The organism is Paracoccus sp. TOH, from assembly GCF_030388245.1.
Classification (GTDB): domain Bacteria; phylum Pseudomonadota; class Alphaproteobacteria; order Rhodobacterales; family Rhodobacteraceae; genus Paracoccus; species Paracoccus simplex.
The window spans coordinates 495001-607533 of the sequence record NZ_CP098361.1 but is presented as its reverse complement, the minus strand read 5'-3'; the positions used below and the strand labels follow the sequence as shown (position 1 = coordinate 607533).

Annotated in this window: 99 protein-coding genes, 1 tRNA gene, 2 rRNA genes and 14 pseudogenes (2 of these 116 cut by a window edge); 44 read left to right on the top strand and 72 right to left on the bottom strand. The window is 61.8% G+C overall.

The genetic code is table 11. The features are described 5' to 3' along the window. The 5 genes from parA to NBE95_RS13560 all read right to left on the bottom strand — a co-directional run. A protein-coding gene (gene parA, locus NBE95_RS13580; RefSeq protein WP_058096760.1) for a ParA family partition ATPase crosses the window boundary here: on the bottom strand, positions 1-223 show its start. Its footprint begins 431 nt before the window's first position; the window shows 223 of its 654 coding nt (coding positions 1-223); its start codon is at positions 221-223; the stop codon falls past the left edge of the window. After that, positions 220-1395: a replication initiator protein A gene (locus NBE95_RS13575; protein WP_088233773.1), complete on the bottom strand. Its 1176-nt coding sequence runs from the start codon at positions 1393-1395 to the stop codon at positions 220-222. The genes parA and NBE95_RS13575 overlap by 4 nt, the downstream gene beginning before the upstream one ends. Positions 1396-1413: 18 nt before the next feature. Continuing rightward, complete coding sequence (locus NBE95_RS13570; RefSeq protein WP_012092626.1) at positions 1414-1695, bottom strand: helix-turn-helix domain-containing protein; 282 nt, start codon at positions 1693-1695, stop codon at positions 1414-1416. A gap of 538 nt (positions 1696-2233) precedes the next feature. Continuing rightward, the gene (locus NBE95_RS13565) at positions 2234-3511 is read right to left on the bottom strand and encodes a hypothetical protein (RefSeq protein ID WP_058099082.1); all 1278 of its coding nucleotides are present in this window, start codon (positions 3509-3511) and stop codon (positions 2234-2236) included. A 206-nt stretch (positions 3512-3717) separates the two neighbouring features. Further along, the gene (locus NBE95_RS13560) at positions 3718-4179 is read right to left on the bottom strand and encodes a cytochrome c (protein WP_082658174.1); all 462 of its coding nucleotides are present in this window, start codon (positions 4177-4179) and stop codon (positions 3718-3720) included. A gap of 82 nt (positions 4180-4261) precedes the next feature. Between NBE95_RS13560 and NBE95_RS13555 the strand changes: the two genes are divergently transcribed. The 7 genes from NBE95_RS13555 to NBE95_RS13525 all read left to right on the top strand — a co-directional run bounded on the left by NBE95_RS13555 (position 4262) and on the right by NBE95_RS13525 (position 12632). Further along, positions 4262-4654, top strand: a complete 393-nt coding sequence (locus tag NBE95_RS13555; RefSeq protein WP_058099083.1) for a hypothetical protein — start codon at positions 4262-4264, stop codon at positions 4652-4654. Between the two features lie 73 nt (positions 4655-4727). Next, positions 4728-6236, top strand: a complete 1509-nt coding sequence (locus NBE95_RS13550; protein ID WP_058099084.1) for a multicopper oxidase domain-containing protein — start codon at positions 4728-4730, stop codon at positions 6234-6236. Positions 6237-6293: 57 nt separating this feature from the next. After that, complete coding sequence (locus NBE95_RS13545) at positions 6294-7265, top strand: cation diffusion facilitator family transporter (protein ID WP_088233772.1); 972 nt, start codon at positions 6294-6296, stop codon at positions 7263-7265. A gap of 101 nt (positions 7266-7366) precedes the next feature. After that, positions 7367-9772 (top strand): heavy metal translocating P-type ATPase, encoded by a 2406-nt coding sequence (locus tag NBE95_RS13540; RefSeq protein ID WP_088233771.1) that lies wholly within the window; start codon positions 7367-7369, stop codon positions 9770-9772. 120 nt (positions 9773-9892) lie between these two features. Further along, positions 9893-10378: a DUF411 domain-containing protein gene (locus tag NBE95_RS13535; protein ID WP_058099086.1), complete on the top strand. Its 486-nt coding sequence runs from the start codon at positions 9893-9895 to the stop codon at positions 10376-10378. A gap of 164 nt (positions 10379-10542) precedes the next feature. Next, a complete protein-coding gene (locus NBE95_RS13530) occupies positions 10543-10953 on the top strand; it encodes a hypothetical protein (RefSeq protein WP_289895907.1) in 411 nt (136 codons plus the stop codon). Positions 10954-11084: 131 nt separating this feature from the next. Continuing rightward, positions 11085-12632, top strand: coding sequence for a DUF305 domain-containing protein (locus NBE95_RS13525; protein WP_058099088.1), 1548 nt, complete (start codon positions 11085-11087; stop codon positions 12630-12632). 126 nt (positions 12633-12758) lie between these two features. Here the strand turns inward: NBE95_RS13525 and NBE95_RS13520 are convergent, their stop codons facing one another. Then, complete coding sequence (locus NBE95_RS13520; RefSeq protein WP_058099089.1) at positions 12759-13163, bottom strand: DUF305 domain-containing protein; 405 nt, start codon at positions 13161-13163, stop codon at positions 12759-12761. Further along, positions 13163-13369 (bottom strand): heavy-metal-associated domain-containing protein, encoded by a 207-nt coding sequence (locus NBE95_RS13515; RefSeq protein WP_058099090.1) that lies wholly within the window; start codon positions 13367-13369, stop codon positions 13163-13165. The genes NBE95_RS13520 and NBE95_RS13515 overlap by 1 nt, the downstream gene beginning before the upstream one ends. A 160-nt stretch (positions 13370-13529) precedes the next feature. Between NBE95_RS13515 and NBE95_RS13510 the strand changes: the two genes are divergently transcribed. Next, the gene (locus NBE95_RS13510) at positions 13530-16091 is read left to right on the top strand and encodes a heavy metal translocating P-type ATPase (RefSeq protein WP_082658172.1); all 2562 of its coding nucleotides are present in this window, start codon (positions 13530-13532) and stop codon (positions 16089-16091) included. A 155-nt stretch (positions 16092-16246) separates the two neighbouring features. Further along, complete coding sequence (gene cueR, locus NBE95_RS13505; RefSeq protein ID WP_058099091.1) at positions 16247-16696, top strand: Cu(I)-responsive transcriptional regulator; 450 nt, start codon at positions 16247-16249, stop codon at positions 16694-16696. Between the two features lie 27 nt (positions 16697-16723). On the opposite strand, the gene NBE95_RS13500 is transcribed toward cueR, so the two are convergent. The 11 genes from NBE95_RS13500 to NBE95_RS13450 all read right to left on the bottom strand — a co-directional run bounded on the left by NBE95_RS13500 (position 16724) and on the right by NBE95_RS13450 (position 27873). Then, the gene (locus NBE95_RS13500; RefSeq protein ID WP_223191438.1) at positions 16724-16834 is read right to left on the bottom strand and encodes a DUF6127 family protein; all 111 of its coding nucleotides are present in this window, start codon (positions 16832-16834) and stop codon (positions 16724-16726) included. A gap of 373 nt (positions 16835-17207) precedes the next feature. After that, positions 17208-17717 carry a DUF2285 domain-containing protein gene (locus NBE95_RS13495; protein WP_227493460.1) on the bottom strand — a complete coding sequence of 170 codons (510 nt, stop codon included), beginning with the start codon at positions 17715-17717 and terminating at the stop codon, positions 17208-17210. After that, the gene (locus NBE95_RS13490) at positions 17671-17979 is read right to left on the bottom strand and encodes a DUF6499 domain-containing protein (RefSeq protein ID WP_082658176.1); all 309 of its coding nucleotides are present in this window, start codon (positions 17977-17979) and stop codon (positions 17671-17673) included. Before NBE95_RS13490 ends, NBE95_RS13495 begins: the two co-directional genes overlap by 47 nt. Positions 17980-18091: 112 nt before the next feature. Further along, a complete protein-coding gene (locus NBE95_RS13485) occupies positions 18092-18370 on the bottom strand; it encodes a DUF2285 domain-containing protein (RefSeq protein ID WP_082658173.1) in 279 nt (92 codons plus the stop codon). 93 nt (positions 18371-18463) lie between these two features. Further along, entirely contained in the window at positions 18464-18715 is a 252-nt protein-coding gene (locus NBE95_RS13480) for an XRE family transcriptional regulator (RefSeq protein ID WP_058099093.1), read from the bottom strand. A 232-nt stretch (positions 18716-18947) separates the two neighbouring features. After that, a complete protein-coding gene (locus tag NBE95_RS13475; protein WP_058099094.1) occupies positions 18948-19349 on the bottom strand; it encodes a single-stranded DNA-binding protein in 402 nt (133 codons plus the stop codon). Between the two features lie 704 nt (positions 19350-20053). Then, positions 20054-20470, bottom strand: coding sequence for a hypothetical protein (locus tag NBE95_RS13470; protein WP_058099095.1), 417 nt, complete (start codon positions 20468-20470; stop codon positions 20054-20056). A gap of 160 nt (positions 20471-20630) precedes the next feature. Continuing rightward, entirely contained in the window at positions 20631-21566 is a 936-nt protein-coding gene (locus NBE95_RS13465) for a DUF2493 domain-containing protein (RefSeq protein ID WP_289895906.1), read from the bottom strand. 333 nt (positions 21567-21899) lie between these two features. After that, positions 21900-22943, bottom strand: coding sequence for a toprim domain-containing protein (locus NBE95_RS13460; RefSeq protein ID WP_289895905.1), 1044 nt, complete (start codon positions 22941-22943; stop codon positions 21900-21902). Then, on the bottom strand, positions 22943-27292 hold the full coding sequence (locus NBE95_RS13455; RefSeq protein WP_289895904.1) for a strawberry notch family protein: 4350 nt from the start codon (positions 27290-27292) through the stop codon (positions 22943-22945). Before NBE95_RS13455 ends, NBE95_RS13460 begins: the two co-directional genes overlap by 1 nt. A gap of 158 nt (positions 27293-27450) precedes the next feature. After that, complete coding sequence (locus tag NBE95_RS13450) at positions 27451-27873, bottom strand: antirestriction protein (RefSeq protein WP_289895903.1); 423 nt, start codon at positions 27871-27873, stop codon at positions 27451-27453. Positions 27874-28033: 160 nt separating this feature from the next. Here NBE95_RS13450 and NBE95_RS13445 point away from each other — a divergent pair, with 160 nt between their 5' ends. After that, positions 28034-28291 (top strand): type II toxin-antitoxin system prevent-host-death family antitoxin, encoded by a 258-nt coding sequence (locus NBE95_RS13445; RefSeq protein ID WP_058098140.1) that lies wholly within the window; start codon positions 28034-28036, stop codon positions 28289-28291. Beyond that, the gene (locus NBE95_RS13440; protein ID WP_058098141.1) at positions 28288-28671 is read left to right on the top strand and encodes a type II toxin-antitoxin system VapC family toxin; all 384 of its coding nucleotides are present in this window, start codon (positions 28288-28290) and stop codon (positions 28669-28671) included. The genes NBE95_RS13445 and NBE95_RS13440 overlap by 4 nt, the downstream gene beginning before the upstream one ends. A gap of 17 nt (positions 28672-28688) precedes the next feature. Here NBE95_RS13440 and NBE95_RS13435 read toward each other — a convergent pair whose 3' ends face one another. The 16 genes from NBE95_RS13435 to NBE95_RS13360 form a co-directional block, all read right to left on the bottom strand. Then, the gene (locus NBE95_RS13435) at positions 28689-29333 is read right to left on the bottom strand and encodes an antitoxin of toxin-antitoxin stability system (RefSeq protein WP_289895902.1); all 645 of its coding nucleotides are present in this window, start codon (positions 29331-29333) and stop codon (positions 28689-28691) included. Beyond that, positions 29326-29742 (bottom strand): hypothetical protein, encoded by a 417-nt coding sequence (locus tag NBE95_RS13430; RefSeq protein WP_289895901.1) that lies wholly within the window; start codon positions 29740-29742, stop codon positions 29326-29328. The genes NBE95_RS13435 and NBE95_RS13430 overlap by 8 nt, the downstream gene beginning before the upstream one ends. Before the next feature lie 66 nt (positions 29743-29808). Beyond that, a complete protein-coding gene (locus NBE95_RS13425; RefSeq protein ID WP_039194755.1) occupies positions 29809-30366 on the bottom strand; it encodes a hypothetical protein in 558 nt (185 codons plus the stop codon). Between the two features lie 131 nt (positions 30367-30497). Beyond that, the gene (locus NBE95_RS13420; RefSeq protein WP_012092610.1) at positions 30498-30866 is read right to left on the bottom strand and encodes a thermonuclease family protein; all 369 of its coding nucleotides are present in this window, start codon (positions 30864-30866) and stop codon (positions 30498-30500) included. Positions 30867-30905: 39 nt separating this feature from the next. Then, on the bottom strand, positions 30906-31286 hold the full coding sequence (locus NBE95_RS13415) for a hypothetical protein (RefSeq protein ID WP_012092609.1): 381 nt from the start codon (positions 31284-31286) through the stop codon (positions 30906-30908). A 10-nt stretch (positions 31287-31296) separates the two neighbouring features. After that, positions 31297-31785 (bottom strand): DUF6878 family protein, encoded by a 489-nt coding sequence (locus tag NBE95_RS13410; RefSeq protein WP_012092608.1) that lies wholly within the window; start codon positions 31783-31785, stop codon positions 31297-31299. 210 nt (positions 31786-31995) lie between these two features. Next, the gene (locus NBE95_RS13405) at positions 31996-32160 is read right to left on the bottom strand and encodes a hypothetical protein (RefSeq protein WP_166507195.1); all 165 of its coding nucleotides are present in this window, start codon (positions 32158-32160) and stop codon (positions 31996-31998) included. Between the two features lie 424 nt (positions 32161-32584). Beyond that, positions 32585-32881: a hypothetical protein gene (locus NBE95_RS13400; protein WP_012092597.1), complete on the bottom strand. Its 297-nt coding sequence runs from the start codon at positions 32879-32881 to the stop codon at positions 32585-32587. After that, positions 32878-33144, bottom strand: coding sequence for a DUF6117 family protein (locus NBE95_RS13395; protein WP_012092596.1), 267 nt, complete (start codon positions 33142-33144; stop codon positions 32878-32880). The genes NBE95_RS13400 and NBE95_RS13395 overlap by 4 nt, the downstream gene beginning before the upstream one ends. Before the next feature lie 71 nt (positions 33145-33215). Continuing rightward, positions 33216-33692, bottom strand: a complete 477-nt coding sequence (locus tag NBE95_RS13390; RefSeq protein ID WP_058098278.1) for a hypothetical protein — start codon at positions 33690-33692, stop codon at positions 33216-33218. Between the two features lie 98 nt (positions 33693-33790). After that, positions 33791-35941: a chromosome partitioning protein ParB gene (locus NBE95_RS13385; protein ID WP_289895900.1), complete on the bottom strand. Its 2151-nt coding sequence runs from the start codon at positions 35939-35941 to the stop codon at positions 33791-33793. A 123-nt stretch (positions 35942-36064) separates the two neighbouring features. Beyond that, positions 36065-36460, bottom strand: a complete 396-nt coding sequence (locus NBE95_RS13380) for a DUF2958 domain-containing protein (RefSeq protein WP_289895899.1) — start codon at positions 36458-36460, stop codon at positions 36065-36067. Further along, on the bottom strand, positions 36457-37413 hold the full coding sequence (locus tag NBE95_RS13375) for a zincin-like metallopeptidase domain-containing protein (protein WP_289895898.1): 957 nt from the start codon (positions 37411-37413) through the stop codon (positions 36457-36459). The genes NBE95_RS13380 and NBE95_RS13375 overlap by 4 nt, the downstream gene beginning before the upstream one ends. A 185-nt stretch (positions 37414-37598) precedes the next feature. After that, positions 37599-40778 (bottom strand): error-prone DNA polymerase, encoded by a 3180-nt coding sequence (locus NBE95_RS13370; protein WP_289895897.1) that lies wholly within the window; start codon positions 40776-40778, stop codon positions 37599-37601. Further along, positions 40775-42298, bottom strand: coding sequence for a DNA polymerase Y family protein (locus NBE95_RS13365; RefSeq protein ID WP_289895896.1), 1524 nt, complete (start codon positions 42296-42298; stop codon positions 40775-40777). Before NBE95_RS13365 ends, NBE95_RS13370 begins: the two co-directional genes overlap by 4 nt. Beyond that, a complete protein-coding gene (locus tag NBE95_RS13360; RefSeq protein ID WP_289895895.1) occupies positions 42213-42974 on the bottom strand; it encodes an ImuA family protein in 762 nt (253 codons plus the stop codon). Before NBE95_RS13360 ends, NBE95_RS13365 begins: the two co-directional genes overlap by 86 nt. A 112-nt stretch (positions 42975-43086) precedes the next feature. Between NBE95_RS13360 and NBE95_RS13355 the strand changes: the two genes are divergently transcribed. From NBE95_RS13355 to NBE95_RS13340, 4 genes are all read left to right on the top strand, one after another. Then, the gene (locus NBE95_RS13355) at positions 43087-43803 is read left to right on the top strand and encodes an SOS response-associated peptidase (RefSeq protein WP_289895894.1); all 717 of its coding nucleotides are present in this window, start codon (positions 43087-43089) and stop codon (positions 43801-43803) included. 9 nt (positions 43804-43812) lie between these two features. After that, on the top strand, positions 43813-44940 hold the full coding sequence (gene dinB, locus NBE95_RS13350) for a DNA polymerase IV (RefSeq protein ID WP_289895892.1): 1128 nt from the start codon (positions 43813-43815) through the stop codon (positions 44938-44940). Positions 44941-45080: 140 nt separating this feature from the next. After that, complete coding sequence (locus NBE95_RS13345; protein ID WP_289895891.1) at positions 45081-45488, top strand: hypothetical protein; 408 nt, start codon at positions 45081-45083, stop codon at positions 45486-45488. After that, positions 45485-47182, top strand: coding sequence for a recombinase family protein (locus NBE95_RS13340; RefSeq protein WP_289895890.1), 1698 nt, complete (start codon positions 45485-45487; stop codon positions 47180-47182). The genes NBE95_RS13345 and NBE95_RS13340 overlap by 4 nt, the downstream gene beginning before the upstream one ends. Positions 47183-47267: 85 nt before the next feature. On the opposite strand, the gene NBE95_RS13335 is transcribed toward NBE95_RS13340, so the two are convergent. The 3 genes and pseudogenes from NBE95_RS13335 to NBE95_RS13325 form a co-directional block, all read right to left on the bottom strand. Continuing rightward, entirely contained in the window at positions 47268-47531 is a 264-nt protein-coding gene (locus NBE95_RS13335; RefSeq protein WP_289895889.1) for a hypothetical protein, read from the bottom strand. 249 nt (positions 47532-47780) lie between these two features. After that, positions 47781-49655: a calcium-binding protein gene (locus NBE95_RS13330; protein WP_289895888.1), complete on the bottom strand. Its 1875-nt coding sequence runs from the start codon at positions 49653-49655 to the stop codon at positions 47781-47783. 144 nt (positions 49656-49799) lie between these two features. Beyond that, a pseudogene (locus NBE95_RS13325) lies at positions 49800-50167 on the bottom strand (zinc-binding dehydrogenase); the annotation flags it as partial. Between the two features lie 36 nt (positions 50168-50203). Here NBE95_RS13325 and NBE95_RS13320 point away from each other — a divergent pair. From NBE95_RS13320 to NBE95_RS13305, 4 genes are all read left to right on the top strand, one after another. Continuing rightward, on the top strand, positions 50204-50629 hold the full coding sequence (locus tag NBE95_RS13320) for a copper chaperone PCu(A)C (RefSeq protein WP_289895887.1): 426 nt from the start codon (positions 50204-50206) through the stop codon (positions 50627-50629). Between the two features lie 483 nt (positions 50630-51112). After that, positions 51113-51436: a hypothetical protein gene (locus NBE95_RS13315; RefSeq protein ID WP_289895886.1), complete on the top strand. Its 324-nt coding sequence runs from the start codon at positions 51113-51115 to the stop codon at positions 51434-51436. A 147-nt stretch (positions 51437-51583) separates the two neighbouring features. After that, positions 51584-52330: a hypothetical protein gene (locus NBE95_RS13310; protein ID WP_289895885.1), complete on the top strand. Its 747-nt coding sequence runs from the start codon at positions 51584-51586 to the stop codon at positions 52328-52330. Then, complete coding sequence (locus NBE95_RS13305) at positions 52311-53738, top strand: sulfotransferase family 2 domain-containing protein (protein ID WP_289895884.1); 1428 nt, start codon at positions 52311-52313, stop codon at positions 53736-53738. The genes NBE95_RS13310 and NBE95_RS13305 overlap by 20 nt, the downstream gene beginning before the upstream one ends. 5 nt (positions 53739-53743) lie before the next feature. On the opposite strand, the pseudogene NBE95_RS13300 reads toward NBE95_RS13305, so the two are convergent. After that, positions 53744-53940 (bottom strand): annotated as a pseudogene (locus tag NBE95_RS13300) (IS481 family transposase); the annotation flags it as partial. 140 nt (positions 53941-54080) lie between these two features. Here NBE95_RS13300 and NBE95_RS13295 point away from each other — a divergent pair. Beyond that, positions 54081-55201, top strand: a pseudogene (locus NBE95_RS13295) (IS3 family transposase); the annotation flags it as partial. 42 nt (positions 55202-55243) lie between these two features. On the opposite strand, the gene NBE95_RS13290 reads toward NBE95_RS13295, so the two are convergent. From NBE95_RS13290 to NBE95_RS13280, 3 genes are all read right to left on the bottom strand, one after another. After that, positions 55244-56257 (bottom strand): IS66 family transposase, encoded by a 1014-nt coding sequence (locus NBE95_RS13290; RefSeq protein WP_289895856.1) that lies wholly within the window; start codon positions 56255-56257, stop codon positions 55244-55246. Between the two features lie 68 nt (positions 56258-56325). Continuing rightward, on the bottom strand, positions 56326-56679 hold the full coding sequence (tnpB, locus tag NBE95_RS13285; protein ID WP_289895883.1) for an IS66 family insertion sequence element accessory protein TnpB: 354 nt from the start codon (positions 56677-56679) through the stop codon (positions 56326-56328). Then, positions 56679-57095, bottom strand: a complete 417-nt coding sequence (locus NBE95_RS13280) for a transposase (RefSeq protein WP_289895882.1) — start codon at positions 57093-57095, stop codon at positions 56679-56681. The genes tnpB (NBE95_RS13285) and NBE95_RS13280 overlap by 1 nt, the downstream gene beginning before the upstream one ends. Before the next feature lie 100 nt (positions 57096-57195). Here NBE95_RS13280 and NBE95_RS13275 point away from each other — a divergent pair. Further along, positions 57196-57306 (top strand): annotated as a pseudogene (locus NBE95_RS13275) (IS3 family transposase); the annotation flags it as partial. A 442-nt stretch (positions 57307-57748) separates the two neighbouring features. Here NBE95_RS13275 and NBE95_RS13270 read toward each other — a convergent pair. Beyond that, positions 57749-58363, bottom strand: a complete 615-nt coding sequence (locus tag NBE95_RS13270; RefSeq protein WP_289895881.1) for a hypothetical protein — start codon at positions 58361-58363, stop codon at positions 57749-57751. A gap of 236 nt (positions 58364-58599) precedes the next feature. Continuing rightward, positions 58600-59400: a hypothetical protein gene (locus NBE95_RS13265; RefSeq protein WP_289895880.1), complete on the bottom strand. Its 801-nt coding sequence runs from the start codon at positions 59398-59400 to the stop codon at positions 58600-58602. Between the two features lie 389 nt (positions 59401-59789). Between NBE95_RS13265 and NBE95_RS13260 the strand changes: the two genes are divergently transcribed. After that, a complete protein-coding gene (locus NBE95_RS13260; protein ID WP_289895879.1) occupies positions 59790-60932 on the top strand; it encodes a glycosyl transferase family 90 in 1143 nt (380 codons plus the stop codon). 274 nt (positions 60933-61206) lie between these two features. Beyond that, positions 61207-61419 (top strand): annotated as a pseudogene (locus NBE95_RS22415) (hypothetical protein); the annotation flags it as partial. A gap of 78 nt (positions 61420-61497) precedes the next feature. Here NBE95_RS22415 and NBE95_RS13255 read toward each other — a convergent pair. Together NBE95_RS13255 and NBE95_RS13250 are read right to left on the bottom strand one after the other, a co-directional pair. After that, entirely contained in the window at positions 61498-63567 is a 2070-nt protein-coding gene (locus NBE95_RS13255; RefSeq protein ID WP_289895858.1) for a recombinase family protein, read from the bottom strand. Beyond that, entirely contained in the window at positions 63557-63733 is a 177-nt protein-coding gene (locus tag NBE95_RS13250) for a hypothetical protein (RefSeq protein WP_289895859.1), read from the bottom strand. The genes NBE95_RS13255 and NBE95_RS13250 overlap by 11 nt, the downstream gene beginning before the upstream one ends. A gap of 190 nt (positions 63734-63923) precedes the next feature. On the opposite strand from NBE95_RS13250, the gene NBE95_RS13245 reads away from it, so the two are divergent. Next, positions 63924-64046 carry a hypothetical protein gene (locus NBE95_RS13245; protein WP_289895860.1) on the top strand — a complete coding sequence of 41 codons (123 nt, stop codon included), beginning with the start codon at positions 63924-63926 and terminating at the stop codon, positions 64044-64046. Further along, positions 64040-64255 (top strand): annotated as a pseudogene (locus NBE95_RS13240) (transposase domain-containing protein); the annotation flags it as partial. The gene NBE95_RS13245 and the pseudogene NBE95_RS13240, both read left to right, overlap by 7 nt. A gap of 170 nt (positions 64256-64425) precedes the next feature. Here NBE95_RS13240 and istB read toward each other — a convergent pair. The 11 genes and pseudogenes from istB to NBE95_RS13185 all read right to left on the bottom strand — a co-directional run bounded on the left by istB (position 64426) and on the right by NBE95_RS13185 (position 76286). Next, a complete protein-coding gene (gene istB, locus NBE95_RS13235) occupies positions 64426-65154 on the bottom strand; it encodes an IS21-like element helper ATPase IstB (RefSeq protein WP_289895878.1) in 729 nt (242 codons plus the stop codon). Positions 65155-65239: 85 nt separating this feature from the next. Further along, a pseudogene (locus NBE95_RS13230) lies at positions 65240-65688 on the bottom strand (transposase); the annotation flags it as partial. Positions 65689-65709: 21 nt separating this feature from the next. Beyond that, positions 65710-66060: a transposase gene (locus NBE95_RS13225; RefSeq protein ID WP_289895877.1), complete on the bottom strand. Its 351-nt coding sequence runs from the start codon at positions 66058-66060 to the stop codon at positions 65710-65712. A gap of 261 nt (positions 66061-66321) precedes the next feature. Beyond that, on the bottom strand, positions 66322-67491 hold the full coding sequence (locus NBE95_RS13220) for a nucleotide sugar dehydrogenase (RefSeq protein ID WP_289895876.1): 1170 nt from the start codon (positions 67489-67491) through the stop codon (positions 66322-66324). 575 nt (positions 67492-68066) lie between these two features. After that, positions 68067-69677: a hypothetical protein gene (locus tag NBE95_RS13215; protein WP_289895875.1), complete on the bottom strand. Its 1611-nt coding sequence runs from the start codon at positions 69675-69677 to the stop codon at positions 68067-68069. A gap of 263 nt (positions 69678-69940) precedes the next feature. Beyond that, the gene (locus NBE95_RS13210) at positions 69941-70891 is read right to left on the bottom strand and encodes a hypothetical protein (protein WP_289895874.1); all 951 of its coding nucleotides are present in this window, start codon (positions 70889-70891) and stop codon (positions 69941-69943) included. A 30-nt stretch (positions 70892-70921) separates the two neighbouring features. Next, a complete protein-coding gene (locus NBE95_RS13205; RefSeq protein WP_289895873.1) occupies positions 70922-71758 on the bottom strand; it encodes a hypothetical protein in 837 nt (278 codons plus the stop codon). 315 nt (positions 71759-72073) lie between these two features. Beyond that, on the bottom strand, positions 72074-74104 hold the full coding sequence (locus tag NBE95_RS13200; RefSeq protein WP_289895872.1) for a glycosyltransferase family 2 protein: 2031 nt from the start codon (positions 74102-74104) through the stop codon (positions 72074-72076). Continuing rightward, positions 74104-74772, bottom strand: a complete 669-nt coding sequence (locus tag NBE95_RS13195; RefSeq protein WP_289895871.1) for a hypothetical protein — start codon at positions 74770-74772, stop codon at positions 74104-74106. The genes NBE95_RS13200 and NBE95_RS13195 overlap by 1 nt, the downstream gene beginning before the upstream one ends. After that, a complete protein-coding gene (locus NBE95_RS13190; RefSeq protein WP_289895870.1) occupies positions 74766-75485 on the bottom strand; it encodes a sulfotransferase in 720 nt (239 codons plus the stop codon). The genes NBE95_RS13195 and NBE95_RS13190 overlap by 7 nt, the downstream gene beginning before the upstream one ends. 6 nt (positions 75486-75491) lie before the next feature. After that, positions 75492-76286, bottom strand: a complete 795-nt coding sequence (locus NBE95_RS13185) for a hypothetical protein (RefSeq protein ID WP_289895869.1) — start codon at positions 76284-76286, stop codon at positions 75492-75494. A gap of 237 nt (positions 76287-76523) precedes the next feature. Between NBE95_RS13185 and NBE95_RS13180 the strand changes: the two are divergent. Continuing rightward, positions 76524-76937, top strand: a pseudogene (locus NBE95_RS13180) (ISL3 family transposase); the annotation flags it as partial. A gap of 36 nt (positions 76938-76973) precedes the next feature. On the opposite strand, the gene NBE95_RS13175 reads toward NBE95_RS13180, so the two are convergent. Then, positions 76974-77444 carry a transposase family protein gene (locus NBE95_RS13175; protein ID WP_289895940.1) on the bottom strand — a complete coding sequence of 157 codons (471 nt, stop codon included), beginning with the start codon at positions 77442-77444 and terminating at the stop codon, positions 76974-76976. A 109-nt stretch (positions 77445-77553) separates the two neighbouring features. Between NBE95_RS13175 and NBE95_RS13170 the strand changes: the two genes are divergently transcribed. Further along, positions 77554-77709 (top strand): hypothetical protein, encoded by a 156-nt coding sequence (locus tag NBE95_RS13170; RefSeq protein ID WP_289895868.1) that lies wholly within the window; start codon positions 77554-77556, stop codon positions 77707-77709. 107 nt (positions 77710-77816) lie between these two features. Here NBE95_RS13170 and NBE95_RS13165 read toward each other — a convergent pair whose 3' ends face one another. Further along, a complete protein-coding gene (locus NBE95_RS13165; protein ID WP_289895866.1) occupies positions 77817-79064 on the bottom strand; it encodes a hypothetical protein in 1248 nt (415 codons plus the stop codon). A 61-nt stretch (positions 79065-79125) separates the two neighbouring features. On the opposite strand from NBE95_RS13165, the gene NBE95_RS13160 reads away from it, so the two are divergent. The 3 genes and pseudogenes from NBE95_RS13160 to NBE95_RS13150 form a co-directional block, all read left to right on the top strand. Further along, positions 79126-82641, top strand: a complete 3516-nt coding sequence (locus tag NBE95_RS13160) for a glycosyltransferase family 2 protein (RefSeq protein WP_289895865.1) — start codon at positions 79126-79128, stop codon at positions 82639-82641. Positions 82642-82822: 181 nt separating this feature from the next. Then, positions 82823-83503 carry a hypothetical protein gene (locus tag NBE95_RS13155; RefSeq protein WP_289895864.1) on the top strand — a complete coding sequence of 227 codons (681 nt, stop codon included), beginning with the start codon at positions 82823-82825 and terminating at the stop codon, positions 83501-83503. 359 nt (positions 83504-83862) lie between these two features. Continuing rightward, positions 83863-85251: pseudogene (locus tag NBE95_RS13150) on the top strand (IS66 family transposase); the annotation flags it as partial. Positions 85252-85281: 30 nt separating this feature from the next. On the opposite strand, the gene NBE95_RS13145 reads toward NBE95_RS13150, so the two are convergent. Both NBE95_RS13145 and NBE95_RS13140 read right to left on the bottom strand, forming a co-directional pair. Continuing rightward, the gene (locus NBE95_RS13145) at positions 85282-87351 is read right to left on the bottom strand and encodes a recombinase family protein (RefSeq protein WP_289895858.1); all 2070 of its coding nucleotides are present in this window, start codon (positions 87349-87351) and stop codon (positions 85282-85284) included. Next, positions 87341-87517 (bottom strand): hypothetical protein, encoded by a 177-nt coding sequence (locus tag NBE95_RS13140; protein WP_289895859.1) that lies wholly within the window; start codon positions 87515-87517, stop codon positions 87341-87343. Before NBE95_RS13140 ends, NBE95_RS13145 begins: the two co-directional genes overlap by 11 nt. Positions 87518-87707: 190 nt before the next feature. Here NBE95_RS13140 and NBE95_RS13135 point away from each other — a divergent pair, with 190 nt between their 5' ends. Then, positions 87708-87830, top strand: coding sequence for a hypothetical protein (locus NBE95_RS13135; RefSeq protein ID WP_289895860.1), 123 nt, complete (start codon positions 87708-87710; stop codon positions 87828-87830). Between the two features lie 294 nt (positions 87831-88124). On the opposite strand, the gene NBE95_RS13130 is transcribed toward NBE95_RS13135, so the two are convergent. The 5 genes and pseudogenes from NBE95_RS13130 to NBE95_RS13110 all read right to left on the bottom strand — a co-directional run. Next, positions 88125-88847 (bottom strand): hypothetical protein, encoded by a 723-nt coding sequence (locus tag NBE95_RS13130; protein WP_289895863.1) that lies wholly within the window; start codon positions 88845-88847, stop codon positions 88125-88127. 188 nt (positions 88848-89035) lie between these two features. After that, the gene (locus tag NBE95_RS13125) at positions 89036-92971 is read right to left on the bottom strand and encodes a glycosyltransferase family 2 protein (protein ID WP_289895862.1); all 3936 of its coding nucleotides are present in this window, start codon (positions 92969-92971) and stop codon (positions 89036-89038) included. 470 nt (positions 92972-93441) lie between these two features. After that, positions 93442-93672 carry a transposase domain-containing protein gene (locus tag NBE95_RS13120; protein WP_289895939.1) on the bottom strand — a complete coding sequence of 77 codons (231 nt, stop codon included), beginning with the start codon at positions 93670-93672 and terminating at the stop codon, positions 93442-93444. 21 nt (positions 93673-93693) lie between these two features. Further along, positions 93694-94014 (bottom strand): annotated as a pseudogene (locus tag NBE95_RS13115) (IS5/IS1182 family transposase); the annotation flags it as partial. A gap of 37 nt (positions 94015-94051) precedes the next feature. Next, positions 94052-94723, bottom strand: a pseudogene (locus NBE95_RS13110) (IS3 family transposase); the annotation flags it as partial. Between NBE95_RS13110 and NBE95_RS22410 the strand changes: the two are divergent. From NBE95_RS22410 to NBE95_RS13100, 4 genes and pseudogenes are all read left to right on the top strand, one after another. Beyond that, the gene (locus tag NBE95_RS22410; protein WP_354670370.1) at positions 94640-94894 is read left to right on the top strand and encodes a transposase; all 255 of its coding nucleotides are present in this window, start codon (positions 94640-94642) and stop codon (positions 94892-94894) included. The pseudogene NBE95_RS13110 and the gene NBE95_RS22410 sit on opposite strands and share 84 nt — an antisense overlap. A 214-nt stretch (positions 94895-95108) precedes the next feature. Then, a pseudogene (locus NBE95_RS13105) lies at positions 95109-95315 on the top strand (transposase family protein); the annotation flags it as partial. Positions 95316-95489: 174 nt separating this feature from the next. After that, positions 95490-96065, top strand: a complete 576-nt coding sequence (locus NBE95_RS22405; protein ID WP_354670367.1) for a DUF6212 domain-containing protein — start codon at positions 95490-95492, stop codon at positions 96063-96065. 33 nt (positions 96066-96098) lie between these two features. Then, positions 96099-96878, top strand: coding sequence for a Hint domain-containing protein (locus tag NBE95_RS13100; protein ID WP_289895861.1), 780 nt, complete (start codon positions 96099-96101; stop codon positions 96876-96878). Positions 96879-97203: 325 nt separating this feature from the next. Here the strand turns inward: NBE95_RS13100 and NBE95_RS13095 are convergent. Further along, a pseudogene (locus tag NBE95_RS13095) lies at positions 97204-97401 on the bottom strand (transposase domain-containing protein); the annotation flags it as partial. After that, the gene (locus NBE95_RS13090; protein ID WP_289895860.1) at positions 97395-97517 is read right to left on the bottom strand and encodes a hypothetical protein; all 123 of its coding nucleotides are present in this window, start codon (positions 97515-97517) and stop codon (positions 97395-97397) included. The gene NBE95_RS13090 and the pseudogene NBE95_RS13095, both read right to left, overlap by 7 nt. Positions 97518-97707: 190 nt before the next feature. Here NBE95_RS13090 and NBE95_RS13085 point away from each other — a divergent pair, with 190 nt between their 5' ends. Further along, positions 97708-97884 (top strand): hypothetical protein, encoded by a 177-nt coding sequence (locus NBE95_RS13085; protein WP_289895859.1) that lies wholly within the window; start codon positions 97708-97710, stop codon positions 97882-97884. Next, complete coding sequence (locus tag NBE95_RS13080; RefSeq protein ID WP_289895858.1) at positions 97874-99943, top strand: recombinase family protein; 2070 nt, start codon at positions 97874-97876, stop codon at positions 99941-99943. Before NBE95_RS13085 ends, NBE95_RS13080 begins: the two co-directional genes overlap by 11 nt. 78 nt (positions 99944-100021) lie before the next feature. On the opposite strand, the pseudogene NBE95_RS13075 reads toward NBE95_RS13080, so the two are convergent. Then, positions 100022-100981, bottom strand: a pseudogene (locus NBE95_RS13075) (IS66 family transposase); the annotation flags it as partial. Between the two features lie 52 nt (positions 100982-101033). Between NBE95_RS13075 and tnpB (NBE95_RS13070) the strand changes: the two are divergent. The 3 genes from tnpB (NBE95_RS13070) (at position 101034) to NBE95_RS13060 (ending at position 103525) form a co-directional block, all read left to right on the top strand. Next, the gene (gene tnpB / locus NBE95_RS13070; RefSeq protein WP_289895857.1) at positions 101034-101240 is read left to right on the top strand and encodes an IS66 family insertion sequence element accessory protein TnpB; all 207 of its coding nucleotides are present in this window, start codon (positions 101034-101036) and stop codon (positions 101238-101240) included. Between the two features lie 68 nt (positions 101241-101308). Continuing rightward, positions 101309-102322 (top strand): IS66 family transposase, encoded by a 1014-nt coding sequence (locus tag NBE95_RS13065; RefSeq protein ID WP_289895856.1) that lies wholly within the window; start codon positions 101309-101311, stop codon positions 102320-102322. A gap of 56 nt (positions 102323-102378) precedes the next feature. Continuing rightward, positions 102379-103525, top strand: a protein-coding gene (locus NBE95_RS13060) for an IS3 family transposase (protein WP_289895938.1) whose coding sequence is annotated in 2 segments (ribosomal slippage) — positions 102379-102620 and positions 102619-103525 — 1149 coding nt in all. Because the reading frame shifts where the segments join, the coding sequence is not laid out codon by codon here. Positions 103526-105038: 1513 nt separating this feature from the next. Here NBE95_RS13060 and NBE95_RS13055 read toward each other — a convergent pair. Continuing rightward, positions 105039-105227: a hypothetical protein gene (locus NBE95_RS13055; RefSeq protein WP_289895855.1), complete on the bottom strand. Its 189-nt coding sequence runs from the start codon at positions 105225-105227 to the stop codon at positions 105039-105041. Between the two features lie 123 nt (positions 105228-105350). Between NBE95_RS13055 and NBE95_RS13050 the strand changes: the two genes are divergently transcribed. The 4 genes from NBE95_RS13050 to NBE95_RS13035 all read left to right on the top strand — a co-directional run bounded on the left by NBE95_RS13050 (position 105351) and on the right by NBE95_RS13035 (position 111741). After that, entirely contained in the window at positions 105351-105866 is a 516-nt protein-coding gene (locus NBE95_RS13050; RefSeq protein WP_289895854.1) for a hypothetical protein, read from the top strand. A 193-nt stretch (positions 105867-106059) separates the two neighbouring features. Continuing rightward, complete coding sequence (locus NBE95_RS13045; protein ID WP_289895853.1) at positions 106060-106947, top strand: GIY-YIG nuclease family protein; 888 nt, start codon at positions 106060-106062, stop codon at positions 106945-106947. Between the two features lie 223 nt (positions 106948-107170). Further along, a complete protein-coding gene (locus NBE95_RS13040) occupies positions 107171-109294 on the top strand; it encodes an AAA family ATPase (protein ID WP_289895852.1) in 2124 nt (707 codons plus the stop codon). Between the two features lie 761 nt (positions 109295-110055). After that, on the top strand, positions 110056-111741 hold the full coding sequence (locus tag NBE95_RS13035; RefSeq protein ID WP_289895937.1) for a recombinase family protein: 1686 nt from the start codon (positions 110056-110058) through the stop codon (positions 111739-111741). Here the strand turns inward: NBE95_RS13035 and NBE95_RS13030 are convergent. From NBE95_RS13030 to NBE95_RS13020, 3 genes are all read right to left on the bottom strand, one after another. Continuing rightward, positions 111698-111774: transfer RNA gene (locus NBE95_RS13030), tRNA-Met, on the bottom strand. The two genes, NBE95_RS13035 and NBE95_RS13030, sit on opposite strands and share 44 nt — an antisense overlap. Positions 111775-111827: 53 nt before the next feature. Next, a 5S ribosomal RNA gene (gene rrf, locus NBE95_RS13025) occupies positions 111828-111942 on the bottom strand. Between the two features lie 88 nt (positions 111943-112030). Then, positions 112031-112533 (bottom strand): 23S ribosomal RNA (locus NBE95_RS13020); it runs 2329 nt beyond the window's last position.

Genomic DNA, 112533 nt, shown 5'->3' with positions numbered 1-112533 from the left:
CTGGCGCCTCACGGTGCAGCGTATCGCGCGCCAGGCCGAGTGTGCCGAAGGCACGGGGCAGGCCCTCACGCGCGCGTTGTTGCGACCAGTCGAGGGCGGAACCTTGCGGATCGGCGTCGATCAGGGTGACGCGCTTGCCACCCTGCGCCAATTCTCCGGCAAGATGCAGCGCCAGCGTCGTCTTCCCGACGCCGCCCTTCTGGTTGAGGAGCGCGATGATCATTCGCACCCCCCCGGCAGATCGAGAGGCAGGCGGGGTGTATCGGCAGATTCAGGAGCCTCGGTTGCGCCTCGATCAGATGCCGGTCGAGGCGGTGTCAGGGCACATGAGGCCCTCTCCTTCGCGGCTCTACCGAGGTTTCTGGCGGTGTCGCGGATGAGGTTTTCCACATCGCGCGCGCGCTCTTCAAAGTTAGACTCTTTGTTAGACTCTAAGTTAAGGGCGCGATTTCCTGAATGGGTTCCGGGTGTTAAGCCCGGTTTCGGTTCCTGATAGCACGAGCCTCCGGTTCCCGATAGCACGATAGTCCGGGTTCCTGATAGCACGAGGCCATCCACAGGTTTTCCACAGGGCGCGACCGGCTCGAAGGCCAGCAGCATCCGCCCGCCAACCTCAGCTTCGAGAAACAGCGAATAGCCCGGCAGAGGCTGGCGCCGGATGATGTCGCGCAGCTCGAAGGCGAAGCGCTTGAACGGCGACAGGCTGCCGGATTTCTGGTGAAGGTGACGGAAATCGAACCGCCAGCCATCGCGCTGGCGGCCGCCGTGCTTGCGCACCAGGCGATAGAGCCAGCGGTCAAGGCCGCCGGTTAGGTCGAAATAGGTCCGGTCGATGGTCAGCACGAGCGCATCGTCGAGGACGGCCTGGTAGAACCAGTCCGGCACGATCATCTCGATGCCATCGGGTCTGCCGCTATGGTCGGTGCGTTCCTGCCATTCGTTGATCCAGGAGAAGCGATGCCGGCGCCCTTCGACCGGCTGGCGGATCGAGGTGGAAATCGTGGTCGATTGCAGCCGGTCGAGCGCCGCCTTCAGGCGCTGATAGTCGCGCAAGCCGGTGCCGCGCCCGACATAGGTGAGAATCTCGTAGGGCGTGGCGGCCATCAGCCGGGAGGTGCGAAGGCCGCTGTCGCGGGCTTCGACGATCTGGCTCGCCGCCCAGATCAGAATATCGGCGTCCCAGATCGTGGCCATGCCGTGATCGGGAACAGCCTCGACCCGGATGGAGACATTGCCGGCGGCGAAGTCGATGGGCGCGATGCGCTTCGACTTGGCGAGGGAGAAGAAGGGATAGGCCATGAGATCCTGCGCGTCTCGTGGCGCGAAATCGCCGGGGAGCGCCCTGAACAGGTCGAGTTGCCCGCGCTCGGAAAGGGATCGACGTCGCACCGTCATGAAGAAAACCGCGAGCGGTCAGCGGGCGTAACGACCAGCCTGCGGGCCGGACGGAAACGCATGACGCTTGGCGGGCAGCACGGAGCCGCGCGGATCGGAGGTGGAGGTCACCGCGCCGCGCTCGGTCCAGGCCTCAAGATCGTCGATGGCATAGACCACACGGCCGCCAAGCTTGCGATAGGCTGGCCCGGTTCCGTAGGTGCGGTGTTTTTCGAGCGTCCGGGCCGAGAGGCTGAGAAAGGTCGCGGCCTCTTTGGTCCGTAGAAAACGCGGCGGCAGGACGACGGGTTCATGTGGCATGATCGGGCCTCCGTGGTGTTGCAAACGGCCACTGCGGATCAGCGGCGGGCAATGACCACGGTGGCGAAGGAAGACCGGCGAGGTGCAGGGCGAAGTTGGGGGGTATCGAAATCGCCCACCATCAGGGGCGAAAGATACCCCCTCCGTATCCGCGACGAGAGCAGCACGGAACTATTCTGAGGGCGATAGCTCGATTTATTCTCCCCCTCACGAACGCCACCGGCATCGAAGTATTCGGGCCGGCGATCCCGAAAAGCCGAAAAGCACACAATTTCAGCTTGCTGTAAGAAATTCACCAACCGGCACAGTCATCAGGTCAGGAGAGTATCGGTCCGGAGAAACCGCTTCCGGACCTCATGGCAGCGGGGTCAGTGTTCAGCCGCCCGAATAGCCCTCGAAAACAACGAAAAAATCCGGCCGCAACCGGATCGGGAGAACGCTTTCGCGAGGGCAAGTGCCGGAGGGGATGCGCCTGATGTTGAATGCTCCCCAAATTAATGCATTGATATATTAAAGCCAAACCCCGCCAGCTCACGCTTCAGATCACGAACACGGGCGCGAAGCCGCCCCCTGGCGTCCTGAAGTTCGTGGTCTGACCTTGATAGAGGCGCGCGGCCACCAGAAGCACCTGGCCATCATATGTATACAGACGCACGTCCATTTTGCGCGTCTGGGGTATCTCGTCGATCCTGATCATGCGCTCGCTGGGGCGGACCAGCGTCTGAGCAACGTATCCGCCCTCCGCGATCTCCGCCCAGACCCCTTTCGTCAGCTTGTCGCCACGATATACCGCCTTGCCGCCATGTCCGCCGGTCGGCTTGAAGAACAGGTCCCTGCGGGATTTCCAAAGTGCGTCAGCGTTGTCAGGACTGACCAGCACGGTGCGTGGAACGGCATCAAGCAGGGCGCGAAGTCTCGGTTCCACGCCCCAGGCCTCCAGCGTCGCGGAATTCGAAAGAAGCGAAAGGTTGCGCTTGTCTGCAAGGAGCGCGTGATTGTGCGGATTCGGCGTCACGACCACCGCGCCATCCCGGTAGGCTTCCTGCAATGCCTTGTGCTCGGGCTGATCGAAGGCGAAATCGGTGACCCGGTTGTAAACGAGGTCGATTGTCTTTCCATCGGCGCTGAGCCGACCATCGTCGTAGCGAAGGTGACTGGCGTCGGCGATGATCGCGTCTACCCCTCGTGCCGCGAAAACTTGCCCCGCGAGCACGAACTCGGGGTAGAGATACTGTTCCGGCGGACTGTCATCGACGATGGCGATGCGTTGTGGCGCGCCCGTTCCCCGCTGCCGAATCCATTCGTTCTGGAACATGCGAAACGCCGCGTCCTCGAACGATGGCAGCGTCGGGGGGATATCCATTTCGGTGCAACACGCGCGCTGCGCCCTCGCAAGAAAGGCATTGAGAAACGCCCCGCCGGCGTTGGTATTGATTTCGATCAAGCGGGGGCCGTCTTCGCCAAGATGGAAGTCGTAGCCCATCAATGCCCCGAGCGGGCCATGATCCGCCCGCGCGATTTCCGGCACCCAAGAGAGGACTGCGGCCTTGTATGCCGCGAGTTGGGCGGTGGTCTCCACAGCCACTGCGATCGCGCGCATCTCATTGACGGCGGTGGCCGAAAGGAACACCGGCACGTGCGAGAACAGATGGGCCTTGGGGCGGATGAACGTCTCGAAGAACGCCGGATCACCGGCCTCGCGCTCCATCGCTTCGCGCAGCGATGGAAGGTCCAGTGTAACGCAGAAGCAGCTCTTGTTGAGCCGCTCCGTGCGGTCATGAACCCGCTTCGATGAACTGGAGCCGGGATTGTTCATCGAGGGAAAACCCGAGGCGGCGCCAAGATCGAGCGCGCTTCAAATGCCAAGTAAGCCATGAATAATCCCACGAACATCCCTCCCAAAGGTTTCGCCATCAGGTCGATCCAAATATGCCGCTTCTGTTCGGCGGCCTCAACTGTGACCGGTGGGCCTCGGGAAATTGCACTGCCGGTCGCACGGGCAGCTCCATCCCGAAGGTGCCATCAGTGTGGTTGCGACACATTCTCCTGGTAGGTCCGCTCGCGCTCTGGCCAGGTGCTCTTGATATAGGCGAGGACAGCCCGGATCTCGGCGTCGCTGAGAAGATCGGCAAACCCCGGCATGTCGCTCTCATAGCCGCCCCCGACGATGGCGGCCGTGCCTTCCCTGACGATGCGGAACAGGATGTCATCGGGATGGTGCCACGTGTGGCCGCCGGCATCGTGCGGTGGCGCCGGGAGACGTCCGGATGGAAGGGGCGTCTTCCAGTCCGGCTGCCCCTCGAGCTGCGCACCGTGGCAGGACGCACATTGGTCCGCATAGACCTGCCGGCCCTGTTCGATGACTTCTGCGGATGCCGCGGCGGGGGATACCGTGCGGACCTGATGCCACCCAACGAGGATCGCCAGGATCAGGCCGCCGAGGAGCAACCCGAGCCACAAGATATTACGGAGTTCATTGCGCATGAGTTGCATGACTGCTGGTGAAGAATTTCAATCGGCTACATGCCGAAATTGAATTACTGCCAGAGGCGCGACGCCGGGGGCAATGGACATTCCCGTGACCAGCGCCTATCTTTCCGGCATGTTCGCGCGCCTCGTCACCATGCTTGCCGTCCTCGCGATCGCCGTCATGACGACGGCGACGTCCGCGCACGCGGCGCGCTTGAGCGCAGAACCGGATCACTCGGTGCATGTCGGCGAGATGATGCAGGTTGCGGCCGGCAGCGAAAATCCCTGTGATGGCGACCAGCACTGTGGCTCAGGCGATGCCGAAGCCTGTGAGTTGCTTTGCGTAGGTTTTTCGGTCTTCCTGACCTCGCCGAGCGAAGGCTCTGGCAGCGATTACGCGCCTGCCAGCCATGACCTGCCGACCGGTGCAGTGCTTGCCAGTCGGGCACCTGGGCTGAACGAACGACCTCCCAAGCTCCGTCTCCTCTGATTGCGTCCGGGCTGGAGCCCGCGGCGTTCTGTCGGTTTTGATGAACGGGACAGGCTGTCCCGAGGAGACGACCATGAATACCCTTTCACGACGCGGCTTTCTTGCCGCTGGCGCAGCCGTGCTGGCCTATGCGCATCTGCCCCGGATCGCGGCCGCGCAGGGCGCCGCCCCGCTATCATTGCACGCCGCTAGCCGGACGCTGGACATCGACGGTCGCGCCGCCACCGTCTGGGGTCTTTCCGGACCCACCGGACAGGGCCTGACACTCAACCCCGGCGCGCGCTTCCGGGTGGATCTGCGCAACGATCTCGATGTTGACACGCTGATCCACTGGCACGGCCAGATCCCGCCCAACGCGCAGGATGGCGTGCCCGACATGCCTTTGCCGATGCTCGCCCCCGGCGAGACACGCGCCTATGACTTCGCGCCGCTGCCCGGCACCTACTGGATGCACGCGCATGTGCCGCTGCACGAAATGCGCCTTCTGGCAGCACCGCTGATCGTGCGCAGCGCCGAGGATATCAGCGCCGACCGTCAGGAAGTAGTGCTTTTCCTGCATGACTTCTCGTTCAAGGCGCCCGAGGAAGTGATGGCCGAGATCCTCGACGGCCATGGGACGGCAGACGGCCATGGAGGCGGCCACGGCGCGGGCATGGGCGGCATGGCGGGTATGGATCATGGCGCCATGGGGAACATGCCGATGGAAGGCATGGATCACGGCGCCATGGGCGGCATGATGGGGATGGGTGCCATGGACGCCATGGCGATGGACCTCAATGACTACGACTGGGACGCCTATCTTGCCAATGACCGCACGCTGTCGGACCCCGAGGTGGTGCAGATCGAGCGCGGCGGGCGCGTCCGCCTGCGTGTGATCAACGCCGCCGCGGCGACAGTGTTCTGGATCGAGACCGGCGAGGCGCAGGCGCGGCTTGTTGCGGTGGACGGACATGCGGTTCAGCCGGTTTCTGGCACGCGCTTCGGCCTGGCCATGGGCCAGCGGCTCGATCTGGAGATCGACCTGCCGAACGAGGGCGGCGCTTGGCCGATCCTCGCGCTGCGGGAAGGCGCGCGTGAGCGCACCGGCCTGATCCTTGCCACGCAGGGTGCCGAAATCCGGCGCATCGATGCCGTGGCTGAATCGGAAGCCCCCGCCTTCGACACCGATCTGGCGCAGGAGTCGCGTCTGCTCGCGGCGGAGGCGCTGCCGGATCGGCCGGTGGACCGCAGCCATATGGTGATGCTGGGCGGCTCGATGCAGCCCTATGTCTGGACGATCGACGGAGCCGTCTGGGGACAGCATCGCCCGATAGCCGCGCGCAGTGGTGAGCGGGTAGTGCTGTCCTTTCACAACATGTCGATGATGGGTCACCCGATGCATCTGCACGGGCATGTCTTCCAGGTCGTCAGGCTGAACGGACGTGCGGTCGCGGGCGCGTTGCGCGACACGGTCTATGTGCCGCCGATGTCGATGGTCGATGTGGCGCTCGACGCCGGTGAGGCGGCGCGCTGGATGTTGCATTGCCACCACATGCCGCATCTCGAAACCGGCATGATGACCGAATTCGCGGTCAGCGCATAGGCCAAACCTAGAACGCCGGATCCCGGCGTTCTCCCTCAGCAACAAGGAGGCGGACTCATGTCGATGTCTCACGGCGGCCATGCCGGTCACATGCCCGTGGGCGGCGATCGCAAGGCGCTTGTCATCTCGGGCTGGCTCACCGGCCTTTACTTTGTCATCGAGCTGGGAATCGGCATCTGGACGGGCTCGGTCGCCGTCATCTCCGATGCCTTTCACACCTTCTCGGCCGTGGGCGGCGTGCTCATCGCGCTGGTCGCGCTACGCTTGACCGAGCGGAAATCCAGCCCCGCGCGCACCTTCGGTTATGTCCGGGCCGAGATCCTCGGCGCCCTTTTCAACGGCCTGTTTCTCGTCGCGATGGCGCTTTTGGTGCTGTGGATGGGCGCGATGCGCCTCATGGAGCCGATCGAGCTGGCCACGACGCCGATGCTGTTTGCCGCTGCGGGCGGGATCGCCACCGAGCTTGTCGCGCTCTGGCTGCTGTACGAGCGCCAGAAGGGCAACCTGAACATGCGCGGCGCCTACTGGCACATCCTGCAGACCTTCGTCGGCAGCTTCCTGATCATCATCTCTGCGCTGGTGATCCGGTTCACGGGCTTTATGGCCATCGATCCTCTGCTTGGCATGGCCTTCGGACTGGTGCTGCTCTGGGCCTCCTGGGGCATTCTGCGCGAGGCATTGCACATCCTGCTGCAAGGCACGCCGGAAGACCTCGACCTGGAAGCCGCCATCGAGGCCATCCGGCAATTGGAGGGGGTGACGGACGTGCATCACGTCCATGCCTGGAGCCTGACATCCGGGCGCAATGTCTTCTCGAGCCATATCTGCGTTCGGAACTGGCAGGACGGCGAGCGGGTGCTGCGGCAGGCGAACAATCTTCTGCGCCAGCAGTTCAACATCTACTTCTCGACGTTGCAGATCGAGGAATACTGTCTCGATGGTGAGGAGACCGCGGCCGACATCGACATCACGCGGTCACATGCCGGGTCAGGACGGGCCAGCGTCGGAAAGGTCCACGGTAGTCACTGACGGCAGGAACTCCGGAATCCAATCACCTCTTGACCTTCCAGCGATTGGAAGGCGCAGAACAGACGAAACGCAAGCTCAGGAAACGCCGAGGAGGCGTGAACATGACCAGCAAGACGGAACACGATCACCAGAACCAGACTCACGCCCATTCGGCCCACGGACATGTGCATGATCACGCGCATGACCACGCAGCCGCCGCGCAGGACGACACGCACAAGGTCAAGGACCCGGTCTGCGGAATGATGGTCGATCCCCACACGACCCAGCACAAGGCCGAGCATGCCGGTCGGCCATATTACTTCTGCTCGGCCGGGTGCCGGGCGAAGTTCTTGGCCGAGCCGGAACGCTATCTCGATCCGGCCGCCGCGGCGGCCAAGGCAGAGCCGGTTCCCGAAGGGACGATCTACACCTGCCCGATGCACCCGGAGATCCGGCAGGTCGGGCCCGGATCATGCCCGATCTGCGGCATGGGGCTGGAGCCGGTTCTGGTCAGCCTAGAGGCAGAGCCGAATGTAGAACTGATCGACATGACGCGCCGGTTCTGGATCGGCCTTGCTCTGACGATCCCGGTGTTCGTCCTCGAGATGGGCGGGCATCTTTTCGGGCTGACCCACGCCATCGGTCAGCAGGCCTCGAACTGGCTGCAACTGCTCCTCGCCACGCCAGTCGTTCTCTGGGCGGGCTGGCCATTCTTCCAGCGCGGCTGGCAGTCGCTGGTCAACCGCAGCCTCAACATGTTCACCCTGATCGCCATGGGCACCGGCACGGCCTGGATCTACAGCGTCGTGGCGACGCTGGCGCCGGGCATTTTTCCTGACCAGTTCCGCCAGCCCGACGGCTCGGTCGCGGTCTATTTCGAGGCGGCGGCGGTCATTACCGTGCTCGTGCTGCTCGGGCAGGTGCTGGAGTTGCGCGCGAGAGAGAGCACCAGCGGCGCGATCCGCGCGCTGCTCGACCTTGCCCCCAAGACCGCCCGGATCATCCGCGACGACGGCACCGAGGAGGAGGTTCAGCTCGACACCGTTCATGTCGGCGACCGCCTGCGGGTGCGGCCCGGCGAGAAGGTTCCGGTCGATGGCGAGGTGCTCGAGGGTCGCAGCGCCGTCGATGAATCGATGGTGACCGGCGAGTCGATGCCGGTGACCAAGGAGGTCGGCGCCACCGCCATCGGCGGCACCATGAACCAGTCCGGCGCGCTGGTGATCGAGGCGAAGAAGGTCGGCCGCGACACCATGCTGTCGCAGATCGTCCAGCTTGTCGCCGAGGCGCAGCGGAGCCGCGCGCCGATCCAGCGGCTGGCCGATCAGGTCTCCGGCTGGTTCGTCCCGGCGGTGATCGTGGTCGCGGTGCTCGCCTTCATCGCCTGGTCGATCTGGGGTCCCGAGCCGCGCTTCTCGTTCGGTCTCATCGCGGCGGTCTCGGTTCTGATCATCGCCTGCCCCTGTGCGCTGGGGCTGGCGACGCCGATGTCGATCATGGTCGGCGTCGGGCGCGGCGCGCAGGCGGGCGTGCTGATCAAGAACGCCGAGGCGCTGGAGCATATGGAGAAGGTCGACACCATCATCGTCGACAAGACCGGCACCCTGACCGAGGGCCGGCCCGCCGTCACCGCCATCGTTCCGGCTGCTGGCTTTACCGAGGAAGAAGCCTTGCGCCTTGCCGCCAGTGTCGAACGCGCCAGCGAGCATCCGTTGGCGCTGGCCATCGTGCGGGCGGCCGAGGAGCGCGGCCTTGAACTCGCACCGGTCGCGGATTTCGACTCACCCACCGGCAAGGGCGCGCTCGGAGTGGTCGAGGGCAAGCGCATTCCCCTTGGCAATGCCAAGTTCCTCGCCGAGCAGGGCGTCGATGTCGCGCCGCTGGCCGATGAGGCCGACCGGCTGCGCGAGGACGGCGCAACCGCGATCTTCATGGGGGTGGACGGGCAGGTTGCGGCCATCTTTGCCATCGCCGATCCGGTCAAGCCATCGACGCCCGAGGCGCTCGCCGCGCTCAAGGAGCAGGGCATCCGCGTGGTGATGCTCACCGGCGACAACTGGACCACGGCGAAGGCCGTCGCGCGCCAGCTCGGCATCGACGAGGTCGAGGCGGAGGTGCTGCCCGACCAGAAGAGCGCGGTCGTGCAGCGGCACAAGGCGGCGGGCGAGGTGGTGGCGATGGCCGGCGACGGCGTCAACGACGCCCCGGCGCTGGCCGCTGCGGACGTTGGCATCGCCATGGGCACCGGCACCGATGTGGCGATGGAAAGCGCGGGCGTCACATTGCTCAAGGGCGATCTGACCGGCATCGTCCGCGCCCGCAAGCTGTCGGAAGCGGTCATGGGCAATATCCGCCAGAACCTGTTCTTCGCCTTCATCTACAACGCTCTGGGCGTGCCGGTCGCGGCCGGGGTGCTGTATCCGTTCTTCGGCATCCTGCTGTCGCCGATCATCGCGGCGGCCGCCATGGCGCTGTCCTCGGTCAGCGTGATCACCAATGCCGCTCGGCTGCGGAGGGTGAAGCTGTGATGCCCGCTGGCGCGCCTCTGCCGGCACCATGCCGCAGCATGCAAGCACCTGCTCACCCCTTCGTGCGTCGCGCCCGGACCGTGACGGCGAGATAATGAATCCATGAAACGAGGTTTGACGATGAGAAACGATCACCCCATCAGCCGGCGCACCGTTCTGGCCGCTGCCGGCGCGCTGCCCCTGCTGATGTCCATGCCAAGGCGGGGACATGCCGAAGCGCTGCCGCTGGTGAGCGTCAGCAAGGATCCATCCTGCGGCTGCTGCGATGGCTGGGTCGCGCATATCGAGGCCGCAGGCTTCCCGGTGAAGGTGGTAGAATCCTCCGATATGGACAGCCTCAAGCAGCGGCTCGGCGTCCCGGCCGAACTGGCCTCCTGCCACACCGCCGAGGTGGGCGGCTACGTGGTCGAGGGCCATGTGCCTGCCGCAGCCATCCGCCGCCTTCTGGCCGAGCGGCCTGACGCGACGGGGCTGGCCGTTCCCGGCATGCCGGCCGGCTCGCCCGGCATGGATTTTCCGGGCGTCGATCCCGAGCCCTATGAAGCGTTCCTGTTCGGCCCGACCGTCCGGAGCTTCGGGCGCTTTCTCGGTCCACGGGAAATCTGACACGGGGCTGCCGACATGATCGCCCGACTTGCGAATGATCCGAAACAGCACCTGGCCGAGGCGGCTTGCCTCCGTCAGCGGGGCGGTCTCGCGGCGTCGGGTGGCGGGAGACGTGAACGCGACATCGCACTGGCCCGGCGTGCCGCCGGGAAGGAAAGTGGCGCATGACCGGGCGGGTGCGAGCTGCCTTCCGGGTGAGATGCGGTCGATTGCGCCAGTTTGCGGTTTGCATCCTGCTGCTTGCCATCGGCGCCCTGGTTCTGCAGGTCCCGGTACATGCCGGCCCCGCCGGACACGCCATCCACCAGCAGCAGGTCGCCGCCACGGCAAGCCACTGCGCCCACCCTCACCTGCCGGACGAGCATGGCGCAGATCAATCGGCAGGCTGCCTGAACGAGGACAGTGGCCAGGGTCCGGCGGACTGCTGCCAGATCTGTCTGGCCGCCGCGGTTCTCGTCGCGCCGCCGACGTTCGGCCCGTCCGTGAACGGTGAGGTTTTCACGGTTGTGCGCACTGATCCGCACGACCGATCACCCGAAGGCATCCTGAAGCCGCCACGTCTCATCGCTGCGTGATGCGCAGGGATCGCCGCGAGGACGAGAGACGTCTCCGGCCGCTCCGCGCAAACCCGAAAGACAAACGAACAGGATGGAGAGCCGCGCCCGCAAATCCGGGGCGGTGCTCCGGAACCAGAGGATGAAATCCAATGAACCGAACAGCAATCGTAATCGCCCTTACTGTCAGCCTGCTGGCAGGCCTGCCAGGCGCTGCTCTCGCGCAGGCCGGACATGACACCCATCACCCGGGAACCCCGCCCGCACAGGCGGAGCAGGCGCCCGCGCCAACGCCGCCTTCAGGCCAGATGCCCGGCATGCAAGGGATGATGCCCGAGCAGTGCCAGGCCATGACCCCGGAATGCATGGGCGCGATGCGCCAGATGATGCAGGGTGGGATGATGCAGGGGATGATGGGCGCGCCGAACGCCGGGGCGGCCCCGGTTAACGAAAGCCTTCCGGATTTCACCCGGGCCTACGTCGAATCGATGAATGAAATGCACGGACCGATGATGGACGGCGTCATGGCCGACGATCCGGATGTCGCCTTCGTCCGGGGCATGATCCCGCATCATCAGGGCGCGATCGATATGGCCCGGATCGTCCTGCAGTATGGCGACGACCCGAAGACAAGGGAGTGGGCGGAGCAGATCATCGCGGTGCAGGAAGGCGAGATCGCCGAAATGCAGGCATGGCTGGAGGCGAAGGCCGGCGAGGCACCTGCGCCCTTTGGTCAGACCGGCGGGACTGTCTGGTCCGCCAATGAAGGCGGCAATTCCATCAGCGCCATCAATCTCGCCACCGGAGCGGTCGACACGGTTTTGATCCCGATCGCGCCCCACAACGTCGACCTGACGCCTGACGGCAAGCTGCTGTTGGCCGTTGGCGATCCTGCCGTCGAAGGGGATCACGGGTCGGACGGGCATGGGCACGGCGGGGACGGTGCGGCCGAGGGTCTGTTGGTCATTCTCGATCCGCAGAACCTCTCGGCGCCCAAGGCGACCGTCGCGGTAGGCTCGCACCCGGCCCATGTGGTCGCTGACCGGCAGGGGCGCGCCTATGTCTCCTTGGCCGGCGGAGACGAGATCGCGGTCGTCGATCTCGCACGGGCCGAAGTCATCGGGCGTATCGCGACGGGGGACTATCCGCACGGCCTACGGCTCAGCCCGGATGAGACCCAGCTTTACGTGGCCAATGTCGAGGACGGGTCCGTGTCCGTCATCGACACCCAGGCGCTGTCCGAGGTCGCGCGCATTCCGATCGGGACCGCGCCGGTTCAGGTCGGGTTCACGCCCTCGGGCGATCAGGTCTATGTCTCGCTGCGCGACGAGAACCGCGTCGCCGTGATCGACACTTCAACCCGCGAGGTGACGAACAGGATCGACGTCGGGCCGAACCCGATCCAGCTCATCGCGACGCAGGATGGGAAATTCGTCTATGTCGCCAATCAGGGCACCGAGGCCGAGCCGAACGACACCGTATCCGTGATCGACACCGCAATCGGTCAGGTGGTGAAGACCATCACCACCGGCCGCGGCGCCCATGGAGTATCGGCATCGGCGGACGGGGTCTATGTGTTCGTGACCAACATCGCCGACGATACCGTGTCGATCATCGACGTGGGGAGCCAGGAAGTGGTCAAGACAGTGCCGGTTGGCGATCGCCCGAACGGCATCGTCTACGGCGGCCCGGCGCGCTGAGCGATCGGCGCCGGAGTTCGCTCCGGCGCCAGCTACCGGCCAGGCACCGAGCCGCGGTCGGTCAGAACAATAGGGCCCGCCGTCTCATTGGCGGGCCCTCGCTATCCCTTGGGGGGCGCGAGCCTGTTACTGACCGCGGGCGGCCAGCCACTCGCGCATCATGGCGATCTCGCCCTCCTGCGCCGCGATCACGTCTTCGGCGAGGGCACGGATCTGCGGGTCCTCGCCGTGTCCCAACACGACGCGCGCCATGTCGATGGCGCCCTGATGGTGCGGGATCATGCTGCGCATGAAATCCACGTCGGCGTCGCCACTGAACTCGACGGCCATCCCGGCATGCATGCGGTCGTTTGCGGCCATGTAGGCCTGAACTGCCGGGCTGTCGGAGGCAGCCGCACCATGCGCGCCATGACCCATGTCCGAACGATCCGTGATCGTAACGCCTTCATCCACGATCTGCGATTGCGCAACGGCCAGTCCGCCCGCGGCGGCAAGCGCGGTCGCCATGAACAGAACGGACAGCTTGTTCATCAGGCGACCGTCCCCACCGGCGCGACGGGAAAGCCCGCCTCGGCCAGCGCGGCCTCGAAGGCGGCGCGGGGCTGCCCGGAGGTGACGACGACCTTGCGCTTCGGGGGATCGGCCTCGACGTTCGCTGCGGGATCAACCGTGTGAATCGCCCTGGTCACGCCGCACGCGCAGCCGCCGCAGGTCATATTTTCAATGTGGAACTGCATGAGTGCCTCCTGTGGTTCGTCTCATGCAAGGTGAGATAGGGTTTCCCATCGTTGGAAGGTCAAGAGGAAAGAATCGATCCTGACAGGTCTTGACCTTCCAGCGATGGGAACCCTTATTTCCCTTGGCGGATGATGGAATAGCTTCAAGGAGACCCCCTTCATGACCGCCCCAGCGCGAGATCGCGAGCCCGGAGCCGGCAGCATCAATCTGCCCCCGATCAGCCTGTCCATCGAGGGCATGACCTGTGCCTCATGCGTGGGCCGGGTCGAGAAGGCGCTGCGGGCCGTGCCCGGCGTCGCCTCGGCAAATGTCAACCTGGCCACCGAGCGCGCCGACATCCGTCTCAGCGCGCCGGTCGAGCGTGCCGCGCTGGTGGGTGCGGTGGAAAGCGCGGGCTATGACGTGCCCAAGCCCCAGGGTGCGGTCGAGATCGCCATCGAGGGGATGACCTGCGCCTCTTGCGTGGGCCGGGTCGAAAGGGCGCTGCAGGCGGTGCCCGGCGTTGCTTCGGCGACCGTCAACCTCGCCACCGAGCGCGCGACCGTCACGGGCCCGGCCGATGCCGGCGCGTTGCTGCGGGCCATCACCGAAACCGGCTACGAGGCGCGGCTGATCGACGGCGGCGGGGCCGATGAGGCGCAGGCCAACGCCCGCAAGGAGGCCGAGCGCGAGACGCTGCGGCGCGACCTGATCCTGGCGGCGGCGCTGACCCTGCCGGTCTTCGTCCTCGAGATGGGCAGCCACCTCATTCCCGCCGTCCATGACCTCGTCGCGGGCACCATCGGCATGCAGGCCAGTTGGTATATCCAGTTCGCGCTGACGCTGCTGGTCCTCGCCATCCCCGGCATCCGCTTCTACCAGAAGGGCCTTCCCGCCCTGTTCCGTGGCGCGCCTGACATGAACAGCCTTGTCGCGGTCGGCACGCTGGCGGCTTTCGGTTATTCACTTGTCGCCACCTTCGCCCCCGGCCTGCTGCCGGCGGGCACCGTCAACGTCTATTACGAGGCGGCAGCCGTTATCGTGACGCTGATCCTGCTCGGCCGCTATCTCGAGGCGCGCGCCAAGGGCCGCACCTCCGAGGCGATCACCCGCCTTGTTGGCCTGCAGCCCAAGACCGCGCGCGTGCGCCGGGGCGGCCGCGTCGAGGACATCGCGGTGGCCAACGTGGCTCCCGGCGATCTCGTCGAGGTCCGTCCGGGCGAGCGCGTCCCCGTGGACGGCGAGGTGGTCGAGGGCGAGAGCTGGGTGGATGAATCGATGATCACCGGCGAGCCCATCCCCGTCCAGAAGCAGGCGGGCGCTGCCGTGACCGGCGGCACCGTGAACCAGAAAGGCGCCTTCGCCTTTCGCGCCACTGCGGTCGGCGGGGACACGGTGCTGGCGCAGATCATCCGCCTGGTCGAGGAGGCGCAGGGCTCGAAACTGCCAATCCAGGCGCTGGTGGACCGCGTCACCATGTGGTTCGTCCCGGCCGTCATGGCGGTGGCGGCGCTGACCTTCGGCATCTGGTTCTTCTTCGGTCCCGACCCGGCGCTGACCTTCGCGCTGGTGAACGCCGTCGCGGTCCTGATCATCGCCTGCCCCTGTGCGATGGGCCTCGCCACGCCGACCTCGATCATGGTGGGCACCGGGCGCGGCGCCGAGATGGGCGTGCTGTTCCGCAAGGGCGAAGCGCTCCAGCTGCTGAAGGATGCCAGGGTCGTGGCGGTGGACAAGACCGGCACGCTGACGGAAGGCGCCCCCGCGCTGACCGATCTGGAACTGGCCGCCGGGTTCGAGCGGGCCGAGGTCCTGAGCCTCGTCGCCGCGGTCGAGGAGAAGTCGGAGCACCCGATCGCCCGTGCGATCGTGGACGCGGCCGCCGGGGAAGGCCTTACGCTGCCCGCCGTCTCGAACTTCGAGTCGGTGACAGGGTTCGGCGTCAGGGCCGTGGCCGGCGGCAAGCCCGTCGAGATCGGCGCAGACCGCTACATGGCCGAGCTTGGCCATGACGTGGCCGGTTTCGCCAAGATCGCCGAGCGTCTCGGCAACGAGGGCAAGTCGCCCCTCTACGCCGCGATCGACGGCAAGCTGGCGGCGATCATCGCCGTGGCCGACCCGATCAAGGAGACGACGCCGGCCGCGATCGCGGCGTTGCACGACCTCGGCCTGAAGGTTGCGATGATCACCGGCGACAACCGCCGCACGGCCGAAGCCATCGCCCGGCGGCTAGGCATCGACGAGGTCGTGGCCGAGGTGCTGCCCGAAGGCAAGGTCGAGGCCGTGCGCCGTCTCAAGACCAGTCATGGGACGCTGGCCTATGTCGGTGACGGCATCAACGACGCCCCGGCGCTGGCCGAGGCGGATGTGGGCCTTGCCATCGGCACCGGAACGGATGTGGCGATCGAGGCCGCCGACGTGGTGCTGATGTCGGGCAGCCTCAAGGGCGTGCCCAACGCCATCGCGTTGTCGCGCGCGACGATCGGCAATATCCGGCAGAACCTGTTCTGGGCCTTCGCCTACAACACCGCGCTGATCCCGGTCGCGGCGGGCGTGCTCTACCCGGCCTACGGGGTTCTGCTGTCGCCGGTCTTCGCCGCCGGGGCGATGGCGCTGTCCTCGGTCTTCGTGCTCGGCAACGCGCTCCGCCTGCGCCGCTTCACGCCGCCGATGGGGACCGATCCGACGGCCCCAGCGACCGCCAGCCCCGCCATGTCCGGCCGGCTTGCACCTGCCGAGTGATCGCCACCCGCGCCGACCGGGGCGCCAGAGTGCGTCCCGGTCATTCCCCTAGCCTGGAAGACCGTCATGACCAATATCACGCACGTCACGCACGACGTCATCTTTCCGCCAGCGGCCGTTCCGCTCATCTTCACCACCAACCAAAGGAGCCACCCATGAACATCGGACAAGCAGCCCACGCCTCGGGAGTCTCCGCCAAGATGATCCGCTACTACGAACAGACCGGCCTCATCCCTCCCGCCAACCGGACCCAATCGGGCTATCGCGACTATTCGGACACCGACGTCCACATGCTGCGCTTCATCCGTCGCGCGCGCGATCTGGGCTTCTCGGTGCCCGAGATCCAGAAGCTCCTGAACCTCTGGCGTGACGGCAGCCGGCAGAGCGGCGATGTCAAGCGCGTCGCTCTTCAGCACATCGAGGAGCTGCGGCATCGGATCGCCGAGATGGAGGACATGGTCACCACGCTCACGACGCTGGCGGACGCCTGCGCGGGCGACCACCGGCCCGACTGCCCGATCCTCTGCGACTTCGAGCAAGCGGCCCCGGAGCATCGGCCGGCACCCGCGAGGGCACCCCTGCCAGGCAGCCGCCCCTCCGTCTGACTGCGGGGCATTGTCGGCCATCGCCGCTTAATCCGGCGGCGCGGCCTCTTCGCCGTCGAGGCCGATATCCGCCAGTGCGCGTTTTGCGCCTTCTTCCGCCGTGCGCGTCAGGATCGCCTCGAACTCGGCGTCCGGCATGCGGACAAAGCCCTGATCGGAACGGGTGGTGTCATCACTTCTCCCTTCCGCCGCTCAACCGACCTTGCAGCCCCAGAACGACGTGTGATCGGCCGCGAAATACCCATCCGCCGCGCGAAAGGTGCCCTGCAACTCGACGGTGTCGCCCTGCGCGAGCGGCGCCATGGTCTGCAGCCAGAGCGCCGTCGCCTCGGAGGCGTGCGCCCCTGAAATCTCGCCCTTTGATCTCGGATTTCGGTCGATCCGTTCAGCACCAGCCGCCCGCGCATACGCGCATTGGTGCTGGAGTTGATCTTGTATAGCAGCGTGGCACCGAAGAGCCACGCGCCCGCGACGGGCGCAACGAAGTGGCTGTTGCCGGCGCAAACCCGCGCTATCGTGGGCGGCGATGACGAAGGAGTTTCCGATAACCGCCGGCGACCATTGCACGGGCATCGCGCAGGAGTGCCTTGATGGCATGACGGGCCGAGGATGCTTGCCATTCGTCCCGGTCAAGCCGGCCGGTGTTCAGAAGAACCCGCGCGATCTCCTGCTGCGTGGCACCAGCCCGATGGCCATCGAAGGCCCGCAGCATCCGTCGGAGGCGCGCGCGTTGCTGGCGTGTCATGCGTGTATCCGGCGGGATCGCGCGACCATGCAGGGCGGAAAGGAAGCGTTGAATGGCCTCGATCCGGTCGAAACCGGCGAGGCTGAGAGGGACGACGGCGACCGCGATCGCGTCCCCCTTAATGGCGCCGTCGAAGATCTGGAGCTTCTGCCCATTGCCAAGCGGGACGTGGAACTCTGCGCCAGCGTTCTCGACCGAGAAGTCGAGGCGCCAGTTCAGCGGAGCGCCGTCAGTGCTGTCGCCAAGTTCCAAAGGGACTTCGGTCAGCACCACCACACTTGTGTCCTCCGCTGGGAGCCAGAAGACCGGCGCATCGGGCGGCGGGACCAGCGGATCGACCGGGAAATCGCAACCCCCAGCGCTGCCGGATCCGTTCGGTCAGCGGTTGGGGGTCTCCTTGGTCGGCAATCGAGGCTTCAAAATCTGCGTCATAATCGTCATTGCGGCGCAGCCATTCCCAGGCCAGATCGGATGCCGTCAGTTCATCCAGATGGTCGTATTGCGCCGAAGAACGCCAGGTCGATGCGTCAGGGGTCATCGCGGCCTCCCGAATCCACTCAAACGAATAGGGAAGGCTCAAGATTCCCGCATGAGTTGCGTTTCGGAAGTCAGGCGCTGGTCAACAGGTGATGCGCGGCACGCATCACGGGTCAGGTCTTGCGCTGACTTTCGCGGACCAGTTCGCGGTAGCCGTGTTCGGTCATCCAATGCGCGCGAGCGAGATGAGTATCATGGATGGAGCGGCAGCGGTCGGGATCGCACTCTGGATCGAGGCCAAAGAGAACCTGCACAGCTTCGCGCCAATCGGCGCCATCACGCTCGGCATCGAGAAGGCGCATGTAGAGCTTCATGTGCTCGCGATCATAAGACGTCAGCGTCTGGCTGGACGGTGGTGTGTCGAGATATGTCTGTGTCGCGCGGCCCATCATTCGCTCACGTTCGGGTAACGTATTTGTTAACCATCTTCGGCGGAAGATAGCCATTCCTTTTGACGAGAACCTGACATCACGCTGGCCGCTATTTCACCGTTTGTCGGTGTTGGCTCCATTGTGTTGCAGCAACACGCCCTCGCCCTTATCTGTCGACAGGAAAACGATCCCGGCCGCTTCGAGAGCGCGGCGCACCTGGTCGCGGGTGGACTCGAACACCTCGAGCCCGCTTTGGGATTCGAGGCGTTTGAGTGCGGTCAATGCGACCTGGGCCTTGTCGGCGAGCGTCTCCTGTGTCCATCCCAGTAACGCGCGCGCAGCCCGTGATTGGCGAGCGGTGATCATACATGATCACCTCCCACCGGGATATGCACGCACTCCAGAACTACGACTATAATAGTCGTTCTTGCTATGAGCGCCAGCCGAAATTCAGGTGCAATTATCATGGATAGAGAGGCGACGCCCTCGTCCATGCCCGTCTGATTCGGTCGCTGGACCTTGCCAGAGGCGGCGGGCGCGATCCGTTGAGACAGGGGAGAAACCCGGCGGCTTGCGCCGCCGGGCCTCGGGTTCCCGATCAGAACGGAATGTCATCGTCGTCGATGAACTTGCCGTCGTCGTTCTCGGTCTGCTTCGCCCGGCTCAGGAAATCGACCGTCTCGGCGATGATCTCGCAGCCGTAGCGATCGACCCCGGCGGCATCGGTCCATTTCGTGTAGTGGATGCGGCCGCGAACCAGAACCTTCATGCCCTTGTCGCAATGCTGCTGGACCGTCTTGCCGAGGCCGTTGAAGCAGGTGATGCGGTGCCATTCGGTGTCCTGGACCCGATAGCCGTTCTCGTCGCGCAGGACGCGGCCTTCCGAATAGCGGGGGCGCGAGGTGGCCAGGGTGAAGTGGGTGATGCCGGTGCCGCCCTGGGTGGTGCGGGTTTCGGGGGCCTGGCCGATGTTGCCGGCGAGGATGACGATGTTCTGCATTGTAGGTCTCCGTTGCTCCTCGGAGGGACCGTCCCTCCGACGAGACCCGGCCAAGGCCGTCGGAAGACTCCTGCAACTGCCGCCCTTGCTGCAGCTTGCCCCCAAGGCCCCAGGTGGGGCGGGCAGCCGCGCTTGCGCGGCAACACGGCTGGGAGCCGCGGGGGTTGCTGGTGGAAGCCGAACGGACTTAGGGGATCAGTCAGGCGGAGGGATGGTGCTTTCGAAAGCAGATCGGGGACGCACAGCAGAACCATCGTCCTTGCTGGCGACAGCGGCCAGGCAGGCCCCCTGCGAACCGAGACCACCGGCATGGCACTCGTTCAACCGTCTTTGCCGGTCAACGTCGTGTCCGCCGCCGGAAGGCCCTGTCATCCGCGATGTGATCGAACAGGCTATCGGGTTCTCATGCCCGCTATGACACCGTCCTGCTTCATCGGCCAAAGGCTCGGTCCCACAGCATCGTGAAGGGGCAAGGAAGGTGTTCGCGGAGGCCCCACGAAACGACGTGGACCGATGCAGCGGGGCATCGACCGCACGGGACTGCGGGTACGCACCGATGTCCCATTTCCAGAGCCGGGCGAAGCAGACCGGGTGCGATGGTGACATGCTGCGTCGGACCGACTTTCCGTCTTTGATGGAACGACCGTCGCCCGATGGCGCAAGCTGCCAGTCTTCCTCAGAAGTGGCTGATCGCGTCCGCCGTTTCAGCGCGAGAACACCGACTCGCCGAGGGCGTTCAGATTGACGATGGCCGAGATGCCGATGACAAGGCCGCCCATGCCGCCGAGCAGGTTGAGAACCAGCCCCGAGTCGATGGCGTTCTTGGTGATGCCATAGACAAGGGCATAGCCGGCGATGACGGCGGGCACGGCGAAGAGAGCGAGCGCAATGAGCCGCAGGGCCGGGTTCCTCGCGAAGCCAAGAACCAGGATCACAAGGGCGATCGAGAGCAAAGCGGCACCGATGGCCATGAGGCCAGACATCACGACACCGGCCCCCGCGCCCCAGGCATATTGCGCGGTCGTGATCGCCGCCATGACGGGCAAGGCATAGATCGCCAGATTGTAGGCGATCACACAGGCCGCGATGCTGAGCGAGATGGCGAGCAGGATCAGCGTCATGGAAACCTCCAGAGAACGGTTGGGGATCACGACAGGCTGCCGGGAGATACGCTCCGCCTGCGACTATGCTGCTTCGCCGGTTCTGCAAGGATGTTCCATCAAAGGCGCGGCGGCGTTTTCTGTCAAGGTTCGGCGGCTTAAAGCCGCCAGGCGGCGGGACTTACGCCCCGCCGTCGAACTTCATGACCGGGATGCCGAGCTTGCGGGCCTTGTCGGCGAGATTCTCCTGAATCCCGGTACCGGGGAAGACGAGGACGCCGACCGGCAGCACGTCCAGCATGGCATCGTTTCGCTTGAACGGCGCCGCCTTGGCGTGCTTGGTCCAGTCGGGCCGGAAGGCGACCTGGGGCACCTTGCGGTGATCTGCCCAACGGGAAGCGATCAGTTCGGCTCCCTTGGGCGACCCGCCGTGCAGCAACACCATGTCGGGGTGCTTGGCATGGACCTGATCAAGCTTCGCCCAGATCAGGCGGTGATCGTTGAAGTCGGCGCCGCCGGTCAGGGCCACCTTCGGGCCGGGGGGCAGCATCACCTCGGTCTCGGCCCGGCGCTTCGCGGCGAGGAAATCGCGGCTGTCAATCATCGCGGCGGTCAGGTTACGATGGTTGACCATCGAACCGCTGCGCGGCCGCCAGGCGCTGCCCGTGTGCTGCTCGAAGGCCTCGGCGGCGAGGTCGCGGAAGAGTTCCATGCTGGCGCGCCGTTCGATCAGGGTCTGCCCTTCTGCCGTGAGGCGTTCGAGTTCGACCGATTTCACCTCGCTGCCGTCCTGTTCCCGCTGCATCCGGCGCTGCGCCTGCTCGTTGTCGTCGAGATCGCGTTCGACCCGGCTGGTGGCGCGGTGGAAGAGATTGACGGCGCCCCAGAGCAGTTCTTCGAGATCGGGTTCGAGACGGGTGTCACTGAGCGTCGCCACAAGGGCGTCGAAGATGTCTGTGACGGCTACAGCGACGGTATTGCCCTCGGGGAGCGGTCGCGGATCAGGTTCGTCCTGGAACGGGCGCCAGCCGTAGAGCTGGAGTTCGGTGAGGGCGTGATCGGTCTGGGAGGAGGTGTGGACCGGCTCGGCCCCTGCATATTCGGGATCAAACGTCATCGGTTGCGTCCTTCGTCTGGAGACCGCGCCCATCGCGGCCTTCGCAGGCGTCGAAGCGCACGGGCGGGACGGGCTGGCAGCCCTCGCCCGCTCTGCGAGGGCCTTGATGGCCGGGTGCGGCTAATTTGCCTTTCGCGATGCAAAGGCGGCACAGCCGCCGGCGGAAATTAGTCGCTCCCGGCCATTGCCTGCCCGTCCCGCTTGTGCGCCGATCGCCCTCTCGAGACAGGCCGTGGGTGCGGGACTCTCCGGCGATGGATGCACCTGCCGATGGCAAGCGAACGAAACCGGCAGAGGCCGAGCCGGACCGAGCCTCCGGGGCCGATCACACCCTCACCCTTCCATGAAACGGCGGACGTCTTCGGGATGAAGCTGATCCTTCAAGGCCGCCCCGAGGGCATCGGCGCCATGGCGTCGCAGATCATCGTTGAAATCGCCCTCGCGCGGCATGAGCGAGACCGCCTCGATCCCGAGATCGGCTGCTCTGGCGGCCAGTCGGTCTCTTGCACCGTCCCCGGCCGGGTCGCGATCGCGCAGGACATAGAGCCTGCGCAGCGACGGCGGGAACAGGATGGCGGCGAGGTGAGCGGCCGAAAGCGCCGCCAGCATCGGCATGCGGGGCAGGACCTGGCGCGGCGACAGCACGGTCTCGATGCCCTCGCCGGCGGCGAGCACCTCATCGGCGGTGCCGAAGCGGACCGCGTGACCGAGAAGGTCGCCCATCGCCCGCCGCGGTGTCTCGACAGGCGCCTTGCCGGAACCGTCCGGGGCGAGCCATGTGCGATGCGCGCCGGTCTGGTGGCCGGTGAGATCGGTGACGGCGGCGACCATCGCCGGCCTGATCTCGGTGGGCGCATGCTCGTTGGGCCTGTAATAGCACCGGGGATGGTAGCGCAGCGCGGTGGTGCCTTCGAGCGTGGTGATCGCTCGCCGGTTGAGGTAGATCGCAGCAAGGGTGCCGTGGATCGGCTGCGCCATGGCGAAGAGCCGCCGCGACGCTTCAGGCGAACCGGGTGCCGCGCCGGATGTGCTGTCGGTCGGCGCTCTCGTCTTTGCCGGTTCGGGATGCGGGAGGGCGAGGAAGCGGCGCGCTTCCTCAGCCACGTCCTTGAAATCGGCGAGGCCGAGCGCCTCGCGGATGACGTCGAGAAGGTCGCCATGCTCTCCCGTCGCCATGTCACTCCACTTGCCCGCCGCACCCTTGCCGGATTCCGGGCCGGTCAGTCGCACGAACATGGAGCGTCCTGGGGTGTTCTGCACGTCACCGACCAGCCAGTATCGCCCGGCGCGGTGGCCGGACGACAGGTAGTGGCGGCAGACCGCCTCGGCCTCTCGGCCAAGGCGGATCGCCAGTTCGGATGCGTCGTGCCTGGGCATCAGGCTGCCTCCCGCTCGCCGATGCGCTCGACCGGCCAGCGGTCGAAGAGCTTCCCGAGGATCGCCGGACCGCTGGCATCGACCGGCACGAACATGCGCAGCTTCCAGGAGATGATCTCGTGGAACAGCCCATAGGCCGTGAGGCGCTGGCGCATGGTGTCGGTGAAACCCGACAGCTCGATCCGGTTTGCCCCCATGACCCGGACCCGGCGAAGCTGGAGGCCCTCAGCGAGATCGAGGATGGTCCGACTTTCCAGCAGCGCCGCGAAGGCATCGTCCGGCGAGACCGAGGTGATGCCGGTCTCGGTCGCATTGGCCGCCCAAGCCGGGGAGACCTTGCGGCCGATGATGCGCTCGCCGGCGTCAGACTGAAGCCGATAGACGCGAGTGGAGTCGTTCGGCAGCCGCTTCCAGATCGGTAGCAGCAGGCCCGTCACCATGTGCAAGGTGGACTCGGCGAACTCCGGCACCTCCGCGACTTCGGCTTCCCAGGCCGATGCGAAGGCATCCCTGTCGGCTTCGACCCAATGGGTCTCGCGCATCATCCTGACCTGGACGTTCTGCGCTTCCATCGGCCGGATCAGCCGGACGCTGCGCTCGATCTCGCCATCGTCCAACATCACGCTGGTGGTGGGGATCTGCACCGCTGCCCGGCCTGAGCGCTCGTTGATCAGCAGCCTGGCGCGGGGATCGTCGAGTTCCGCCAGCGCGGCGTCGAGCGTCACCGGGCGGTTGCGCCTGCGTTCGGTGATGGTCAGCAGGCTGGTCTCGGCCCCGGTGCGCGGGTGCGTGTAGATCACCTGCCGATCCGTCACTACGAAGCTCTCGGCGCGCAGGGTCTCCAGCCCGGCGTCATAGGTGCCGGAGGCGATGGCGCCCTCGATGCGGGCGGTCAGAAGTTGTTCGAAGGCGGTGAAGAGGATGCCCTGAAGCTCGATGGTCAGCGCCAGCAGCCGGTTGAGGAAGGTGGTGATGGCCGGCAAATCGTCCTTGATGCCGTTCGCATCCATCAGCTTCAACCCGGTGGCAGCCTCGAACCGCTCCAGTGAGCAGCCGTCGACCTTGCCGCGCACCAGCAGGAGATAAAGCTGGCGCAGCGCGTCACGGGCGTAATGCGATTCCAGGTTATCTTCCGGGCGGAACAGGCCCTGACCACCGGTCTGGCGCTGGCCGCGCGTAATCGCGCCCAGCGTGTCAAGACGGCGGGCGATGGTCGAGAGGAAGCGCTTCTCGGCCTTCACATTGGTCGAGATCGGTCGGAACAGTGGCGGCTGTGCCTGGTTGGTGCGATGCGTGCGGCCGAGGCCCTGGATGGCGGCGTCCGCCTTCCACCCGGCTTCGAGGAGATAGTGGACACGCAGCCGGGTATTCTTCGCCGACAGTTCGGCGTGATACGACCGGCCCGTGCCGCCCGCATCGGAAAAGACCAGCACGCGCTTCTGATCGTCCATGAAGGCTTGCGTCTCGGCCAGGTTGGCCGAACCGGCGCGGCTTTCCACGACGAGCCGGTCGATGGTGACGCTGCGTTTGCGGACGATACGGCGCGAACGACCCGTGACCTCGGCCACCGTGTCGGTCCCGAAATACTGGATGATCTGGTCGAGCGCGCCGGGAACCGGCGGCAGGCTGGCGAGGCTTGCGATCATCTCGTCGCGCCGGGCCGCGGCCTCGCGGCTCTCGACCGGCTGGCCATCACGATAGACCGGGCGCGAGGACAGATTGCCCTCGCTGTCGGTGAACGGCTCGTAGAGTTGGACCGGGAAGGAATGGGCAAGGTAATCTAGGACATATTCGCGCGGCGACAGGTCCATTTTCAGATCGCCCCATTCCTCGGTGGGGATCTCTGCCAGCCGCCGTTCCATCAGCGCCTCGCCGGTCGAGACGATCTGGATGACGGAAGAATGTCCCGCTTCCAGATCGGCCGTGATGGACCGGATCAGCGTCGGGGTTTTCATCGACGTCAACAGGTGCCCGAAGAACCTCTGCTTGGCGCTCTCAAAGGCCGAGCGGGCGGCGGACTTGGCCTGCCGGTTCAGCGTGCCGGACCCGCCCTCGCCGCCGGTGATGTTGGCGGCCTGCATCGCCGCATCGAGATTGTTATGGATGATGGCGAAGGCATCGGCATAGCTGTCGTAGATGCGGACCTGTTCAGGGGTCAGTTCGTGGTCGAGCAACTCGTATTCCACACCTTTGAAGGACAGCGAGCGGGCGGTGTAGAGGCCAAGCGCCCGCAGGTCGCGGGCCAGCACCTCCATCGCCGCGACGCCGCCGGCCTCGATCGCCTCGACGAACTCCGCCCTGGTCGAGAAGGGGAAATCCTCGCCGCCCCAGAGACCGAGCCGCTGCGCATAGGCGAGATTGTGGACGGTGGTGGCGCCGGTGGCCGAGACATAGACGACTCGGGCATCGGGAAGCGCATGCTGGATGCGCAGCCCGGCACGGCCCTGCTGCGAGGCGGCGACATCGCCGCGTTCTCCCCTGCCTCCTGCTGCATTGGCCATGGCATGCGCCTCGTCGAAAATCACCACCCCATCGAAGTCTGTGCCCAACCATTCGACGATCTGTTTGACCCTGGAAACCCTTGTCCCCCGGTCGTCGGAGCGCAGCGTGGCATAGGTTAGAAACAGGATGCCTTCGTTCAGCGTGATGGGCTTGCCTTGCGGGAATCGCGACAGCGGCGTGACCAGCAGCCGCTCCATGCCGAGCGCCGACCAGTCACGTTGCGCGTCCTCCAACAGCTTGTCGGATTTCGAGATCCAGATCGCCTTACGCCGCCCCTGCATCCAGTTGTCGAGGATGATGGCGGCGGATTCCCGACCCTTGCCGACGCCGGTGACGTCGCCGATCATGAAGCCCTGACGGAAACGGATTGCTCCCTCGGCATCCTCCGGCGCGGCGGCGAGATTGTCGAGCGTGTCATCGATCGTCCAGCCCCCGGCGAGGAAGCCCCCATGGGCCTCGCCCGCATAAATCACGGTCTCCAGCTGCGCCTCGGACAGCTTGCCGAGAATGTCGTTGGGAAGCGTCGGCCGATAGCTGGGCTTCGGCGGCGCGATGCTCGCCATCGAGGCCGACTGCACGAGCTGGGTAGGATGCGCCTGCGCCCCGTCGATGCGGATGGTCTGAAGCCCGTATTCCTCGTAGATCGCGTCGGAGAGGCCGCCGCCCTCGGCCGGTTCCCAATCCACGGTCTCGTAGGCGACCGGCACGGCCTCCGGTTCCGCAAGGGGCGCGGCGGGCGCGGATCGCGCGGCGCGGTTGACGTAGCCGCGCACGGTGCGGGGCGCGGTGGGTCGTGCGACCGGCACCGTCAGGCCGGGATCGACCGGCAGCCGCGTGGGAAGCAGGTCGGCTAGCCAGGCGATCAGCGTGGCCACGTCCGGCGCGACACCAGGCGCTGCCGGAAACACCGCCGCATCTTCGGCCGGCAGCTTGTCGATGACCGTGAGCCGGGTCGGGACAGTGGTGCCTTGCTTGGCATAGACCGAGCCGTCGATGGCGGCGGAAAAGGTGACGCGACCGCGTTCCTGCAGCCGGGTCCAGGAGGCGGTCCACGCCGGATTATCGGGGGCGAAGCTCGCGCCGGTGATGGTCACGAGCCGTCCGCCGGGCGCAAGACGCGCCAGCGCCGAAGCGACATGGCGAAAGGCGGCGTCACGCATGCGCCCCTCGACATTGGCCATGACCGAGAACGGTGGATTCATCAGCACGACGGTCGGGACAAGGCAGGGATCGAGATGGTCATCGATCTGGGCCGCGTCGAAGCGGGTAACGGAAAGGGCCGGAAAGAGAGAGGAAAGCAGGCCGGCGCGCATCTCGGCCAGTTCATTTACGAGAAGCGTGCCGCCGGCGATCTCGGCCAGGATGGCGAGGAGCCCGGTGCCGGCCGAGGGCTCCAGCACACGGTCGGCAGGCGTGATCGCCGCCGCCGTGACCGCCGCGAAACCGAGCGGGATCGGGGTGGAGAACTGCTGGAAGGTCTGCGCTTCTTCCGAGCGGCGCGTATGCGTCGGCAGAAGCCCGGAGATCTTGCCGAGCTGCGGCAGGATCGCCGACTTCGAGGCGGCTTTACGGAAAAGCACATTGCCGTATTTGCGCAGGAAGAGGACGGTCGCAGCCTCGCAGGCATCATAGGCCAGCTTCCAGGTCCAGGCGCCGGTGGCATCGGAAGCGCCGAAACCCGCTTCCATCGCGCCGCGCAGCGTGGCGGCATCGACGCGCTGACCGCGCTCCAGATGCGGCAGCAGTAGGCCGGCAGCGGTGAATATGCGGGCTGCGGTCTCGGCGTCGTGTTCGCGCGGAAGCGGCGCGGTGGCGGATGCCGCCGCGGATGCGGAAATCATGTTCATCGGGGATTCCTCGGGAGAGCAAGTCAGGATCAAGCCGGGCAGCGCTCTCTCTCGACCGCACCGGCTCAAACCCCTTCCGGCCCATCTCTCGCTCTGAAGCCGTGGCGAAAGCAGGCATGAAACAAGCGCCCGACCGTCAGGCTGGGCGCTTGTGGGTTTCAGTCGATGGCCTGGAAGATCGCCGCCGCCTCCGGGTGATTGGCGGCATGTTCGTAGAGACGGCCATAGCCCTCGGCGAGTTCGTCGTCATCGTAGCGGAAGGAAAGATGCGAGAAGGCGAAGAGCGTGGCGATGATCCCAGCCGCATCGCATGAGACCTCGCCCTCGAAACCGTTGCCTTCGCAGAACAGGAGGTAACGGGGCTTTGATGTCGGCGCGAGATAGAGCGGCTGGCCGGCGCGTTCGTAGAAATCCCAGAGCCCGCCGCCGTAATTGGCGGGGCTGAGGATCTCCATGAATCGGAAGACGGCATGCTCGCCGATGATGAGCAGGCGCCGGCCGAAAAGGCGCGGCAGGAACTCCATGCGGCGCGCGTCGGGGACACGGGTTGCGGATTGAGAAGCAAGTTCGGGCAAAGCCATGATCGGTCTCCTGGAGGGAAAGGGACGGCAGCCGGACGACCCTCTCTCAACCCGTCCGGAGGCACCCTCTCCCGGCCCTCCTCTCGCTCTGGGGGCTTGAAATGGACCATTCTATGGACCATCTTGGCAGGATAGCGGAGAACATCTGGAGCGATTTGCGATGAGGGTTTCTGTCACCGAGGCGAAAGGGCAGCTCACCGAACTGGTGAAACGCGCCGAGGCCGGCGACGAGGTGATCCTGACCCGGCGGGGCCATGAGGTCGCCCGCCTCGTGCGGGTTGCTGTCGCAGCGACCCCGAAAGGCCGGCGTGCGCTGATGGAGCGGGTCCGGGCCACGGCGCGGGGCAAGGCACTGCCCGGCGCCGATGCCGCGCGCAGTCAGGACTTCCTCTATGGTGATGACGGGATGCCGGCGTGATCGTCGTCGACACCTCGGCGCTGATGGCGATCGTGCTGGACGAGCCGCAGGCCGAGACCTGCATGGCGGCGATCGAGGCGGCGGACGGATTGCTGATCTCGGCCGGAACCGTGGCCGAGACGCTGATCGTCGCAGGGCGCCGCAATGTTGGGGAAGAGATTGCCGCCCTGATCGAGGGCCTTGGGTTCGAGGTCGTCTCCGTCACGGAGGCTTCGGCACGCAGGATCTCCGAAGCCTATGCCCGCTGGGGCAAGGGCGTTCATCCCGCCGGTCTCAACTACGGCGATTGCTTCGCCTATGAGGTCGCGAGCGAGCGCGGCTGTCCGTTGCTCTTTGTCGGCGATGATTTCTCACGGACGGACCTGCGGTCGGTACTGTAACCCCGGAAAGCCGGGCTTTAGCCGAAGCGATTCCCATCAACTGTGAAGCTGTATTCGTTGGCACCGATGGCCTCATCGACCGCCTCATCCGAAGTCAGGTCATCGTAGTCGCGCTCAAGCTGGCGATAGAGCCAACGCGCGAGATCGCGCAATGCCTCGATGACGGTCTCCTCGGCATCGGCGGTCATGCCCTGCCCTGTCGGGCTGTCGCGGGTGACCGAGATCGCCATGCAGTATTCGTGATAGTATCGCCCCCGATGGGTCGTCTCGGCCGTCAACTGGTAGAAGTTGCGGCGTTGCGCCTGATGTAGGGCATCCGCGATGCGGTGCAGCTCCGCATCCTTCGGCACATAGGCACGGATTTCCGCCGCCGTGCCTTTGCGATAGGAATAGTGGCCTTCGAACGCGGCGCCATCGCCCTGCGACCAGAAGCCCGTAAACCAGATGCAAGGCTCTTGTCGCACGCCGCCGCCCATGAGGCGGACGGTGCGGGTCTTGATGCGGATGCCGAGGATGTCCGCGATCCGCCGGAAATCCTCATAGACGGCATCGTACCAATCGTAGTCGAAGCCGCCCTCGCGATACCAGGCGCGGGCCTTGCCTTTCGCGGCTTCGGAAAGCTCGTCGAGCCGATAGACCGTGGTTTCGATGACGTCAGGCATTGGGGTCGCCCCCGTCCAGAACGGTGGAAAGCCAACCGTCGGTGTAGATCCAGTCCACCGTCTCGCCGGTGGCGAGGTCGAGGACATGCGCGCCGCCCCCGAACCCGTCGATTCTCGGACGTGAGCTGGTATTGGCGTATTGCATCCCCCATAGCCCGGTCAGGCCGAACGCGGCGGCACAGCGTTTGACGAACTGGATGACATGCTCGGGATCGCCGGTGCCGTCATCGCGCATCCAGAGCTGGGTGCCGCCATGTTCGGGCTGGATCGAAAGCATGAAGCCGTCCGAGGGCGGATCTTCGGCGGCGTTTTCGTGCGCCAGCGCGTTGTAGAGATCAAGCGCGCGGGCGGCGTTCTCGGGGCTGCCCACGTCGAGCAGGCAGGAGAAATGGGTGAAGTAGTCGGCCATGTCAGGCTCCTGAAACGAGAAGGCCCGGCGCGGGGCCGGGCCTAGTGGATGGAAAGGGGCGACAGGTCAGGCAGCTTGTGGCAGCCGCAGCAGATCGGCAGTCGTCTCGCGCCAGAAGGGATCGACCAGCCGCGCCTCGAGCAGGCTGGCGCGGTGGCGGAGATCACGAGCCGATACCGCATCGCCGCGCCCGGATGCCGTGAAGGCCATGCCCCGCAGACGGCTGGCCTCCGTGACGGTGCGGCGAGCCTCGGCGTCGGAGGCGACCGGATGCTGCCAGAGCACGATCCCGGCCCGGACCTCACCGGCAAGGACAAGGCCCAGTTCGTTGTCCTGAATGACCATGACGCGGGGGCGAAAGCGCAGCGCATCGCCCTGTCCAACGCGGAAATCACCGCGCGCAACGCGCTGGCTGGCGATGATCAGCGCCTCTTCGGGGGATTGGCACTGGCCGATGACGAGCGTGCGGTCGAAGCCGCCGACGTCATCGCTTTCGTCATCGCTGGCGATACCGATGCAGGAGATGCGCAGCGGCAGCTTCTGGGCATGACGCAGCCGGGGCAGGATCTGTCGCGCGACAATTTCGCCGATCGAGGCGAAAGTGGTGTGGTGGGAAAGGCTCATGGGGAATGCTCCGCGACGGACGGCGGAAGCCCCTCTCCCGCCTCACAATCCGTCACGGCCAACCGGCCCGCACTCTTACTCTCCCGTCCCGACGGTGGATCGTCCCGCACCTCGGCGGGACGATCCGGCGATCAGCACCAGGGCTCACGCCGCCCGGCCCAGGTTCTCGCCAGCCCTTCATCGACGAGAATATCGCCGACATCGCGGCCTTCGACGCGTATCGCCGCCAGGGTCCGGCCATAGCGGTCGGTCCCCTGACGCAGGATTTCGACCCGCCGACCTTGCAGGATTTCCGCCAGTCTGATCTTCGCTTGCCGGGCAAGGTCGGTTTCATGGATGCAGCGGCCCTCCATTTCGGGAGCGTCGATGTTGAATATCCGAACAGCTTCGGACTGCTGTCCCATACCCAGCCGGATCGAGTCACCGTCCCAGACGCGGATTTCCGCCGGTTCGCAGGAAGCCGTGCAGAGCAGGACGGAGATGACGATATGGCTGAGCATGGCAAGAGGCTTTCATAAGGGGGAGGCTGACGCGACTGCTCAGACTTCTTCCTGAAGTCGGCCATTGACGCAATGCGGATCGACCTCCGCCTCGATCCGCTGCGTCCGCCCCATCCAAGGCGCCGGGTGGATTGCCCGCGCCCAATCGGCGAAGGACGGGATACGGCCCAGATCCTCGCGGACATGCTGCTCCCCGACCCATCGGGCCGGGATCACCCTGCCGGTGGACAGGGTGATCGTCGCCCCGAAAATGGTCTCGGCCATGAAGATGCCCTCGGCATGGTGGCGAAGCGCGCGATGACGAAAATCGGCCAGGATCTCCTTGCTGGCATCGAACCAGCTATGGATGGGCAAGTAATCCTCGACCGTGCCGCCCCATTTCTTCACCGACGAGAGCGCATGATGATAGGGATGTGCCATTTCCGCCCCCTCAGAACTCGTGACTGTAGAATTCGGTGGCGGTGTAGCGCTCGTTGTAGTCGAGCGTGATGGTGCGCGCCGCCACATCGAAGCTGAACTCGCCATAGGCGCCATCATTGTTCTCCCAGCCGCCATGGGTTTCCGAGAGGAAGTCATAGGCGAGCTGTTCGATGGCCGCCTCAACGCCCATTGAGATTGCGGTCACCTTGTCGGTTCCCCATGCCACCGTGGCAATGGTGATCTCGCCCTGCGGCAGGTCCACGGTCCGGTCGTCCGATTGCGCGGTGATGTCCTCGATCTGGCCGCTGTCGCCAGAACCGTCGAAGGTGACGGTCACGAGAGTGATGCCTGCGGCGGCCAGCGCATCGAACAGCGCCGTCTTGTTGTCGGGACGGACCGCTTCAGCGCGACGGTTGCGCTCATCGCGCTCGGCGAAGAAGCGCGCGACGCTGGCGGCCATGTCGAATTCCGGCGTGGCTGGTTTGTCGGTATCGGTCATTGGATGATCCTCCAGGAGAGCGGGATGATATGGCCCGGCGGCGCTCTCCTCTCCTTCCGCCAGGCTCGCCCCGATCCCGGCCCAACTCTCCCTTTCCACAGCCGAGGCGAGGCCTCGGCACCGCCGCTGGCGATGCGCAGCCTGCGCATGGCACAAGGCCCGGCTGCGCCTGACGCGGGCCGGGCCGTCGGGCGGAGGCGCTTTCGCGCCTCAGCCGAAGGGATCGAGTTCGAGCTTCACCATCTCTTCGTCGCCGTCGAACTCGTCGGCGGGCATGGCGCCGTGGGTGCCGTCCCCGGCCTGGAACACGACGATCACGACCATCAGCGTGGTGGCGAGGCTGGCGGCGAAAGCGGTGGCATCTGCGTAGGACATGGGTTCCGGCTCCTGTCTTTGGAGGCGGGGGACCATCCCCCGCGCGACAGGCGCCCGAAGTGTCTGACCGGATCTGCAATCACCCTCGGGCGTTCGGATTCTTTCCGAATCCCCGAGGGCGGCACGCGCGCGTAAGCCGACCCCACCGGGGTTGAATGCAAAGAGACGGTCGGACCAAGGTTAGCGAATGGAAGCGGGGGATGGTGCTTTGCGTCGAGCCGGTGCCGGAAACCCGTCGCAGATGCTTTGCTGCGCCAGCCTCGTTGCCGGCGGATATTCAGGGTGTGTTTCAGGCCGGGGACGGAACCCGTTGCCCCCACAACACCAAGGAGTTGGCGCAATGGTGAAGCTCGAACTGGATCCATCGCTGCTTGTGCAGCGATACCCGATGGCCCTGTGTGCAAGGTTCGGCTTTCAGGGCCGGTCAGTCCCAGAACCCATCGGCGATTTCGCGGGCGATCATGGCGCGGGCCTTCATCATCACATCGTCGCCGGAGGTGTCGATATGACCGAAAAAGCGCGTCCGGGCGCCATGGGCCGTCCAGTCGGCATAGCGGCAGTATTCGCGGGCATCGAGCCGGAAGGCGCGCATGTCCTCGGCCCAATGCGGTTTCGGTTCCACGATGACGGTGACGCCGTTGCGGGTTTCCTCCCAGGGAAGCGAGCGCTCCGATGGCGGATTGCGGCGGTCATCGGCGAAGATTTCATCGACCGTCATCATGATGCGCCCCCATCTTCGGCCTTCTCGACAAAGCCGGCAGGATCGTCGGGATCCGGCGGCAGATAGGCGTCATAGGGGTTGCCGCTTGCGAGATGGCCGAACGGCGTGAAGACGTAATCACCCCCGTCGCGGCCGACCGCGCACAGGACATAGCGTGTCTCACGGGTCGCGGCGTCGAGGCATTCCATAAGGGCGAGATTGCCGTCATCGGCAGCACGAAGCAGAGTGTCGAAGTTCGTTCGAACGGGATCGGGAATGGCCATTGTGTTCTCCTGAAACGAAGAAGGCCCGCCGTCACGGGACAAGCGGGCCGGATGAACGGGATCGGCGAACGTCACGCGGCAGCTCGACCCTCGACGGCGTCGGCGCCTGCCTCGTCGGCGGTGATCTCCTCGAGGCGCGCGCGGGTGTAGCCGTTCCTGGCTAGCCAGAGTTCGGCCGCCTCGTGGTTCTCCGCGAGGTGCAGCAATTCGACGTTCTCTCCGACATCCTGCACAACGCGGACTTGACCGATCTTCGGGCGTTCGATCACCCGGAAGCTCAGATCGCTGTCGATGCCGTAGCTGCGCATGACGGTGATAAGAATGATGCCGCCTTCGCCGAAATCGCCTTCATGCAGGGTGAAGGACGGCGTGGTCGTGTAGGTCGGGCGCTCGCGGCCCGGTTCCTTGCGCACGAGACGACCGGCCCCGTTGCGGGATTTCCACGCGGCGAGCTTCTTGGTGAAACGTGCGGGCGGCTTCGGCTGGCCGTCGCTGTAGGCCACGAGCGAGCCGAGCGGCACGATGTCGAAGATGAGGGAAGCGGACATGATCTTGCTCCTGAAACGAAAGCGGCCCGGCGAGATGCCGGGCCTTGAGATGGAAGGGATGGAATGCGGGGCGACGGAGGCCGCCCCGCTGATTCGCGTCACTCGGCGGCGACGAGGGCCTCCGGATCGTCGGCGGCCTCGGCCGTGTCCTCATGGCCACCGGCGAGGAAGTCGGGCAGCGCCACGCTGTCCTCGTCCTGATCGGTCGCGCCATCCACGGCCTGCGCCTCGATGGCGGGGCGCAGCGGCTCCGGCAGCCAGCCGGTATCGGCCAGGAGCCGTTCGGCCTCCTTCGCCATGTCGCCCTTCTTGAGATGCGCGATGAGATCGGCCGCGCGATCGCCGGCACCCTCGCGCACCGCCTCGATGATGCGGGTCTTGGTCACGCGGCCCAGATAGTTCTCGACCGTTGGCCTCCAGCCCGCTTCGACGAGGTCGAGGCCGGTGGCCTGCGCCAGCCGTTCGGCCTCGGCCATGCGGCGGTCGAGACCGTGCTGCGAGATGCCATTCCCCGAATAGGGGTTGGGCCGCTCGTAGAGCGCGTTGACGCCGAAACTGACGCAATGCGCAAGCAGCGCCAGGCGGCTGGCATCGTCGAGACCGTCGATCCAGTCCCAGAGGCGGTCGTCATCGCCAGTTGGAATGTCGCCCCGCCAGGCGTCCGCACGCTCGTCGATCATCTTCGCGGCGGCGCTGTCAGCGAGCCCGGTCGCATCCGTGGGAAGATAGATGTGACGCACGGCGGCATAGAGGCTGGTTCCCGAGGTGGCGGTGCGCTCGAAAGTATCGAGAACCAGCTTGTGCAGCAGCGCCGTCATGGCGACGCGCGGATTCTCGGCAAGCGCATTGCGCAGCGCCAGCGTCCGCCAGGCGGTCAGGTCCGTCACCAGCCGCTCGGGCAGTGGCTTGACGGCATCGTCCTCCTCTTCATCGGCGTCCGGAACCGGCTCGCCGCCGACGGTGATGACCGCACGCTGCACGGCATCGGGACCGGACGGGTCCGCACCCTCGGTGGCATCCTCACCATCGACGGTCTCAGGTTGTTCGTCCTCGGGGCGGACATAACCGGGGCTGACGATCAACTCGCCCTCGCGGCCGATGCTGACGAAGACACCGGCACGGGCGATGTCTTCCGGCGCGAAGCTGATCGGCCGGTTCTCGAAGGCGTCCAGCTCGGCCTCAATCTCCCCGAGCCGTTGATCGACCTCATCGGGCAGGTCTTGGGCTTCTGCATACTGCGCTTCGAGTTCGTCATACTCGTCGCGCAGCGCCTCGCGGGTGGCGCGTTCCTCGTCGGTCAGCTCCTGGGTCACACCGACCAGCCTGCGCAGGCCGTTGGTGTGGCCGTAGGGAAGTTCGACCGCCGCGTCGATCCACTTCCAGCCCTGACCGGCGATCTCGTCGGCGACGGTGCGCAGCTTCTCGTCGACCAGCCGGTCGAGAAGCGTGACGTCCTGCAACCAGCCGCCGTTCTCCTCGGAGAAGAGGTCGCGCAGCACCGGGCCACCCGCCGCATCGTAAGCGTCAACGCCAATGAAGCGGGCGCGCTTGTCGGCGGCCGGAACCGTGGTCTCGGTCAGCATGTTGCGGATCTGCCAGGGTTCCTTCTGCCACGACGTGCTGATGCGCTCCCAGACCTGCTGCTGGCGCTCGTGGTCGGGGTTGACGGTGAAGGCTTCCAGCATCGCCAGCGTCATCTCGTTGCGCGCATAGGCGTCGTGCAGCGTCGGCGCGACGGTGGCGAGGCGAAGACGCTGCATGATGTAGCGCGGGGTGGTCCGCCATGCGTCGGCGATCTCCTCCTTCGACATGCCCATGTCGAACATCCGCTTGAACGCCTTGAACTGGTCGAGCGGATGCAGGGCGAGGCGCAGCAGGTTCTCGGCCAGCGAGTCGTCCACGGCCGAGGTCTTGGCGTCGGCCTTCTTGACGATGCAGGGCACGAGCCCTTCGGCCGGGAAGCGACCGGCCTCGACAAGGCGCGCGATGGACCTGTAGCGGCGGCCGCCGGCCGGGGTTTCGAACTCGCCGGTCTCATTGCCGTCCTCGTCGAGGATGGCGCGGACATTGAGACCCTGCACGAGATCCTCGCGCCGGTCGATGTCATGGGTAAGTTCGTCCAGACCCGCCTCGACATCGGTCTCGCGGACATTGCTGTCCGACAGCCTGATGCGGTTGAACGGAATGTCGCGCGCCCGCGAAAAGACGATCATCGGGGCGACGGGCTTCTTCCTGGCAGCTTTGGCCATGGTGGTTTCTCCGCGACGGGCGGCCGGGAGCCTCTCTCTCGACCTCCAACCCGTCACGAAGCGAAGCGCCGCCCTCTTCCTCTGAAGAGCGCGACGCCAGGCCACAAAGCCGACAGCCGGAAATCAGGAATCCTGGCTTTCCGTATCTGTGGATGTGCAGGTGAATGCCGCACCGGCGCGGTAGAGGGCTCGCTCCGCCGCACGGATGCTGCCGGCTTCCCGCGCAGCCTCCGCCCAGACCGAGATCGGGAAATCCCCGGTGAAGAGCAGATCCCGCTCGATCCCCATGCCGAAGGGCAATCGGACCCTGCGCAGCTCTTCCAGGCTCCACGAGCCAAGTTCGGGGTAGCCGATATCGGCCAGGCCGAACATGATGTCGCCGCCCTGATCCAGCTCAGTGGCGAGCCAGACGCCCGCGCCGAAGGGGTTGAAGAATTTCACGACGGGGATGTGATCCACATCACGTTGGCGACCATTGGCCAGAAGCCGGTCGCGCTGTGTTCCGGTCAAAAGGATCATGCCGCGACCCTCCCTTCGATTGCAGCCGGAACCGGCTCCCCGGCATCTTCGTCGGGCAGATGCGACAGCAGCCAGTCGGCCGCCTTGCTGGCCTGAGAAGCTGCGCGGACGATGGCGCGGTTGTCCTCGCGCAGCACCTCCAGCCAGGAGCCGATATAGTCGGCATGGCGCACGGTCGGCACGATACCAAGCGAGGCGCAGCAGAATGCCGCGTTCATCTCGGCGACCAGCTCCTCGAAGGCGTATTTCTTCGTGCCGAAACTGCCCGAGAAATCCCGCCCCAGGCGCGAGGCATGGCCGGTGGCGTGCCCCATCTCGTGCAGCGCCGTCCGGTGCCAGTTAATCGGCTCGAAATAGGCGGCCGGCGGCGGCACCTGCACATAATCGAGTGCCGGCACATAGAAGGCGCGATCTCCGCCGATGCGGAAATCGATCCCGGTCGCGCGGATCAGTGCCTCGACCTTCGGCTCGATCATACCGGGCGGCGGTGGTGGCGCCTCCACGGCAATATCTTCTGGCAGGCCCTCGCATTGCGCGGTGTTGAAAACGGTGAAGCGCTTCAGGAACGGGACGCGTCCCGGTTCTTCACCGGTCTCGCGGGCTCGGCGCTTCTCGTCGTCCGGGGTGAAGCGGTCGGCATAGACGACCGTCGTGCCGTGCTCGCCCTTACGGACGTTGCCGCCGAGGGCTGCCGCCTGGCGATAGGTGAGCCAATGCTGGGTCGGATAGCCGTGCTGGACCACGGCGCCCCAGAGGATCAGCACATTGATCCCGGAATACTGCCGCGAGGTCGCGGCGTTTCGCGGCATGGCAAGCGGCGCTTTCGCCGCAGTCCCCCAAGGCTGGACCCAGGGAAGCCGTCCTTCCTCCAGCTCGGCGATGATCTTGCCGGTGATGTCGTCGTAAAGATTGCTGCGGGCGCCGCCTTCACGGGCGCGGTCCTGTCTGGCCATCGGGATGATCTCCGCGACGGGCGCCGGAGGCCACTCCTCCAGTCCTTAACCCGTCACGGAAAACCCGCCCGCACTCGAACTCTCAGGGGGCGTTGCGGGGTCTCCCCGCTGATGGGGGTGCGTCGGCAACGCAGTGCCGACCAGGGGGAAGGCTTTTCCCCGCCCGGTCTCCGGAACCTGCCCCTTCACCGGAAATCCCGCGCCTTCACCCTGATGCTGTCGGCCTCCGGCCCCTGCTGCCCGACCGTCGCCACGTCGCGTTGCCCAACGCTCGCCAGATCTCGCGACAGATCGACGATCCGATGGACAACGAGATGCACGACCTCTCCCTCGCGCTGAACGCGACCCCTGACGGCAATCATGCTCGATGAGAGGATCACACGCCAATACTGCGCGAAGACCTTCTGCCAGACCACGACATTGGTGATGCCGGTCTCGTCCTCGATCGTGATGAACATGACGCCCTTGGCCGAGCCGGGGCGTTGGCGCACCAGCACGATCCCCGCCGTCTCCAGCCAGCGGCGGTCGCGCGCGCCCATCGCCTCGGCGCAGGAAACCATGCGGCGCTTGCGCAGATCCTCGCGCAGGAAGGAGATCGGATGGCGACGCAGAGAAAGGCCGGTATGGCTGTAATCCGCGACCACCTCGCGGCCAGCCGCCATCGGCCGCAGGGCGATGGACGGCTCCGATATCTCTGAAACCGTCTGGCCCTCGCGTGCCGAGGCTGCCGCAAACAGCGGCAGTTCCTCGTCGCGCAGCCCCTTGATCGCCCAAAGCGCTTCGCGGCGCGCAAGGCCGAAGGGCGGGCGGAAACCGTCGGCCTCGGCAATGTGGACCAATGCGGCGACGGGAACCCCGGCCCGCCGCCAGAGATCCTCGACCGAGGCAAATGGCTGATCAGCACGGGCGGCGACAATCGCCGCCGCATGGGCATTGGCAAGCCCCTTGACCATGCGCAGGCCAAGCCGAACCGCAAAGCGCGCCTCGTTGCCGGTCGGCTCCAGCGTGCAATCCCAGCGCGAGGCATTGGCGCAGATCGGGCGCAACTCGACGCCATGGTCGCGCGCATCGCGCACGATCTGGGCCGGGGCATAGAAGCCCATCGGCTGGCTGTTCAGTAGCGCGGCGCAGAAGGCATCGGGATGCCAGCATTTCAGCCAGGCCGAGGCATAGGCGATCAGCGCGAAACTTGCCGCATGGCTTTCGGGAAAGCCGTAGGAGCCGAAGCCCTCCAACTGCCGGAAGGTGCGTTCGGCAAAGTCCTGTTCATAGCCCTTGGCAACCATGCCTGTAATCAGCTTGTCGCGGAATTTCGAGACGCCGCCGGTGTGCTTGAAGGTCGCCATGCTTTTGCGCAAAAGGTCCGCCTCACCGGGGGTGAAGCCCGCGCATTCAATGGCGACGCGCATCGCCTGTTCCTGAAACAGCGGCACGCCGAGGGTCTTGCCCAGCACCTTCTCCAGTTCGGGTGTCGGATAATCGACCTCTTCCAACCCCTCGCGGCGGCGCAGATAGGGATGGACCATATCGCCCTGGATCGGGCCAGGCCGGACGATGGCGACCTGCACCACCAGATCGTAATAGGTGCGCGGCTTCAGGCGCGGCAGCATGGACATCTGCGCCCGGCTTTCGATCTGGAAGGTTCCCAGCGTGTCCGCCTTGCGGATCATCGCATAGGTGCGCGGATCTTCGGCCGGGATCGTCGCCAGATCAAGGGCGATGCCCTTGTGTTCCACGATCAGATCCAGCCCCTTGCGCATGCAGGTCAGCATCCCCAGCGCCAGCACATCCACCTTCATGAAGCGTAAGGCGTCGATGTCGTCCTTGTCCCATTCGATGATCTGGCGATCCGCCATGGCGGCGGGTTCGATCGGCACCAACTCGTCCAGCCGGTCATGGGTCAGGACAAAGCCGCCGGGATGTTGCGACAAATGCCGCGGCGCCCCGCGAAGCTGGGCGGCCAGATCAAGGGTCAGGCGCAAACGCCGATCCTCCGGGTTGAGGTTCAACTCACGAAGCTGCTGATCGTTGACACCGGTCTCGGACCAGCCCCAGAGCTGGCCGGAGAGTGTCTGGATCAGATCCTCGGGCAGCCCCATGGCCTTGCCGACATCGCGCAGCGCGCCCTTGGAGCGATAGCGGGTCACGGTGGCGGTCAGCGCGGCCCGGTCACGGCCATAGTTCTCATAGACCCATTGGATGACTTCCTCACGGCGTTCGTGCTCGAAATCGACGTCGATATCCGGCGGTTCGCGGCGTTCCTCGGAGACGAAGCGCTCGAACAGCAGATCGTTGCGGCCGGGGTCGATGGCGGTGATGCCGAGAACATAGCAGACGGCGCTGTTCGCCGCCGATCCCCGCCCCTGACAGAGAATGCCGCGCGACCGGGCAAAGCGGACGATACTGTTCACGGTCAGGAAATAGGGCGCGTAATCGAGCTTGCCGATCAGGGTCAGCTCATGGCGCAACGCCGCCGTCACCTCATCCGGCACGCCCTCGGGGTAGCGGTTGGCCGCGCCCTGCCAGGTCATCCGCACCAGTGTTTCCTGCGGGGTCAGTGCGGGATCGTCGCGTTCCTCCGGATATTGATAACGCAGCTCATCCAGGCTGAAGCGGCAACGGTCGGCGATCTCGATGGTGCGGGCCAGCGCCTCGGGCCAGCGGGCGAAGAGCCGGCGCATCTCGGCGGGCGGCTTGAGATAGCGGTCGGCATGACGCTCACGGCGAAAGCCCAGCTGGTCGATGGTGGTGTTGTGGCGGATCGCAGTGACCACATCCTGCAGCATCCTCCGGCCAGGCTCGTGGAACAGCACGTCATTGGTCACGACGGTCGGCACGCCGATCCGCTGCGCCAGTTGCGAAAGCTCCCAGAGCCGCATCTGGTCGTTGGGCCTGCGGCGCAGGGTCAGCGCCAGATAGGCCCGGTCGCCGAAGGCATCGCGCAAACGGCGCAATCGGAACCCGCAGTATTCATCGGCATCATCCGGCACCAGCACCGCGATCAGCCCTTCGCCATAGGCGGTGAGATCGGCCCATTCCAGGTGGCACTTGCCCTTGCCGGCCCGGCCCTTGCCAAGCGTCAGCAGCCGGCAGAGCCGGGCATAGGCCGCTCGGTCGGTCGGATAGACCAGCACCGACATGCCGCAGGCGAGATCGAGGCGGCAGCCAACGATCAGCCGGATGCCGGTTGCCTTCGCCGCCTCATGGGCGCGAACGATGCCCGCCAGAGAATTGCGATCCACCACCGCCAGCGCCTCGATCCCCATCGTCGCGGCGGTCGCGAACAGTTCTTCGGCCGAAGAGGCCCCGCGCAGAAAGGAAAACTGCGTGGTGACCTGCAACTCAGCATATCGGGGCGCATTCATCCGAAAACCCCGTGCAGGAACCAGCGATGCGATCCGGTGGCGACATCCTCACCGTCGCCGGAGCGAAAGATCCAGAAACGCTCGCCGGCATCATCCTCGATGCGGAAATAATCCCGCACCGCGACCAGTTCGGCATCGCGTTTCCACCATTCCCCGAAGACCCGCTCGGGGCCATCGGCCCGGCGCACCCGCCGCCGCACGCCGCGCCACGAGATCCAGTTCGGCGGATGGTCGGGCAGCAGCGCCATGGTCTCGATCGGCTCGGGACGGGGCAACAGCCGCGAGGGGCGCGGCCAGTGATCGGGCCAGCCCGCGCCGGTCTCTTCCGCCAGGGCCGGAATGCGGCAGACAGATCGCTCGGGCACATCGCTGGCCACCGGCGCGAAGCGATAAATCGCGCGGGCGCCGACCCGGTTGGCGAGCGTGTCGATCAGGCCTGACAGGTCAGGCTCGGGCACCTCGATCAGGTGGCTCACGGCCTGGCGCTCGGTCATGGGTTCCGCCAGCGTGGCCGTCAGCGTCATGATCTCGATGCCGAGGCCGGGGTCGATGGTCTCGATCTTGTCGCAGAGCAGCCGGGTCAGGCGCTGAGGGTCGCGCACCGGCCGCGCGAGGCCGATGCGGACGGTCTCGACACGGCTGTCTATCCGGTGGCAGAGCAGGTCGAGGCGGCGCGCGCCGAGGCCGCGGACCTCCAGCGCCTCGCAGAGCGTTGCGACCAGCTTTCCAATATAGCGGGCGATGGTCTCAGCGGCGGCGATGGGTTCGGCAAAGCTGCGCCGCGCCTCGATCATGTCCTCGGGGCGCAGCGGCTCGATGGGTTCGGCGCTGTTGCCCAGGGCCTGATCCAGCCGACGGGACAGTTCCGGCCCGAAGCGCAGCGTCAGGGGCGCGCGGGGCTGGCCGATCAGATCGCCGATCCGGGAAAACCCCAGATCGCGCAGGCCAGCCGGGATCGCGGGCGACAGCCGTAGTGCCTCCAGCGGCAGCGGCGCGAGCATGTCGATGCTGGCCCCCGGCATGGCGATCAGCACCGGATTGGACCCATAGCGCGCCAGCGCATGGGCCGCGCCCCAGGTGTCGGCAATGGCGGCCCGTGCAGACACTCCCGACAAGGTGAGCCGCCCGATCAGCGCATCGAGCATCGCCGCCTCGCCGCCATGCAGATGATCCGCGCCGGTAGAGTCGATCACGATCCCGTCCGGCGGATCGACCGCCACAATCGGCGCGATCCGTTGCAACACCCATAGCGCGAGGCGCTCCAAGCTTTCGGCATCGGCTTTTGGGTCGGCGGGTTCAATCACCAGTCCCGGCACCAGCGCCTGCGCCTTGGTGACGGGCATGCCGACCCGCAGGCCGAGCGCCTGTGCAGTCGCGTCGGCCGCCGTCACGATACGGCGGTTACGATCACGTCCTGCGATGACGAGCGGCGCCTCAACCGGCGGCGCTGTGTCGCCGGCCTTCCGCCGCAGCCGGTCTGTCGGCCATGTCGGCAGGAAGACCGAGATGACCCGAGCCATCGCACGCCTCCAGTTCGATATCGAGGGATTCTCCCGCCCGCGCCCGGATCAGTTCGATCAGCCAGCGCGCGCGACCGACGCCGGGCACGGGCAAGAGCCGGGACGGCAGCACCGAGATCCGCCAGCGGGTCATCGCCGCCGTCGGCTGGCCGAAATCTCTGGCCTCGGCCTGGCGCCGCCAGCGGCGCAGGGCAATGCCGATGGTGCCGCTTTCCTTGGCGGCCAGATGCAACCGCCGCGAGGCAGTCATCGGCAACCGGGCAATATCGGCAACCACCGCGCCCAGCCCACCGTGCCGCAGGCCTTCCTCCATACAGGCCAGGACCGACTTGTCATCGCCGGCCTCGACATGGATGACGCGATCGGGCGGCAGGCCGGCCTGTTCCAGGCCCGGCGCGAACAGATCCTGCTGCGCGACGCACCACAGCACCTTGCCGTGGGTCCGCGCGGCGATCCCGGCCACGAAACAGGCCGCCGCCGCACCATCCACCGCGCCGTTGCCGCCGCCCGCAACCTCATGCAGACAGCCAAGAGCCAATCCACCGCCGGGCAGTTTGCGGTCCAGAGACGGAACGCCGAAGGGCAGCACTTCCCGCGCGCGAGCGCCATCACCTTCAAGCTGCGCGATTCGCGCACGAAGGGCCGCAATGGCTGGACTGATGGCGCGCTCGTGCATCTGGAAGGCAGGCTCCGGGTCTTCTCAAGGGCAAATCCTGTCGTTATGTTCTTTGTTTGTTCTAGTGCGCGGCGGGAGTCAATCTGAGTCTCGTAAGATGTGATCGGAAGCCTTGCCGGAACTTCTGGCGTATGATGGCCGCAAAATCGGAGAAGCGGGTTTGTGCAATCTCTACAATCTGACCACCAACCAGCAGGCGATCCGGGATTTCGTGGCGCTCACCCACGACAGTATCGGCAATCTGGAACCGATCCTCGACGTCTATCCCGACCGGCCCGCGCCGGTCGTGCGCAAAACCGATGGCGGGTTGGAGCTTGCTCGCCTTACATGGGGAATGCCAACGCCGGTCGAGCATCTGAAGACCCCGGACGCGCCCGACACCGGCGTGACCAATGTTCGCAAGACCTGGATACGGCACTGGCAGCAGTGGCTCGGGGTTGAGCACCGTTGCGTGGTCCCGGCGACGGCCTTCTCGGAATACGGGCAGGCGCCTGATCCGGTAACAAAGCGCAAGCCGCTCTACTGGTTTGCGCTCCGCCAAACGCAACCGCTGTTCTTCTTCGCCGGGATCTGGACCCGATGGGAGGGGACGCGCGGCTCGAACCGTACGCCCAGACCGGGCAAACATGAGCTCTTCGCCTTCCTCACCACCGGTGCCAACGAGGTGGTGAAGCCGATCCATCCAAAAGCCATGCCTGTGATCCTGACCAGATCCGACGAGGTGGAGGTCTGGCTGACGGCCGACTGGCGCGAGGCGAAGGCCCTGCAACGACCTTTGCCCGCCGACCTGCTTGAAGTCATCGAAAAACCGGCAGCTCCGACAGGTTGACGACGAAGCATGTCGGGATCGGGAGAGCAGATCAGGGAGGCAGGCGAGCCGCGCGGAAAGATCCGCAAGATCATCCATGTCGATATGGATGCGTTCTATGCCTCAGTCGAGCAGCGCGACAATCCCGAATTGCGGGGCAAGCCGGTCGCGGTCGGCGGATCCGCCGCGCGCGGCGTGGTGGCCGCCGCCAGCTATGAGGCCCGAGTCTACGGCGTCCGGTCGGCCATGCCCTCGGTCACGGCGAAGCGCCGCTGTCCCGAAATGATCTTCGTGAAACCGCGCTTCGAGGTCTATCGGGCGGTGTCGGCACAGATCCGGGAGGTCTTTGCCGAGCATACCGATCTGATCGAGCCCCTTTCGCTTGACGAGGCCTATCTCGACGTGACCGAGAACAAGCACGGCATCGCCATCGCGACGGAGGCGGCGGAGATCATTCGTCGCCGGATCAAGGAGGTCACCGGGCTCAATGCTTCGGCCGGGATCAGCTATTGCAAGTTCCTCGCCAAGATGGCGAGCGATCTGAACAAGCCCAACGGGCAGGCAGTCATTACCCCGTCGCGGGGGCCCGAGTTCGTGGCCGCGCTGCCGGTGAAGAAGTTTCACGGCGTCGGACCCGCTACGGCGGCGAAGATGGAGCGGCTGGGCATCCTGACCGGAGCTGACCTGCGCGACAAATCACCTGAGTTCCTGCACGCGCATTTCGGGAAGTCGGGCGACTGGTACTACCGCATTTCGCGCGGGATCGACCATCGCCCGGTGGAACCGCATCGGGAACGGAAGTCGATCGGCACGGAGGACACCTTCTCCGAGGATATTTTCGACGTGGAACCCGCAAGACGAGAGATCGACGCACTGGCGTCCAAGGTCTGGCGGAGCTGCGAAGCCAAGGCGCTGACCGGACGTACGGTTACGATCAAGGTCAAATACGCCGACTTCCAGCAAATCACGCGCAGCCGAACGGTCGAGCGCGGCATGCGCGGAGCCGGGGAACTCTCGGCGATTGCGAACGCGCTACTGGAACCGCTGTTCCCGGTCGAAAAAGGTGTGCGGCTTCTCGGCGTGACGCTCTCCTCGCTGGAAGCGGACAAGGACGATGATGCTGCCCGGCAACTCAGCCTCGGCCTGCCGGACCTGTGAGGAACGGAGTGGGCTGAGGGGGGCACCGTCGAGACCAGCGGCCACCATCGGCGCGGCCCATTTTCCCGCATTGCCATGCGCGGCGCCTCTGCGTTAGACTGACCTAAGGACATGGCTGGAACGTCACGCTGTGCGAGCAGATGTTCAAATCTCTTGACGAGCCGCAAATTCGCACGTCGTCGCGCCAGTATTTTTGCGACGCCATGCTGCTCAGGAATTCGCCAATGCCCGACCCAGCCCTCCATTCCTCGCCAAACACCGCCGGGCGCTTCCCTGTAACGCATTGGAAATGCCGCGTAGTCTTTGTGCAGGACCGTCAGGGATTGGCGCAGGAATGGCACGGCAACGACAAACCACAGCATCGAAGCTTCGACTGGTCACGGATACCACGGATGAAGCTGTTGCGCGCGTTGCTGGCACCCGTAAACCCGACCCCCGTCTCGCCGATCTCGTCCGGCAACTCGCCCGACAGGCAGCGCGCGACCTCATTCAACAGGAAACGGCCCGATTGGCGGGCGACCGCCTCCCCGACTGAGGTGTCCGCATGAAGGTCGCGCTCTACGCCCGCTACTCCTCCGACAACCAGCGCGACGCCTCGATCGCCGATCAGCTGCGTATATGCCGCCTGCGCGCCGAAAAGGAAGGCTGGACCGTCGTCGAGGAATACACCGATCACGCCATCTCCGGCGCCAGCATGATCCTGCGACCGGGCGTCCAGGCCCTGATCTCCGATTCCCTGCGCGGCCGTTTCGACATGATCATGGCCGAGGCCATGGACCGGCTATCGCGCGACCAGGAGGATATCGCCGGCATCTTCAAGCGCATGACCTATGCCGATGTGAAGATGTTCACCCTGTCCGAGGGCGAGATCACCCATCTGCATGTCGGGTTGAAGGGCACGATGAACGCGCTGTTCCTGAAGGATCTGGCCGACAAGACCCGTCGTGGGCTGCGCGGCCGCGTCGAGGATGGCAAATCCGGCGGCGGTCTCTGCTACGGTTATGACGTGGTGAAGAAGTTCGATGATCGTGGGGAAGCCATCCGGGGCGATAGGACCATCAACGAGACCGAGGCCGGGATCGTGCGACGCATCTTCGCCGATTATCTTGACGGAAAGTCGTCGCGCACGATCGCCATGTCGCTGAACCACGAAGGCGTGGCAGGGCCGCAGGGCAGTGAATGGGGGCCATCGACGATCCACGGCAACCCGAAGCGCGGCAGCGGCATCCTGAACAACGAGCTTTACATCGGCAAGCTTGTCTGGAACCGCCTGCGTTATATCAAGGATCCCGATACTGGTCGGCGCGTATCCCGCCTGAACCCGGAAAGCGATTGGGTCGTCCATGAGGTGCCCGATCTGCGGCTCATAGACCAAAACATCTGGGATGCGGTCAAGGCGAGGCAGAGCCGCCTTGCCTACGATGTGGTCGAAACCAGCCCAAACCCCCTGAATGACCGGCGTCGCCCGAAGCACCTCTTCGCCGGCCTCGTCAAATGCGGCTGCTGCGGTGGCGGCTATACGATGATCTCGAAGGATCTGCTCGGCTGCGCGACGGCGCGCAACAAGGGCACCTGCAACAACCGGCTCAACATCCGGCGCGACGCGCTGGAAGCCTCGATCCTCAACGGGCTACGCAAGCACCTGATGGATCCCGCGCTGTTCAAGGAGTTCTGTACCGAGTTCACCAGGGAGGTGAATCGGCTGCGCATCGAGCGCGGCGCCGATCTGGAGGGTTGGAAACGGGAACTGGAACGCACAGACCGGGAACTCGACAAAATCGTGGACGCTATCCTCGAAGGCTTCCCTCCAGCAAAGCTGAAGGACAAGGCCGAGAAGCTGGAAGCCCGGAAGGCTGAACTGGCTGAGAAGCTGGCCAATGCCGATGAGCCCCCTCCGCTGCTGCATCCGAACATGGCGGCACTCTATGCGCAGCGGATCGGGCAGCTCTATGAGAATCTGCAAGACGTAGACGGCCGCGCCCGCGCGGCTGAAACCTTCCGCTCGCTGGTCGATCAGATCACGCTCATGCCGGATAATGGCGAGTTGGCGATTGTGCTGCGCGGCGACCTCGGCGCGATCCTGCGCTTTGCGGCGGGCAAGAAAAATCCCGACTTCCTTGCGGAGGCCGAGGCTTTGGACAACCTGCTATCGCCGGGATCGTTGGTTGCGGGGGCGCGATTCCAGAAATACTTGCCTTTGCATCAAGGTGGCTGGCAGCCGGCAGGATCCCTGGCCGCATGAGCATTACGGGTGGGAAATACTACCCCCCGAGATCGCACCCGAAACACCCCCGGCGACCGGATCCGCCGTATGGCGGGCATCAGCACTATCCCCGGGATCGACTCCGCTTGATCCAGTCGGCCCCTCCGTAAGTGACGGCATAGACGAGAACCTGCCTCGTGCCATCGGCATCCAGGCGCTCGACATGGCGCATACCGGGCTTGGTGCGGCGATCCATCTCCTGGCCTGCTTCTTCTGGCCCGGGGTCGCCGTCCTGCTGATCCATATGGCCGCGCGCTGATCCACCCTCGTTGAACGGGTCCACCTCGTGCCCCTCAAACATGATGTGGAAATAATCGACGGACGGCATGTACAGGCCCTCTCGACACCATCCAGCGCCAGCAGCTGCTTGGCCGCGACTGCACCTTGGGTTCGCCGAGCATGCGCTAAGCGATGGCCGAGCGCATCAACCGCGCTGCTGAGGATACTACAACACCAATCGACCACACAGTACATTGGGATATCGCCCCACTTGCCCCGGAAAGTATCGTCCACTCAGCTGGGGCTGATCAGCGCCTTCATGAAAGTGCTGTCGATCATCAGCGTGTCGCCATGGACTCTAGACGAAAACGAAATCCGACATGGCCAACTGGCCCACGCCGTTCAGCGTCGCAAGCAGGATCGGGCTCGAGCCGCCTCCGCTGCCGTCGGCATCATACCAGAGCCGCCGAGCGTCCGTCTCGAAGACCAGCGCCGGGGCCAGGCCAGCGACCACCGGATCCGTGGCATTCACCAAGCGCAGCCCGGCGCCGAAATCCGAACGATCCAGGCGGATCACGTCCTGGCCGCGCCGAAAATCGGTGATCAGGTCTCCCTCCCATTCATGGCCGGAGAAGTCCGTGAAGTCGAACACATCGCGGCCCACGCCGCCCGTCAGGATGTCCGCACCCGCGCCGCCTGTCAGCGTGTCGTTGCCGGCCCGACCGTTCAGGATGTCGCCACCCTGCCCCCCGATGAAGGTGTTGTTGCCCGCGCCTCCCATGAAATGATCGTCCATATAGGTGCCCTCCAGCACCTCGACATTGCGCAGGGTCTTGCCATAGGCCAGCCCGGTATTGCGCGCCTGGTTCTCAAGATCGACCACCGCGCCCAGTTCGGAACTGGTGAAGACGACCTTGTCCCAACCCAGTCCGCCGTCGATCACCGCCCGATAGGGCAGGTTCACGTCCTCGTCGAAGCCGATGAAGAACTGGTCGTTCCCCGCCTCGCCCAACAGGGTGTCATTGCCGGATTCGTGATAAAGCACGTCATTGCCGACGCCGCCGCGCAGCATGTCGTTGCCGCGCCCGCCATCCAGCGTGTCGTTGCCGCCGGCGCCGGCCAGCACGTCATGGCCGCCATTGCCCTCGATGCGGTCGGCAAGGTTCCAGCCGGTGATGACATCGCGGGCGCTGCCGCCCTCGTAATCCAGGATCTCGGTATTCGCGACGCGGGTGCCGTTGGCGAATTGCTTCGCAGCCGCAGAGAAGGACCAGACGATCTGCGCCGTGACCTGCGTGAAATCGACATGAATGCGGTCGAAGCCCAAGCCGCCATCGGCATGGTCATTGATCCCGATCGACAGGCTGTCATTGCCGAGATTGCCGATCAGGATATCGCGCTCGCGGCCGGTATCCGAATGATAGCTATCGCTTCGCAACTCGTCATTGCCGTCGCCGCCGATCAGGCGGTCGCTGCCTGATCCGCCTTCCAGATCGTCGTTGCCACCGCTGCCATCCATCCAGTCGTTGCCGCTGCCGCCCCGCAGCGCATCATCGCCGGCATCGCCCCAAAGGGAGTCGTTTCCGGCGTCGCCATAGAGGCGATCGGCATCGCCGCCGCCGCGGATCTGGTCGTTGCCTTCCTCGCCGGACAGCGCATCCGATCCCAGGCCGCCCAGCAGCGTATCGTTGCCCAGGCCGCCGCCCAGCGTGTCGTCATGAATCCACCCGGCCAGCCGGTCGGCATAGTCGCTGCCCGCGATATCGAAGGCCTCGATCTCGCGGAAGGTAAAGGCGGGGGCCGAGCCGAACCGCAGCGTCACGGTGACCGTGGGATCCTGGAGGGTGAAGCGAACCGGGCCGGCGACGGCGCCGAAATCCAGCCGCAACAGGTCGATGCCATCACCGCCGAAGATACGGTCGCCGGGGGCGTCGATCAGGTTGGTCTGGTCGAAGATGTCGTTGCCCGCGCCGCCGCGCATCAGATCGCCGCCCGCGCCGCCGACGAAATGGTCGTCCCCGGTATCTCCCCAAAGCGTGTCGGCGCCGGCCCCGCCATAAAGCCGGTCGTCCTGATAGCCGCCGAACAGCACGTCATTGCCGGCATCGCCGTAAAGCCAGTCGTCGCCGAAGCCCCCGTGCAGCGTATCGTTGCCGCCAAGGCCGGAAATGTCGTCGGACAGGAATGTCCCTACCAGGGCTTCCGAATTGTTGGTTCCTTCTATCCGAGCCATGTCGCACCCCCAGAAGAATGAGACTCCACTACGCCCGCCGCGCCGGAACCTGTCAATCGCTTCGGCCAAGGACAGCGCCGATCCGCCGAGCGGAAACGCGGCGGGCATGGAAAGGCCCAAGCCGCGCCCCAGACCGGCCGGCAGCTATTCGCGCATGACGATCTGCAGCTTCACGTCGGTCTTGCGGGCCAGGGCGGCGCGAAGCCGGCGATGCTGTCCTCGATGGGGATCGAGGCCGAGATCAGCGGCTTCAGGTCCACCGTGCCCGAGGCGATCAGTGCGATGGCGCGGTCGTAGACATTGGCATAGCGGAACACGCTCTCGACCCGCAGTTCCTTGGCTTGCAGCCCGACGATATCGACCGGCACCGGATCGACCGGCATGCCGACCAGCACGATGGCGCCGCCGGGCCGGGCAAGCTGGTGCATCGACAGGATCGCCGGCGCGACGCCCGAGCATTCAAAGACCACGTCGGCGCACCAGCCGTCAGTGGCCTCGGCCACCGCCTCAGCCAGCGGGCGGCGTTCGTTGCCAGTTCATGCAGCGCCATGGCAAGCGTCTGCACCATGCTCGACCACAGGCCGATGCCGCGCAGACCTTCGAGGAGCACCGCGTCCAGTGCCCCGGTGGCAGGCGGCTATGTCACCATCGCCAACAAGGGCAGCCAGGACGACCGCTTGGTCGCGGCCCGTTCGCGGCGGGCGGGCGCGATGCAGATCCACGAGATGACCATGAACGGCGACGTGATGAAGATGCGCGAACTGCCCGATGGCCTGCCGGTCCCGGCGGGCGGCTCGGTCGAGCTGAAGCCCGGCAGCTATCTCCTGATGTTCCTGCAGGTCGCGGAACCGTTTGCCGAGGGCGAGACCGTCGAGACGACGCTGGTCTTCGAGAAGGCGGGAGCAGGCTCATATCCCCGAAAGCGTCGGGCACGGCACTCCGATCACGCTGGACGATGCGGTCGCGGCCTTTGACCGGCTGGGCCTGCATCGCGGCTATGCCGTCGGCTTGCCGCAAAAGCCCGAGGGCGTGTTCAGCGGTTCGGTCTATCCCGACGACCTGAGCCGGCAGCGCGTGGTGCATCTGGACCAGTAACCTGCTCCTGGCGCGCAAGTATTCTGAGCGGCCGCAGTATATCCATGACGGCAAGGTCATTGTCATGCGCTCGAACCTCCGCTGGTGCAGCGACGGCTTTGGTTCATCCAGCCAGATCAGAAGAGACCCGCGTCGCGCTGGCTTCCGCCCCAAGTCGAACCCTGACACCGGCTGGCCGATGGCTGAACCCGCTTGGGGCCAATTGATCGCTAACAGGAACGCGGAACGTGACTCGTGCACCTGGATGATGTAACGCATCATTAACACTAGTTTATCTATGACAGCTCAGCTACAGTGTTGACAATCCAAGATTGTATGCCATTGATAGACATGAGGTTAAGCTTGTTTATGGGTGCCGCAACATGAAGGTAGTAGATAGTAATTTCAATTACTTAAGCGATCTTGGCAGTGGCCGTGCGCGTGGAGCTGCAGAGGTTAAAAAGATTGTCTGTGCCATTGCGCCAATATCAAAAAACGTCAATTCTACTACCTTACTTTACGGTTTGTCGGCTACCTGCCACAATCTGAGCCATCGAGAGATCCGGCCTAGTGACTACGCCCTGGGTCGTAGGGAGCTGTTGCAGGATGCCAGCGACATTGCTTGGGCAATTGCCGCTGTCGCCGACAAGGCCGACATGCCGGGGTTACTGAGTGCATTTGTCGCGATTCTAGGGAAGCTTGAGTGATCAAGATGCAGTGAAGCCCCACGGAAGAGGTGGGGTAAGCAAACATACTGCGCCCTTACAGGTTGTGCCACGGCACTGCGAAGGGTAAGTGTGTCCCTCGGCAAGGTCATGCTTGCTAACATACAGAACACACGAAAACGAGCAAAGATGGCGAAGCGATCTTATCATTTCCACATCGGAGCGCACGAGATTTATCAAACGCTAATTTCGGACGCCTTTAGCGCATTGGCGAATGAAATGTCTAATGCGAAAGTTGGCGTCCTCGATCCGATATTATTCAGGTCAGAAATTCGGCCGCTTTTACAAGGAAAGCCACAATCAGCGATCCGCCATATTTCTGAACTGAATATTGACCAGTCATTAGAAAGAGTCGTTTTATCGGCTCATGGAATAGTCTGTGGAAAGAAAGAAATTTTTTCCGATAAGGGGCTATACGCCAGCAATGAGCCCTTCTTAAGCAGTGTTGCGAGGCTCTTCGAGGCCGAGGATGTCACTCTCCACTTGGCGATAGTGCCCCAGCATGACTTTCAGCCGGTAGCAGACTCGATATCGAGCGCCGCGCAAGATATCTCTTGGATTCCCTTTATCGACGAAATTCAGGAGAAAAACCCAAGTATGAAACTTGTTGTCTGGCCTATTGAAAAAAGCATAGAAGATTCGGTGGAGTTTTTGGAGGGGATTTGTGGGACTTCCCTTCCAGGAAGCAAAAAGCAGAGTGTCAAGAAAATAGCCATTAGTCAGCGAATTCAAAGCCCAGAGGTCGTCCGAGAGTCTACGGACATTGTCTCTGCCTACATGGATTATATGTTCCATCGGGATATGGAGAGCTTGGCATGGGCCTCAGAGGCGACTATTGGGATAAAAAGGATCAGAGATGAATTTTCTATTTCCTGATCTGAATGTAGTATTTATCCACTTACCCAAGAACGCTGGCTCTTCAATACGGAGCGTAATGGGAAAGAACTGCACTGGGCCAGCGGGCGGATCAATCCCTAAGGATTGGCGTCAGTTCCCGTCATTTGCCGTAATTCGCGAGCCGTTAGGTCGATTCTTGTCGGGTGTCAACATGTTTAGGGTGGGTGCCGAGAACACTCCGGGAAGCGATTATTACAGCTTACCCCGAATGCCAAAGCTAAACATATCGCAAGCCCTCGACATCCTCGAAGATGGCAGCATACCATACGACAGATCAATTCGCAGTGATCAGGCAAATCTCAAGCACCATCTTTGGCCTCAAACACATCCGTTCAATTGCTTGAGTGACGCAGATCACATACTTCGTTATGAAAATCTAGAAAATGATTTTAAAAAGCTGTGCGCCGATATAGGCATATCGACTGCATTGCCGAAAGTAAGGCATAGCAGGCAAAGCCAGCATCGCTTAACCTTCAACGATATTACTGCAAATGACTATTATCGCCTTCGAAAAATCTATGCAGACGATTTCGATATACTAGGCTATGATCCGCAACAGTCTAGCAAGAAGCTTTTGCACCTGTCCAGGCGGGAAAGGCTACGTCTCGAAACGGAGATGGAAAGACTAGCAGCTGCATGGCCTCGGTATTTTAATGTAGAAAACTCCTCTCCTGATAAACCAGCGGGCGCAAATGAGTTGCCTTCGCCAGACATTGACCTTGAGGTATTTTATACAACTACGGTTCCTGGCGTCAGTCAAAAAAACTGGTTGGGCCGCGAGCGCAGCCTGTTAGACCACTTTCATATGCTAGAACCCGAATTCGGCGGACGGTCACGAATAGCACATCTCATGGCATCTGCCATTGTTGTGCTGCGTAGAGACGCAGGCAATGAAGATGCGAAGAAGCTTTTTTTTCGTATATTGAATGAATGCCCGGACATTGTATCCAGAAATATGAACTCTCGGTGGTTAACTTCGGTTTGCGATACGGTTGCCGATATAGCAGATAATGAACTGGATAGACTTTTAGGCCTAACTGGAACGCTGTTTGCAAATACGATAAAATTTTCCGAAACTGAACGAAAATTTTATTATCCTCCACGGCCTTGGCCCCCCCAAAGGAGGATTGGTAAGGCAGAAAATATCTACGATGGTGTCTTCACTTTTTGGGTGAAGGGCGGCGACTCCATGAAGAACCTTATGGGTCGTGTCGAAAAGGTTCTTGAAATAGATCGCCCTGCCGCGTTGTTCGTGAAAGAATTGGTATTACGTGCTATGGAGGGAGACACAGTTTATGCACGGCTATCATCCATAGCCGGCAGAAATACGCCATTTGCGAAGCAGGATTACGTCAAGCGAATAAAATCCATGATGAAGGATTTGTAAATTGCTTAGGTGTTCAGTCCCGGCATCTGGTGGATCGGATTGACGATGAAGCTGTCGGACTCTGAAGTCCAGATCTTGCAGATGTATTCGTAGGGTGTAAGGCCATTGAGCGTCTTGAGCCGGAGAGCGAAGTTATAGGCGGCGATGAAGTCGTCGAGGTGTGTTCGCAGCTGATCGTGATTGTGTAATGGAAGCGCTTGACGTTCGGCGGGAAATCGATCCCCCGGATCGTTTTCTGGTCCGCTTCACCCTCCTTGATCGTGCGGTTCATCCGCTCGACCTGTGAATAGCCCCATGTTTCGTGGACGCCTTCTTCGCTAACTTTGAGGCAAGGAGGCCATGATGGGCACAGGTAATTTCACTGACGATTTCAAGCGCGATGCGGTGGCGCAGATCACGGAGCGGGGCTACCCGGCCAAGGAGGTCTCTGAGCGGCTCGGGGTGAGCACGCACTCGCTCTATGCCTGGAAGCGCAAGTTCGCGAAGGCGGTGTCGGGTGAGACGGCAAAGGATGCCGAGATCCGACGACTGAAGCGAGAGCTGGTCCGGGTGTCGGAGGAACGTGACATCCTAAAAAAAGCCACCGCGTATTTCGCCAGGGATGCAAAGTGAGATACGCGTTCGTGGCCGAGCATCGGGGTCAGTTTTCCATCCGTGCGATGTGCCGGTGCCTGCGCATCCAGCCGAGCGGGTTCTATGCCTGGCTGCAGGCGCCGGTGAGCGCGCGAGCCCAGGAAGACAGGCGCCAGACCGAGTTGCTGCAGGAGGCCTGGGTTGAGAGCGGCAAGGTCTACGGTTACCGCAAGCTGCATGATGATCTGGTGGAACAGGGTGAAAGCATCTGTCCGAACCGGGTCGCCCGATTGACATTGACGCAGCTTGCGGGGATCAAGGCACAGATCGGCTACAAGCGCCGCCCCGGAAGTTATGGTGGCAAGCCGTCGGTCGTGGTCGACAACACCCTCGACCGGCAGTTCGATGTCGAGGCCCCGGATAAGGTCTGGGTGACCGATATCACCTACATCCGGACGCAGGAGGGCTTCGCTTACCTCGCGGTGATCATTGACCTCTATTCCCGGCGCGTGGTCGGTTGGTCGATGCAAAGCAGGCAGACGACAGATGTCGTCCTTCAGGCCCTGCTCATGGCGGTCTGGCGGCGAAAACCGAAGACCAAGGTGCTGATCCACTCGGATCAGGGAAGTCAGTTCACCAGCATGGATTGGGCTGCGTTTCTGCGCGCCCACAATCTGGAGCATTCCATGAGCCGCCGCGGCAACTGCCACGACAACGCAGTCGCCGAGAGCTTCTTCAACCTGCTCAAGCGCGAGCGGATCAGGCGCAGAACCTACAGGACCCGCGAAGACGCAAGGCAGGACGTGTTCGATTATATCGAGATGTTCTACAACCCGAAGCGCAAGCATGCGAGGAACGGGATGCTGTCGCCCGCCGAGTTCGAACGGCGGGAGGTGATGAGACGTGAAGGCGTCCACGAAACATGGGGCTATTCAGGTCCAGCAATAGACCAGTTGCCACGGGCCATTGTCGCGCGCGATCTCGGTCATCGCGTTGTAGGACTGGTAGGCGTCGCATTGCAGGAAGCGGCCGTGGTATCCGGCGAGGAAGTTCAGCGGATGCGCCTTGCCCCGGCCGGGGGCATAGTGGAACAGCACGATGGGTGGGCCAGCCCCGCCATGACCACGCTCGTCAGTGACGACGGCCCAGAAGAAGCCGCTCTTGGTGCGTTTCAGGCCCGGTTCCAGCACCGGCGCGCGGGTTTCATCCACGAAGATGCGGTCTGCGCCACGCAGATGGGCACGCATATGGTTGATGACGGGCATCAGGTGGAAACAGGCGCGCCCGACCCAGTTGCCGAGTGTGCCGCGGTCCAGATCGATCCCTTGCCGCTTGAAGATCTCGGCCTGCCGATAAAACGGCAGGTGGTTACCGAACTTCGAGACGATAATCCAAGCGATGAAGAGTTCCGTGGGCAGCCCGCCGGGCACGACATGCTCGGGGGCATGGGCCTGCGCGACAGCTTGCGAGTAACGGCGGCAGGCGTATTTCGGGCGCCGCGTGACCAGCACCCGGAACTGGGCGGGGATCACGTCGAGCCGTTCGGACACGTCTTCCCCGATCCTGGACATCTCGCCGCAACCGCAGGGACAGAGCGTGCTGGCAGGCTCGATCACGCGCTCAACCCGAGGCAGATGGGACGGCAGATGCCCGCGGTTGCGCTTGGGCTTGCGGGGTGTTTCCCCGCGCGCCCGCTGCATCGCCGCTTCGGCCTTTTCTTGTGCTGCCTCAAGCACACCTTGAGCAAACTCGGCATCTTCCAGGGGCAGGTTGAACTGGTCGGGCGAAAGCTTTTCGGAGCGCTTGCCGAATTTCTCGCGCTGCGCCGCGTGCAGGATATCCTGCAGCCGCCGATTGGCCTCTTGCGTCTCGGCCAGCGTCGCCTCCACCTCGGCGAGGCGGGCCTTCAGCAAGGCGTTTTCGCGCGCAAGATCAGCTGTTTCCATGGCGGGAAGTGAAACACAGGATGCCCTTTCCGGCCAGCAAAAACAGGCGTTTCGACGCAGCCTGCCAGTCACCCCGCCGCCAGCGGGCGCCGCGTCCGTTCGGGGCGGACCATCCGCCAATCCACGCCCTCAAACAGCGCTGCAAACTGCGCGCCGGACATGCGCATGACCCCGTCGCGCAACTGTGGCCAGACGAATTTGCCGCCTTCCAGCCGCTTGTGAACTAGCACCATGCCGGTCTGATCCCAGAGCAGCAGTTTGATCCTGTCCGCGCGTTTCGCCCGGAAGACGAATGCGGCTCCACAGAACGGATCCATCCCGAACATCTCCTGCACCGCCAGTGCCAATCCGTCGATCCCCTTGCGAAAGTCGACAGGCCGGGTCGCCACGAAAACCTTCACCGGGCCGCCCTGGCCGAACATCACGACGCCGCTGCCCGTGCCGCGCGGATTGCCCGGGTCAGTTGGCCCTCGTCGACACCAGGACCCGCGCGGATGACGATGTCGCCCACCACGATTTCGAGATCGGACCCGGGGACAGCCGCCGAAACCTCGGTCGCGCTGTCATCAACCACCAGTTCCGCGAAGAACGGCAAGGCCGCCACGCTCTCGGGCACCATCAAATTGCCTTTGCATATCTGCTTGCGCCAATCGTAAATCTGCCAGCGGGTCGTACCGTGCTTGCGCGCAGTATCTGCGACCGTCACCCCGGGCATCATGCTCTCCGCCGCGATCCGCGCCCGCTCTGCCTTCGTCCGCCGCCGACGACCGCTTGGCCCCTCGATCACCTCAAGCCGCGAGACCCCGACGCCCATAGAGCCGTCCAATTGGACGCCCATTTTGCCGTCCCTCTCCAAATCCAAAACCTCCGCCGCACATGTGCGTGGAAAATGAAGGCATCAGCTCAAAAATGGCAGGAGGGGATCGGCGTCGCGATTACACTCGATGGTGGAAACGTTCTTCAAGACCATCAAGTCAGAGCTGATCTGGCCGGTCGCATGGCAATCCCGCCAGCAGGCCGAGAACGCGGTCGCCAGATACATCGACGGCCCTTCGCCTACCTCAAGGCAACCCTCGCAGCCATCGCCACCGGCCACCCGCAAAGCCGCATCGACGTCCTGCTGCCCAGGAACTTCAGGCCGTCAAGCTAAGCAGACCGTGCTGCCCAGAGAACGCTCACCAACATGTAGAGTCTGAACGCCAGAGTCGCTAATTTTTCGTTTCACTTCGCAACGTCGAACGAAGCTTCTCGGGATCGGTCTTCAGATCCACCGTAGCGACCCGCTTGTGCCATTTCGAGGCGGCTATGGGGTTGATATGCCCGGTCCTGGCTCAGCGACGCAGTCGAAGGTTCCAATCGCTGTATAGCTACTCGGACGGAGTGCGCGGTGGTGCCCCCTGATGAAGCTTCCCATATGGATTCCGCTCATTTCACAGAAAGGATCACAGCATCAAACCGCACGATAAAACATCCTAAACGGCTACAACCTCTTCAATGCGGGGACTGAAGATGCGTAAGCTTTTTCTTCAGCACGTCCGAAACTGTTTGGTATTCAAATTTTTCCCCTATAAAGTTGTAGAGCGGCTTTAACGCAGCTGGATCATCCTTATAATCGTCGTACTCCATTAGCATAGACGACCCTCTATGCGCCGAAACATATCTCTCAAATCGCAGGTCTGCAGCGCCGAGCTTCCGAATAACCTCTTTTGTATCTTGTTCCTTCCACCAACCAGATCTGGCGACACTCTCCAAGTTTCTACGATTAAAGATAAATCGGGAGTTAGGAAAAAAATGCGATATGAACTCCAAGTGCCTATCCAAATACTCTCCCAAAGTGTGATAACGGATCTCTTTAAAGCCTCCAACTCGCGTGCCGCTTGGAAGAGAGAGAATATTATCCACAAAAGCTTTGCACATTGATTTCCCAAAGGCGGTAGCATCTATACGCTCACCCCCAAACCATGGGTGATCGCCAGGAGAAGCCTTAGAGGACGCCTTTAGTCCCCAAATTGGAGAAGAATCTTGCAGGTCATGATATGCACGTGAGATATGCGAAAGAACTCCGCCATTCTCTCCTCTTATGCAATACCCATCGATGCTATTCAAAACACTTTGCAGTAATGTCGACCCGGATCGGCCGTAAGTCACTATAAAAATAAAGGAATTAGGCCGAAACATGACGCCGTTCCCCCCGTCAGTCCTCTCCAAGCCCATTACCGCCTCCGAATTTCCGAATAATCGCTCATAAAGAAGACGCAATCACCGATGAGCACCATTATCGAGTGCTTTTCTAAAGCTACGTTGCCGATGATCGGTAGTCAAGACGTGCTGATCGCCCCTACTCATCGCAAAATCCGATATCGAGACTTTATGATTTCAAGATCAGTCGCAAACTGCTGCGACAAAACCCTGCGGTCCTCCTCAGAATAGCCATTAAACTTCCCCTCATTACCTCTAATATTCTGATTGGAAATTAACTTCTTCATCAGTTCGGCTTGCTTCGGACCCTCAACCAAATTGCGCAACTGCAAATAGGTTGTTACAACCCCACAAGAAGGCGACGGCCGTTGATCTCCAACACCATCAACTGCCAACTTCGCAAGACCATGGGATGATATTCTATCCAATATCTCATCACGCCTATCTCTAAAACTTGCGTAATTCCAGACAAAAAAATCGGCATTAGGAAGCAACCTCTCGAGCCGCTCAAGAAGTCCAACATAGCCTCCATTGCGAACCTTCCTAGCTTGCGGCCTAAAGGCACCATGTCGCAAACTTTCCACCCATGCCGATGACAAGAAATCCGCATAATCTCGCACGCATAAACAAATGCTCACTTTCAACTGCCTCGCCCAGGCAAGATGCCGCTCAGGGCGGGGGTAGAATGCCAAACCCGCAGCTGCATTTCCGAGTAAATTTTCATCAGAAAGCACAACTATATCATCACGGCGAATAACATCTGGAACGATGTCTGCCAACCCAGGATCGCGAGAAATAATGCTCTCACGGGAGACCCAAGGTCCAATATAGAAGTAGCCCTCCCTCCAATCAGATCGCTCCAAAACTGACTGGATATAGGTAGTCGCGGTTTTGTGAACGCCCAGATGTAGACATAACAAGGCCGGCGCCATGCTTCTTGACACGTCCCCCCCCCCTACCTAGACTTCGTCACGATCTCCTACCTTTCGAGGACCGCAAGGTCAAGTGGGGACGCTCATCGCAACAAACTTTGTCAACGGCATTCGAGTTGTTGCAAGCCATTTATACAAAGCATTACAGCGTGGTGGGCATTGCCTTCCTTATCCGATATAATAGCGCGAGCCACGATGGCCAAGAGTCTTAAACAGAAATCTTGCTCTTCTTGGCGCATTACACGAGAAAGAGAAAGTATGCGCGCGCCCAACAATCACCCCCCCCCAAACAGCACTGAGAATAAAAATACGATCCTCGATCATTGAAGTGTTGATAATAGACATCCGTGACGGTACTATGCCCCCGCCGCACGACGCCAGCATAAGAAATAGGTCCATAGATGGGAAACATTATAAGCGTTTCAGAATATATAGAAGGAAGCATAAACTTTCGCGCTACTATACCTCGAAACAAAGCAAAGTTATATCTGTCAGAAAAAAGCTTTCCCGAGCAGTTCTCAATACCAACGATGGGGGCTTTCTCTACGCGAAGAAACCGCTTCCTGAAACTGAACAGCTATGACAAAATAACGAATCACGACGGACTTCGATTTAAAGCCAGCCACAAGCGGGCCATTAGGGCCGTACGATGGGCGAATTATCTTTCCTCAAATGGCATCCACGGCATTTTTGCATTTAACACAAACGATGGTCAGGGATGGGAGTACGAGACACTCGACCCAATATGGGATCAAGTGCCTGTGTGGCAGTTTGCGAGGAAGGTGGGGGAGCAGCGTAATGTATTTTTAATGCCACTTGAACGAAGCTTTATGGGTCCTAGGTCGGAGAATCAGCCCCGCGTTGGTTTCGATCCGGTCCCCTTCAAGGAAAAGCAGCCGCTAATATTTTGGAGAGGCGCGCCAAACGGAACGGAGATCGAGGGAAATAATATTCGCTGGTTATCTGGAGAAATGGAGAGCTTTACGAAAACTTCGCCTGGATCAATGGCTGAGCAAACCGCGTTAGCAGTTCTGCGTTCCTTTTTGCGTATCCGCATAGTCGAAAACCTTGCCACTAGCCCTATAGCGGATGTGGGTTTTGTTATACGCCCAGGAATGGACCCCTCTCCCTCTATAAAAAAATGGTATAGGCCCCCGACACCTCGCCAGAAGCAATGTGAAAGTAGATATCTTCTCGCTTTGGAAGGAAACGATTATCCGACCAGTCTTTATTGGTCTCTTGCGTCTAATTGCCTTGTAATGATCCCTGCCAGAAGGTGGGAAACAGCGCTAGACTTCGGGCTTCAAGCAGGTGTTCACTATATTCCGGTCGGAGAAAGCCAGAAAGAGGTTGAAGCAGCCATAGAACACTGTGAAAGTAATCATGCAATGTGCGAGGAAATTATAGCCAACGCTCACAGTTTCATCGAGTACTTATCAGATATAGAGATACGAGACACAATTGACGCTGAGGTGGCGCAGCGTTATGCGTCAGCTTTTCAGGCCATTGGGTCGCTTGACGAGCTATCATTGTCAAAATATTAGACTCATCTATGGCCGTCCCAGAAAGTATAGAGAGCTATCAAGCGGCGGGCACTTAGTCGAGCGCTGATATCTGTCCGGCGGTTACGGCACCTTAGCCTGCGCCGCCTCTAGCATTACATCTTATGCAAATCTTTTTGCAAGAAGCCGTTGAGGCAGGCATACATCGCCCTCTGGTGACTAACTGAACGCCTCCATGCCTGCGAAGGGGGTAAGCGGCGGCTGAACTCCACATTCCTTGGCTGACGCTGTGCTGCGAGGTCCTGTCCACCGGCTGATGGGGCCGACCTCATCAGCAGCGAAGATCTCGATTGGTGAAACAACTGAAGCGCATACCATAAGGCAATGCCTTACGACCATTTGCTCAATCAGAGCAGGCGGCCTTCACCGCAGGCTTACGAACCAGGCCGTGCATGGCAGACGCTCCGGCGAAAAGCTGGCCTACATCCACCGCCACTGGGACGGACTGCAGACTTTCCTGCACGACGGCCGTGTCGAGATCGACTCCAACAGTGTGGAAAACCTGATCCGCCCGATCGCGAGTGGTGAGTCATTATGCCCCTCTTTTTCAAGTGTCTGGAAATATTGGAAGTTGGTTCTGGTCGGCCGCGTGACGCGGGCGTCCTTTCTGTCTAAGTGCCTCGACGACGCATTCGCTCTCGAGTTCTTCGGCCCGGATTTGCCAAGGCGCGCCCGGAACGACCTGCTCGGCAGGCAAAATCCCGTCCTGGATCATCCGCCGCACGACATGGCTGGTCACCCCGAGTTTTGCCGCGGCCTCGCGCATGGTGAGCCAAGCGCCGTCCTTCTCGGCCGAGCGAAAGGCGTGGATACCGCGCACCCTGCGGATGGAGGCCACCCGGTGCGCCGTCCAAGTCTTGTCCTGGCCGGTGCGCACGCCCATCCGGTTCAAGGTGGCCGCGATATCGGTGTCGGAAAAGCGCGTTGCCATCCGCTCCATCACGGCCAGAGCCTGCTCGGGCGTCTGGCAACCATGCTCCCCCGTCCTTGGCTTACGCACCCGCAATTGCGAATGCTGACCGCCTTGCCAGTGGATCGTCAGCACGACCTCCCGTGTCACGTCGTCAATATCGGCGATGATGTCCGAGATCAGCGCCCGGATCAGTTGCTGGCGGCTTCGGGTCGTGACACCCGGCGCCAACCAGGCTGCGGAAAGGTCCGCCGCCAAGCTCTCGAAGTTGGGCATCGGCGCGGTCGGGTCCAAGGTATCCGTTGCGGCAAGGCGCGCCCGGCAAGCCTCGACACGCCGCAACGCAGCTTCCCAATGCTTCTCGAGCTGGGCTGCGATAAGCCGGTTCTCCGGGTCGCAGGCGGCATAGCGCCGTTCTGCCAGCGAAGCATCGTATTCTGACTGCTGCAGATCGAGTTCGGCCACGCGCCGACGCTCGGCCTCTCCTTCCCTGTGCATCCGCTCCGCCTCCAGTGCGGCCTCGATCGCCATCGGCTCGACCACACGCAGTATCTCCGATGCGATCGCGGCGTCCACACGGGAACCGCCGAAGCTGAGACAACGTGGCAGGCCGAGCATGAGATTGGGCCGGTCGCAGCGATAGGTCGGGCGCCCCGGCGGGGCGCCGGCATAGGCGACCGCCAGGCCGCGGCCACAGCGCCCGCAGGTCAGCATGCCGGCAAGAAGGGCACGACCGCCCCGCCCGGACTTCTGTCCTCCCGTACGTCCATAGGCGTTGGCTGCGAGCAGCATCTGGTTCCGCTCGTATTCCGCCCAATCAATATAGGCGGCATGATGATCATGGATAAGCACGTCCCACGCTTCCGGTGGTTTGCCATGGCCGTAGGACTTGCGCGCGCGCCCGTCGACCAATTCGATCCGCTTCTCGCTCTTTCCATAAACATAGGTTCCTGCGTAGAAGGGGTTCTTCAGCAGGCCGATGACATTGCGGTAGCGGATTGCTGTCCAGTCGAAGGATGTCAGGCGCTTCCCGTCCGAAGGCCGCGGAAAGAACACCCCCTCCGCCGCCAGCGACAGATGCGTCTGCCGCGCGCTGCCGAGTTGGCGGAACCGTTCGAAGACCAACCGGATCACTTGCTGGAGCCGGAAGTCGGGATCGAGGCCGAGCCCGATATCGCGATGCCAGATATAGCCGATCGGCACGCTGATCCGAAGTTCGCCGCGGCGGGCCTTCGCCCGGGCGGCGTCAATCATGCGTGCTCGGATCACCCCGAGTTCAAACTCGCTGATGCTGCCCTTCATGCCGAGCAGCAGGCGGTCGTTCGGCAGGCAGGGATCGTAGATGCCATCGAGGTCGATGACACGCGCCTCGACAAGCCCGCACAGTTCGAGCAGGTGGTGCCAGTCCCTGCCATTGCGTGCCAGCCGCGAAGCGTCAAAGCAGAGCACGGCGCCGACTTCCCCGGCGCACAAGGCGGCGACGAGCTTCTCGAAGCCGGGCCGGGCCACCATGCCGCTGGCGGAGCGGCCAAGATCGTCGTCGATCACATCCACGGTCCGGAAACCACGACGACGCGCGACCTCGACCAGCTCATATTGCCGTCGCCGGCTCTCGGTGTTGAGTTCGACTTGGGCTTGGGTTGATTGACGCACATAGACCACCGCCTTGCGCTGCAGGATGGCCGGCGGAAGGAGATCACCGTCCATCATCGCTTCCCTCCGGTTCGCTTTCTCCCGCCGCTTCGGCCAGGAGGATGGCCAGGCACGTCACCACCTGCTGGCGCTCCTGGAGACTCATCCCGCGCAACCGCTTCGAGTCGAACTGCATCTGTAGTTGCCTGGGGCATGAAGGCTTGATGGGCAGGTCTTGCATCGGTCTGTTCCTTTCCGGCGATGAGATCACCGGAAGAGCTTCGCCGAAGACCGCGCCGACTCAGAAGGTCATCGAGATCTGACAGGGCCGCGAGCGACACGCGCGGTGTGCCAAGGTCCATGCCGGTGCAAGCCGCCGGATCGAGCATCCACGCGGTCACGACCATGAACACTCCAGGCAGCACCTCGATATGGACGAACTGGCCGGACTTGCGTCGGTCGACACGCTCCACCCGAAACTGTCGGCCGAAAAGCGCGTGCCAGCGATAATGCACCTCAACAAATTGCCCGACATGGGCAGAATGAACGGGTGATGGCCCTGACCCGCAAGAATGCGCTCTTCGCCGGCCATGACGTGGGAGGGCGATCGTGGGCGCGCATCGCATCTCTGATCGCCACCGCAAAGATCAACAGTGTCGAACCCTTCGCCTACCTCAAGGCAACCTTGGAAGCGGTGGCCGCCAGCCACCCACAGGCAAAGATCAACGACCTGCTGCCCTGGAACTTCAGCCCGTCAAGCTAAGCCCTCAGTGGGACGCAGAGACCGCTCTGATGTCTTTTTGTCAATCGGCATCCAAACGGGCCCCCCGATCGGCGCCCAAAAGTGACCCCTTTGGCGCGCGGTTGAGCAGGCCCGTGGCGGCGTAGCTTTCCAGCTGGCGCAGCCGACGCGGGCCTGCGTTTCGGAGGGGTTCAGGCTCGGGTTTTGATGCGCCAGCTGTCGTTGCCGGTCTCGACAATATCGCAGTGGTGGGTGAGGCGATCGAGCAGCGCGGTGGTCATCTTCGCGTCCCCGAAGACGGTCGGCCACTCGCCGAATGCGAGGTTGGTGGTGACGATGACGGAAGTCTGCTCGTAGAGCTTGCTGATCAGATGGAACAGAAACTGGCCGCCGGACTGCGCGAATGGGAGGTATCCGAGTTCATCGAGGATGACGAAGTCGAGCCGCATCAGATGTTCCGCAAGCCGGCCCGCCCGTCCAGCACGGGCCTCGGCCTCCAGCCTGTTCACCAGGTCGACGACATTGAAGAACCTGCCCCGGGCACCATTGCGGATAACCGCACGCGCGATCGCCACGGAGATATGGGTCTTGCCGGTCCCCGTGCCGCCAACCAGCACGACGTTGCGCTGTTGGCTGAGGAACTCTCCACTGGCCAGATCGCGCACCAGGGTCTCGTTGATCGGGGTGTCATCGAAGGTGAACTCCTCGATCTCCCGGGCATAGGGCAGCTTGGCGGTTGTGATCTGGTATTTGACCGACCGCGCTTTCTTCTCGTTGATCTCGGCGGCCAGAAGATCTCCAACGATCTGGCGGGGTTCGTGCTGGCGGCGCACAGCGACCGCCATGAGTTCGTCATAAGCGGCGCGCATCCCGTAGAGCTTCAACTCGCCCATTGCGGCCATGATGTCAGCACGATCCATCAGCTGGCCCTCCGCAGCAGGTCATAACGGGCGCAGTCCGCCACCGGTTCATGGGTCAGGCGCAAGGCCGGAGAGGTCAGCAGGAGACCTTGCCGCTCTCAACCCAGGCCTCCTGCAGCAACTCGGTCTGGCGCCTGTCTTCCTGGGCTCGCGCGCTCACCGGCGCCTGCAGCCAGGCATAGAACCCGCTCGGCTGGATGCGCAGGCACCGGCACATCGCACGGATGGAAAACTGACCCCGATGCTCGGCCACGAACGCGTATCTCACTTTGCATCCCTGGCGAAATACGCGGTGGCTTTTTTTAGGATGTCACGTTCCTCCGACACCCGGACCAGCTCTCGCTTCAGTCGTCGGATCTCGGCATCCTCTGCCGTCTCACCCGACACCGCCTTCGCGAACTTGCGCTTCCAGGCATAGAGCGAGTGCGTGCTCACCCCGAGCCGCTCAGAGACCTCCTTGGCCGGGTAGCCCCGCTCCGTGATCTGCGCCACCGCATCGCGCTTGAAATCGTCAGTGAAATTACCTGTGCCCATCATGGCCTCCTTGCCTCAAAGTTAGCGAAGAAGGCGTTCACGAAACATGGGGCTATTCACATCAAGTCGATCGGTTTTGACCCGCTCCCCGGTTCTGACCGGGATCAAGGACGGCGCAACCACGCAGCAATCGCAACCGGCTGCGCGCATCTGCCGGTAAAGGCCGTAGCCCGTCGGACCAGCCTCGTAGCAGGCCGAGATGTCACCCCGCCCGGCAAGATTTCTCAGCAGCTTGTCGACGCTGGCGGGGGTGTTCTCGAACGTGCCCAAGCTCAGCACATCGTCCCCGCGCTCTCCACCCGCGATCGCGACCGCAAGCTTGTCCTTGGAAACATCAATTCCGACGTAGATCGTTCCATGGGCGTTCCGCATGTCTTTCTCCATCGCAAACGGACGGCACCCGCCGCCCCGCGATCAGAATACAGGCTGATCCGTCAGGTCCGGGCCGGTGAAAAAGACATGCGGGCTTACCGAAGGGGCAGGCCGGGCGTTAAATAGCGTGTTTTTGGTCTATCCCATTCCTCACGCAGACCATGATCAGGGATGTTTGGATTAGTATAAACCGCCAACTAGAGCGACTGAAGTCGTTACACACGATTAGGACCTCGCACGCTAAAGCGTATCATCAGAGCCTCAATCTTTCCCGAATAGGTCCCTTGTGAAGACCTTCCCTACGACATCGTCGAGCTCGGTCGACAGTCGGTTCGACAGGATTAGATCGGCTTCCTCCTTGAACGCAGCCAGATCCCGGATCACTCGCGAATTGAAATAATAATCTTCGGTCAAAGCTGGTTCGTAGACGATCACCTCTATCCCCTTTGCCTTGATCCGCTTCATGATCCCCTGCACCGCGCTCTCGCGGAAGTTATCGGATCCCTCCTTCATCACTAGCCGGTAGACGCCGACCACGTCAGGCTTACGGGCAAGAACCTGCTCAGCGATGAAATCCTTACGCGTGCTATTTGCGGCGACGATAGCTTGGATCAGGCTTTGCGGCACCGCTTGATAATTGGCCAAAAGCTGGCGCGTATCCTTGGGCAAGCAGTAACCGCCATAGCCAAAAGAAGGGTTATTGTAATGTGCGCCGATGCGCGGATCGTGGCCGATACCTTCGACAATTTGTCGAGTATCGAGGCCGTGCACCAGCGCGTAGCTGTCAAGCTCGTTGAAATAGGCCACGCGTAAGGCGAGGTAGGTATTGGCGAACAGCTTGATCGCCTCGGCCTCGGTCGGGTTGGTGAAAAGCAACGGCATATCCTGTCGGATCGCGCCCTGTTTGAGCAGCGCAGCGAACCGCTCGGCCCGCTCGCTACGCTCGCCCACGATTATACGCGAAGGGTGAAGGTTGTCGTAGAGTGCTTTGCCCTCGCGCAGAAACTCGGGGCTGAAGATGATGTTAGGGCAACCGCTTTTCTGCTTGATCGCTGCTGTAAAACCCACGGGGATAGTCGACTTGATAACTATCACTGCCTTGGGGGCGACGGTGGAGACCTGTGTGATGACGGCTTCAACACTCGAGGTGTCAAAACGGTTGGTAACCGTATCGTAGTTAGTCGGTGTGGCGACGATGACAAACTCGGCGTCTTTGTAGGCCTCCCCCGGATCGAGCGTGGCGCGCAGGTTCAAGGCGCGGTTTGCTAGGTAGTCCTCGCAATCGGCATCGACAATCGGCGAGCAGCCATTGTTGACCATCTCAACCCGCGGCGTCGAAAGATCGATCGCCACCACTTCGTTGTGCTGGGCCAGTAGGATGGCGTTGGAAAGGCCGACATAACCCAATCCGGCGACGGCAATTTTAGGCATGGATATCTTTCTAACATATCGACGGCCCAGCATGGGCCCGTCTGTGTAATTTACTGTCTTGTTCCCCGGATTACTAACGCTTCGAGCTATTGCGATCCGAGTTCACTCATTAAGAAACGACAACGGCTCTGTTGCACAATCGTGTAATGGCACTGGCCGTTAGAGACCAGAGGGGCAGTCAGGCCAAATCAGCGGTCCGCCACCGCGAACCTTCCCTCCAGGGAAATGACCTGATTACAATCAAACTCTAGGGTAGCACGGAGCACTAACAATCTCGTCTGATACCGCGATGTCCTGGGTGACGAAGCCGACTGGCAAGCCCAGCCGGCAACCCGACCATACAGATACGGTGGTGCAGGTTGACCTAGCGATAAGGGCGTCTGGTATGAGCCGCACCTCGTGGGTCGGTTCATAGAACCCCCGGTTAGGGAAATACGCACTGCCACATTTTTCGCCAGATCATATCGCCTTCGGCAATCTCCGACATGGCCGCTCTCAAGAAACCAGCCTGACAGATTGATTCCTTCTGGGTCGAGCGATTACATCACTAGATTTTTCGAAAACAGTAGAACATCTTATACAAGGACATCCCACATAAACCCCACACTGTTTGACCTTCTTGAAGCGTAAAGTGTCTCTATTTTTGCCGCAAGCATCATCCGGTGCAGAGACGCACCTTCGGGAGGCCGGGGGAACCGCCCTGAAGTCAAAGAAGAACGAACTATTTCATCAGCCGTAAGCTTCTCCACGATTGGCCAGCTACTCAAATCAGTGCAAAATTTCTTATAATACTGCTTCAAAAACTGCGCAACGCTCTCTTGACTCGGTACATTTCCAGCATCAATACTAACGTATACCTTTCCTGGTATGACATCAAAATCGACGGGAGCAACCAAGTTCCGGATGTTGTTTTCTGTAGGCTTCTTGCTCGGATTGTCGTAATCGTCATTCAGCAGTTCAGGGAACACCGAACCAATGAGATCGTAACCTATTTGACCATCTTGGATTTTATTATTAGAAGCTGACCATGCAATCTGATACGCAGCGCGGCTTTGAAATGGCATCGCAGCGGTAATCATATTCGTAGCACCTCCTGTATGGAATCTACTGCGGAACTCTCGATAATGAAGAACCAGTGGATCTGTCTGCTGCATATCGCGTGCACGTAGAATCTCAAGGGTTTCTAGCACATCCGCCTTCCAATTTTGGAAAGCGGTGTCAGACGAGAAAGCAAGCTTAAGCGAATCGAGAAAATCCGAAGAATATCTGTCAGCAAAGAATGGGCGGAAGATTTCTCCTGCCCCTCCTCCAATCTTCACGTTAAAAGGATTTGGCTTTGTTCTAAACGGTCTGAGCGAAGCGTAGGAACCAAGAAGGAAGTCTTCCGTATACCGCAAGGCAGTGTCGGTTGATAGATACAGATCCGTCTGCAGTCTCGGCTGATTAAGAGAAAAATGATACTTTTCGGCAAGTTTGGATGCGACTTCGAAATCTCCTTTCACACCCCCCGTCTTCGACGAGTTGAAGTGAACATTGTTTCCAAAGCCCTTGCTGCGCATTGCAAGCAAAAGCGCCAAATTTGCGCGAGAATCTACGCCGCCCGAAACATCGACGGTCACAGAAATATCACTTCTATCTACAAGTGACGCAATCCTGTTAGCCCAAACCCGTACAAAATTTGAAATTGCTTCTTGGTATATAGCGCCGTTATTTCGGTCTTTGCGAGGATTGAGCTTTGCGCCATCACCGCCAACAATGACTTCACACCATGAAGGTACTAGTACGATTTCATTTATTGCTGTTTTAAACGAATTTGGTTGCTGCCCAAATGGCGCGCGAATCCTCCAACTGTCGAGCTGATGAGAGCAGACACTAAAGGGGAGGTCGTTCGCCCTTATGTGATCCAGCAATCGCGCAAAAGAATTGGAAAGTGCCCATCTTTTCTCACTCCGGTACAAAAAGATTCGAGCATTTCCTTGGAAATCAGCGCCAAATTTGAATCCACCATCCGTAGGACGCCCCAAAAAATAGCATCCATCTTCATCGAATTCTATTAGCCTGCAATTTTCTCGCTCATACTCAATGACCCCTTCTCTTCCTGAGATATAGTCCGAACCTAGGAAGCAATATCCATCAAAGTAGAATTCTTGAGGAAGGCTATCTTGGCTAAACAGAAAGAAATCCATGAAGAGGGGCCTCCATCAGCAAGATTTGCCACGCACAAAGTTCATTCTTTGCATAGTGCAGCGCGTGATTAGTCTGAATTTGAGGAGAAATTAACATTGCCGCCCTGAGCTTGCAACATCATATCCCAGATTGTCCACCACTTAAGCCGTTAAAATAGTCCTGTCGCAGAGCGACTACCACCGAAAACAGAGAAACTATACGCTAAGCTCGATATTCATGGTACGGAAGATCGCCACGCATGCCCCTTTGGACCAGTAGCAGCTCAGCTAGCCTCAGCCTCGCTCAAGACACGGCGGTACCATTCGCGCATCGGATCAAGATCGACAGCTTGGCGCGCTGCCGTAATTGCAGCTTCTCGCTCCTTGCGAACCATGTGTATCTTGCTTTTCGTCAAGAGAAATTCTGCGAACATCGGCATGCTTTCAACAGCGACCTCACACGCAGCCAAGGCCGCATCTAAATGACCCTGCTTCATACGTCGCAGAGCTAGAGCATGCATAAGTGCGCCGCGATAATAAGACGATTCCTTACGCGCCTTCCTATAGACGCCCCGGACCTTTTCTATATCGCTATCTAGAACAGCCGAAAACATGGCTGCGAGAATTGTCCGAGAGGCAATAGGATTAACGACGTAATGATCGCAAAAATAAGCAGGCACCAGAAAGGCTTGACCGGATTGGAGCGTCTCGACCTCACAAAAATGGCGCAGATCGACGGCGAGCATCGGATCTGCGACGACGTATATCGTTCCTGCCACATCGTCTGAAGATATATTCATGTCCTGGTGGAGATTAGGAGAGAAATACTTCGCGAACCGCCCATCCCATGGGACGTCGCTCGGATCGATTGAGACCTGCGGTGCGAGAGACAGAACGCAATCGCAACCCATGAGAGCGCTGTACTTGATTGCAGCATATCCGCCCATGCTGCTACCGTAACCCACTTTACGAGAGTAGCCTTGCAGAAAATTCCCTAGAGCCTCGGCTGCTTGCGTAAGAGAGGTTTTAGGATACCAATTGTTCTGCCGCGCGATAATGCCGAAGACATCGAAACCATGGCTCCTCAGGGCGGCTAGCGCAGGAATTCCCCTTGCCGCGAAGTCGTGATTCATCGGGCTATAAGAAAGCACAGCCACGTCACTGCGCTTTCCTTCCGCCGCTGGGGAAAAATAGACAGAAACATGATTGTCTTCAAAAATGGTTGTTGCGGTCATTTTTCCCTTCCCGAGGAACGATACAACATCCTATGTCTTCTTTGCCCTGAAAGCATTATCACCGGCGCAAAGAACGCTGATGATACGCAATGCCTGATCTCTGTTTACGGGGACCAGACTTTCAACATCGGACAACCGTTCACTTTCCGGTAGAGGCTCTCCGGGGCTGAACTTCGAGCATTTATAGAACTCGATACCATGCCGCTCGAATAGTGCGCGCGAATCGTCTTGGTTGACGGCCGCCACCGTCGCCGCTACGCTCTCAAACAGGCGAGGTTTGCGAGTGTAGCCGGCTTTCTCGGCAATGTCACGAAATTTTCGCCACAGCCTCTCGGATTGCATGAAAGTATAGGCTGAGCTCTGGGCCATGTTGTCGGGGAACCGTCGCATTAGATCGAGAGCGAACATTGTTTCCCCGCTGAGCGTTTCGTTGCTGTGCAGTACATCCGTGTACAATATCTTAGGATCCACATCGGCGATGTCCTTAATCTGATCGAGAAAGTCCGCCAGCAAATCACCATTACGCCATTGGCCAGATTCAAAGGGACGAACGGTGGCGTTCGTTCCAAAGACATCTTCATAGATCTGAATAATTTCAGAAAAGTTTGTGCGAAATTCGTGAGGCGGAATAACACCCCCACTCCGCTTGAGCTTTTCCTGCGTCATCGACAGATAGTAATCTTCCGGCTTTCTTACATACACCAAAAGTCGGACATCCTTTCCCCACCGGTGGATGAAATCCCGCAGTGCGGCAATCGTGTCGAGAGTAATAGTTGACATGACACTGGCAGCTATTTCCTCTATGGAGAGCAGAATGTTCACATCAGGATTTTTCGATTTTGCGTCATCAATGATATTGCGCAGCATTTCCAACTCTCCAGCTGCTACCGGTTTCAGACTCTTTGCTGTTAGGTGCTTAAGAGCTCGCGGCTTGAAGTCGGAGCCTGGCGCTGGATAGGTCAAGCCGGCAGCTGCTAGGGGCCCGGCGCTCTTGTTAAAGATCTGCTGCAGGTACGTAGTTCCTGTTTTTGGGAACCCAAAGTGTAGAATTGTTGTCATCCTAACTCTATCCGTTTTGTGCACATTCAGGGGGGCATAAAGAAAACGAGGAGGGGCTCATATATCGAAATTACTCTGCACATTGATAACGATTGGAAGCACAAATATCCAATCATCGAGCGATTACTTCTTGTACATCCTCGGATCCATCCCTTGCAGAACACCTATCGAGGCAGGCAGGCAAGGTAGTTCCATAATTTTCTGTGTCGCCAGCTCGCTATCGTCACCAAAGATCTTAGCAATGTTCTCTGTGGTCCTCGTGTGATATTCAGAGGCGTTGGATTGGGCGACCATAGCCGCCATTCTCTTGCGCGATTCCGCCGAGAAGAGTTTGATGAGTTTGAAATGACGGATTGCAAGGACGGCATCAACATCCCATATCTCGCTTCCAGGCTGCGAGGTTCCGTCATTGTAATGTAGGGTATGAAAGCCTTGATTAACATGCCTCCCCTTCCTGAATTGTGCCAGCGGGATCTTCCTCAAACTATCGAATGTCCCAAAAGCATGGAAACGGGCGTCAAGTCGCCAGGAGAGCTCGGAATAAGGCCCGAAAGCCCATTGGACGGGCCGATGCTGCGTGTAACCCGGAGAGGCTGGCTCTTCAATCCAGACGTGGTGATTGAATACCTCGAGAAAGCGCGTCTCGGCTTCAATCAAGAGGTCAACAGACGTTCCTGGTTTGGGCACCATATCAACGAGAAGCCCGGCCATAGTCTCCTGTCCGCGCATCCGCAAGCTGTGCACCAGTTCCTGAAAGCTCGAGAACCCTTGGGGGAGATCGACGAATTCGTCGGCATCGAGCGTCAACGCCCATTGCCCTTCGTCGAGATAACCCTTCATCATGCCCTCTATCCACATGCCCTTAGCCGTCAGGAAGCGGCCGACTTTGGGCTGATAAACATGCACGTCATCGTAGGGCAATAATTCGGAAATCGGCCTTTTTGAGCCATCGTCGACGATGAAGAAATACTTCACTCCCAACGCCTTATGGTGCTCGTAAAAAGGCCGGAGGAAATTCTCGTCATTCTTCATGCAGGCGAAGATGCAGACATCGTCGGCGCCAATATCCAAGCTACCGGGCGCCGGGTAACCAGTTGCACGAAATAGAGTGCCGAGGATCTTCTCACGCGGCACCGTATCCACAACTTGATGACGACCATGCACCGCTAGCTGTAGGTACTTATCGCGTGCCGCGGTGGTGCGGGCATTCTTCATGAAGCACACACCTTGATTGAAGGTGGTCATAGCCTGCATCGACGCGTCTTCCTCAACATAGCCGTCGGTCTTCGGATTCAAGGGCAGTCGGTTGGCTACCGCCGCAACTTCGATTACCGGGTTGTCGATCCCCGCTTCCTTAAAGAACTCGCGCGAACGTTTAGAGGCGAAGCCATGGTTCTCGGCCTTGATTCGCACGAGGGGGACCATCGGATAGGCGTTCATCACCGTCAGCAGCACATCCATCTCGTCGTATTGCCGGGGCAGGAAGGACTCATCGTAGCCGATCTCGCGATAGAAATGGATCGGCATCGAGATGCGACCACTTGATCCGTCTCCCCAAGTGCCGGTAAAGTGATGGAAAACAAAACCCTTGGGATGTACCTCGTGAATATCGAGCAGCAGTCGGGTCTCCTCAAGAGTGACGAAATTGTCGCCATCGAGCGAAGAATAGATCTCGCCTCGTGCCGGAAAGCGGTGGCTGTTCTTAGCCCGGCCGAAATGCCAGCTATCCAGCGGTGTCTCAACGACCATGCGCAGATAGCCGCTGGCTAAATCCTCGGGGAAGTTCTCGCGGACCCAACCCTGCGTTTCGCGGTCTTCGTCGAGGAAGACCACAATGAATTCGACCTGATCGGCTAGTGGCCTATTTGCCTCGAGATTGGCCGCAAGGGTGCCGCGGATATCATCGGGGCGGTTCATGATCGGCGTACAATACGAAATCCGCGGCTTACGCAACAGCGCCGCCGCCAGCGCCGCATCCTCCATCGGATCGCCGAAATCCGCCTGGATGCCGCGGCCGAGCAGACGCCCAAAATACGCGTAGTGACGATGCGGTGGCATACCGAGCAGTCCGGCATCCGGATAGGTTGCAGCATACCATTCAGCATCGAAACCGACGGTGTTCTCGATAATATCGATGGCGCGGAGGGGTTCCATCACAGCACCTCGAACTGGGCAGGAAATACCGCACCGAGCCCTTCGGGATCAATGCCGCGATCCCAGACAAGGGTCTGTTCGGGGAACGCATCGAGCAAGTAGAGCATCTTATCCTCGAGGATCTCAATAGATTGGCGGCATGCGTCTGGGCTCCAGCCCGTCCCCTTGGCGAAGCACATGACCGCATCAGCACGCGGCTCAAGGACCGGCACCAACAAGGTTCTGGGGGAATCAAAGGTCATGAAACGGGCGAATTCGTGCAAATTCTGACGTTCCCAGAACGGTTCAGTCACGAAGAGCGCCCGGCGGCGGCGTGCGGTCGCAGGACTGATGAAATGCGCCCGCACAATCCCGGCAAGATCGCGGGAAAAGCGGTTGGGATCCGTGAGTGCTGCCCCGAACCAAGGCAGGCCCGGATTCGTGCCGGTACCCTGATTCCGTCGTTCGTTGTTCAACGGCTCGAAATCGCGCAGTGTTGCATTGGCCGCACAAAGCGCCAGAAGTGCGCGCTCAACGCCTTGGATCACTTCGACATCCCGCGCCGTCAGCTCGGCTGCGATCGCATCGGTGTTGCTGCCCGCATGCATAAAGAGTAGGGCTGTTGTGACATCCTCACGGCCTTGATAGCGCCACGAGGCAGAAGGAGGTACCAAAGTATTTATCACCATTGTTCCTCCGGATTGTCCAGATCGATCTGGTTCACCAACGCTTCGACGCACTCCCGGTCGAACGGTAGGTCCAAAAGCCGGAAGAGGGATTCTAGACTCTCGGGGGCTCTCACCACCTCTTCAAGCTGCACGACGCAACTCCGGGACGGCCATTCTGTGGCCCCGTTGCGAAGAGCCGCCTGAGCCTCTGCTAGGCGCTCCACGAGATCGTCATCGGGGCGATCCCGCCACCAGCCGGTCTGCGCAATGGCCGACGCATCGCGAAGACAGAACACGAAGCGCGCGCCCGGAAAAAAAGCATAGAGGAACCGCAACTGATCGGCAATCGGTACCTCGGGCAGAACATAGCGAACCTCCCGGAACCCCGAAAACCGAACCCCCGCTGGCGGCGCCAGCACAGCCTCGGCAAAGGCCGCCGCTAACTGCCGGCCGAAGACATCGAGCCCGCGCAAAAGCTCCGCAACATCCGCCCCCGATACATGCATCTGCTGGTGAGCTCGCGCCTCTGCATCGAGCCAAGCCTGCATGATCTTGCCCAACACGTCGCCATTCTCGCCACGGATACAGACTCCGGGCTGCGCGTTCAGCAGTCGCTGGACGAACAGATCCCCGGCAAAACCTACAGCGAAAATGAAGACAAAGCTTTCCGGAGTTCCCAAGGCGGGGAACAGAGGTACCGCGCTCTCGGGCGTAATCTTGTCAGGTTTACTCATGCTGCTCTACTCTGTAGCGCGCTGCATTCCAGCGCTAGAATCGGCGGTCATGGTCAAGATGGCATGATCCCGCTCCGCTAAGGCGGCGGTTATCGTCGCATGATACTCCAACATGAGAGCACGCACGAGCGGATCGAGGCTCTGCAACGGAGCGGTCGCGGGGCGGTCCCGCATCGCGGTGGTCAGTTCAGCAATGTTGTCCTCATACTCGCGCAACTGGATGCCCTGGATCCGAAGGAGTTCTCCCAGCCGGGTGATATCCTCAGAAGGCGTGGGTAGCAGAGCAGTCCCAGCTTGTATCCGCTCTTCCTGAGCTTGGACGAGGGCATCCTGCAATTCAACAATGGCCTCTTCGCGTTCCTGCAGCAATTTCTCCTGCAGGCGCAGGGTTTCTCGCAGCCGGGTATCTTCCGAGGGGACCTCGCCGGGGAGATCGGCCGGATCGACGCTGATCAGGGCGTTTTCGACCTCTTCCACCCGGATCAGAGCGCTTTGCAGCTCGAGCGCCAGGGCGAAACGCTGACGCTCCTTTTCGTTGACCGCGCTCACCAAATCTGACTGTACCCGCTCCAATTCGGCTATCCGGTCACGGGCCACAGCTAGTTCGCCTTCAGCCGAGCCATCCGACGCGCTCGGGGGCGGGGGCGAGGCTAGCGCCGCCCGACGGTTCTGCGCCCGCAATGCCTCGATTTCCGACTGCTGTTCCAGGATGAGCGCTTGAAGGACAACCAGTTCCCGGAAGCGCACCACCAGCCTGTGGTCGTCGTGGTGCTTGCCACGTTTGATTTTCACTCGGCTCATGGGGATTAGAAGGGCCTTTTTTAGTACAAAGATCGGGCGAGCTCGCCCACGTCTCTGACACTTCTGGCTGTGCCGCGCAACAAGGAGTTTGCTAGAAATTGTATCTGCCAGACCATTCGTGCCGTTTCATTTCTGACGGTTCTCACACAGAGCATTCTTAGCAACTGTATCTGTTAGGCTGTCGCGGCGGTCCATTTTTGACGGTTCTTGCACAGCGCGTTGGCGATGGTGACCACCCGTGCCTTGCCACAGGCGGTTCAGGTCGCCGATCGTTGGCATCTGCTTGAGAACGCGAGTGCCGCATTCCTGGCGGCCGTGCAGCGCAGCATGCCTGTCATCCGCAAGGCGATCGGCGCGAAGACGCTCGATCCCGCGCTGCTGACGGCAGCGGAAAGGCTGCAATACGAAGGCTTTCGGCGTCGCCAGCAAACCAATCGGATGGTGAGGACGATGGCCGATGAGGGCCTGCCCATCAAGCGTATCGTCCGCTCGACCGGTCTCAGCCGCAAGCTCGTTCGCCAGATCCTGCGTGGCGAGCGCGAAGATGTCTTCCGCATCCGCGAAAGCAGTCTGACACCCTGGCTGCCACGGCTGGAGCGGGAATGGAACGGCGGCTGCCGGAATGGCACCGAGCTTTGGCGCCGCCTCAGGGAGGATGGTTGCGCCATGCCCAGTCATCAATGCCGATCACACGCGTGGGTTCGGAGCGGGGCCCATCAGGTTCCGCGCCCCACGCAAGAACGTGTCTTTGCTTGCCGGCACCAGAAGGCGCCGGGCGAGCGCCTGAGCAGGTCGTCCGCCGAGGGCAAGACCGAGGTGACGCACAAGATCCTGCAAGCGCGAGGTGCGTCGCATATGCGGTCGGGTGACGCCGGACGGGAACCGTTCGGCGAAGATCCGGGCCGGACAGCCGGGCGCGCGGCAGCGAAAGCGACGAACCTGCAAGACGATTTCCACGGCTCGCCCATGCGCGGGAACATCAGCCGGGCGACGTCGATACCGACTGTGGACATGGCCCGAAATGCTCCCGTAGCGTGGACAGCCGGCCGCGGCCTCCGAAGAGCGGGCATGGATACGGATCGTATTGCCATCGAGCTCGATCTGATCGGCCGTAAGCCCTGCCGGCAGAAAATCTCGGCGCGAAAACCATGACGCCATCGGTAAACTCCCTGAAAGAAAGCCAAAATGTAGCGAGGTTGAAGCTCAACTGCACCAAATCTGCGTCAGACCCAAGATTGCATGCCGAAACACACCCAATCTGCTGGCCATGGTGCTGTTCGAGAAGTTCGGTCAGCATCAAGGCCGCAATCAACTGTTCGAGACGATGAAGAGAGGCGGCGCCGACAGGCTAAGAAGCGTGGTCATGCCACAAGGGTCAGACGTCGCGCACCACCCCGTCACTGACCCTGGCCTGGGCTGGTGACGGGGCAAGTCTAGCAAAACCCAGATACAGAAGGGTCAGTTCCATCTCCATCCGAGGAATGTGGTCCGGGATCGGATGGCGCCTGCGTTTATCCTTCTTCGCCGCGTCTACCTTGGCAGATCCGATCCTCGACTGCTTGCGCCTGCCGCATGGTGGTGGGCGCAGATTACGGTGTCCAGTAAGTCCAGGAGCTTGGGGGCGAATATCAGATTCAAAGCACTGTCCGGACCCGTCTCTTTTACGAGACGGTCGACATCTTGCTCCAAGCGCTGCAGCCAGCGTTCGCGCTCTCCGTAGTCGACTAGGTGCTTAAGGAAGCATAGTCCCTCGTTGATCGATTGCATGGCCGCGATCTTCGGATCATCGGTTACATAGGTGGCAGGCCGGGGGTTCGCCGCCGGGCGCCGGTCAGGCGTCGGCAGCCGGCGCATGTGAGGCTTCAAACCCACGCCGCGCAGGAAGGCACGGATGTTGTCGGTGTCAAGCACCGTATCTTCGGTGTTGTAATGGCACAGCGTAAGACCGGGAAAACGCACGAGCGTGGACAGAATGGCATCCACCTCGTCGAATTGCCGAGGCAGGAGATCCTCATCGTAGCCGACCTGACGATAGGCCCAGCGAGGCATCGTCAGCCGGCCCGAGCTGCCATCCCCCCAAGTGCCGGAAAAGTGATGGACCATGAATGTCGCGCCTTCGTGATCGAACAGGTCGAGGAGCAATTCGGTCTCGTCGCCAGTCACGAAATTGTCGGCGTCGAGCGAGGAGTAGAGCCGCCCCGCCAGGTAGGGTCGAAACCTGTTCTTCGCCCGTCCGAAATGCCATACCGGCAGGGAGGGAAGCGCGATTGTCCGCAGGTATCCGTCCGCCATTTGAGAGGCGAAGCTCTGCCGCAGCCAAGGCAAGATCTCGGGCTGATCCTCGAATGCAATCACCAAGAACTCAATGCGGCCGCGGTAAGGGAGATTGGCGGACAAGTTCTCGGCCAAGGTCAGTTGCAGATCGGCGAGACGGTTCATGACGGGGATGCAATAGGATAGGACGATGCGATCCGGATCCCGGGCCTCTACCTGCCGTCGGGCCAATGCCTGAGCCAAACCCGAGTCGGGATCGAGCTCGGGCTGGATCGCACAGCCCCCCCGGCCCAGCCTTTGGCCCACAGTTAAGAAATGGGTTTCGGGATCGATTACGCCCTGCGACGCCTCTTGGTAACGGCCGGCATACCAGGCCGCGTCGAAAGGCGGCTGTGCGTGTCGGAGCAGATCGAGAAGCGAAGGTTCATAGGTCATGTACGTCTCGTCGAGCAGGGGTTCATCATGAAGTTTGTCTGATAGACTTTCCGGGAAGAGTCGATTCATATGGCAACAAACAGGTTATTGGCCTGAACAGACAACGCAACCGGCGATCCCCATGACGTCAATGAGCATGCTCACTCCCGCTGGCTTTCTTAGCCTGGAAATCTCCGCAGACGAAGCGACAGAGGTCCGGTGCGGCGAAATTTCACTTAAGACTCTGTGCGATCCTGCCCGCTGTGGGCATATCGAGGTTCCAGTGCCGGGCTGGATCTGGCGCAACACTCCGCCCGGCAAGTCGGCTGAACTCCACTGGCCGGGCGGCGGCGTTACGATTCCCCGCGAGGCAATCCGCGAGAGGCTGGCGCAATTGGCCGAGCAGCCCGCCGAGAACTGGGAAGCGGCCATCTTGGTTGGCGCCCTTGAGCATGTTCACTATGGCGCCCTCGCCCCCTCGGCGGCCGGAGAGGAATTGACCGAGTGGTTGCGACAGGCGGCAGCGCTAACCGGTCTGCGGCAGTTGGTCCCCGATCCCGTCAGGCCGGTCGCCCCGCCCCCGGGGCAGGCCGCCATCGCCGCCTTCGGAGCGGCACTCCGCCAACCCCAAGGAGCAGTAGAACTGTCCGCACAGCTCGGATCTGCCTTCACTCAGGCCCTGACACTGGCGACCACTTCGGACGACAGGCGGGCGCTGGTCCTCTCCGCCAGTGTCGAGTTTTGCCGAGCCGACAGCCTGTCGCAGCTCGAACCCCTACTGCGGGCACAGGGGTTCGAGTTGCCGGCGGCAGCCGAGCCCTGGAATCGAGCGCAGGCCCTCGCTTTCCACCTCCTTTCTGGCGATGAGCCGAGCGCACATCTGATTGCAAGGGAGATCGCTGAGACCCCCTGCAACTGGGTGTCGACCCCGGTCCTGGCCTGGGTTCTGCGCTATGCCGCCCCCTCCGCGGGCCATCGGCTCGCCACCAGCTTGCGTACCACGCTGATTCACGCCCTCCTGCGCGCCGCGGAAGCCCGAGCGCCGCTTTCCTGCGCCGAGATGATCCGCAGCACCCTGTCCCTGCTGGCGCGCGATCTCGGCCTGCTCGACAGCGAGCTAAGCAACTTCGTAGTCTGGCGGTCGCTGCGGGCCTTCGGAACCTCGCCGACGTTCTGGGATGGTATTGCCGCGCAGGCCAAGACCGGGCGCGACCTCCCCGCAGAACTGGTCGCGGGGCTGCAAGCCTTTCGTCTTCTGCAGGCAGGGGCCAGTTCCGGGCGAAAAAACTACGCTTCGGCAGTCCTGGCGGAAACTGGCCTGCGGCGGCTGCGCAACCTGGGGGTTGCCGATATCGAACGCCTGCAAGTCGAGTTCTTAGGCCCCCAAATAGCTGGCGGCGCCGCAGTCAGCCGCACCCTGACAGAGGCACCGAACGGCACCGCCACACTTCTACGCGCTGATCTCGCCCCCAAGCCCGGGCAGCCGCTGCCCGACGCCTTCCTCAGGCGGGCCCTGCGTGAGGCGAGTTGGGATGTCCCGGCCGACCCCCGAGCTGATCTCCAACGCCACGCCATGGCGCTTGCCCGCTCCATTTCAGCCCCTTGGGCGCCGGATGCTCTGTCCGCACTCCCTCCAAAGCCTGGGGACGCCGTGACACAGCTTCTGGCCTTGCTTGAGCAACTGGCCAGTCCTGAGGCACGTTATGCTGGCATCGGTATCGGTGCGGCCCTGCTAGCCGATTTGGCACCTAACCCCGCCCCTGAGGCCCGGGCCGCCCTCTTAGCGCTAGTCCCAGGCATCACCGCGCTGCTCCGCGAACTAAGCGGGTCCGAGCGCTTACTGATGGCCCGCGCGCCCTTCCCTCGCAGCGCCTTGGCGCGGCTACGCGCCTGTGCCGCGACGAGACCCGAACTGGCACCCGTAACCGATATCCTGCCCCCTTCCCCTCCCGGGGATTCCCCCTTGCGCCGTCCCGCTACGGTGCCGCTTGGACCAGCCCTGATCGATACGTTGGTCTTGGTGGTCTCATGTCATGCCAATCTCGACACTCGGGCCGACGCCCTGAGGCGGGGTTGGCTGGCCGATCTCAACCAGATGCAAATCCCGTATCTCATCGTAGTCGGCGGCACGGAGACCCAACTGGAAGGGGATATACTGCAGGTCGCCGCCCCAGATACCTACGAAGGCCTGCCGCAGAAGATCGTCGCCATGCTCGACTGGGTTATGACGTATACTGGCTTCGCACATGTTCTGAAGATCGACGACGATTGCCATGTCGATCCCGTTGCGTGGTTTGGTGATGCGCTCTGGCGTCTGGCCGACTGGTACGGCCGGCGCTTGGACAAATCCGGTGGCCTAGCGGAGCGCGGCTGGCACCAAGGGCGCGCCACGGACGAGGCCGCACGGCTGAGCTTCGAGACCCTGCCGCTGGAAGGCGTTTATACCGACGGCTCGACGGGCTATGCGCTGAGCCGGGCAGCCATGTCCTCCATCATGGCGGCGACCCAACAGATCGAGGGACGCCGGCTGATCGCCGGCGCCTTCTCGGAGGACCGGATGATAGGCACGCTCCTAACCAAGGCGGGTTTCGTTCCTGAAAGCGCCAATTATTACAGCCTGATCCTCCGCAAGTCCCACCGCAACGGGATAGCGGTGCCGCAATGGGCCGAGGGAGTGATGGCCAACGACCGGCTGCGCCATTGCAAGGTCGTGCATTTCGACGGCGTTGTTCCCGGCGCGGCGGTCGAAGCGGCGCGGAGCGCACACCATCCATCACCGGCCCGCCTCTGGCCCTCAAACCGGCAGCCCGGTACAGGCTACGACAATGGTGCCCTGTGTCTAATCTCCCCCCCCGAGCGGCTGGCCCAAGCAACTGGTGCAGAGGTCGTGGTGATCGCGGTGGTTCGCAACGAAAGGATCATCCTGCCGCATTTCCTCGATCATTACCGACGCCTCGGTGTCGGTGGCTTTTTGATCGCAGACAACTTATCGGATGACGGCTCGCTGGATTATCTGGCGGCGCAGACCGACGTAGGCCTATTCAGCGCCTCCGGCCAGTTCAGGACTACCAACCAAGGGACCGACTGGAAACTAGCGCTGATGAGCCAGTTGCGCGGGGGATGCTGGTCGCTGGTCGCGGATGCCGACGAATTCCTGATACTACCCCCGGGGTCAACTTTGGGAGAACATGTAGCGGGCCTGCCGAAAGACGTCGACGCCCAGCGAGTTCTGATGCGTGACATGTATCCCAAGGGCAATTTCGCGCTGGCCGATTTCAGCCGCCATTCCCCTTTCGAGGCCGCTCCGCTGTTCGACAACGAGCCGTTCTTGCGCAACTCGATCTGGCGCGGGCCGTTCTCGAACAGCGAGACCCTGACCAGTGCTTTGCGTCACCGCCTGATGCCTAGCGCGCGCACAGATTCCTTCGTAGCCCAGAAGACGGCCTTGATCCGCTACCTGCCGTGGATGCGTTTCTCGACCAGCCTGCATTATGCCACCGAGGTCAATCACGCGGCGGAGGATTTGATCTTCGCACATTTCAAATACCACGCCGGCTTCGCTGCCAAGGCCAAGACCGAAGTGGCGCGAGGCCAATACTGGAACGAGGCTGAGGAATACCGGGCCTACCGGGACACCGGCTTCGCCAGCATTGCCGAAACCGGCTGAGCCAACTGACCAGTCTCGCGGAAAATCCTTGCCGCCGGCTGATCCACTCTTGTTCCTGGCAGGCCCTGCATGAATAGTCGGGTTACGGGCAAGTACTTGCGTCCCACTTTCTTGCCATTCTTGGCGGCGAGCCCACTCTGGTTGCGCTGCCATCCCTGCCGAAACTGAATAAGAAAGAAAGATGTCAACAGAAGACTTGCAGTTGTCAGCTACGCGGACCGCTCCCGTTCTGACCTTCCCCGCTGAAGAGGCTGCCATCATCAGAAGGTACTACCGAGAGGCACAAGTGATCTTGGAATACGGTTCCGGCGGATCCACCTATCTTGCGGCTTCGCTGCCCGGAAAATTCGTCATGTCGGTCGAAAGTTCACTGGATTGGGCCACCGTCCTACAAGCCCAGATCAACGCCGCGAACCTACCTTCTCCAACCGTCGTTTACCATGTAGACATCGGTCCTACTGGCTCGTGGGGTCGCCCCCAGAGCTCCGAACATTGGTCCAGTTTTTATCGTTACCCTACGCGGGTTTGGACGGAATCCTTCTTTCGTGTCCCGGATCTGATCCTGATCGACGGCCGGTTCCGCGCCAGCTGCTTCGTCGCATCCTTCTTAAGGATCACCAAGCCCACAACCCTCCTGTTCGACGATTACACCAACCGGGCCGCCTATCACGTGGTCGAAAAGCTCGTAAAACCGGCTAGATTTCATGGCCGAATGGCCGAATTCGTCCTGATCCCCGGCGAACGACCGATGTGGGTACACGACCTGTTCAACGAGCTAATGGGGGACGTCGCCGACGACACGCACAAACCGGCGCGCTATCGCGCCAAGCCACGCCTCGGCTACCCATTCAATCAGATCTGAGAGGGCCCCGCGCCCCGGAAAAGAGTTGGCCGCAAGAATCATCGATGCGACCTGACCTGCCCCCCCGTCGCCTGTAACCGGCCGATTGTTACCGCGGCGGTTGAGCCTTGAAGCGTTGCACGAGTTCAGGATCGATGACGAAGTCGTCGAGGAACTGGTGCCAGGTTTCCGCTGTGAGGCGTGCGTCTCTGAGCATGTCCGTTAGCTCGTCGATGCCGTCGTCGGTCAGGGCCGTGATGGCCTCGTCCGGCCCGGTGTAGACGCTGATGATGGAGCCATAGGTCAGATTGTTTGTGTTTCGGCATGCAATTTTGGGTCTGACTCAAAGTTGGTGCATTTTCTGGTTTATCCTCAGCGGCATGCGCACCGACGATCTTTCCCTGCCCGATGACATGGACCTGCTCAAGGCCATGGTCCGCGCCATGGCGGAGAAGACGGCCGTGCTGGAGGACGAGAATGCGGCCCTGAAGGCCCGCAGCCTCGATGCCGACGCGCGGATCAAGCGGCTGATGCAGATCCTGAAGGCCTATGACCGGGCCCGGTTCGGGCGGCGCTCCGAGAAGCTTGGCACTGCTGGGGCTGGTGCTGACGAAGAGGCGCAGCAGACCTTCGTCTTCGAGGAGATCGAAACCGGCATCTCGGCGCTGAGGTCGCAGACAGGTCAAGGCCGGACCTCGGGCGAGAAGCAGGCTCCGCGGCCGCGCAAGGGCTTTGCGCCCCATCTCGAGCGGGTCGAGGTGGTGATCGAACCCGAGAACCTGCCGGAACACGCGGGCCGAAAGAAAGTGCTGATCGGCGAAGACATCTCGGAGCGGCTGGATGTCATTCCGGCCAGGTTCCGTGTCATCGTCACCCGCCGCCCGAAATATGCGTTCAAGGACGCGGATGGCGTCGTCCAGGCGCTCGCCCCGGCCCACATCATCGAAAGCGGCCTGCCGACCGAGGCATTGCTGGCCCAGATCGCGGTCTCCAAATATGCCGATGGCCTGCCGCTGTTCCGGCAGGAAGGGATCTATGCCCGCGACCGGGTGGAGATCGACCGGCGTCTGATGGCGCAATGGATGGGCCGGGTCGGCTTCGAGCTGGAGATCCTCGCTGCGCATGTGCTGGGCGAAATCCTGAAGGGCCCGCGCGTCTTCGCCGATGAAACCAGCCTGCCGACCCTCGCGCCCGGCACCGGCGCGGTGAAAAAGGCCTGGCTCTGGGCCTATGCCCGCGACGACAGCACCTTCGGCGGCAGCGGGCCACCCATGGTGGCCTATCGCTTCGAGGACAGCCGATCCGGAGAATGTGTGCGCCGACATCTCGGCGGCTACGGCGGCATCCTCCAGGTGGACGGCTATGCCGCCTACAACCAGCTTGTCCGCAAGGATGGGGGCAATGATGGCCCGCGCCTCGCTGGATGTTGGGCCCATAGCCGGCGGCGGTTCTTTGAGCTCCACACCGCGGGGGACAGCCAGGTCGCCACCACCACGGTCGAGCGCATGGCCGATCTGTGGAAGCTCGAGGCCCAGGTGCGCGGCCAGAGCCCCGAGGCCCGCGCCGCCGCGCGGCAGGCCATCTCCGCGCCCATCGTCGCCGAGTTGTTCGCCCTCTGGCAGCAGACACTGCCCCGCATCTCGGGCAAATCGAAGCTGGCCGAGGCCATCCGCTATGCCATCGCCCGGCGCGACATCTTCGAGCGCTTCCTGACCGACGGCCTGATTGAACTCGACTCCGCCATCGTCGAGCGGGCTATCAGGCCCCAGACGAGTGGTGAGTCATTATGCCCCTCTTTTTCAAGTGTCTGGAAATATTGGAAGTTGGTTCTGGTCGGCCGCGTGACGCGGGCGTCCTTTCTGTCTAAGTGCCTCGACGACGCATTCGCTCTCGAGTTCTTCGGCCCGGATTTGCCAAGGCGCGCCCGGAACGACCTGCTCGGCAGGCAAAATCCCGTCCTGGATCATCCGCCGCACGACATGGCTGGTCACCCCGAGTTTTGCCGCGGCCTCGCGCATGGTGAGCCAAGCGCCGTCCTTCTCGGCCGAGCGAAAGGCGTGGATACCGCGCACCCTGCGGATGGAGGCCACCCGGTGCGCCGTCCAAGTCTTGTCCTGGCCGGTGCGCACGCCCATCCGGTTCAAGGTGGCCGCGATATCGGTGTCGGAAAAGCGCGTTGCCATCCGCTCCATCACGGCCAGAGCCTGCTCGGGCGTCTGGCAACCATGCTCCCCCGTCCTTGGCTTACGCACCCGCAATTGCGAATGCTGACCGCCTTGCCAGTGGATCGTCAGCACGACCTCCCGTGTCACGTCGTCAATATCGGCGATGATGTCCGAGATCAGCGCCCGGATCAGTTGCTGGCGGCTTCGGGTCGTGACACCCGGCGCCAACCAGGCTGCGGAAAGGTCCGCCGCCAAGCTCTCGAAGTTGGGCATCGGCGCGGTCGGGTCCAAGGTATCCGTTGCGGCAAGGCGCGCCCGGCAAGCCTCGACACGCCGCAACGCAGCTTCCCAATGCTTCTCGAGCTGGGCTGCGATAAGCCGGTTCTCCGGGTCGCAGGCGGCATAGCGCCGTTCTGCCAGCGAAGCATCGTATTCTGACTGCTGCAGATCGAGTTCGGCCACGCGCCGACGCTCGGCCTCTCCTTCCCTGTGCATCCGCTCCGCCTCCAGTGCGGCCTCGATCGCCATCGGCTCGACCACACGCAGTATCTCCGATGCGATCGCGGCGTCCACACGGGAACCGCCGAAGCTGAGACAACGTGGCAGGCCGAGCATGAGATTGGGCCGGTCGCAGCGATAGGTCGGGCGCCCCGGCGGGGCGCCGGCATAGGCGACCGCCAGGCCGCGGCCACAGCGCCCGCAGGTCAGCATGCCGGCAAGAAGGGCACGACCGCCCCGCCCGGACTTCTGTCCTCCCGTACGTCCATAGGCGTTGGCTGCGAGCAGCATCTGGTTCCGCTCGTATTCCGCCCAATCAATATAGGCGGCATGATGATCATGGATAAGCACGTCCCACGCTTCCGGTGGTTTGCCATGGCCGTAGGACTTGCGCGCGCGCCCGTCGACCAATTCGATCCGCTTCTCGCTCTTTCCATAAACATAGGTTCCTGCGTAGAAGGGGTTCTTCAGCAGGCCGATGACATTGCGGTAGCGGATTGCTGTCCAGTCGAAGGATGTCAGGCGCTTCCCGTCCGAAGGCCGCGGAAAGAACACCCCCTCCGCCGCCAGCGACAGATGCGTCTGCCGCGCGCTGCCGAGTTGGCGGAACCGTTCGAAGACCAACCGGATCACTTGCTGGAGCCGGAAGTCGGGATCGAGGCCGAGCCCGATATCGCGATGCCAGATATAGCCGATCGGCACGCTGATCCGAAGTTCGCCGCGGCGGGCCTTCGCCCGGGCGGCGTCAATCATGCGTGCTCGGATCACCCCGAGTTCAAACTCGCTGATGCTGCCCTTCATGCCGAGCAGCAGGCGGTCGTTCGGCAGGCAGGGATCGTAGATGCCATCGAGGTCGATGACACGCGCCTCGACAAGCCCGCACAGTTCGAGCAGGTGGTGCCAGTCCCTGCCATTGCGTGCCAGCCGCGAAGCGTCAAAGCAGAGCACGGCGCCGACTTCCCCGGCGCACAAGGCGGCGACGAGCTTCTCGAAGCCGGGCCGGGCCACCATGCCGCTGGCGGAGCGGCCAAGATCGTCGTCGATCACATCCACGGTCCGGAAACCACGACGACGCGCGACCTCGACCAGCTCATATTGCCGTCGCCGGCTCTCGGTGTTGAGTTCGACTTGGGCTTGGGTTGATTGACGCACATAGACCACCGCCTTGCGCTGCAGGATGGCCGGCGGAAGGAGATCACCGTCCATCATCGCTTCCCTCCGGTTCGCTTTCTCCCGCCGCTTCGGCCAGGAGGATGGCCAGGCACGTCACCACCTGCTGGCGCTCCTGGAGACTCATCCCGCGCAACCGCTTCGAGTCGAACTGCATCTGTAGTTGCCTGGGGCATGAAGGCTTGATGGGCAGGTCTTGCATCGGTCTGTTCCTTTCCGGCGATGAGATCACCGGAAGAGCTTCGCCGAAGACCGCGCCGACTCAGAAGGTCATCGAGATCTGACAGGGCCGCGAGCGACACGCGCGGTGTGCCAAGGTCCATGCCGGTGCAAGCCGCCGGATCGAGCATCCACGCGGTCACGACCATGAACACTCCAGGCAGCACCTCGATATGGACGAACTGGCCGGACTTGCGTCGGTCGACACGCTCCACCCGAAACTGTCGGCCGAAAAGCGCGTGCCAGCGATAATGCACCTCAACAAATTGCCCGACATGGGCAGAATGAACGGGTGATGGCCCTCAACCGCAAGAACAGCCTCTTCGCTGGCTCGGACGGCGGTGGCAGCAGCGTTGCCGCCACAACCCGTGCCTTCATCTCATTTGGCCACTTCCGGTTCCGGCGGCTTCGGCCACCAGCCGGAAGAACCTCCAATGCAGCCTCCATGGAGAAACTCCGTCCTGATCATCACAAACATCCAATGCGCCGATCAGGACAAAGGCGGGAAGGTGGGGGCCAGGAAACGCTTACTCTTATGCGGGGTCAGGCGAACTTCATCAGTTCGTACAGATTCCTGCCAGGCCGTCCCTTCATGACGAGTACTCGCGATCAAATTTCGCAACAAAGGCATAGTTGGCAACGCGATCGGCGTTAGAACGAGTCCTCCGAGATGGTGGCGTCAAACAAACAGGAGGTATGATCTCCCCATTTGCGGGAAATAACCGATTGACTGCATCAAGGCAGACACCCGCAGTACGGGTAATGTCTTCAAAGAATATCTCGTGATAATCTCCCGCAGTGAATCTTCGGCGCGCCCATGCGATATCCCTCGTCCGCTCGCTGATATAGGAATGTAGATCCTTCTCATTTAATACAATGGGTCTTTCGGTGCGGCTATCATGATCTTCATTCGGTCGCCAAATATTGCTCTGAAGAGCGGCTTGGCGGGATAGGAAAGCTTCGAAGAGATTTCGGCGCACCAAATGAACGATGCGGGCTCCTTGATGAATTCGGTCCCAGAGCGCAGATATGCGAGGCTGATGATAATAGTAGACAAGCATTGCGATATTCCTCCCGCTCGCCTTCGCCGAGTCTGCGATCATCGTCCATAGCATCTCGGGTTCGGACGAGGCCATTGCTTTCAGTCTATCGACCGACAGCCCAGTCATATCGCTGAGCGTGCGATGAGAATCCGTCTCCTTGCGCATTACCTCCTGTAGAATAATGAAATCTGGGCGGCACTGGCTAAGCGTTTTGAGGAGATAGCGTCCTCCGAAGCGTGAGGAAGTAAGAATTACGTTCATGTGGGTCATGGCATGCTCTAATGTCATTTGGTCCAAGGTGTCTCTGACGAAAGTCTTAAGGACTCATTGCTAGCATCTCGATTCCCTTACCACCAACCGTTCAGGAAGCCAATACTTCGCGGAAGTCTTACTGTGTGCTGGAGGATTGTTGCTACAAAAAAGGGGGCAGATCTCGGCGCTGCCATTTCAAGATCCTCTTATTCCGGAGGTAGCTCTTTCCTCTTTGTCCTCGTGCGGGTGTTGGGCCATGAAATGTGAAGTTGTCCAGTTAGAGCTTCTCGAACCATCGGTGCTTCACGCCAGGGTACGGAGATGCTTGGATCATATATAGTGCTATTGGCATTAATCGCATCAAGGTATTTTATATATTCGGAGGCGCCTGCAAAGTGCTGTTTGCGCTGAACCTCTTCGATTACTTTAGCATGAAACTCAGCATGATATTTGAAATGACACAGAACGGCTGGAGTTTCGGAAATTTGGCAATCGCCTACATAATGCAAGCCGGCAGACAATTGCATCCAAGGAGCATACTTCAGGATGCATACCTTTTGTGCGGTAAAATCACTTGGGCTAGAGTTTGGGGCTAGGCGATGACGAACTGAACTTATCCAAGCCGGTGAGTTGGAATACGGACCATGAAACCAAACAGGTTGAAGCGGAACTTGGTCAGTATAGGACGCGAGCTTGAACGGGCTTCCTGTAGATAGATCACAAGCGGATAGGTCACCCGCTGGATACATGTCAAGCAGCAGTCCTAAAACAGCGTTTGCACCTTCGGCGTCGACCTCTGCAAGAAAGTCTGCGATAGGCCGTCCATCAGCTCCTGGTGGAACTAAAAACTCGTCCGCATCTGCGACGATGGACCACCGACCACAACGGAACGAAGACAAGAGAGCTTGCTGCCACGCGACACCAAAGTTTGATTCTCGATATGCAGTGTCGCAGGAAAATAGGACAACATCCGGTTGCTCAGCCAGATAGGATGCAGAACCATCAGTAGAGCAGTTGTCGGAAATTAAAAAGGATGCGACCCCAAGTCGGCGATAATGGTTCAAGAATTGCGGCAATATGGTCATTTCATTGCGCATGCAGGCCACAACGGATAGAGGCTGCTCGAGTATTGCCCAAGCTTTCTCAGGGGCCGTAATTAGATCTAGGGCATTCGAGTTTCCGCCGACATGAGCATGGGAATAGCTGGGCCAAATTTTGGACGGCCAAAGTGTTTCAGTGCTAGCTTGCTCTTGGGCCGTCTTGAATAGCTTTGGGTGATCTAAATGAGCCAATTTTGCTGGCCAAACTCGGCTAGGTAGAAAGGAATTAGCGTACATGCTGACAGGAGTCGAGGTTAGCGGTAGCTTACGAAACACAGAAACATGATAGTCCGCGGAGGAAAGGGTAATTCCGGCTGCTGCCAGAAGATCTCCAACAAGCTTATCCTCCATGTAACAGCTATTTTTCAGAAGGGCGCCCCGGCTAGTCTGCAATTCATCGAGGATCACCTCCATAGCACGGCGACTCAAGGAGTACCCCGATCCACCATCAGCATAAACCGAAGGTTCCGGAGACTTATCCAACTCAAGCTTAGCGCGGATTGTGGATGATTTGGGCATATGCCACATCCGATCCATACTTCCGACTGGCCTATTTATGCAGCGACCGTAGTAATCCGCAGATCTCCAGGAATGACCGAAAAAGAACTCGTCTACATTTAAAAAGCAGTCATCGTCGATCTTGAACATGAACGCGTGATCAGTGTTCTGCTGAACCCATTCCACGGCAGAAAGAATTTTTTCTGGTAAACCCTCATAATCGTCGGAGCAATCAAGTTGTAGAATATCGCCCTCTAATCTGGTGCTATCACCGCCAACTACAAATAGATATGGAATGCCTAGTTCCTCCAGGCGGCTGGCATATGTTTCCTCGATTAGAAGTTTTCTTTCGTTTAGATATTTTCGGCATGAGATGATCGTGACGATTGTGCCGAATACAAGATCGGCTGGCGCACTCGTTTTTTTAGTTTGATTTCTTGATATACTATCCGGTAGCTGCTGAGATATAAATGCAGCATAACTAAGACCGGTTTCGCCTGCGCATTCAAGGTTCTGCAGTGCTGCTTTTATTCCCGGAGTTACACCACTCTCCGATTGCGTGTTGACGGCCTCAACAAGCTTTTGGGCATGAGATACGATCCGAGCCGCATCTTCTGATCTTCCCCATGAAGCGAGTAATGCGGTAAGCAAAACCGTGAACTCGGCAGCTTTAGCGCCCTCGCCACATGCAGATAAAGAGGTAATTTCACGCAGCAGCGTGTCGTGAGAGGAATAGTTCTTGTTATGGGTTTCGGCTAAGAAAAAAAGCTCACGTGCTGCGCGTCTAGTTAAATCTGGCGCGAGTGATTGGCACTCAATTGCGCTAAAAAGTGCTTGACGCAATTCATTGCGAAACGGTATGGCCTTTCCGGCGAATGCTGGGTGAGCGGCCACGCGAATGAATTCATCCAAATCTGCGCCGACCTTCGGGCGTAAGCCGGAGATTGCTCCGCTCAGACAATCAGCCAAGAGCTCTTGTGGCAAGAGCTCGCGCGCGAATCTCAATGTATCGGCGGGAGCATATTCCATAAAATGTCGTAGTGCGTCGATCACCTGGGTTTTGTCGGCTAGGGCCAGGTTGTTCTGTGCTTCCCGAAGATGTTCGAAGTACCGTGCAGCCGTGGCTACCCGCAGACTATGTTCACTGTGGCGGGCCACTCTGTCCCAAAACTCTTCGCTGAGACCGTGTACCTCCAAGGCGAAGCTCTCGATGTCGTTTCGAAATGACAGAGATTTTCTTACTGCCTGCTGTACGAGGTTGCTCGAGCATTCAAGCAATGCAGAGCACTGCGCACGTCCCCAATAATTTACTTTCATCTTTCTAAGCAGGTTCATATAGCCGTAGGTGAGCCTACTCAATGCTTCTACGCTCGACGGCTTGCTGATTTGCAGCATCATTGCTTCAGAAACAGCGTGGGCAATTGCGGGGGTTACGATCCAGCCCCTGTCTGGGTCGATTGACCAAATCGCCTCGCTAGCCTGTTCTAAGTTACCTTGTCGGATTAGGTAAGGTAATGAAACAGAAATTGCCCAGTTGTCGGCATTTTCAGGTATCTTAATACCGCCGTGAAGTTGCGCTAATCTTGCAAGGTTATCAAAACTGCCGGAAAGAATGTAACGTTCCGTTAGTTGCAACACAAAATCACGTATCCGTTCAGGATTGCCTAGAAAACCAAAATCTCGCATGGTTCCTTGAAGTGCGGCAATTCTGTCAGATGAAGGTGAGAGTACTAAGGCAGCTCCCTCAGCTATCGCCCGGGTCATCATCTCACCCTCGACCGGGAAGAGAGAGGATTTTGACACTGCGCTGGTTTCGGTTGAGGAAATAGCTAGAAAGCTTTCGACACCGTAGGTCTGTGCAATCTGCTTTACAAAACTTTTGGCTTCAGGTGTGATGCGATTGATTAGCTCGCCGTAGACGACGTGCTCTAGCGCGCATAGTTCACTGATAGAAGCTGTGCCAGGAACAACCTGACAGGCCATCTCGTCGATAATTGTCACAACGTCGTTCCGGCCTATCGAAATATTCCCTAGTGGCCTGTCATTATCCATGACTGTCATTTCAACTATCTCAGCGCCAGGGTGTGCTGTGCGCCAGATCCAGCCCGGAAGAGGGGCATCGATCTGCCATTGGGCATTATCTTTCTGCTCCCTTTTTGTACTATTGTCTATAGACGCTGCGGCTACCGGGATACGATCAGGACAACCGGAAATATTCAGAGAAAGCGCAGGGCGATGCCGAGCGGTCAAAACACCAGACATTGCAAGATGTCGATCAAGTAGCAGAGAGAAGTTTCCGATTGCTTCCTGCTCGATCCAGAGACCAAAAGAGGTGGGGACAACAGGTTCTCCGAAGGTTACCTCGGTTAAAACCGTCGGTTCAAAGGCTCCAGTGAGCAAGAGGGAGGCCAAGGGCTCGCTGTCGATCTCCAGGGTGATCGCACGAGTGTGTTGGACACCGCAGGGACCGTCAAAGCGGATAGCGAAGTGAGTTTGCTTCCCCAAGCGAGGCAGCGGGATGATCACGGATTGCTGATCTTCCATGAAGACTGTGATGGTGCTAGCCTCGTAGCTTATCACAATTGGAAGCACTGTGACGCCCGCATTGTGAAGGACGATATCACATTCGTCGGCATGTTGCCAATCTAGTGTGCACCACAGCTCCGTGCAGTCTTTCAGATTCCGTCGTTCCATCGTTGTGCTTTAGCCCACCAATATCCTGTCAAAAGAGCGATAGAAACTCACGCCACATAGGTCAAGGCCAACACGACGGCGTGGCCTTTACTACACTGCTAGGCTTCAACGCGTAGATCTGATCCCGTAGCTAGTGCGCGCTTCCGCTTCCGCCTCATGTGCTATCTCGCACACTCTTGTCCCATAGCACAACTATCGGGCGATCATGGTGGCATATTTCTACGCCTTTTTCAGAAAGCGTTCGCGCAGGTGGCGAGCGTGCTGGCGACGGCGATGATGATGACTTGTGCGGCTTTCCGTAAGCGGGCAGCTGAGGCCGTTCAGGCTTTGTAATTCCAGGGCATGAGAGCGTCGATCTCTGCGCTCGGCCACTTGTTGGCGATGCGCTCCAAGGTCTGGGTTAGCCACGCGACGGGGTCAACGTTGTTCATCTTGCAGGTCTGCAAGAGCGTCGCGATAGTCGCCCATGTGCGACCGCCACCACCCCAACGCGAGACATGGCCGGTGAGGCGATCGAGTAGCGCCGTCGTCATCTTCGGATCGTTGAACACGGCCGGCCATTCGCCGAAGGGCAGCCGGGCCTCCGGATCAGTTCTCGAAGCATGGGTCGCGTTTGACCGTTGTTCGCCACGGAAGTCGACTTCGGCGTTGCGGTTGCGGCGTGTGGGGCGGATCATCGGGTCGGGCTCGGCGGTGGACTGGTTAGAGGAGGATGCGGGCAGCACACTGGTATCTGGCGGATCGCCAGGATTGTCGTCCCCGTCGGACGTCGCTCTTTCCTTCGGCTGGAAGCTCTTCATGGACGCCCAAGCCTTTACCAGGGTGCCATCGACCGAGAAATGCTCGTCCGAGAGCAGCGGCGCCACCTCGCGATGCGCCAGGATGGCGGCCATGGACCTGTCCCGGTTTCGTTCCGGTCAGGTGCTCATGTTAAGCGGCCCTCTGCTCGAAGGCCACGGGTGATTTCCAGCCGAGGGCTGAGTGTTTGCGGCGCGGGTTGTAGAAGCCGTTGATGTATTCGAAGAGGGCGATCTCGACATCGCGTCGGGTGTGCCATTCGCGTCTCCAGACCAGTTCGGCCTTCAGGGACTTGAAGAAGCTCTCGACGGCCGAGTTATCATAGCAATTTCCCTTGCCGCTCATTGATACCTTGAACCCGTTTTTGCGCAGAAGTTTCTGGTAGTCATGGGCGCAGTATTGCGCGCCGCGATCCGTGTGGTGAATACAGCCTGGTGGCGGGCGGCGCAGGGCAACAGCCATGTTCAGCGCTCTGATCGCCAGATCCTGTTTCATCCGGTTGCTGATCGCCCAGCCAATCACGCGCCTTGAGAACAGGTCGATGATGACGGCCAGATAAACCCAGCCCTCACGCGTCCAGATGTAGGTGATGTCGCCCGCCCACTTCTGGTTCGGGGCACTCGCCGAAAAGTCCTGTTGCAAGAGGTTCGGCGCGATGTTGAAGGCGTGATCGCTGTCGGTGGTGCGCCTGAACTTCCGGCTGCGGATGATGCGAATGCCATTCTGGCGCATCAGACGGCCTACCCGGCGCTGTCCGACCCGCAGGCCCAGCTCGTTCAACTCCTCGGTCATACGCGGCCTTCCTTTGCCCGTGGCCTCCGCAGCGACTGCGCCGCCGTTGCCGCCGCCCTGCGCGAACCTTGGTCGAACGGGCAGACAGAGGGGCAGATCAATCGGCTGAAGACCCTCAAACGCCAGATGTATGGCCGCGCCAACATCGATCTGCTCAGGGCACGGCTCCTCGCCCCGGCGTAAACCGGAAAATGCACCAACTTTGAGTCAGACCCAATATTGGGGTCTGACGCAGATTTGGTGCAGTTGAGCTTCAACCTCGCTACATTTTGGCCTTCTTCCAGGGAGGTTACCGCGATGGCGTCATGGTTTTCACGCCGAGATTTTCTGCCGGCAGGGCTTACGGCCGATCAGATCGAGCTCGATGGCTATCCATGCCCGCTCTTCGGCGGCCGCGGCCGCCTGTCCACACTGCGGGAGCATTTCGGAGCATGTCCACAGTCGGTATCGACGTCGCCCGGCCGATGTTCCTGCGCATGGGCGAGCCGTGGAAATCGTCTTGCAGGTTCGTCGCTTTCGCTGCCGCGCGCCCGGCTGTCCGGCCCGGATTTTCGCCGAACGGTTTCCGTCCGGCGTCACCCGACCGCATATGCGACGCACGCGGCATCCGCACACTCAGAGGCTGGAAGTGGCGCACGAGCCGAATACGCGATTTAATCTAGCGATTTTAGCGAGTTCCCTGAGTGGCGCACCTTTATGCTCCCGGACGTTGTATTCTTGAGGATACTATTCTATCATTTAGCGACTATAAGCGACTACACCAAGAACAGGTGAGAGAGTGTTCGTGAATACGAAATTCAATGATCGTAGAGAGGCCGCCGAATCTGTGCAGCCGGACTTGGGCGAGATCGGTTTCGAATCTCGCCCTCGGCTGCGTCCCCGAGACTTGCCAAGGCCAGAAATTCTTGGAGATATCAGTGATTTATCAGGGTATGTCGCCGCTGATTATTGGGAGCGTGAGGACGCCTATCTCATCCACCCTCCAAGGCTGAAAGCTGTCTGCGCTGTCTGCCGTGGCGTACCTTTATCAGGAGTCGTACATGTGGCGGCGGCCGTGCAAGCAGCGCGTACGGATGGTCCTGGGATAGGGTTTTCTATCGGAGTTGCCCCGAACGGTGCAGTTACATTCACGAATTGGGGAAAGTTCGTAGGATCTGTGATCAATCTTGCGCCGGGTGCTTGGGGTGTTGCTCAAGCGAGTGTACCAGTACCCATACCCGGCGATTCATGCGATCTAATTTTGGTAACCCGGATTCTCGGTCGAGCTGCGAACGACAATACTTGGGCATTGTTCCGCCGCTTTTCTTTTACTACAGACCTACCGGGACGATCATGGAATCCGAATGTAGGTTGACGTTGCGCCATCGATGCAAAAGGAGTGTCAAAATTGAATGACGGCATCGCCATCAAAACAGGTGGGCAGGTTGCGGGGTTGAGCTGCATCAGTGAGATTCCACCGGCTAATACTCCACTGGTTGTTCAATCAAGTGAAGACTGCAGCGAAACAGCTGATAATTATCTGGCATCCCAAGAGCCATATGGGGCTCTGGTACCCAGTTTCGTAGCTGGAACGAAGTTGGAAACCGAGAGAGGCCTGGTCTCTATTGAGAATTTGAACATTGGCGATCGCATTCGCACTCTTGACAATGGCTTGCAGCAAGTGCGCTGGGTTGGCTCGTGCAAGTTTTCCTCCACTGAACTGGCGCGTAGCCCCAACCTACGCCCCGTTCGTATTCGGGCCGGGGCGTTGAGCCAGAAGACGCCTACCACCGACCTGCTGGTTTCCCCTCAGCATCGGATCCTCTTGCGCTCGCGATACGCTTTGCGTTTGTTTGGTACGCAAGAGTTGCTGGCGCCCGCGAAGCAGCTTCTTCAGGTAGACGGCATCGATATTGCAGATGACATAAACGAGGTCGAATATTTCCACATTTTGTTGGATGCGCATGAGATCGTGATCTCGAACGGTGCTGGAACCGAGTCGCTCCGTCACGGACAAGAGGCACTAAAAGTTATGGGGCCTGCCGCACAGGAAGAGATCTTCTCTCTGTTCCCTCAACTCCGAGACCAGAAACAGCCCGTCGTGGCAGCCCGTATGCTGGCTTCTGGCCGCCAAGCCCGCAAGCTCGTGATTCGGCACATTCAAAAAAACGCAATGCTTGTAAGCTAAAGTAGCTGTTTCAATAATGGGCTTTTTGTTCGGCTGCCGTAGTCGGTGCAAAGATAAGTGAGACCAGGCGGTCAACCCGGTCGCGACGCCCTGCCGCCGCGAAATGCCGCTCACAGGATCGTGAACGGCCAGGAGCCGGTCGCGTCCCACTCTCCACAAGGGCCTCGCAAGGCGCACGTTGATCGCAAGGACCCGCCAGGACAACGACCGCGGGCGCGACGACTTGACGATGATCAGGTACAAGATTGGGCGCGGCGACTTCCTTGCTGGCTATGGCTGCTGTGACCCCCGATAACTGTAAGCGTCCGGCCTGACTGCTATCCGTCCAGCGCCACGGCAGCAGGTCGTCGACCTTGGTAATCCTGTAGTCGGGGATACGGGCGATGGTGTCGGCGAGCCAAGCGTGGGGATCGACGGCATTGAACTTGGCGGTTTCGATCAGGGTGTAGGCGATGGCGGCGACCTTTCCACCTGCCTCGGATCCGACGAAGAGGTAATTCTTCCGCCCGAGAGCCATCACCCGTTCATTCTGCCCATGTCGGGCAATTTGTTGAGGTGCATTATCGCTGGCACGCGCTTTTCGGCCGACAGTTTCGGGTGGAGCGTGTCGACCGACGCAAGTCCGGCCAGTTCGTCCATATCGAGGTGCTGCCTGGAGTGTTCATGGTCGTGACCGCGTGGATGCTCGATCCGGCGGCTTGCACCGGCATGGACCTTGGCACACCGCGCGTGTCGCTCGCGGCCCTGTCAGATCTCGATGACCTTCTGAGTCGGCGCGGTCTTCGGCGAAGCTCTTCCGGTGATCTCATCGCCGGAAAGGAACAGACCGATGCAAGACCTGCCCATCAAGCCTTCATGCCCCAGGCAACTACAGATGCAGTTCGACTCGAAGCGGTTGCGCGGGATGAGTCTCCAGGAGCGCCAGCAGGTGGTGACGTGCCTGGCCATCCTCCTGGCCGAAGCGGCGGGAGAAAGCGAACCGGAGGGAAGCGATGATGGACGGTGATCTCCTTCCGCCGGCCATCCTGCAGCGCAAGGCGGTGGTCTATGTGCGTCAATCAACCCAAGCCCAAGTCGAACTCAACACCGAGAGCCGGCGACGGCAATATGAGCTGGTCGAGGTCGCGCGTCGTCGTGGTTTCCGGACCGTGGATGTGATCGACGACGATCTTGGCCGCTCCGCCAGCGGCATGGTGGCCCGGCCCGGCTTCGAGAAGCTCGTCGCCGCCTTGTGCGCCGGGGAAGTCGGCGCCGTGCTCTGCTTTGACGCTTCGCGGCTGGCACGCAATGGCAGGGACTGGCACCACCTGCTCGAACTGTGCGGGCTTGTCGAGGCGCGTGTCATCGACCTCGATGGCATCTACGATCCCTGCCTGCCGAACGACCGCCTGCTGCTCGGCATGAAGGGCAGCATCAGCGAGTTTGAACTCGGGGTGATCCGAGCACGCATGATTGACGCCGCCCGGGCGAAGGCCCGCCGCGGCGAACTTCGGATCAGCGTGCCGATCGGCTATATCTGGCATCGCGATATCGGGCTCGGCCTCGATCCCGACTTCCGGCTCCAGCAAGTGATCCGGTTGGTCTTCGAACGGTTCCGCCAACTCGGCAGCGCGCGGCAGACGCATCTGTCGCTGGCGGCGGAGGGGGTGTTCTTTCCGCGGCCTTCGGACGGGAAGCGCCTGACATCCTTCGACTGGACAGCAATCCGCTACCGCAATGTCATCGGCCTGCTGAAGAACCCCTTCTACGCAGGAACCTATGTTTATGGAAAGAGCGAGAAGCGGATCGAATTGGTCGACGGGCGCGCGCGCAAGTCCTACGGCCATGGCAAACCACCGGAAGCGTGGGACGTGCTTATCCATGATCATCATGCCGCCTATATTGATTGGGCGGAATACGAGCGGAACCAGATGCTGCTCGCAGCCAACGCCTATGGACGTACGGGAGGACAGAAGTCCGGGCGGGGCGGTCGTGCCCTTCTTGCCGGCATGCTGACCTGCGGGCGCTGTGGCCGCGGCCTGGCGGTCGCCTATGCCGGCGCCCCGCCGGGGCGCCCGACCTATCGCTGCGACCGGCCCAATCTCATGCTCGGCCTGCCACGTTGTCTCAGCTTCGGCGGTTCCCGTGTGGACGCCGCGATCGCATCGGAGATACTGCGTGTGGTCGAGCCGATGGCGATCGAGGCCGCACTGGAGGCGGAGCGGATGCACAGGGAAGGAGAGGCCGAGCGTCGGCGCGTGGCCGAACTCGATCTGCAGCAGTCAGAATACGATGCTTCGCTGGCAGAACGGCGCTATGCCGCCTGCGACCCGGAGAACCGGCTTATCGCAGCCCAGCTCGAGAAGCATTGGGAAGCTGCGTTGCGGCGTGTCGAGGCTTGCCGGGCGCGCCTTGCCGCAACGGATACCTTGGACCCGACCGCGCCGATGCCCAACTTCGAGAGCTTGGCGGCGGACCTTTCCGCAGCCTGGTTGGCGCCGGGTGTCACGACCCGAAGCCGCCAGCAACTGATCCGGGCGCTGATCTCGGACATCATCGCCGATATTGACGACGTGACACGGGAGGTCGTGCTGACGATCCACTGGCAAGGCGGTCAGCATTCGCAATTGCGGGTGCGTAAGCCAAGGACGGGGGAGCATGGTTGCCAGACGCCCGAGCAGGCTCTGGCCGTGATGGAGCGGATGGCAACGCGCTTTTCCGACACCGATATCGCGGCCACCTTGAACCGGATGGGCGTGCGCACCGGCCAGGACAAGACTTGGACGGCGCACCGGGTGGCCTCCATCCGCAGGGTGCGCGGTATCCACGCCTTTCGCTCGGCCGAGAAGGACGGCGCTTGGCTCACCATGCGCGAGGCCGCGGCAAAACTCGGGGTGACCAGCCATGTCGTGCGGCGGATGATCCAGGACGGGATTTTGCCTGCCGAGCAGGTCGTTCCGGGCGCGCCTTGGCAAATCCGGGCCGAAGAACTCGAGAGCGAATGCGTCGTCGAGGCACTTAGACAGAAAGGACGCCCGCGTCACGCGGCCGACCAGAACCAACTTCCAATATTTCCAGACACTTGAAAAAGAGGGGCATAATGACTCACCACTCGCGATAGCGCGCATGCCGCGTTCGGCAACGTTGTTGTCCAACTCCAGGATGCCATGGTCGAGGTAGGGGCGCAGGCGTTCCATGCGGGTCAGGGCATAGCGGATGGCCGCCGCGAGCGGGGATTTGCCCGAGATCGTAGTGAGTTGCATGGCCAGCCAGACCTCGAGGTCGTCGAAGACCGGGGCAGCGTGGGACCTTCGCAGTTCGGCGCGGCGGTCGGGAGGGGAGCCTCGTGCCACCTGCTCGACGGCATAGAGCCGGGCGATCCGTCCGATGGCCTCTTCGGCGATGGGCGAGCCCTGCGACCGGTGGATGTCGACAAACTTGCGCCTGACATGGGCCATGCAGGCGACCTCGCGAATGGCGCCGGAACGGTAGAGATCGTTGAGCCCGGCATAGCCGTCGGCATGCATCCAGCCGCGGAAGCGGGCGAGATGGTCCTACGGGTGCTGCCCCTTTCGGTCGCCCGAGAAGCGATACCAGGCTGCGGGCGGTGCTTCGCCGCCCCAGGGCCGTTCGTCGCGAGCATAGGTCCAGAGCCGGGCAGTCTGGGTCTTGCCGGAGCCGGGCGCCAACATGCTGACCGGCGTGTCATCGGCAAATATCGCGTCGGCCGACAGGACATGGCGGCCAATGGCGTCGGCCAGAGGTTCCAGCAGGGCGGTGGTCTTGCCAACCCAGTCGGCAAGGGTCGATCTGTCGAGGTCGAGTCCCTCGCGGTCGAAGATCTGGCTCTGGCGGTAAAGTGGCAGGTGATCAGCATACTTGCTGACCAGCACATGGGCCAGTAAGCCCGGCCCAGGGCGCCCGCGTTCGATGGGGCGAGAGGGCAGCGGGGCCTGGACGAAGCGTTCACAGCAGGCGCATGTCAGCCGGGGGCGGACAATCCGGTTCACGATGAAGCGCCCAGGAACATACTCCAGCTCTTCCGTGACGTCCTCGCCGATCCGACGCAGGCGGCCACCGCAATCGGCACAGGCATCGGTGCCGGGGCTGAGCTCAACCTCCATCCGGGGGACATGGTCGGGGATGGGGCGGCGCTTCGGTTTGTCTTTCTCCTCGATGTCGGACAGGATCAAACTGCTGCTCTGGGATCAGACCGGCATGGTGCTAGTTCACAAGCGGCTGGAAGGCGGCAAATTCGTCTGGCCACAGTTGCGCGACGGGGTCATGCGCATGTCCGGCGCGCAGTTTGCAGCGCTGTTTGAGGGCGTGGATTGGCGGATGGTCCGCCCCGAACGGACGCGGCGCCCGCTGGCGGCGGGGTGACTGGCAGGCTGCGTCGAAACGCCTGTTTTTGCTGGCCGGAAAGGGCATCCTGTGTTTCACTTCCCGCCATGGAAACAGCTGATCTTGCGCGCGAAAACGCCTTGCTGAAGGCCCGCCTCGCCGAGGTGGAGGCGACGCTGGCCGAGACGCAAGAGGCCAATCGGCGGCTGCAGGATATCCTGCACGCGGCGCAGCGCGAGAAATTCGGCAAGCGCTCCGAAAAGCTTTCGCCCGACCAGTTCAACCTGCCCCTGGAAGATGCCGAGTTTGCTCAAGGTGTGCTTGAGGCAGCACAAGAAAAGGCCGAAGCGGCGATGCAGCGGGCGCGCGGGGAAACACCCCGCAAGCCCAAGCGCAACCGCGGGCATCTGCCGTCCCATCTGCCTCGGGTTGAGCGCGTGATCGAGCCTGCCAGCACGCTCTGTCCCTGCGGTTGCGGCGAGATGTCCAGGATCGGGGAAGACGTGTCCGAACGGCTCGACGTGATCCCCGCCCAGTTCCGGGTGCTGGTCACGCGGCGCCCGAAATACGCCTGCCGCCGTTACTCGCAAGCTGTCGCGCAGGCCCATGCCCCCGAGCATGTCGTGCCCGGCGGGCTGCCCACGGAACTCTTCATCGCTTGGATTATCGTCTCGAAGTTCGGTAACCACCTGCCGTTTTATCGGCAGGCCGAGATCTTCAAGCGGCAAGGGATCGATCTGGACCGCGGCACACTCGGCAACTGGGTCGGGCGCGCCTGTTTCCACCTGATGCCCGTCATCAACCATATGCGTGCCCATCTGCGTGGCGCAGACCGCATCTTCGTGGATGAAACCCGCGCGCCGGTGCTGGAACCGGGCCTGAAACGCACCAAGAGCGGCTTCTTCTGGGCCGTCGTCACTGACGAGCGTGGTCATGGCGGGGCTGGCCCACCCATCGTGCTGTTCCACTATGCCCCCGGCCGGGGCAAGGCGCATCCGCTGAACTTCCTCGCCGGATACCACGGCCGCTTCCTGCAATGCGACGCCTACCAGTCCTACAACGCGATGACCGAGATCGCGCGCGACAATGGCCCGTGGCAACTGGTCTATTGCTGGACCTGAATAGCCCCATGTTTCGTGGACGCCTTCTTCGCTAACTTTGAGGCAAGGAGGCCATGATGGGCACAGGTAATTTCACTGACGATTTCAAGCGCGATGCGGTGGCGCAGATCACGGAGCGGGGCTACCCGGCCAAGGAGGTCTCTGAGCGGCTCGGGGTGAGCACGCACTCGCTCTATGCCTGGAAGCGCAAGTTCGCGAAGGCGGTGTCGGGTGAGACGGCAAAGGATGCCGAGATCCGACGACTGAAGCGAGAGCTGGTCCGGGTGTCGGAGGAACGTGACATCCTAAAAAAGCCACCGCGTATTTCGCCAGGGATGCAAAGTGAGATACGCGTTCGTGGCCGAGCATCGGGGTCAGTTTTCCATCCGTGCGATGTGCCGGTGCCTGCGCATCCAGCCGAGCGGGTTCTATGCCTGGCTGCAGGCGCCGGTGAGCGCGCGAGCCCAGGAAGACAGGCGCCAGACCGAGTTGCTGCAGGAGGCCTGGGTTGAGAGCGGCAAGGTCTACGGTTACCGCAAGCTGCATGATGATCTGGTGGAACAGGGTGAAAGCATCTGTCCGAACCGGGTCGCCCGATTGACATTGACGCAGCTTGCGGGGATCAAGGCACAGATCGGCTACAAGCGCCGCCCCGGAAGTTATGGTGGCAAGCCGTCGGTCGTGGTCGACAACACCCTCGACCGGCAGTTCGATGTCGAGGCCCCGGATAAGGTCTGGGTGACCGATATCACCTACATCCGGACGCAGGAGGGCTTCGCTTACCTCGCGGTGATCATTGACCTCTATTCCCGGCGCGTGGTCGGTTGGTCGATGCAAAGCAGGCAGACGACAGATGTCGTCCTTCAGGCCCTGCTCATGGCGGTCTGGCGGCGAAAACCGAAGACCAAGGTGCTGATCCACTCGGATCAGGGAAGTCAGTTCACCAGCATGGATTGGGCTGCGTTTCTGCGCGCCCACAATCTGGAGCATTCCATGAGCCGCCGCGGCAACTGCCACGACAACGCAGTCGCCGAGAGCTTCTTCAACCTGCTCAAGCGCGAGCGGATCAGGCGCAGAACCTACAGGACCCGCGAAGACGCAAGGCAGGACGTGTTCGATTATATCGAGATGTTCTACAACCCGAAGCGCAAGCATGCGAGGAACGGGATGCTGTCGCCCGCCGAGTTCGAACGGCGGGAGGTGATGAGACGTGAAGGCGTCTAAGAAACTCGGGGCTATTCAGGTGGAAATCAGCAACCAGGCCACGAACCCCTGCGATCCATAGCCAAAAACACAATGAGATCACTACACGAAGCCAAAGCGCCCGACGCAGTGCATGGCCGACACATTATAGACGAATAGATTCAGAAAAAGAATGGGGCGAGGCCAAAGCCCCACCCCATTCGGACCACCTACCCGGCGGAAAAATCAAGGCGTCTATCTTTTTTCAGCCGCCTACCCGGCGGGGAAGACTGCCTTGGCCTGCCAATTTCTTGGTGCGACGCTTACTTTATAATCCGTCCTTTGATGCAGTTCAAGTCTTTCTCGAGATTTTTGAAAAATAAGTCAGGCTCCCTGGTCCTTGAATAGGGATGACCGCACCGGCAACGTCCGTTTCTCGGAGCTTATCCAAGGTTCTGCCCCAGCTCCTCACCTTGCCATGGTGCGGACACGGTAATCAGTCCAGAAGATGAACCCGATCCGCCGGTTCTCCATCAACATCACGGCAATGCCACAGGCGAGCGGTTTTCCTGTGAACACCAATCCCGACTATTTGCCATCGCGATGATGTCCGGAAGAGGCTCCAGGCATAGACCAATAGTTACAAAGCAGCTTTCCCACTGACACTTGCTTGAAGACGGTGCCGTTAATTTTTATCTGTGTGCTTTGTGCTGTATGAAGTTCGGGATCTGCTGCCTCCATGACACAGAGTCCAGCTATTAGCGATTTTTCGACCAGATGCCAATTGGTCTGATAATATGGATTTCCTTCCAAGAGGTCCTGCTACTTGCTGATGGGATTTCGGCTGCCCTGCCCCGCAGACTGCATCTTCCGCTGGCCACCAGAACGTCATGAACAGATGGAACGTCGGACATCATTGGCGGAAATTCCGGAACATATGGAGAAGCCAATGTCACAGATCCGAGCACATGGGAATTCCAGGATTTCTCTCTCAACAGGCAATACCCCTGACAAAGGACGGACAGGTCCCAAAAGCTGATCAGAACAGAGGAGGTCGAACATCTCCAAGACCTCGCTTACTGCGTCGTCAGAAAGGCCCCGACCTCCTGGACATTGCCACATGCTTCAGTCGGCATGACACCACACCGAGCGTCAGCACGCTCGGATCGGATTCGCCCGATTATGCACGAGACAAGCGGATAGCAAAGGCTATTGCGGGCTGATCAGCTTACTATCGTCATGGGCGATCAATTGGCTGACCCCCGGCACGACCGCCACGACCACCAGGCATGAAGTCTGAACGGCCAAGTACAGCGCGCGGTCATCGTTGCCTCGCAAGCCTGCCGGACATCATTTCTATGAGTGCCTAACGGCGTATCGGGTAACACCGGATAAGTTCTACCAGAGCGGATACACCATAAAAGGAACAGCAAAACCGAACAGGGTCAGCCTGATTACACGGCAGACTTGATCGTAACCAAGGCCGTTTTCAGCACTCAGCAACACCCCATAACAGCCGTGATCCTCGATCCGTTAGGAAATGCCCCAAAAGTCCTCAGTCAGTCTTTTTCTGCAGTTCACGCGCCAAAAACTCGGCCATGACCCTTCTGATCACCTCGGGCCGTGTCGGGAGGTCGTCGAGGGTCCTGCGATAATCGTCGATCTGGCGGACCATGTCGCGCTCCATGCGGATGGTGACGGGCATGGTATCGACTTCGGGCCGGCCCATTTTCTTCTCTGTCATGCAGAATCCGTTCCGTACTTACTTGACTTTATGCCAACAAGGTAACAGAATGGGCGAGCCAGGGCAAGAGCGGCAACTCTTCCCTGGCCCTGACCACAACGATCTCGGATAAGGAGACCGACCATGGCTGACGCCAGTCCTACCACGCCCTTCGGGGCGCAGAAAGCCACCTGCGCTTTCACCCACACCAGTGTTTCACGCCGCTTTTCCGAGCTTCTGGGCACGCTGGCGCATGCCATCGAAGCGGAGCGCGACATCCAGCACGGCTGGTCGCGCGACCCGGCCTTTTCGCACTGGCTGCGCGAGTCGGAACTGCTCTGGCAGCGGGCTGCGGCCGAGGCCAGCGATCTCTCCGACAGCCCGGCCCTGCGCGCCGCCGACCGGGTGCTGATCCGGGCCGCGCGGATCCTGCACTTCGCCTTGGGCTGCGAGCATCCGGCGGAATATGACGCCGCAGTGGCGGATCTGGCCGGCTGCGGCGAGGCTCTGACCTTGCGGGGCGATAATGCCGTCGCCTGGCGCCTGCGCGAGATGCTGCGCAGCGCGGAGGCGCGGCTGGCCGAGATCGGCAGCCTGGAGATGATCCCCAGCGCAGGGGATCCGGACGGCTTCAACGACTGGCCCGGCCTCGGCTGCTGAGCCGGCGCGGATCTCCACCCCATCCTGAGCCTGTCGCCTGATCATGGCGCGCCCTGGCGCGCGCCATGCGGCTGCGGCTGCGCCGCGTCAGGACGCCCTCTCCCTTTCCATTCCCAGAACCCCACACTCGGGAGGATACCCCATGCATAAAGCCCATCGCAAAAACACCAGGCTGGACCCGTCGCAACCGGACATGCCCGCCATCGACCTGCCGATCCCCGAGGCCTGGCATGACCTCGCGCACCAGAAAGGCATGACCATCATCGCCCGGGTGCAGGATCGCTACCACCTCGCGCTGGCCTGCGGCACCTGCGGCCGGCCCAGCAAGCACAAGATCTCCGCGCTGCGCGCCTGTCAGCCGCAATGTCCGCATTGCCTCGAGGCACAATGGCGCGCTGCTGCCGAACAGGCCGGGCTGGAATACCTGCGCCGCGATCCCGAGGACATGATGTATGCCTGGTATCGCGCGCCTTGCGGCCACGAGGTCCGGCGCCAGCCCGACCGCATGCGCCAGATCGGCGCCGGGCGGAACGGGCTGCGCTGCGAGACCTGCCATGCCGCGCGCGAAGCCGCCGAGGCGGAAAGTTGCGGCTGGGTGCTGATCGGGTCCGATCCGGAAGGCGACGCCAACTACCGGCTGTATCAGCACGGCTGCGGCCACCAGCAGCGCATCGCGCGCGGGAATCTGCAGACCGGCAGATTTTCCTGCGGCTGCTGCGGCGAATGCTGGTCGGCGGCGCCGAGCTGGCTCTACCTGCTGCGCTTGCACCTGCCGGGCCACGGGCCGGTGGTCAAGCTGGGCTACAGCCGCAATCCGCAGTCGCGCATGCGGCACCAACTCGGCATGACTGCCGAACTGGGCTGCGCTCTGGTCGTCAGCATCCCGATGGCGACCGGCCATGACGCGCTCAAGATGGAGAAACGCCTGCACCGGAAGCTTCGGCGCCGCTACCCCGAGGCGGTGCTGCCGCGGGAGGCGATCGCCCGCCATCTCAATCTCGTCAGCGAGATCTACGACGCCGCCCTGGAGCCGGTGATCCGGACCGAACTGGAACGGATCGCCAGAACGCCGGCCTCATAGTCCGGGCCGGGGCTTCGCCCCAACCCGTCCTGCGCGCGATTACCAGCGCCCCGCATCCAACGCCCGCCGCCCCTGACCGCAGACGTGGACCAGTCACGCGCCCGAGCCGCCATCGAGCGCGCGCAAGGCGGAGCCCAGCCCGGGCAACGACCAGCCATGCCCAGACCGAAGCAGGCCTGCCTCGTCCGGAACAGATCCCCCTTTTCCTGCAAGGAACCTCCCCATGCTTCAAAGCCTCCCCCTGCCCTCACAGGACTGTCCTTCCTGGATCCGCTATGCCCGGGATCTGCTGTCCCGCCAGAATGCGGTCCTGGTCGATGAGACCGCCTTCGCCTCGACCCTCCCGGCACAGCAGGCGGCCCGGGTCGTGCATCCCGACTGGCCGCCGGATAGCAAGACGCGCGGCAAGGAGGATGACGATGCCCCCGGCACCGCGTCCGTCGCCGTCGCCCGCCGGCCGCTGCCGGCCGCGCAGCTTCTGCTGCTCATGCGCCTGGCGCGCACCTTCGGATCCGCCCCGGCCTTCGAGGCGCAACTGACCGATCACCGGCTGATGCTGTTGCGCGGCTTCGCCATCCCGGACCTGCTGCATGTCGCCCGGACCATCGGCAAGCTCATGCTGCCGGAGGGCTGGGAGTATCTCTACCGCAGCGATATCGTGAGCTTTACGCCGCCGGCGGCCGTCGTGCTCCGGCCCGATGTCCACATGGACAAGATCGATGCCATCAGCATCGCCACATATGCCGAGCGCATCGCCGAGGCGATGGAAACCGGCCTGCCGCTGGTCTTGCCGGTGCCGGATGAAGTGATCCTGCCCGAAGAGCTACGCCCCGCCCTGCCCGAGCCGATCCTGCTGGCGCCGCTGTCGCGCGAGATCCTGCGCGCGGCGCTGGACGCATGGCATCCGGATGCCGGCGTCATGGCCGACGCATCGCTGGCGAATCGGCTGCCCGATGACGCGGCCATCGCCGGGCTGACCCCGCTGGCGCTGCGCCTCGCATTCGCGGCCCCGGGTGTCGAGGAGGCCGTCGCACGGCTGGCGCAACCGGCGCCCAAGCCGCTCACATCCGGTCCGCATCTCGACCGGATCGCTGACGACAACCCGGCCCTGCCCGCCGCGCGCCGCATCGTCGCCGATCTCAAGGATTGGCAGGCGGGCAAGATCGCATGGTCGGACCTGCCCCGCTCGCTCTTGCTCTACGGCCCGCCCGGCACTGGCAAGACCTGGCTGGCACAGGCCATGGCTGCCAGCGCCGGCATCACGCATGTCAGCGGCAGTTTTGCGCAATGGCAAGCCGCTGGCCATCTCGGCAATATGCTCGACGCAATGCGCCGATGCTTCGCCCAGGCGTTTGCACAAGCCCCCGCGATCCTGACCATCGACGAGATCGATGCCGCCGGCGCGCGCGACGGCAGCGACAGCCACGCCCGCAGCTATCGCACCCAGGTCATCAACGCGTTCCTCGAACAGATGGACATGATCAGCCGCAAGGAAGGCGTCATTGTCGTCGGCACCTGCAACCATCCCGGACGCATCGATCCGGCGATCCTGCGCGCCGGTCGTTTCGATCTTCATATCGAGATCGGGGCGCCAGGCCCCGCAGCGCTGGCGCAAATCCTGCGCGACAAACTCGGCGCCGGCTTCGATCCCGAGGCCGTCGCCGCACTGGCCCGGACGGCCTCGGGCTGCACCCCGGCACAGATCGACGCCGCCGTCCGCATGGCGCGGTCGATCTGCCGATCGGAACGTCGGACATTGCAGCTCGACGACGTCCGTGACGCCCTTGCCCTGCCGCCGCCGCAGGATGCGCTCGACTGGCGCATCGCCCTGCACGAGGCCGGCCATACGGTCGTCTGCGCCGCGCTCGACCTGGGCCAGATCACCCGCATCACGCTGACCCCGCGCGGCGGCGAGATCGCCCGCAACCTGCCGCATCACCAGATGCTGCTCGCGGATTACGAGGCCGAGATCGCCCACACGCTGGCGGGGCGCTGCGCCGAGCGCCTGATGCTGGGCCATGTCTCGGCCGGCGCCGGCGGCGGCGAAGAGTCTGATCTCGCGCTCGCCACCCGCATCGCCGTCGCTATCGAGACCAGCTATGGTCTCGGATCCGACGGCCCGCTCTGGACCGGCAAGACCGCCATCGGCCGCCTCGCCCCCGCGCTGCAACAGCGGGTCCGGGCACGGCTGCAGCATGCCGAAGCGCGGGCCACCCGGATACTTGGCGCACAGCGGGACCGGCTGGACGCCATCGCCCGCGATCTGCAACAGCACCGGCATCTGAGCGGAGAGGACCTGCACCGGCACCTGTCCGGCCTCTATCCCGCCGCCCCTGAACCTGGATAACCCGCGTGGTAGGTTGGTCCGGGCCAGGGTGTTTTGTCTTTTCCCAGGCGCGGCGCCGATGCCGCGCGTCTGCTTTCCTCTCTTGCAGGTTTCTACTTTTTTCTTTTTCCACCTGCTTCATATGCGACAAGGGTTTTCTCTCTTTTCTTCCTTGCAGGGTCGATTTTCTGCTCTCCGGATATTTTTAATTTAACTAGACCTGCGACGGTTATATTTTATCCTTCAGTCTTTTCCCTTTAGGCGCTTTTGACATTCTGTTTTTCAATTATTTTCAATGCGCTGACCTGGTTATCCACATATTCCGGCATTCATGCGGCCATAAACGTCTTCGGAGTTTCTCTCCATGTCCTATAATAATCTCATGACCCGGATGGATACCGGATTGATGGGTGAGATGACCCGCGGGAGCCTGGCTCTGCGCGGCACGGGAGAGATTTGCTTTTGGCACAGGCAGGGCAACAGGGCGCAAGGCGCAAGGGCAGGACGGGAGCGACCGCTCCCGCGCTCGCCGCGTCGCCTGTACTGCCGCCCCTGCAGAAAGAGCAGCTGTTGGCCCTGGTCCGCGCCATGGCCCGCGACGCCGCCCGCGCCGATCATGCCGCCGAGCAACAGGGCTGAGCGAGCGCCGCCCGTGCGATCCGGCTGCAGGGTGCCGACACCGCATCCGCCCTGCCCCTTGCACCATAGCGGCGTTTGCATCCACGCTTCCCCCATCGTTCCATCACCGCCAAGCTGCGGCCTGCCCCATCGGAGCCCCACCCATGACCCTGCGCGCCGTCATCTACGCCCGCTATTCCTCCGACCTGCAATCGGCCTCGTCGATCGAGGACCAGTTCCGGCTCTGCCGCGAGCGCGCCACCCGCGCCGGCTGGCAGATCGTGGGCAGCTACGAGGACGCCGCCACCTCCGGCGCCTCGCTGATGCGCCCCGGCATCCAGCGCCTGCAGCAGGATGCCCGCGAGCGGCGCTTCGACATCGTGATCTCGGAGGCGCTCGACCGGCTCAGCCGCAACCAGGCCGATATCGCGGCGCTCTACCAGAACCTCACTTTCGCCGGCGTGGCCATCGAGACCCTGGCCGAGGGCCGCATCGACGAGATGCATATCGGCCTCAAGGGCACGATGAACGCGCTGTTCCTGAAGGACCTGGCGGCCAAGACCCGCCGGGGCCTGCGCGGCCGCGTCGAGGCCGGAAAGTCCGGCGGCGGCAATGCCTTCGGCTATACGGTGCTGCGCCATATGGGCGAGGACGGCGAGATCAGGCGCGGCGACCGACAGATCCATGAAGACGAAGCCGCCACCGTGCGCCGCATCTTCCATGCCTATGCCGATGGGATGTCGCCGAACCGCATCGCCGACCAGTTGAATCGCGAAGGTATCCCCGGTCCCCGCGCAGGCAAGTGGGACAAATCCACCATTCACGGCAATCCCAAACGCGGCACCGGCGTGCTCAACAACGAGATCTATATCGGGCGTTTGGTCTGGAACCGGCAGTCTTTCGTGAAGGACCCCGCCACCGGCAAGCGCCAGGCCCGCCCGAACCCGCAATCCGAATGGATCGTCACCGAGGTGCCGGAACTGAGGATCATCGACCAGGCCCTCTGGGACCGGGTCAAGACCCGCCAGGAGGGCCGCAAGATCGAACAGACCGACAAGGAAGCCTGGGAACGGCGCAAGCCGCGCTTCCTGCTCACCGGGCTGGTCAAATGCGGCTGCTGTGGCGGTGGTTTCTCGACCATCGGCAAGGACCGCTTCGGCTGCTCGAACTCGCGCAACAAGGGCACCTCGGTCTGCACCAACCGCACCGGCATCACCCGCCAGGAGCTGGAGGGCCGGATCCTGGCGATCCTCTCCCAGCAGCTGATGGACCCGGAACTGGTGAAGGTCTTCGCCGAGGAATATATCGCCGAGCGCAACCGCCTGGCCGCCAGCCATGTCGACGACCGGGCGGTCAAGGAGAAGGAACTGACAAAACTCATCAAGGAACAGGATGCGCTGGTGAACGCGCTCCTCTCCGGCCTGCCGCCCGAGCGGATCAAGGCGAAGATGGAGCAGCTGGAGACCCGCCAGAAGCAGATCGAGAAAGACCTCGCCACCGCCCCTGCCGCGAACGCGACCCTGCGGATCCACCCGAAGATGGCCGACACCTGGCAGGAACGCATCCGGGCGCTGATCGCCGCCCTTTCCGAACCTGAAAGGGAGGGCGAGGCGCGCGAGGCGATCCGGGACCTGATCGAGAAGATCGTGGCGACGCCGGTGCCGACCAAGGGCAAGCGGATGAGCCTCGAGCTGACGCTTCACGGCGATCTGGCAGGGATTCTGGCGCTGAGTCTGAATGCGGACCAGTTGTCCGGACAGCAAAAAACCTCCTGCGAACAGGAGGTTGTGCAAAGTGCAGGATTTCTGGTTGCGGGGGCAGGATTTGAACCTGCGGCCTTCAGGTTATGAGCCTGACGAGCTACCGGGCTGCTCTACCCCGCGGCAGGGCATGTTCTGTCGTTGATCGTTTTGAGGGATGTATCGCTTCTTTTCAGGTCTGGCGGTGACCTACTCTCCCACGTCTTTTGACGCAGTACCATTGGCGCGACGGCACTTAACGGCCGAGTTCGGGATGGGATCGGGTGTTTTGCTCGTGCTTTGGCCACCAGACCGGAAAAGAAGCGATCGGCGTTTCCCGTTTGGGAAGTGTTGTCCAAGGATGCTTTTGGAAGCGAGACAGGTCTGTCTTCTTCCGGATCAAATCAAGCCAATCGAGCCATTAGTACCGGTCAACTGAACGCATTGCTGCGCTTACATCTCCGGCCTATCGACGTGGTGGTCTTCCACGGCTCTCAAGGGATACCTTGTTTTGAGGGGGGCTTCACGCTTAGATGCCTTCAGCGTTTATCCTGTCCGTTCATAGCTACCCAGCACTGCCGTTGGCACGACAACTGGTCCACCAGTGGAACGTTCACCCCGGTCCTCTCGTACTAGGGGCAACTCCTCTCAAGTATCCTACACCCACGGCAGATAGGGACCGAACTGTCTCACGACGTTCTAAACCCAGCTCACGTACCTCTTTAAACGGCGAACAGCCGTACCCTTGGGACCTGCTCCAGCCCCAGGATGAGATGAGCCGACATCGAGGTGCCAAACGATGCCGTCGATATGGACTCTTGGGCATCATCAGCCTGTTATCCCCAGCGTACCTTTTATCCGTTGAGCGATGGCCCTTCCACTCGGGACCACCGGATCACTATG

Bases quoted from the DNA above. Each gene is read 5' to 3' on its own strand.
- tnpB (WP_289895857.1), top strand. From the start codon at position 101,034: ATGTCGGACAGGATCAAACTGCTGCTCTGGGATCAGACCGGCATGGTG.
- NBE95_RS13135 (WP_289895860.1), top strand. From the start codon at position 87,708: ATGGACGAACTGGCCGGACTTGCGTCGGTCGACACGCTCCACCCGAAA.
- NBE95_RS13330 (WP_289895888.1), bottom strand. From the start codon at position 49,655: ATGGCTCGGATAGAAGGAACCAACAATTCGGAAGCCCTGGTAGGGACA.
- NBE95_RS13545 (WP_088233772.1), top strand. From the start codon at position 6,294: ATGTCGATGTCTCACGGCGGCCATGCCGGTCACATGCCCGTGGGCGGC.
- NBE95_RS13370 (WP_289895897.1), bottom strand. From the start codon at position 40,778: ATGAATGCGCCCCGATATGCTGAGTTGCAGGTCACCACGCAGTTTTCC.
- NBE95_RS13500 (WP_223191438.1), bottom strand. From the start codon at position 16,834: ATGCCGGACGCCGAGTTCGAGGCGATCCTGACGCGCACGGCGGAAGAA.
- NBE95_RS13380 (WP_289895899.1), bottom strand. From the start codon at position 36,460: ATGATCCTTTTGACCGGAACACAGCGCGACCGGCTTCTGGCCAATGGT.
- NBE95_RS13335 (WP_289895889.1), bottom strand. From the start codon at position 47,531: ATGCCGTCCGTCGATTATTTCCACATCATGTTTGAGGGGCACGAGGTG.
- NBE95_RS13520 (WP_058099089.1), bottom strand. From the start codon at position 13,163: ATGAACAAGCTGTCCGTTCTGTTCATGGCGACCGCGCTTGCCGCCGCG.
- NBE95_RS13365 (WP_289895896.1), bottom strand. From the start codon at position 42,298: ATGGCTCGGGTCATCTCGGTCTTCCTGCCGACATGGCCGACAGACCGG.
- NBE95_RS13255 (WP_289895858.1), bottom strand. From the start codon at position 63,567: ATGGACGGTGATCTCCTTCCGCCGGCCATCCTGCAGCGCAAGGCGGTG.
- istB (WP_289895878.1), bottom strand. From the start codon at position 65,154: ATGGATCGTGCTGACATCATGGCCGCAATGGGCGAGTTGAAGCTCTAC.
- NBE95_RS13125 (WP_289895862.1), bottom strand. From the start codon at position 92,971: ATGGAAGATCAGCAATCCGTGATCATCCCGCTGCCTCGCTTGGGGAAG.
- NBE95_RS13040 (WP_289895852.1), top strand. From the start codon at position 107,171: ATGCTTCAAAGCCTCCCCCTGCCCTCACAGGACTGTCCTTCCTGGATC.
- NBE95_RS13445 (WP_058098140.1), top strand. From the start codon at position 28,034: ATGAGGGTTTCTGTCACCGAGGCGAAAGGGCAGCTCACCGAACTGGTG.
- dinB (WP_289895892.1), top strand. From the start codon at position 43,813: ATGTCGGGATCGGGAGAGCAGATCAGGGAGGCAGGCGAGCCGCGCGGA.
- NBE95_RS13410 (WP_012092608.1), bottom strand. From the start codon at position 31,785: ATGACCGATACCGACAAACCAGCCACGCCGGAATTCGACATGGCCGCC.
- NBE95_RS13575 (WP_088233773.1), bottom strand. From the start codon at position 1,395: ATGACGGTGCGACGTCGATCCCTTTCCGAGCGCGGGCAACTCGACCTG.
- NBE95_RS13315 (WP_289895886.1), top strand. From the start codon at position 51,113: ATGAAGGTAGTAGATAGTAATTTCAATTACTTAAGCGATCTTGGCAGT.
- NBE95_RS13390 (WP_058098278.1), bottom strand. From the start codon at position 33,692: ATGTCCGCTTCCCTCATCTTCGACATCGTGCCGCTCGGCTCGCTCGTG.
- NBE95_RS13205 (WP_289895873.1), bottom strand. From the start codon at position 71,758: ATGCTGCGCAATATCATTGATGACGCAAAATCGAAAAATCCTGATGTG.
- NBE95_RS13465 (WP_289895906.1), bottom strand. From the start codon at position 21,566: ATGACGTTTGATCCCGAATATGCAGGGGCCGAGCCGGTCCACACCTCC.
- NBE95_RS13225 (WP_289895877.1), bottom strand. From the start codon at position 66,060: ATGCGGAACGCCCATGGAACGATCTACGTCGGAATTGATGTTTCCAAG.
- NBE95_RS13560 (WP_082658174.1), bottom strand. From the start codon at position 4,179: ATGCGCAATGAACTCCGTAATATCTTGTGGCTCGGGTTGCTCCTCGGC.
- NBE95_RS13260 (WP_289895879.1), top strand. From the start codon at position 59,790: ATGGGAAACATTATAAGCGTTTCAGAATATATAGAAGGAAGCATAAAC.
- NBE95_RS13405 (WP_166507195.1), bottom strand. From the start codon at position 32,160: ATGTCCTACGCAGATGCCACCGCTTTCGCCGCCAGCCTCGCCACCACG.
- NBE95_RS13085 (WP_289895859.1), top strand. From the start codon at position 97,708: ATGCAAGACCTGCCCATCAAGCCTTCATGCCCCAGGCAACTACAGATG.
- NBE95_RS13065 (WP_289895856.1), top strand. From the start codon at position 101,309: ATGGAAACAGCTGATCTTGCGCGCGAAAACGCCTTGCTGAAGGCCCGC.
- NBE95_RS13385 (WP_289895900.1), bottom strand. From the start codon at position 35,941: ATGGCCAAAGCTGCCAGGAAGAAGCCCGTCGCCCCGATGATCGTCTTT.
- NBE95_RS13215 (WP_289895875.1), bottom strand. From the start codon at position 69,677: ATGGATTTCTTTCTGTTTAGCCAAGATAGCCTTCCTCAAGAATTCTAC.
- NBE95_RS13165 (WP_289895866.1), bottom strand. From the start codon at position 79,064: ATGAATCGACTCTTCCCGGAAAGTCTATCAGACAAACTTCATGATGAA.
- NBE95_RS13190 (WP_289895870.1), bottom strand. From the start codon at position 75,485: ATGAGTAAACCTGACAAGATTACGCCCGAGAGCGCGGTACCTCTGTTC.
- NBE95_RS13565 (WP_058099082.1), bottom strand. From the start codon at position 3,511: ATGAACAATCCCGGCTCCAGTTCATCGAAGCGGGTTCATGACCGCACG.
- NBE95_RS13450 (WP_289895903.1), bottom strand. From the start codon at position 27,873: ATGGCTTTGCCCGAACTTGCTTCTCAATCCGCAACCCGTGTCCCCGAC.
- NBE95_RS13210 (WP_289895874.1), bottom strand. From the start codon at position 70,891: ATGACCGCAACAACCATTTTTGAAGACAATCATGTTTCTGTCTATTTT.
- NBE95_RS13310 (WP_289895885.1), top strand. From the start codon at position 51,584: ATGGCGAAGCGATCTTATCATTTCCACATCGGAGCGCACGAGATTTAT.
- NBE95_RS13290 (WP_289895856.1), bottom strand. From the start codon at position 56,257: ATGGAAACAGCTGATCTTGCGCGCGAAAACGCCTTGCTGAAGGCCCGC.
- NBE95_RS13160 (WP_289895865.1), top strand. From the start codon at position 79,126: ATGAGCATGCTCACTCCCGCTGGCTTTCTTAGCCTGGAAATCTCCGCA.
- NBE95_RS13490 (WP_082658176.1), bottom strand. From the start codon at position 17,979: ATGACCCCTGACGCATCGACCTGGCGTTCTTCGGCGCAATACGACCAT.
- NBE95_RS13185 (WP_289895869.1), bottom strand. From the start codon at position 76,286: ATGAGCCGAGTGAAAATCAAACGTGGCAAGCACCACGACGACCACAGG.
- NBE95_RS13220 (WP_289895876.1), bottom strand. From the start codon at position 67,491: ATGCCTAAAATTGCCGTCGCCGGATTGGGTTATGTCGGCCTTTCCAAC.
- cueR (WP_058099091.1), top strand. From the start codon at position 16,247: ATGAACATCGGACAAGCAGCCCACGCCTCGGGAGTCTCCGCCAAGATG.
- NBE95_RS13525 (WP_058099088.1), top strand. From the start codon at position 11,085: ATGAACCGAACAGCAATCGTAATCGCCCTTACTGTCAGCCTGCTGGCA.
- NBE95_RS13430 (WP_289895901.1), bottom strand. From the start codon at position 29,742: ATGGCCGACTACTTCACCCATTTCTCCTGCCTGCTCGACGTGGGCAGC.
- NBE95_RS13170 (WP_289895868.1), top strand. From the start codon at position 77,554: ATGGTGCTGTTCGAGAAGTTCGGTCAGCATCAAGGCCGCAATCAACTG.
- NBE95_RS13510 (WP_082658172.1), top strand. From the start codon at position 13,530: ATGACCGCCCCAGCGCGAGATCGCGAGCCCGGAGCCGGCAGCATCAAT.
- NBE95_RS13145 (WP_289895858.1), bottom strand. From the start codon at position 87,351: ATGGACGGTGATCTCCTTCCGCCGGCCATCCTGCAGCGCAAGGCGGTG.
- NBE95_RS13530 (WP_289895907.1), top strand. From the start codon at position 10,543: ATGACCGGGCGGGTGCGAGCTGCCTTCCGGGTGAGATGCGGTCGATTG.
- NBE95_RS13400 (WP_012092597.1), bottom strand. From the start codon at position 32,881: ATGATGACGGTCGATGAAATCTTCGCCGATGACCGCCGCAATCCGCCA.
- NBE95_RS13395 (WP_012092596.1), bottom strand. From the start codon at position 33,144: ATGGCCATTCCCGATCCCGTTCGAACGAACTTCGACACTCTGCTTCGT.
- NBE95_RS13420 (WP_012092610.1), bottom strand. From the start codon at position 30,866: ATGCTCAGCCATATCGTCATCTCCGTCCTGCTCTGCACGGCTTCCTGC.
- tnpB (WP_289895883.1), bottom strand. From the start codon at position 56,679: ATGTTCGGCCAGGGCGGCCCGGTGAAGGTTTTCGTGGCGACCCGGCCT.
- NBE95_RS13375 (WP_289895898.1), bottom strand. From the start codon at position 37,413: ATGGCCAGACAGGACCGCGCCCGTGAAGGCGGCGCCCGCAGCAATCTT.
- NBE95_RS13090 (WP_289895860.1), bottom strand. From the start codon at position 97,517: ATGGACGAACTGGCCGGACTTGCGTCGGTCGACACGCTCCACCCGAAA.
- NBE95_RS13175 (WP_289895940.1), bottom strand. From the start codon at position 77,444: ATGGCGTCATGGTTTTCGCGCCGAGATTTTCTGCCGGCAGGGCTTACG.
- NBE95_RS13470 (WP_058099095.1), bottom strand. From the start codon at position 20,470: ATGACGCTGATCCTGCTCGCCATCTCGCTCAGCATCGCGGCCTGTGTG.
- NBE95_RS13050 (WP_289895854.1), top strand. From the start codon at position 105,351: ATGGCTGACGCCAGTCCTACCACGCCCTTCGGGGCGCAGAAAGCCACC.
- NBE95_RS13245 (WP_289895860.1), top strand. From the start codon at position 63,924: ATGGACGAACTGGCCGGACTTGCGTCGGTCGACACGCTCCACCCGAAA.
- NBE95_RS13130 (WP_289895863.1), bottom strand. From the start codon at position 88,847: ATGACCCACATGAACGTAATTCTTACTTCCTCACGCTTCGGAGGACGC.
- NBE95_RS13485 (WP_082658173.1), bottom strand. From the start codon at position 18,370: ATGATGGGCCGCGCGACACAGACATATCTCGACACACCACCGTCCAGC.
- NBE95_RS13425 (WP_039194755.1), bottom strand. From the start codon at position 30,366: ATGAGCCTTTCCCACCACACCACTTTCGCCTCGATCGGCGAAATTGTC.
- NBE95_RS13340 (WP_289895890.1), top strand. From the start codon at position 45,485: ATGAAGGTCGCGCTCTACGCCCGCTACTCCTCCGACAACCAGCGCGAC.
- NBE95_RS13080 (WP_289895858.1), top strand. From the start codon at position 97,874: ATGGACGGTGATCTCCTTCCGCCGGCCATCCTGCAGCGCAAGGCGGTG.
- NBE95_RS13435 (WP_289895902.1), bottom strand. From the start codon at position 29,333: ATGCCTGACGTCATCGAAACCACGGTCTATCGGCTCGACGAGCTTTCC.
- NBE95_RS13515 (WP_058099090.1), bottom strand. From the start codon at position 13,369: ATGCAGTTCCACATTGAAAATATGACCTGCGGCGGCTGCGCGTGCGGC.
- NBE95_RS13195 (WP_289895871.1), bottom strand. From the start codon at position 74,772: ATGGTGATAAATACTTTGGTACCTCCTTCTGCCTCGTGGCGCTATCAA.
- NBE95_RS13045 (WP_289895853.1), top strand. From the start codon at position 106,060: ATGCCCGCCATCGACCTGCCGATCCCCGAGGCCTGGCATGACCTCGCG.
- NBE95_RS13535 (WP_058099086.1), top strand. From the start codon at position 9,893: ATGAGAAACGATCACCCCATCAGCCGGCGCACCGTTCTGGCCGCTGCC.
- NBE95_RS13280 (WP_289895882.1), bottom strand. From the start codon at position 57,095: ATGGGCGTCCAATTGGACGGCTCTATGGGCGTCGGGGTCTCGCGGCTT.
- NBE95_RS13250 (WP_289895859.1), bottom strand. From the start codon at position 63,733: ATGCAAGACCTGCCCATCAAGCCTTCATGCCCCAGGCAACTACAGATG.
- NBE95_RS13460 (WP_289895905.1), bottom strand. From the start codon at position 22,943: ATGCCCAGGCACGACGCATCCGAACTGGCGATCCGCCTTGGCCGAGAG.
- NBE95_RS13570 (WP_012092626.1), bottom strand. From the start codon at position 1,695: ATGCCACATGAACCCGTCGTCCTGCCGCCGCGTTTTCTACGGACCAAA.
- NBE95_RS13155 (WP_289895864.1), top strand. From the start codon at position 82,823: ATGTCAACAGAAGACTTGCAGTTGTCAGCTACGCGGACCGCTCCCGTT.
- NBE95_RS13345 (WP_289895891.1), top strand. From the start codon at position 45,081: ATGTTCAAATCTCTTGACGAGCCGCAAATTCGCACGTCGTCGCGCCAG.
- NBE95_RS13200 (WP_289895872.1), bottom strand. From the start codon at position 74,104: ATGGAACCCCTCCGCGCCATCGATATTATCGAGAACACCGTCGGTTTC.
- NBE95_RS13305 (WP_289895884.1), top strand. From the start codon at position 52,311: ATGAATTTTCTATTTCCTGATCTGAATGTAGTATTTATCCACTTACCC.
- NBE95_RS13035 (WP_289895937.1), top strand. From the start codon at position 110,056: ATGACCCTGCGCGCCGTCATCTACGCCCGCTATTCCTCCGACCTGCAA.
- NBE95_RS13320 (WP_289895887.1), top strand. From the start codon at position 50,204: ATGGCAAGCGTCTGCACCATGCTCGACCACAGGCCGATGCCGCGCAGA.
- NBE95_RS13360 (WP_289895895.1), bottom strand. From the start codon at position 42,974: ATGCACGAGCGCGCCATCAGTCCAGCCATTGCGGCCCTTCGTGCGCGA.
- NBE95_RS13140 (WP_289895859.1), bottom strand. From the start codon at position 87,517: ATGCAAGACCTGCCCATCAAGCCTTCATGCCCCAGGCAACTACAGATG.
- NBE95_RS13475 (WP_058099094.1), bottom strand. From the start codon at position 19,349: ATGCAGAACATCGTCATCCTCGCCGGCAACATCGGCCAGGCCCCCGAA.
- NBE95_RS13540 (WP_088233771.1), top strand. From the start codon at position 7,367: ATGACCAGCAAGACGGAACACGATCACCAGAACCAGACTCACGCCCAT.
- NBE95_RS13555 (WP_058099083.1), top strand. From the start codon at position 4,262: ATGGACATTCCCGTGACCAGCGCCTATCTTTCCGGCATGTTCGCGCGC.
- NBE95_RS13055 (WP_289895855.1), bottom strand. From the start codon at position 105,227: ATGACAGAGAAGAAAATGGGCCGGCCCGAAGTCGATACCATGCCCGTC.
- NBE95_RS13455 (WP_289895904.1), bottom strand. From the start codon at position 27,292: ATGAACATGATTTCCGCATCCGCGGCGGCATCCGCCACCGCGCCGCTT.
- NBE95_RS13415 (WP_012092609.1), bottom strand. From the start codon at position 31,286: ATGGCACATCCCTATCATCATGCGCTCTCGTCGGTGAAGAAATGGGGC.
- NBE95_RS13550 (WP_058099084.1), top strand. From the start codon at position 4,728: ATGAATACCCTTTCACGACGCGGCTTTCTTGCCGCTGGCGCAGCCGTG.
- NBE95_RS13480 (WP_058099093.1), bottom strand. From the start codon at position 18,715: ATGATCACCGCTCGCCAATCACGGGCTGCGCGCGCGTTACTGGGATGG.